Genomic DNA, 114,782 nt, shown 5'->3' on the forward strand with positions numbered 1-114,782 from the left:
GGACGCGCGCTGGTGGCTGGGCGGTGCCTTCGTGGCGGCCCTCGCCGCGGCCGGCCTGCACCGAGCCTGGCTGCTCGCCTGCCCTCTCGTCGCGCTGCCCCTCGCGGTGGGCGGGATCGACCTTCCGGTCGTCGGCCTGATGTGCCTCGGCGTCGTACTCGCCGGGCAGGGGCGGCCGGGCCGCGCGGGGCTGGTGCTCGGCGCCGCCGCCGCGCTCAAGTGGACGGCGTGGCCCGCGCTGCCCGTGGCACTGGCGCTGATCGCCGTACGGCGGGGCGGTCGGCCCGCGCTGCGGTACGCGGCCGTGGCCCTGTCCACCACGACGGCGGCGGTGCTGCCCTTCGCCCTCGCCGACCCCTCCGGCCTCTACCGGAACGTCATCGCCTTCCCGCTGGGCCTCACCGACACCACCTCGCCGGCGGCGAGCCCGCTGCCCGGATATCTGCTCGCGACGTACGTCCCCGGCGGCAGGGTGATCGCGCTCGTGCTCCTCGCGGTGAGCGCGCTGCTCATGGCGGTGTCGTTGGGGGTGCGGCCGCCGGGGACGGCACAGGCGGCGGCCGCCCGGCTCGCGCTCGGTCTGGGCCTGGCCATGGCCCTGATACCCGCGACCCGTTTCGGCTACCTGGTCTGTCCGCTGGTGCTCGGGGCGCTGGCGTACCGCATGTCGCAGCGCGGCAGCACAACTGTCACCGCCCTTGTCGCCCCTGCCAGGGAGAAGGCCTTCGTATGACGAACAACTCCCGCCCTCGCACGCTGATCGTCACCAATGACTTCCCTCCCAGGCAGGGCGGCATCGAGACGTTCGTCCGTGAACTGGCCGACCGCTTCCCACCCGACGAAGTGGTCGTCTTCACCTCGACGCCGGACCCGGCCACGGCGGAGTCGGCACCCGACGAGTCCCTTCCCTACCCGGTGATCCGCCACCGGGTACGCACCCTCCTGCCGACCCCCAGGGCCACCGCACACGCCGCAGCCGTGGCCCGCCGGTACGGCTGCGAGCGGGTGTGGTTCGGCGCGGCGGCGCCGCTCGGCCTGATGGCGGGCCGACTGCGGCAGACGACGGGCATCCGTACGGCAGTCGCCACCACGCACGGCCACGAGGTGTGGTGGGCCCGCACCCCCGGGGCCAGGGCCCTGCTGCGCCGCATAGGTACGGAGGTCGACGCCCTTACCTGGCTGGGTGCGAGCACTCGTCGGCCGATCGAGGCGGCCCTCACTCCCGGGACCCGCACCGCACGTCTGGTCCCCGGCGTGGACACCACGGCCTTCCGTCCCTTCCTGGACGGCCGCCCGGTGCGGGCCCGCTACGGCCTGGGCCGGCGCCCGGTGATCCTGTGCGCGGCCCGGCTGGTCCCGCGCAAGGGCCAGGACACCCTGATCAGGGCGCTGCCCTGGATCCGCAGGGCGATCCCGGACGCCGTGCTCCTCCTGGTCGGCGACGGCCCTTACGCCTCCGAACTGCGCCAACTCGCCCTGAAAGAAGGCGTATTGGAATCGGTCGTCTTCGCCGGCGGCCACCCCCACCACACCCTGCCCACCTTCTACGCCGCCGCCGACGTCTTCGCCATGCCCTGCCGCACCCGACGACGCGGCCTGGAGGTGGAGGGCTTGGGCATCGTCTATCTGGAGGCCGCCGCGTCCGGACTCCCCGTCCTGGCCGGCGACTCGGGCGGCGCCCCGGACGCGGTACGCGACGGCGAGACCGGCCATGTCGTCGACGGCCGCTCTGTGGCGGCGACTGCGGACCGCCTGACCAGGCTCCTCCGCAACCCCGAACTCGCCCGCGAGATGGGCGAGAAGGGCCACCACTGGGTCCGAACGGAGTGGTCCTGGGACCACTCCTACGCAACCCTGACGGAGCTGCTCCATTCAGCGGGAGCAGCAGGGTGAGGGTGCGTGAGCCGTACTCAAGCGATCTGGTCCCCGACGAACGTTGGGCGTCGATCGAGCCTGTGATCACAGCGTGGAAGGACGAACGGGTGGGCCGGTCGGCTCCCTGGCGCCCCCGGGGACCCGGCGGTTCGGCGATCCGGCGATCCGGCGATCCGGATCCTGTGATCTCCGGGAAATCGTGAACGCGATCTTCTACCAGAACCGGACCGGCTGTCAGTGCCTACATGGCGAGCAGCACCTGGCAGGTGCCGTTGGGCGCGAAGCCGCCGTCGGCCCACAGACGGGTGACGAAGGCGGTGTCCCCGACGTAGGAGAACCCCGAAGGTGAGGACGCCTACGCCGATGAAAATCATCGCGACGACGGCGACCACCTTGATCGCGGCGAACCAGAACTCCGGCTCTCCGAAGAGCTTGACGGAGACGAGGTTGGCGACGAAGGGGACGCCGAGGGCGGACGCGGCGGTGGCCCACACCGGCACCGACGGCCACCAGTAGGCGATGTAATGGTCGGCGGCGGTCACATCGGCCATGCAGGCCGAGGTCCCCACGACCCCATGATGAAGCTGAGCGGTGAGGCCGAGCCGCGCTGATCCGGGGGTCGATTGGGTCGCCGTCTAAGTCGGCGAGGCTGACGGTGCCGAGGTGGCCGTTGAGCATGAGGGAGCGGCCGCCGATGCCGCGGGCGATCGCGACGAGCGAGGGCGGCCGGGCGCTTTTCCAGGCCGTGGACCTCCCAGCCGCGGGGCCAGCCATTCGCTGCAAAAGTCAGCGATGACGGTCTCGCCGGCCCCGCAGGGAACGAGATCGGGGTTGGCGGAGTCGATGGAAATGAGCCTGGCCAGCAGGCCGGCGGTGTCCGACTTCAGGGAATCGGCAGACGTATGGTTCGAGGGGACTCGGGGAGCATCAGGGAACAAGATCAGTCCCGTTCCACTTCTGGGTGGTGCCTGGAGAGAAGCTCACGGCGCCCGCGGGCCCCTGGTTCCTCAGCGAGTCCTGTGTGGCCTACCGCCCGCGTCCCAGATGAGATCACAGCGCGAGCACTGGACGGGGTCGCGGCCGTACCTCTTCACCTGGGCCTTGGTGACGATCATGATGTCGGGCCGCTTGAACCGATGCGCGCACGCCGGGCAGGTCAGCATGCCGTCAGTCGCGCCGCCCGCCGGCGGCGACGCCTCCACCTCCGACCACCTCACCGCACGACGGCTGCGCACCACCAAGACGCAACCCACTACCAGCGCCAGGCCGACCACCAGCCCAACGATCACCACACCATTCACGCCGCGCTCCTTGGCCTGCCTTCGCTTCGTAGACCGGAAGAACCTAGCCCCGCCTCCTCGGGAGGGGTCCCGGGACGGCGGTGGCGTCGTGAGGAGAGGCGTCAGAGGAGAGGCGTCATTGGAATGCCGCGGACTCCGATGGAACGGCGCCGTCGCCGTCGTGTTCCGGCCCTCGGATCAGGGAACCGAGTGCGGTCACGCGCCCGCGCGGGAGGCCGGCGGCGTCCAGCAGCCGGTAGGCGAGCAGGCGCGGTTCGTCCTCGTGTGCGGACGGCTCGGCCAGGCGGCGGGTCTTCTCCCAGTCGGCGCCGCCGGCGAACGTGAGCGTCAGGGTCAGTGCGCGGGGGTGGTTCTGTCGGTAGTTGGTGACGTCAGTTGTTCGTGAAAGCTGACGGCACCAGGTGACGGCCAAGAAAGATGTTCGCGAATTCTGACGTCACCATCGAGGTTGCGGTGTCAAGCTGGATGTGCTCAGTAAAAGGAGCACCCCCGATGCCGCCTGGCCAGTCGAAGGTCTGGTTGTACGCCGCGCTGCGGCGCGACTCCCGCGACGGCATGTCGAACCGGGCGTTGCAGTGCAAGTACGGCGTCACCTGGAGCACGGTCAACAAGGCCCTGACCTCGGCTTGGCCGCAGCCACGCACGACAACCGCTTCGGCGCGGCCGTCGAAGCTGGATCCGTTCACGCTGCTGATCGACGAGATCCTGCTCATTGATCTGGACGCGACCAGGAAACAGCGCCACACCGTCACCCCGGATCTACCGCCGTCTGATCGACGAGCACTCCTCGTCCGAGGCGTTGCGTTGACCACTTGAACCCGCACCGATGAGAGGGCGCAAGCGTCCTGCGAGCAACCGCGCGGTCCGGCCAGGGACTGAGAGTCCGGTGTCTATACCTTGCTCGCGACCACCATGTAGTTCTCGGCCTCAAGATCGAACGTGCTCAGTTCCGTTTGGAGTCCGACCCGGTGCAGCTCGACTTCGAGTTCCTCGTACCGGTAGGGCCAGCAGGACAGCAGTTCCGAGCGGACAAGAACCAACCCGGTCGCATCAACTTGCGCGATCGCAATCTCGATGTGGTGCTCCTCCTCCCAATGCGGCGCAATCTCCCAGCGGTAGACCACGACGGCATCGCGACCGTTCCGGCGGACGAGTCGGTCACTGATCTCCAGCCGGGAACCTCTGGCCCTCACGAGTTCCCAAGTGCGGGATGTGAGTACCAAGCGCCCGCCGGGGCGCAGAAGCCGTGACATCGACTCCAGAGCAGCGCCCCTGCCTGTCGCGCCCGCGGCATGGTGAAGCGAGTTGCCAACGCAGAACACCATGTCGAACGTGTTGTCCTGGAAATGGTCGGGCAACTCTTCCCAGTTCGCCCGTGCGGCCCGGACGGATGCCCCGAACTCCTCAGACAACTCTGCAGTGCGACGAACCATCGCCTCGCTGGCGTCAGTTGCGACAACCTGCATGCCACGACCGGCGAGGCCAACCGCCAACTGTCCGGTTCCGCACGAACAGTCGAGGACGTGAGCGTTCGACGGCAGGAGATTGAGGACGTCGTCGAACGACGCGGCGAACTCGGCTGGAGGCAACTTTGCATCCGAGATGAGCCATTCGTACACCTCGGCAAGCACGTCATAGCCTGTCACAGCCACTACCTCCGTCACGCGGCAGACTCACGGTAGGACGTCAGTCCATCAGCGGAGAAAGCCGGGCACCAATTGTTTTCGCAAGGATGGCTCTGACGGTGTTTGTGGGTTGTCAGTTGTCCGTCTGAGTGGATGTCACCGGCTGGTTGGCTGGGAAGTTGTTCGTGAGGAGTAGTGTCACTCGCGGGGTTGCGGTGGCAAGGTGAATGTGCTCAGTGAAGGAGCACCGCCGATGCCGCCTGGTCAGTCGAAGGTCGAGTTGTATGCCGCGCTGCGGCGTGACGCTCGCGAGGTCATGTCGAACCGGGCGCTGGAGCGCAAGTACCGGGTGGGCTGGCGGACTGTTCAGAAGGCGCTGAGTTCGGCGTGGCCGCAACCTCGGGAACCGTACGCGCCTCGCCGTTCCAAGCTGGATCCGTTCAAGCCGGTGATCGACCAGATGCTGCCGGCTGATCTGGATGCGCCGAGGAAACAGCGTCACACGATGGTCCGGATCTATCGCCGGTTGATCAACGAGCACGCGATGGACGACGTGTCCTACCAGGTCGTGCGCGCCTACGTCGCCAAGCGGAAGGCCGGAGATTCGGGTCGAGGCCGGCCGTGGCCCGGCGCAGGTGTTCATCGAGCAGTCGCACCTGGCCGGCGCCGAAGCCGAGGTCGACTTCGGCGAGGTCGCGGTCCGTTTGTGGGGCGAGCTGGTGAAGTGCCATTTGTTCTGCCTGCGGTTGTCGTTCTCCGGGAAGGCGGTGCACCGGGTGTTCGCCTCCGGCGGTCGGGAGGCGTTCTTCGAGGGCCACGAGAACGCTTTCATAGTGCTGGGCGGCGTGCCGTTCGGCAAGATCCGGTATGACAACCTGAAGGCCGCGGTCGCGTCGGTGCTCGGCTTCACGCGGCGCCGGGTCGAGACCGACCGGTGGACCGCATTTCGGTCCCACTACGGCATCGAGCCGTTCTACTGCACGCCGGGAATCGAGGGCGCCCACGAGAAAGGCGGCGTCGAGGGCCAGATCGGCTGGTTTCGCCGCAACCACTTCGTTCCCGTCCCCGAGATCGACTCGCTGGCGCACTTGAACATGCTGATCGACGAGTGGGATCTGGCCGACGAGGCCCGGCGGATCGGGACCCGTCCCCGCACGATCGGCGAGCTGTTCGCCGTCGAACGGCCGTCCTTGCAGCCGTTGCCCGTCGAGACGTTCGAGACCGGCCGCCGGTGCACCCCAAGGGTCGACCGGTTCTCCCAGATCACCGTCCGCACCAACCGTTACTCGGTCCCGACCCGGTTCATCGGCCGCCAGGTCCGGGTCTTGCTGCACGCCTCCGAGCTCGTGGTGTTCGACGGCCGCACCGAGATCGCCCAGCACGAACGGCTGCTGACCAAGAGCGGATCACGGCTCGAGCTCGATCACTATCTCGAGGCGCTGCTGCGCAAACCGGGCGCGCTGCCCGGCGCCACGGTCCTCGAACAGGCCCGGGCCGCAGGCCAGTTCACCCCGATCCACGAAGCCTGGTGGACAGCCGCCTGCAACACCCACGGCGACACCGCCGGCACCCGCGCTCTGATCGAGGTTCTGCTGCTGTACCGGCACATGCAGCACGACCACGTCGTCGGAGTTCCCCGCCAACACGCCGGCCCAGGGAACACCGTCTCCCCGTCCGCTCCCTGTGCGCCATGAACTTGGCCGAGCGGCTTGAGCGGCTCCCCGGGAGCCTACGAGCTGGCGTACTCGAAGGTCAGGAGTGGCCGGCCGCGACATGTCGGCGCACATCCTCGATGTGGGGGCAGTGATGCTCCAGGTCGGTGCACAGGGTGCGGCAGATGCGTGCTGTAGGTAGCGCGGGGGTCGGAAGGCATCGGTGTCGTCGGCGGCCTGGACACCCTCCAGGGCCTCAAGATTCCCGACCAGGCCACCTGGCGAACCCTTGACCACACCGGTGCGGTGAAAATATCTTTCACGCGTGCCCCAAGAGGTGAAGGAAAGTTTCGACGCTGGGGGTGACTGGCGTGTTCCGCCGACCTCCGCTGCTCTCGCGGCCAAGGTGCGCACGCTGGCCCCGTCGATGACACGTTCCATGCAGCGGGTCGCCGAGGCCGTGGTGAGCGACCCGGCCGGCTGCGCGGCCCTCACGGTGACCGGCCTCGCCGAGTTCACCGGTACCAGCGAGGCGACGGTCGTACGGACGGCACGGCTGCTCGGCTACACCGGCTACCGGGACCTGCGCCTCGCGCTCGCCGGCCTCGCCACCCAGCAGCAGTCCGGCCGCGCGCCCGCCGTCACCGCAGATATCACCGTCGAGGACCCGATCGCTGACGTTGTCGCCAAACTCGCCTACGACCAACAGCAGACCCTCGCCGACACGGCGGCCGGTCTGGACATGGTGCAGTTGGGGGCGGCCGTGACCGCGCTGGCCGCGGCTCGACGGACCGACCTGTACGGTGTCGGGGCGAGTGGGCTCGTCGCCCTGGACCTTTCGCACAAGTTGTCGCGGATGGGGCTCATGGCCCACGCGCACAGCGATCCGCACCTCGCCGTTACGAATGCCGTGCAACTGCGAGCGGGCGATGTGGCCATCGCGATCACCCATTCGGGGTCGACGAGGGATGTCGTCGAGCCACTGCGGGTCGCCTTCGAGCGCGGAGCCACGACGGTCGCCATCACCGGACGGCCGGACGGGGCGGTGACTCAGTACGCCGACCATGTGCTGACCACGTCCGCGGTGCGAGAAAGCGAGTTGAGACCCGCGGCGATGTCCTCCCGCATCGGTCAACTGCTGGTGGTGGACTGTCTCTACGTGGGAGTGGCCCAACGAACGCAGGAGACGGCAGCGCCCGCAGTGACCGCGTCTCATGAGGCACCGGCATGGACGAGTCCACGGCCGACAACGCCCCACCAGCCTCGTACCCCCCAGGTCCCCTCGGACACGTCGGGTGCGTCTTCGGCACCGCCTTCGCCACCGCCCTCAATGGCTCCTCGCACCGACGGCGGTTCGATGGAGCCGCGCTGTCTGATTGCGGAGCTGCCCGAGCAGACCTCGCCCGGACGGGACGTACCGCTGCATGTACAGATCGTCCGGGGTACTGGAAAGGGCGTGCAGCTGCGCTCCTTCGCCGTTCCGCCCGACGGGGCCCGGGTGCTGGTCACCCTTCACGCTCCTGGGCTCGTTGCCGTCGATGACCTGTACCAGGAGTTGCACGTCATGCCTGGCCGGGACTCCGATGTGCTGTGCTTCCGGCTGAAGGCCCCCACGCCGGGGCTGCATCGGGTGACGGTACGGGCTTTCCGCGGCGGCACCTTTCTCGGTGAGGTGACCTGTCAGATCTCGGTAGGGCACGGCAGTGTCACACGGGACGGTGCTCAGCACCGTGCGCTGCTGCCCTCCATGGCGTTCGACCCCGGGGAGGTCACTCTCCAGGTGTTGAAGGACGCGACCGGTGCCTTCAGTTTCCAGCTGATGAGCGAGACGTTCTACGCACCGGAGATCTTCCGTTTCCGGGCCGGCGACACCCACCGTGCCACCGAGCAGATCTACGCCGAGCTGAGGAGGGCCGCGAAGGCCACCGGGGGCGGCGACAAGGATGCCAAACGGCTACACGACCGGCTGCGAAATCACGGCGTGCAGCTGTGGACATCCGCGGTTCCCCAGGCTGTCCAGAACCAGTTCTGGAAGGAAGCGGACCACGTCACGGCCTTCACCGTCCTGGGGGAGCACGACGTTGTCCCCTGGGAGCTGCTGTATCCGCTGAACGAAGGGCACAAAGGCAGAGGCTTCCTGGCAGAGTGGCTCCCCGTGGTGCGCCGCTTGTTGGGGCAGGACAGAGTGCGCACCCTCAGTTTGCCGAGCGTGGCATTTGTGGTTCCGCCGGGTTCTCCTGCCGACGCGGACGAGGAAGTGAAGTCCCTGCGTGCCCGGTTGGGCACGGGCGTGGCCGACGCCGGCGTGTTGACCAACCGGGCGGCCCTGACCGCACTGTTGGAAGGAGGGCACGCTGGTCTCCTCCACTTCGCCTGCCACAACACCTTCACGGGTACCGGCTCGTGCGTGACCATGGCCGACGGTCCCTTCGATCCCATCGACCTGGCGTCGGCGGCACAGATGCGTTCGCTGCGAGACCATCACCCCCTGGTGTTCTTCAACGCCTGCCGCAGCGCCGGGGAGATCGACTGGTTCGGAGAGAGTCTTGGTTGGGCACCCCAATTCCTCAACGCGGGAGCGGGGGCGTTCGTCGGTACCCTGTGGCCGGTGCGTTCGGACTCGGCACTGGCCTATGCGGACGCCTTCTACAACCACCTGATCACTGGCAGGCTCCCCTTGGGGGAAGCGTCGATGAAGGCCCGCCAGGCCATCCGAGACCTGGACGGCGACCCGACCTGGCTCGCGTACGCGGTCTACGGAAGCCCCGCTGCAACAGCAACGACCCCAGGAACACCTTGACTCACGCCCGGTGAAGCCGAGGCGGGCCGGGTTGGAGTCCCCGCTGCTGGACTCGCTCCGGCTGGACGAGCTTTGGGAGGTGTCCTCCTCCCTTGCTGTCCCCATCACGCGACCGTCGATGCCGACGTGGATGATCCCTGAGGATTCACGATCGCATACGTGCAGTCTTGCGGCCCCGCCGATCCGCCCCGTCGTCGACCGGTTTCGTCGCGCCTGGCATGTCCCGCGGCCCTACCCTGCGCATGACCGCCGCCTCGGGGACCTGCGAGCTGCTCGCTCACGGGACGGCTCGGGCTTCCGGAAGCTGACGGGCAAACCGCTCTGCCTCGTACAGGAATTGGCCGGAGCGCCGCGTGGAATGGGGGTTCCCGATCTAGCATCGTGGCTGGGTGGGTTCGGCAGGGCACCATTCATCCAGCGGGCCCGGCGAGCACTGGATGCCCGAGTGAGCCCCAGCGTGAGCTGACGGACGCGAAGGCAAATTGGGCCAGCGCGGTGTGTGAGCGGCGGGAGGTGCAATGTCGGCAGCAGCTCGGCGGTGGTGGCAGGTCGGGAAGACAGCCACGCGACATGATGTCCGTGATCTCGGCGCGGCTATCCGCAAGCCGGTTTCGCCTGGGAGTACCCATCTCGTCGCGGTCGTCAGCGCGTACGGCAACACGGGGAAGACGACAACGGTCGCCAGCCTCGGTGCCATCCTGGCTTCCGAGCGGGACGACCCGGTGATCGCGATGGATGCCAATGACGGCATGCTGGGGCGCTACGCCCCCGCCCTCCGTACCCGAGTCGCCTTGCGAGAGGTAGCCGCTCGCCTTGGTGAAGACGGCTTCGACATTCGGGAGTTCACCTCGCGGCTGCCTTCTGGCCTGGAGATTCTCGCCGATGCCGCAGCCCCCGCCACACCGAGTGAGCCGCTCGACGCCGTCTCTTACAGTGCCCTTCTCACCGCCCTCCACCCGTACGGGGTCGTCCTCAGCGACTGTGCCACGGGAGTAGACGGCCTTGCTGCCTTCGTTGCGTTGACGGGTGCTGACCAGCACGTATTCGTCAGCAGCCGGTCCGAGTCCAGTATTGACGCCACTGCTCGCGCACTGGCGACCTACCGCTACCTTGCCGAACGCAGTCACGTGGTGCTGACCGGCGCGGGCGACGGCGACACCATGCTTGATGCCCTCGAAGCTGCCGAGCGTCTGGGCGGAATCTGCCGGAGCGTTGTCGTCGTGCCGTTCGATGAACGGCTCGCGGACGGTGACCACGCGGGCCTGGAGAGTATGCAGGACGCGACACGGGAGGCGTACCGCGAACTCGCGGCGGTCGTCGCGGAAGGTTTCTCGCAGACGAAGCGCCGAGGTGCCGAGGCGCCGGGCGCGGACCCGCAGACCATCCCTCAGAATCCGAAACAGGGGGCCGGCCTGTATCCAGTACAGGAACCGCCTGGGTGGCCTGACGGTCCTGGTGCCCTCGGTGCCGGTGCGGCGGCAGCCCGTCGCGACAGCGACCAGCCGAAAGGCCGCTCCCTCACCGCCGGTCAGGGCCCGCGTGCCTCATTGCCGTCCCCCGGTGCGGGCGGCCGCCCGGGAGCCCAAGGCGGAGCGATTGGGGGGCGGGACCCGCGCGCTCCCCAGCAGGACTCGGCTCGGCCGCAGTTGCCGAGGCGTGGTGGCCCGCGGGCCGAGCCGCCAGGCGGCAATCCCGACTTCGACACCCCGCGGAACACCGGTCAGTTCCCGCGGCCTGGCACGGACGGTCCGCAGAACACGGGTCGGTTCCCCCGCCCGGACGTCTTCGGCGATCCGGCCGGCAAGGACGACCGCAACAGGGAGGACTACCCGGACAACCCTGCCGACACTGGCCAGTTCGCGAGCCAGCAGGCGTACGACAGCGGCTCCACGGGGCGGCCCTCTCTGGCGCGCCGCCAGAACCCGAGTGACACAGGGCAGTTCGAGCGTCCCCAGCCGGGCGCCGGCTTCAGCACTCCGCCTCCGCCGACCCGGCCACCTTCGCGACAGCGGCCCGCCGCCCGCCAGGAGCCCGAGGCGCTGCCTCCGGCGCCGGGGCCGGGTGACGACCGTACGCCGCTGTACGACACGCTGGAGTCCAACTGGTTCCACGGCGGCGGATCAGGACAGGGATCCCAGCCGACAGCGGGCAACAGTTCCTCTGCCCCAGGACAGCCCCAGCAGCCGCAGCCGCAGCCGCAGCCGGATCCTGCGGCACCCCAGCGTCCCACTGCCTCTTCCTGGCGTACCTCGCCGAATGACGACCTCGGCCGGCAGGCGGAGCGCACCAGGCGACCGGCGGCGGGCGGTGTCACTACCTCAGGTCTGCCGCGCCGGGTTCCCAGGGCGAACCTCGTCCCGGGTGTGGCTCAGCAACAGCACCACGCCGGTCCACAGGTCTCACGGGCACCTGACGACGTACGCGGCCGACTGACCAATCTCCGTCGGGGCATCGCGCAGGGTCGTCAGGCCGGCACCAGTCAGCCGGGCAGTCTTCCTAGCCCGGCACTGTCCCGCCAGAGCACGGACGAGGGCGTGTTCGACAGCATGGGATCGAGTGCCGAGCCCCGCGGGAGCGAGCCAGGACACCAGGCACCAGGCCCTTCATCCCCAGCCACGTCCTACGGCGGCCAGCAGCAGATGTCCCCCGCGATGACCCAGCCGATGGCTCCGATACGCCCGCAGGGCCCGTCCCCGATGGGGCAGGCACCGTCGCCGATGCGTGGATTCCTGATAGATGAGGATGACGAAGACGTCGTCGTCCCTGAGGGATCGAGTCCGGGTCCCTCACCAGGACCTGACGAGTCCGACGAGAACACCGGGTCGGTACAGGGCGACCAGGCCGTACCAGGGCGGGGCGCGATACATGCCCGGCCCCGAGGCGAAGGAGCGCCTCCCGTCCCCCCAGAGGGGAACGACGGGATGTCCGAACCGCGCCACCTGATCGCCGCACTGGCGGAACAAGCCAGACCAGGCACAGAGGTTCCCCTCCTCGTCCAGATCGCCCGAGTTCCCGGTCAGGGGCAAGGGCAAGGCAGTGTCCGCCTTCCATCATTCTCGGTCCCCAAGGAGGGTGCGCAACTGATGATAATCGTCACCGCGCCGACCCTGCGCGCGGTGGCTGACCTTTCGCAGGAACTCACCGTGTACCCGGGCCAGGACTCCGGCTGGCTACTCTTTCGCCTGCGCACGACGACTTCGCGCCTCCACCAGGTGACGGTCCACGCTTTCCACAAGGGCACGCACCTGGGGGCGGTGCACCTTCAAATATCGGTCGATGCAGACGCAGATGGGGTCGTCACCAATGGGGAGCCGCGACGGGCGGTGTTGCCGGGCATCGCCTTCGAACCGGGAGAGGCCACACTTCAGGTGCACCGTGCCGAGGACGGCTCGTTCAGCTTTCAGCTGCTGAGTGAGACGTGCTATCCCCCTGAGCAGTTCCGCTACCGTGGTGGGGACCCGGGGCAGGCGGCCGAGCGGATCTATTGCGAATTGCGCGAGGCAGCCAGGCGGGCGGGGCAGCTTCCGCCCGACGACGCACGTGCACTCCGAAGGCGTCTGATGAACGAGGGTGTACAGCTGTGGTCATCGGCTGTGCCGGAGGCCATACAGAAGCAGTTCTGGAAAGAGGCCCACCGCATCACCTCTTTCACGGTGCTCGGCGAGCACAACTTCGTGCCGTGGGAGCTCCTGTACCCGCTCGACGCAGACAACAACGAGGGCTTCCTCGCCGAGTGGCTGCCCGTCGTACGACGCGTCTTCCGCCAAGACCGCGTCCACCAGATCTCCGTTCCGGGTGCTGCCTTCGTCATGCCGCCGGGTTCACCACCGGAAGCGGCACTTGAGATTGCCGAACTGCGTGACTCGCTCGGGCCGGGAATGGCGAACAAGGACGTGATCACCAAACGCGAGGTGCTTGCCGATCTGATCGAGCGTGGCCATGCTGGCTTACTGCATTTTGCCTGCCACAACAACTTCTCCACCTCCGGATCGCGCGTAAACATGGATGATGGCCCCTTCGAACCCATCGACCTTGCAACCGCTGCACAAACCCGCAGCCTGCGGGCCCACCAGCCGCTCGTGTTCTTCAACGCCTGCCGCAGCGCCGGTGAGATCCCCTGGTTCAACGACACCCTCAGCTGGGCTCAACAATTCCTGAAGGCCGGCGCAGGCGCCTTCATAGGCACCCTCTGGCCTGTGCGTTCCGACTCCGCCATGCAATTCGCGAAGGCTTTCTACGCTCGACTCCTCGACGACGGCCGTCCCCTGGGTCAGGCTTCGCTCCTCGCACGTCAAGAGGCCCAGAATCTCGACGGCGATCCGTCCTGGCTCGCATACGCGGTCTACGGCAGTCCAGCTGCCACGGCGACGCCCCAAACGCGTGCTTGATCAACTAACGACCTCGTGCATGGTTGGGCGTGGACGGTGAAAGCCAGGGGTTGTCCACCGCCTCTGCCAGGTAGGAGCCGGCAAGGTTGAGCGCCAGTGGCAGACCTCCCAGATGCTCGGTCAGGGCCTCCTGCATGATGCCGTCTGGGGCGGCGCAAAGTCGCGCAGTACCTTCGTGCCGTCCTCGCCGGAGAGGAAGTCAACGCCGACCATGTGCACCCAGCGCCCCACCGTGCACCGCGGGACTCGCGGCTGGTGATCGGTACGGTTCCCGAGGAGCTCGCGGGCGGCCACGGCACGTCCGCCGGGTGGGAGCCGATGAAGTCGCACGCTTGGGCGCCGGCAGCGAAGGCGACCGCTCGCAATGCTGCGGCAAGGACCTCGCCGTTCTCTCCCGAAACCCACCACACCCGCCTCGCGGCGCGTCCGAGAGCCGGTGGGCCGTCTCCAGCGCGACCGTCGTCCTGCCGCACCCGCCCATCCCGTACAGCGGCCAGACCCCGGGCACCGTCCGGTCCCCGCCCATATGTCGAGTGAGCGCATCGGTCAGGTCGGTCACCAGCCCGCTTCGTCCACGAAGCCGATCTGGTGCGAAGACTTTGGTAGTTCAGAGGCTTGAAGTCAGCTGATTCGTTCCGGATTCCCTGTAAGTGATAAGTACCGGCCGTTCCGTGATCCGTTCGGTGTCCTGGGAGTCGACCGTTCGGGCGCGGCCGTCGAGGTACTCGACGCGTTGCGCACCGGCGCCTACCGGAACGTCCGCCGTTCCTGTGTGGGTCCAGCGGATGCGGGCCGCGTGGAGGGTGTCGTTCTCATCGGGGATGAGGAACTCGCACTGCCATACGTTCTCCGGCAGAGCGATCTGGAGGCCGTGGCCGCAGCCGCGCACTTCCGCGTGGGCCAGCCACTGCTGGAGGCGCTCGACGAACAGGGCGGCCTTGGTGGGTGGCTGGCCCTCGGCCTGGAGAACGAGGGGGATGCTGCCGTTGCCCCATGCGTAGAAGTACATGCGTGCCAGGCCACGCTTACGGGCGTACAGGCCCGTCAGGTAGAAGCGGACCGCGTAGTTGGCCGCCTGGTTCTCTTCCAGCGGGTCGTTCAGCGGCAGGGTCTGCGTGGTACCCGTGTTCCACAACGGCAGGTGGTACCCCGCCCGCTGGAAGGTCCGGTCCACCTTCCGCACCGCCTCCAACATGGTCTCCGGCGGGTCGGTGACCCGGTGTTGGTAGAGCTTGATGCCTGCCGCGTCGCAATGCTGGTAGCCGCCCAGCTCGGCGAACCGGAGCAGGTACTCGTGTGCCTGCTCCTTCCACAGCTCGGTGATGGACGGGCAGACCACGACCGCGTGGGCGTCAACTGCCCGAATGATGCGGCTCGCGCGGCGGGTCATCTCGACGAGGGTCTCCACGCTGCCGTTGTAGTGGTGCGGGTGGTTGGCCATGACCCACAGTTCGTACGCGTCGATCCGGTCCCCCGCGTGCCGTACGAGGGCCCGGACGAAGGTGTCCCAGTCGTTGAGGTCGTCCGGGGGCGCCGCCCGGGAGCCGTCAGGGTAGGCGGCCTTGCGGCGGTTCGGGGCGGCCCAGGCGGGTGTGCCACCAAAGACGAACAGGGTGGGTAAACCTGCCTGCTCGGCGCCGTCGAGGAGTCGGTCGAGCGTGGACCAATCGAACTCGCCACGGTCGGGATCCAGTTGGGCCCAGCGGGTCTCGCTGTCCCATAATCGCAGCGCACCGGCCCGGAAGGAGGGCATGGCCCCGCTGGAGCTGTTCATGGTCACGCCGAACAGCTCCGGGGAGACCGGTGTCGGAGCCTGGGTCCAGCTCGTCGCTCCGACCGGAGTTGGCCCGGGCGCGGTGCCCGCCTTGCGCGGGTTGCTCGCGACAGCGGAGACGAGAACGATGACGGCCAGGGCCACGGCGAGGGCGAGACGGGTGCCCGGGGAACGCCGCCCCGCCTGGGAGTGACTGGTAGCGGGGTCGACGGGCGCGCGGTCCGAAGCGGCCAGGAAAACTGGACGGGCGCCGGGTACCTCTGCGGCGGAGGTCGAACCGGGATCAGGTTCTTCCCCTGTCGCCGCCTTCCAGTACCGCAGCAGGTCGTTGAGCTCGCCCGGAGCCGCTCCGCACTCCTTGGCCATACGCACTACGGCGTCGTAGTCCCCCGGCACCCCCTTGCCGTTGCAGTACCGGTGAAGAGTGGAGCTGCTCATGAACACCCGCTGGCTCAGTTCCTGATAGCTGAGGCCGCTGCGCTGCTTCAACTCCCCCAGCGCGGCGGCCAACTCCTTGGCCGCGTCCGCTCTGTTCAAGCCCCTCACCCCCATGCCGCCTTGCTCACGCCGCCCCCAGCATTCCAGGACCGTCCCAACCCTTCTGCATCATTCCTGGTCATCGGTGCGGCACGCGTCCCACGGCGAGTCGGGACACCGGATTGCTGGCCGCTCTGCTGGACAGACCGGCACAGTTGGCCGCGGCCAGACCGACGGGGAAACCTGCCGCGCGGTCGTTGGCTGTTGCCGGCCTATCGTTCGCCGCGATCAGTCGCGGCGCAGGGGAAGAGGAGAGAGCATGCGCGTAGTGACGCGGATCAAAGCCGCTGCGGTGGCCACGGCGGCGGCAGCCGTGGCGGTGAGCACGGCGCCTGCCCAGGCTCACGATGCGGCTGTCGACGTCAGTCACGGCGGCTGCAAGTACTACGGCCACAGCAACCACCGCTATGCCGAGACGTACAAGGCGTCGGGGAGCTGCGCGGGGCACGCTTGGCTCAGGGTTCGGATCAACGGTGTGATCAGCAGCTGGGCGCACGCACCTGGACGCATCGACGTCTACGCGCCTTCGGGTATGTCGATCCAGGTCAGCGATCACAAGAGCTGCGCCGACTGCAGCTACAAGAACATCTGGCACATCTAGGCGTCCTCCGTGAGGCTCCCGTTCCGTTGCGCGGTCCTCGTCGGTCTGGTGCTCGCGGTGAGCGCTTGCGCCCAGGGGCGCGACACTCGCGCGTCGACCCCGCGGGCTCAGTTCCAGCAGTACGTCAGCGACAAGGAACACGCCGAGGGTGTGGCCGCGCAGGGCACACTCCTGGCCGACGGCGTCAGCGCGCAGGAATATGAGACTGCCGTTGCCTGGCTGGAGTCGTGCCTGAAGCAGAGCGGCGTCACGCTCGTGAATCACGGCTGGAATCCCGTGAATTACCAGAGAATGAATCTCTGGTACGTCAACGCCGCCATGCCGGACGACGAGGTCGCGGCACGCGGCGACCAATGTCACGCGGCGCATCTGGCAAGAATCGAGCAGCGGTACGCACTCGAACATGCGCCGCGCATGTCATCAGCATTGTTGGCCGAGTCACGTTCGTGCCTGTCCGGTCGTGGCATGACGACTTCGGGGGCAGGGACGAGCCTGGCGGATTTGGTGCGAACCGCCGGCCTGAGTGAGGAGCGGACAGTGCTCAAGTGCGTATTGAGGGGGGTGGAAAAACTCTATCCGGGTGTTCCCGTCACCATCAGTTGACGTGCCCTTGTGGTCGCGCGCGAGTAAAGCCTCGCACACGAGGCGAAAGACTCCGAAGCGTTGTGCGCCATGCCGGGGGAAGCACAGGTGCTGGGGGCCGCGACATGGCCCCCAGCAACACCTCACCACACACAAAGAACCGAGAACGGGGGACGCATGCGTAATCAGAGGCTAACCGGTTTTGTCGCTTCGATCGCCTTGGCTGTCGCAATACTGCTCACCGTCACGACGACGCCTGCATCAGCAGGTGTGGCGGGAACGCTGCAGAACGACACGGGGTACACCTTCTACGGAGCCGATCTGGAAGGGGGCTCCAACCGCTGCCGCGTATGGAACAAGGGCGGCGACAGCACCATCGCCTACAAGACCTTCGACTGCGCCAAGTACAAGGTCGCCCCGCACACAACCACGGGCTACTGGAAGGACGTGGACGCGATCAATCCAGGCGGCGGCCAGCCTCAGTACCGAGTGCGATTTGGGTACGGCCCAGACTGGACCTGGGTGTGGCAAGGCACCTATACCAAGATCCGTAACTGGCACCGGGCGATCTGCTCCGCCAGCGCCAACGGGCTCGTGAGCTGCACTGTCGTCCAAACGGTCTACCAACCTTGACAAACCGCACCCCTGTCGATCACGAGGACGGTTCTGATCGAACGGGGTCCCTGGTCAGGTGGTCTTGGCCGGGTGGATGTATGAGTACCGGGCCTCTTGGCAGCTCGAGGGTTGCGACGCCACTCGAGTGCCCGGAGGCCCTGTTGTTCGCGTCTTGCGTGACGGCCCTTGTCCCGGCCAACTCCGCGTGTCGTCATGTGCGCGGTCGCGCGCATCTGGGAGCGGACGGGCTTACTCGCTGCGGGTGTGTCGGGAACTGGTGACGATGACAACGGCGGCTTCGAGGACTGAATCGACCTCGATGTCCGGGCGGGGCATCCTCCCGTTCCAGGTCCGGCCTCCACGGAGCCAGGCGGTCCGTAGGCCGGCCTGTGCTCCCCCGGCCACGTCCTCCACCGGTGCGTCGCCGATCATCCAGCCGGTCAGCTCAGCACCACAGCGACGGGCCGCCTCTTCGAAGATCCGTCGGTCCGGTTTGCACACGCCGAGGTCCTCCGCCACGCACAGTGCGTCGATCAGCGGTGCCAGCCCGGAGCGTGCGAGCTTCTGCTCGGTCCTAGCGGCTGAACCGTTGGTGACCACTCCGATCTTCCAGCCCGCGTCGCGGAAGAGGGTCAGTGCACGAATGGAGTCCTCTTCTGGGCCGTAGCACGAGGGGTAGCTGACTGCGTACCAGTTGCGGAACTCGTCCATCGTCATACGGATTCCGGGGAGCGACAGCACCGAGTCCAGGAACTCATCCCTTGGCGTCGCGCCCTTTCGGTCGGCGTCGACGATTGCCTCGACGGCATGCTGGGGCATGCCTTCTGTCCGTACGAGCAGATGCGCCCAGCGCCAGATGGCCGCAGAGCGGCTGACCAGTGTGTCGTCGAAATCGAAGAGGGCCAGCATCGGTTCAGCTCTGGCCTTGGCGTAGTGATCCGGAGGTGTGCAGGACACGGTTGGCAAGGAAGCGGCGCTCGCCGAACAGCCGGGTCACCCCTGGGATGTCGGCCTGGCTCAGTTCGTCGGAGCTGCGGCATGCGAAGACCAGGCTCCGTCGTGAGGATGCCGAAGTGTTGCGCCCCACGCTGTGGAAACACAGGCAGTTGAGAAGCAGGACTCCACCGGCCGGCATGTCGACGGGCAGCTCTTGGCCGATCAGATGCCGGTACTGATCGTGTTCGTCAGCCCAGTTCCCGCCACCGCCGCCGGACTGAGGGCCGGCGTAGGGCAGGCGGTGTGAGGCCGGGACAACCGTGGTACAGCCGTTCGCCACAGTGGCGGGCTCAAGATAGATGAAGACGGCGACGAGCGGCTGTGACCATTGCTGTATATCGCGGTGCAGACGGAATGGGATGTCACCTGAGTTGTTCAGCGTTGCATGGTTGTGTCGCGTGTGCACCACGTCGACCGCCGGCCCGAGGATCTGACGCAGCCCTGCTACCACGACGTCATGACGCAGAGCGTCAAGGAAGACCGGGTCCCTCTCCAGCAGGTCATCGAGACGACAGGGCTGTCCTGCGTCGTTGACGCGGTACGGCGGGACGCGACGGGCGAAATGGTCATCCACCACCGTCCGCATCCGACTCACCAGATGCGAAGGCAGGCGCTCGGACAACTTCGTGTATCCGGTCGCGTCGAAGAAGCGGGCCAGATCCGTCATGAGCCACCCCCGTGTCGGAACTCGCGTGTTTCCTCGTCCGTCCACATCGCCTCGAACTGACTGCGAAAGCGCGTGTACCAGAGAGTGTCTGTCGCCTGTGAAACGAGGAATCCCGGACGCCAGGCGGACGGTTGCCGCCACGACCAGAACCAGATATAGGCGTGGGCCGTCTCTTCGTCCACGTCGAAGAAGTACGCGGTAAAAGGCGGCATGATGTCGTAGACACGCAACTGCAGACTTTCAGTCGGGGCATCCGCGGCGGTCCTGATCGATGTGAAGGTCGCGATGGCGCTGCGGTGTTGATGACGGACATCTTCGGCCGACGCCTTGGGCGTGGAGCTGCGGCGGTTCGCGTCGAGAACCGCTTGGCCCTCTGGATCCTGCATGAGGACGCGCACTCTGCCGCCCGTCCTGAGGATGCTGCCGATCTCGTTGGAGTAGGTGACGGCCATGCGATTGTGGCCGAAGCCGCACATGTCGACCGTACGGGCGGTCTCCCACGACCCGGCGAACCGAGGGCTGTTGTGCACATAGTTCTCGACGAATACTCCGACCACGGTCGGAGCGTGGCCGTGGACGGTGGCCGGATCTGTTGCCGCTTCGACATCGGACTGCGGCGCCGGCTCACGCTCGGCAGCCGGACAGGCCCTCATGAGCAACTGCAAGAGGGCGAGGTCAGCCTGGTGGCGCACATTGCGGGAGCTGCCGATCCACGCATGCATAAGCGCGAAGTCCTCAACTCTGTCAAGCCAGTTGTAGTCGCCCCAGGCACAGTCAATGTTGAAACTGAGCTTCAGAAGCTGCCGCTCACGCGGTGGTGCTCCCTCAATGAGTTTCTTGAGGTTGTCCAACCCCTGCTTGAGTTGACTGTCCGTGTCGTCATCGATGCCGAGTACCCTGCGTTTGACGAAGTCAGAGAGATAGCAGAGATCGCCAGGACTGGTGATGCCTTTGCCATGGCGCAGACGTTGCAGGCTGTCGAAGTCGTCACGTAAGCCTTGAGCCTTCGCCAATGTCGCAACGGTGACCCTCATGAGAACACGTTACGCCGCCTGGGGCGGTGTCCACTGGTGTCCAGTGCGTGCCGTTGCAGTCCCTTGGAGGGCTGTTGGCCCGACAGGGGTCTGGCTCAGGGTCTGCCTGTGGGTGTCGTCAAGCCGACGGAGGTCTCCATGTCCCCATCGTCCCCCGACCAGGTCCAGGCCACGCGGAGCAGCAATCGGCGCCTCATCGCCGCCTTGTTGCCGTTGCCCCATCGTCCCTACTGCTCGGTCAGGGCGTGCGGCTGCGACACGGACCAGCCTTCTGAGGGCCCTGCCACGGATCACACGACACACCGTCGGCAGCCCGGCGCCACCCGGCGCACGGCCAACCGCCTGCTCCACGAGGCGGTCGTGGCCGCCGCACACGGCGCGGCGTACATGTGCGGGGCCAGCAGCGCCGGCGCCGCACTGCATTGGCTCATCCACCGCTAGCGTCACGCTTTCACGAACGTGCTCGTCCATGCCTTGATCAAATAAGCGGAGAGTGCTCCTGAACTGCAACGACGGGACTTGTCTAGGGTCCTGTCGGCTGCACGGAAAGAAGCACTCTCCAGGTGAGCACGCGTATCGAGTTGTACTCGCGTGTCCGTCGAGGGCGGTGGCAGTGCCGTGGTCTCCCAGGCCGGGGCGGGGCTGCTGGTCGAGACGGTCCGCAAGTGCGGCCTGGACGGTGCGATATCGGCGGCATTGGCGCCGTGGCGCAAGCCGCGGGCAGTGCACGACCCGGGCAAGGTCCTGCTGGATGTCGCGCTCGGCGTCGCTCTGGGCGGGGACTGCCTGGCCGATGTCGCCATGCTGCGGGCCGAGCCCGACGTGTTCGGCCGGTGGCGTCCGCCCCCACGGTCTCCCGGCTCATCGACGGCCTCGCCGCAGCCGGGCCGAAGGTGCTCACCGCGATCCGGTCGGCACGGGCCGGCGTACGGGCGCGGGTCTGGGAGTTCCGACTGATCTCAACGAGCAACCAGCACCCCTCGACACCAACCAGCAACGAGCCAACGGCCGCCTCGTCTGGAAGCTCGCCGATCTGCTCGCGGCCGATGAAAGAAGCTGCACCACGAGGAGAAACCGAGCGTCGTGGCCCTGGCCCATCGATTCGACGTCTCCGAGGGCACCATCAGGAGACTCTTCGAGACCTGCCGCAGCGGCTCATCGCCCTGAAGAGTTATAGGTACGCCGGGCGGCGGACGTCCGAGAAGCTGGGGCTGCGCTTGCAGGGGCGAGCGCAGGGCGCATTCGTTTCAAAACGGCTCCTGTAACGGCTCCTGTACCTCACCGTCTTCGGGCCGCGCCCCGACTCTCGCCATCCCACTCAAGGAAGATCATGAACCTCATCAAAGCTCGCACGTCCGCCGGTCTGGCCCTGGCTGCCGTTCTTGGGCTGGCTGGCTCCGTGCTGGCCGTGGCGGAGGCTCCCGCTGCGAACGCCGCCTGCAGGCCGAAGTACAAGACCATGACCGACACCGGCGTCAAGTCCGTGTTCAGGTACGGCTGCGGCGACGTCAAGGGTTACGTGGAAGACACCAAGAAGGACGGGAGGGACGCTCGGGTCCAGTTCTCGACCCCTGGCGGCATCAGCTCGAAGGTGACCGTCGCCAGCGGCAAGGGTGACCAGACGGATTTCGACATCAACGTCGACTATGCCGAAGCCTGCGTGTGGCGCTACCACAGCGTTTTCGGTGGTTCCACCCCGGAGTGCGACAGCCTCTAGTACCCACCCGGTCCGCAGGCCTGGAGCGACCGGACCGAGCGGCCCACCCGACAGGTGGGCCGCTCGCGCGCGACCACAGCCCGACCGACCCCTCGGCGCCAGGCAAGCAAAAATCAGCTCGCTACCGGCTCCTGCACGTCGCCGCCCGCCTCACCCGCGGCGGCCGCCGCCTCCACCTGCGGATCTCCGCGACCTGGCCCTGGAAACAGCAACTGGCAGCGGCCTTCCACCGCCTCCGAGCCCTGCCCCGCCCGGCTAGCCGACCATCAGAACCCTGCCCGCCCACAACCCAAGGACCTCGGAGATCCCGGCCACCGCGCCGGGCCCGTCAGCATGCCCAGTCCCCGAAACCGACCCGAGATCCGCGAAGTTGATGGTCAGCAACCCCTCGGCACCCCAGGCGAAACAGCGAGGCTGGAGGCCGAGCCGCGATGCTCCCCCAGCGCCGTCTCTGACTCGGACGTCAAGACGGCGCAGGTAGCCGCAGAAAGGCAGGACAGCGCCTGTTCACGGAGAAGTTGAGCTGGGGTGGTTCACCGCCCCGGGACAGCGGCACTGGTCTGCGGCTTGTCGGGCTCCGGCTCCTGCGGCGGGTCGGTGAGCTGCTCGCGCAGGTAGTTCCAGATCACCGCGATCAGTGCAGTGACGGGGACGGCGAGAAGGCTGCCCACGATGCCGGCCAGACTGCCGCCCAACGTCACCGCCAGAAGGATCACCGCCCCGTGCAGGCCGAGCCCACGGCTCTGGATCATGGGCTGGAACACGTTCCCCTCAAGTTGCTGCACGACGAGGATGATTGCCAGGACGATCAAGGCGTCCGTCGGGCCGTTCGACACCAACGCGATGAGGCACGCGACGAACCCGGCGAACACCGCGCCCACGATCGGCACGAACGCGGAGACGAAGGTCAGTACCGTCAGCGGGAGCACCAGCGGTACGTCGAGGATCCACAGACCAAGGCCGATGAAGACGGCGTCGAGCATGCCGACGAGGGCCTGGGACCGCATGAACGCGCCCAAGGTGTCCCAAGCGCGCTCGGCGAGGACCGGAATGTCGTTGGCGAGTCGGCCGGGCAACTGACGGGCGAGCCACGGCAGGAAGCGCGGGCCGTCCTTGAGGAAGAAGAACATCAGGAAGATCGCCAAGACTGCCGTGAGCAATCCGCTGAGCGTGGTGGCCACTCCCGTGGCGACGGTGTTGACCAAGCTGCCGACGCTGCCCTGGACGCGGGCAGCCGCCGTGTCCAGAGCAGCCGTGATCTGGGCGTCACCGATGTTCAGCGGTGGCCCCGCGGCCCAGTCCCGCACCTCCTTGATGCCCTCGACCACACCGTCGCTCAACTCGCCGGACTGGGATGCCACCGGAACCGCGATCAGCGCCACGATTCCGAGGATCGCCAGCAGGAACAGCAGGGTCACCAGCAACGCCGCAAGCGCCGGGGGCAGCCCACGCCGCCGCAGCGCACGAGCCAGCGGCCAGGTCAGTGTGGTGAGGAACAGAGCGATGATCACCGGCCACACGACCGGCCACATCCGGGCCAGACCCCACAGAACAACCGCAACCGTCACGAACACCAACAGCAACTCGATGGATACCCGCGCGGACGACGCAAGCGCGGCCCGGGTCCTCCCGGAACTCAACATGTCAGGCATGCGGTCACACTATTGGCACACCAGTCACGCTTCGCGACCACCACCGGCCTGAGGCGGTCTGGCATCTCGAACGCGCGTGGTTCTGCGCCTACTCGCTCCTTGGCGTGTGTCGTGTCACGGACTGCTTCGTGGGCTGTAGGGCTGGAGGAGCTGGTCGACGGGTGCGTAGTCGTCGGTGAGCATGTGGGCATCGCCGGTCCAGGCGGTGAGGTCGTCGCCGGTGGCGATCTTCCAGCCGGTTTGCCGGGTGTCCAGCGCTTTCTGGGTCGCGTGGAGGTCCACCGGTCGGTTGGAGGCGAGCACCACCAGATTGCCCCCTTCGGGGGTGGCGGTCGGGTCGAGGCCGATGTCGGCGGGTTCACCGATGAGGGCAACGTGCTCGAAGGTCTCGCTGAGGGTGGCCACTTCGGCGCGTGCGAAGGCCATACCACCGTGATCGATGAGGTTGGCGACGTACAGGCCGTCCGTGTTGAGCACCCGCCGGATGTCCGTCAACGCTTCCTCGGTGGTGAGGTGCCACGGGACGCTGACGCCCCCGAAGGCGTCGCCGACAACGAGGTCGCGGCTGCCGGCGTCGAGTCGCCGCAGGCCGAGCCTGCCGTCCTCGACGCGTACGTCGATACCGGCTTGCGGTCCCAGACCGAGGTGTTCACGGTTGATGCGTACGAGTCCGCCGTCGATCTCGGACACGAGGCTGCGCGTCCCGGGCCGCGTGGCCGCGAGGTAACGGGGAAGTGTGAGCCCGCCTCCGCCCAGATGGTGGGCAGCAAGAGGCTTTCTTTCGGGAAACGCCGTATCGACCACCGACGCGATGGCGCGCACATACTCGAACTTCAGGAAGGTCGGGTCGTCGATGTCGACGTAGGAGTGCCGCACGCCGTCCAGAACGAGGGTGCGGCCGCTGTCCCGCTGGGGGTCTGCGACGACCCGTGCACAGTGGTACTTCGTCTCCGTGTCACAGCCACCGGGCGCGACCACGGTCGCGAGGCCGCCGGCCATGACGAGGAGCGTCAGAGCGGGGGCACTGTTCCAGCCCCGCCGTCGCCACTCCACCAGCGCTGAGCCGATGACCAGCAGGGTTCCGAGGCCGATCAGTATGCCGCTGACCGGCAACCGCGATACGAGGACGAAGCCGGTGAGGACGGTGCCGACGATGGCGCCGGCGGTGCCCACACCGGACAGGCGGCCGACCACCGTTCCGGTCTCGGCGAGGCTGGTGAGACGCAACTTGGTCACGATCGGCGTCACCGCGGCGAGCAGCGCGCCGGGCACGAGGATGGTCGCGGCCCCGATCAACAAAAGCAGCGCCGGTGCCCACTCCGCGGTGCTGCGCAGCACGGCAGGTGTGAGCGCAACGACCACGCCCGACATACCGAGCGAGGGGCCGATGAGCCGGCGTGGCTCGACCTGGTCGGCGATGCGCCCACCCAGCCAGGAGCCGAGGGCGATCGCGGTGAGGGCGATGCCGATCACCATGGTGCTGGTCTCCAGGGTGAGACCGAGGTAGGGAGCCAGCAGCCGCAGCGCGACGATCTCGACCACCAGCACCGCGGCCGAGGACCCGAACACGAGCACGGCAGCGACACGGGGACCCAGGCCGCGACCGCGAGGCATGCCCTCGGCCTCAGGCGACGAAGACAATCTGGTCACGGGCCTCATCCTCGCATCCGCATCATCGAACGAACGGCATCGAACGGCATTACCAGAACCCTCAATCCCAACGGGTGTGCTGACCGGACGGGTTGGTGGGACAGCACCTCAAGGATGGAGCCCCGGGCCGCCCCGCGCGGCACCTGGCCCCCCCTACTTGCGGCGAGCCGCACATGGCAGGCAGGCTGACCCACGCCACCATCGCCTCAACCACCGGGCCGCAGCGCCTCGTGGCCGGCAGAGCAGCACTCGAGGAGGATGGATGGGCGGCAACGAGAGCGTCCCCGCGTCCGCGGTCACGCAGAAGAACGCAGCCGCGCTGCTGGCACGGCGCAGCCCACGCTCGCCTCGCGCAGCCGTGTTGTTCCTCCACGGCGGCCAGGCGCACAGTCGGGCCGCGTCGCGCAGGTGGTATCCCTCACCGGTCCGGATGAGGCCCTTCGTGCGGGCGGTCGCCTCGGCTCTGCCGGTTGACGATGTCCTACTGGCAGAGGTGCGCTACAGGGTGTGCGGCTGGAACGGTAGCGATGCTGATCCTGTCCGCGACACCCGGCAGGCGCTCCGGGAACTGGCCGCACTGACCGAACACGTACCGGTCGTCCTGGTCGGCCACTCCATGGGAGGCCGTGCGGCGTTACGCGCGGCCGCGGCCCCGCAGGTACGGGCGGTTCTCGCGCTGGCGCCCTGGTGCCCGGACGGGGAGCCGGTGGCCCACCTGCGAGGCACGGACGTGATCGTGCTCCACGGTGACCGCGACCGAGTCACCGATCCGCACGCGTCGGCAGCGTTCGTGAGCCGCGCGCGTGCGGCCGGTGCTCGGGCCGACCTGGAGATCGTGGCCGGAGGCGGCCATGCCATGCTCCGTCGGAGCGGGCACTGGCACCGCACCGCCGCATCGATCGTGGTCGGCTTACTGGCCGACGTAGACATGACCCGATGAGACGCTCGCGAAGCGGATCCCTGCGCGAGCAACTGGACAACACCACCTGATCGGAGGGCTTGAACCGGGTCGGGGTCTCAGCAGCCGGTCACCAGCTTCTGCCCTTGCTGGACGCGGTCCCGCCGGTCCGGGGCCTACGGGGCCGCCCCAGCCGCAGACCCCGGCGCCTGTACGCCGACCGGGGCTACGACTTCGACAAGTACCGCCGCCTGCTGTGACCCTGTGCGGGGTGGTTCGGGCCGGTCGGTCAGATACGGCTTCCGGCAGCCGGTGATGATCTGCCCTGCGCCGCCCGGACTACCCGCACTACCCGGGCTGCACAGACGGCCGGGACCGGGTGCACGGGGACTGCCGGCGGTACACAGCCGCGCCGACCCGGAGCCCAGGCGCCTGTGCCGCCAGCGCCAGGCGGACCCCCCTTTTTTTACAGACCGCTGTGTGAGCCCGGCGACACACCGCCGTTGAACAGCACGACTCCAGACACCAGGCCCCGGGGACGGCTCCCCGGGGCCCCTGACACATCCGCGCGGTCACCGCCGTCCCCGCGGGCCGCCGGAGCGGACTACGCGTAGAGCGACACCCAGCAATCACCCACCCCGGATGAATGAAACATTCGGACGAGCCCAGCCGAGCGTCCCTTTGAACACGCGGGAGCATGACCTGAAAACGGGACACCCTGCCCCGGTGGCGGGGGATTCGGCAGTACGGGCGACCCACGCGGATCGGGTCGTCGGGCAGCCATAGGTGCGCTCCCCAACCATCACACCGCGGATCCAGACCAGTCCGCAGATGGTCTCAACTCGATGCTCCCGACATGTGCATCGAGGCGGACCGCGCCTTGATGTGCGGCCTGAGCAACCACTGGCCCGCCGCGGCGCCGCAGCACAGGAGAACGCAGACGGCCCAGAGTCCTGTGGCCTGCCACTGCAGCAGCCACGTCCCCATCAACGGGGCGGCGAGCGAAGCTGTGGACCAGGTCATGCCGTACAGCCCGTAGTACCGCCCGCGCAGCGGAGCAGGTGCGAGTGAGGCGATCACGGCCTGGTTCACCGAGCTGACAGCCACTTCTCCCAGCGTCCATATGGCCACGGTGGTCGCGTATCCCACCGGAGTGGAGACCAGCGCCGTGGCACCGTACCCGATGCCCAGGACGATGATGCCGCCGATGAGTACGTGGCTGTGGTCCAGTCTGGAGAGCAGTGGGCCGGCCACGGGCTGGACCATGATGATGACAACGGCGTTGGTGGCCATCACATATCCGAAGGTCGAAGGCTCGATGCCGTCGAGCTTCATGGCCAGGGGAAGCGTCGTCAGCGCCTGGCAGAAGACGATTCCGTAAGCGAACCAGGATCCGAGATAGGCCAGCATCAGCCGATCACGGGCAACGTCCAGATAACTGCCTGATCGGGCGTCCGAGTCAGCCGCTTGCCGGGGAATCACCGTCGGCTTTCCCATGATCCACACCAGTAGGCCGGCGCCCACACAGGCGGCGGAATTGACCCAGAACAGCACCGTGAAACCGTGGCGGACGAGCGAGCCTCCGAACACCATGGAGAACGCGTAGCCGAGATTCACGGCCCAGTACAGCAGACCGTAGGCTTTCGGACGGTCTGCAGGGGCGTAGTGGGCGGCGATCATCGAGGCCGAAGCGGGTCTGTGCATCTCTGCCGCCAGTCCGACCAGAAAGGCGAAGAGAGCGATCAAGGCCACCTGGTCCACCGCTCCCAGGACGAACAGGAAGATGCCTGTTCCGCTCATCCCCAGCGTCATGGTGGCCCGATAACCTATGCGGTCGACCAACAGTCCGCCGCACAGTTGAGAGATGACGCCGCCGAGACCGGACATGGCGAGCACCACGCCTACGACGGAGAGCGAGATGTTCCGGTCCTGGATGAGGAAATAGCTCAGGTAAGGGATCACCATGGATCCCAGTTGGTTCGTCAGGGTGGCGCCCCAGACCACCCAGAACTGGCCCGATAAGCCGCCGGTCCACTTCTGCCACGCACCACCGCCCCGGACGGACTGCGCGGTGCTTCCTTGGCTGTCCGGCGTAAACTCGTGTTGCGGATTCGTCATACGTCACGCTTCCCGCCGGACAACGGCTCCCGGCTCGTTCCCTCCGTCAAACCGCCTCACCGGTGACGCGGGGAATTCCCGCGCCACCGGTGGAATCAGTCAGGCGCGTAAGTGAACGCCTTGTCGGAAGCCAGGAAGTCCGCCAGGTCAAGGAGCTGGTCCGGGGACTCGGACGCTGCGATGACGCGGGCCAGTTTGCCGCCCGATGTGCCTCGCGCCCAGTCCGGGCGATCACCCGCCGCGTAGTACAGCTCGGCCTCGACGACCTCGTCGAAGGCCATCAACTCGTCGACTGTCGGCACCTTGGCGAGCGTGACGTCTTTCGCCGGGGACTGCGGAAAATACAGCGCCGAACTGCGCAGGCGGGGACCTAGTGGCGCAACAGGCCGTCCAGTGGCGACGTTGGCCATCGCCGTGACGATGTCGTAGTCGAAACTGAGGTGGAGATGCTCAATGACTCCTCCGCCCAGCCGGCTGTTGACCTCGATGATCCTCGGCCCGTCCGCTGTGAGCATCACCTCCGTGTGCACCATGGAGTTGGTGACGCCCATCGCGGAGATGGCCTGTGTCGCGCACTCCAGAATGGAGTTGATCCGATACCCGGGAAGGGTCGAGGGCAGGACGCCGCCGTTCTCCCTGAACGTCTCCGATAGCGGGAACTTGTCGGTCACGGCGTAATGAGTCACGGAACCGTTCTGAACCAGCGACTCGACGCTTGCGTAGGACGCGTAACGGGGGTCGTCGTGCCACCGCTCGCCGATCAGCATCTCCTCCAGCACGAAGTGCATCGAGCCGTTCCCGCGCGGATCCGCTGTGTAGCGCGAGGCCGCCGTCTCCCACAAAGCGGCGAGGTCGACGTCCTTTGTGACGTGGTACGTGGCCATGCTTCCGACGCCGGCGGACGGCTTGAGGACTGCGGGCAGGCCCACCTCCCCGACCGCCTCAACCAGATCGGACAGGGAGAGCACAGAAGCGAATCGCGGCACCGGAACTCCGCCCTTCGCCAGCGCGATGCGCTGCTCCTCCTTGCTTCTCAGCGCGGGGAGGGATTTCGGTTCGTTCGCCGGCAGCCCCAGTTCAAGGGCGGCTGCGTGGGTCTCCGTCACGACCATCTCACTGAAGCCGAGAATTCCCTCGGGATGCCATGTCCGGGAGAAATCCAGAATGGCGCCCAGGTCATCACTTCCGCCCAGTAGCGGAGAATTACCGCAGAACTGACTGAGCGTCCGCGCGTGTAACTCGTCCCTCTTTTCGTCCCCTGTCGGGGCCCAAAGGACGTGCACCTCGAAGTTCTCGGTCAGTCTCGGCAGGTACCACACCGGCGGAGGCGGCCCGGGACCGTCGAGAAAGACGAGCCTGGGCAGATTCTTCTGGTTGGCCACGCGTAACTCCTCCAGGACAGACAGGCGTTGTGACTACCGGCGAGCAACCTACGAGCCGCCTGCACGCGCAGTCAACATCGGAGTCATGTCCGTGACTCGTGCCTGCACCTCCCGCTCGCAAGAGGGAGGTTCGCTCAGTGCGTCAATCATCATTATTGCGATCAAAAGGTGCCCGCCGCGACCTTTAAGGACGGTCCCCTGACAAGGAACAGGGGGAGTTCTCGGCCTGAAGCGTCGACTATGAGTCAAGTGCATGACACACGCATTGACTCGATTGTCAGGGGCTGCCTAGCTTGAGGGCCGCGAACCAAAGGATTCCTCGCCGTCCATCGATTCTGAGGTATTTCGTGTCCTTGAACATCACACTCCTGGTTGGCGGTAGGAGTACCGAACATGATGCGTCCCTCCATGGCTATCACCATGTTCTGAACGAATTAGGTAAAGAGCCGGATCGCGTCGTGGTCGACGCCGTTTTCTACATCGACCGCACGGGCACGGCCCATGTCTTCGACCACGGACCGTGGCCCGAGGACGAGCGGGAGCTCCGCGCAGGGGAGGTCCTGCCTCTGGGAACGGCCGTCGAACGGCTCCGGTCAGGTGGCTCGTTCGTCTTCTCTCTGCTGCACGGGAACGAGGGCGAGGACGGCGGGTGGCAGGGCCTTGCCGAAGTCTTCGGGATCCGGGGGAACTTCGGTCCCACGCTCGCCTCCGCACTGGGCATGGACAAGTACCTCCAGGCCGCTCTGGCGACCGCACTGCTGCCCGGACTGCGCACTCCGCGCTCCGTCCTGGTGCGCACAGGATCGTTCGACGCGCAGCGCGTCCTGCAGGAGATCGGCCCCGGGCCCCTCGTGGTCAAGCCCAATCGCATGGGCGCCTCGCTGCTCACGACGTGCCTGCGCGATCCGGACGAACAGGCGCTGACGAAGGCGGTCACGGAAGCCGCGCCGTACGACAACCAGGTCCTGGTGCAGGAGTTCGTCAGCGGCCGCGAGTACTCCTGCAGCGTGTACCGGGAGAACGGCCGCTTCATCGATCTCCCGGTGGCAGAGGTGGTGTCCCAGGGCTTCTTCGGTCACGAGGAGAAGCACGCCAAGGGGCGCGCACGCATCGAACTGTGCACGGATGACCCCACGACCAAAGCCATCCGCGACTACGCGCAGTCCCTCTTCGAGGCGACCGATGTGGCCACCTTCGCTCGTTGTGACTTCCTCGTCAGGGACGGCGAGACGTATTTCCTCGAGGTCAACACCCTGCCCGGCCTGATGTCCGGGAGCATCTTCCCGAGGGCGCTGGCGGCGGCCGGCCGGACCATCACCGACCTTGTCGTCGCAGCATCCGGCGAATACGACAGCCGCCCCGCACGCGACAAGGTCAAGGAATACGACATCCATCACTGACCGGGCCATTCGCACGAACGCACGTATACGGTCACGACATTGATGGGACGGAAATGTCTGTACAGCAGAAGGAGCGACTCGGGCCGATTCGCACGCGCGTCGTCCGGCTCCAACCGCACGGGTGGCGGGGCATCCTCGTCAAGGATGAAACCCGTCAGATATCCGGGGCGTTCAAGTACCGGGGCAATGCCCACAAAGTGGCAGGGCTGCCCGACGGAAGCACACTCGTCACAGCCTCCACCGGGAACCACGCGTCCGGTCTGGCGGAAGCGGCCTCAGCTCGCGGACTGCCCCTGCGTGTCTTCGTTCCCCGGACGACCCCGCTGGCCAAGCAGCGGAGAATTACCGGAGCCGGCGCTGAGGTCATCCTCGTGGACGGCGGCTACGACGACTGCGAGGCTCTGGCCCGCAGGCACGCGGACGACAACGCCGCCGTGTTCGTGCACAGCTTCGACGATCCCGACATCATCGAGGGCCATCGAAGCCTCTACCGCGAGGTGTATGAGGACGCCGATCTGCCCGACGCCGCGTTCGTGCCTGTGGGCGGGGGCGGTCTGGTGGCGGCAGGCATCGCGGAATGGGGTGCGGCGGCCACCAGAATCATAGGCGTCGAATACCAGGGCGCACCGGCGATGCAGCAGTCGCTGCGGGCCGGGCGCCGGATCACCCTGGACTCGGCGCGCGGCCTGCCGGAAGGACTGCTGGTCCGACGGATCGGCGCCCGATCATTCCAAGCCTGCCAGGAGTACGGCCTGGAGATACGCACCGTCAACGACGAGGAACTGCATCGAGCGATGCGCATCCTGTGGGCCGAGGCCGGCATCCGGGCCGAGGGGGCGGGAGCGGCGGCGTTCGCGGCCGCCCTGCAGGATCCCGATCCCCGCAAGGTGGCGCTGTGTGTGGTGTCCGGCGGCAACATCGACGACCAGATCTGGAGCGACTGCATCCTGGGCTGAGCCGGGCCCGGCCCCTACCGCCCGCTGATCCCCAAGCTGACCCCGCGCCGTGCGAAGAACCGGGGCAGCTCCTGCCATGACACCTCGGCGAAGCGTTGCGAAACGCCGGGAAGGCCCGACGGATTGTGGATCTGGAGGTGGCCGGGCGAGCAGCCGACGGCGAGGACCAGGTGCCCACCGCGGCCGGGGGGCGTGGCGTCCCGCTCGCGGATCGATGGGTGGACGGAGAGCATGACCAGCTTTCCGTCTTCCAGGAGGCCCGGGATCTCCTCGGCCTCCAGGTTTCCGTGAACCTCGGCCTCGATCCCCCACCGTTTTGCGGCGTACTCGGCGAACGGAGCGTAGATGAGGCCGTCCACGCCGTCCTCACGGCGTACGTACGCTCCGGCATCCAGGAACTCCCGGGCCAGCGTCACAAGATTGGGAGAATTCATGTTCCAGTATTCCAGGGCCATGCGCAGACAGGCCATGCCGCAGATACGCCAGGACCAGAAGGCGTAGTCCTCAGCGGTATCCGCCCCCGAGCGGCGCCAGAAAGGATCTTCCTCGGCCTTTACCCGGCCGGAAAGCAGTTCAGGAACGAGCTCTGCAGATTCCCATTGCGAGTAATACGGCACGTCGTGCCGGACCGAGTTATTCCCCATGTTCCTTCCATGCGCCGGCCGCACGCATGCAATTCGCATGTCGAGCAGAGTGGATCAAGACGATAACATGGAGCCGCTCGCCATGGCCGGGTCGATGATGCCACCCGCGAATCGCAAGCCGGCGATTCTCAGCCACCCCTGTCGGCCCCGGCTGTCCGACGGAGCATCTCTGCCGGCGGACCGCTTTCCGACTACACGAGGGCATGCCCATGAGGGTATACATCAGCGCGGACATGGAGGGCATTACCGGCCTCGTGGACGCGGAGGACGTGCAACCGCCGGGCAGGGATTACGAATACGGTCGCTTGATGATGACCGAAGACGTCAACGCGGCGGTTTGCGGGGCTCTGTCCGGTGGCGCGACCGACGTCCTGGTGAACGACGCGCACGGTCCGATGCGCAACCTGCTCCCGGATCAGCTGCATCCGCGGGCCCGTCTGATCAAGGGGCGCCCGAAGCCGATGAGCATGCTGGAGGGGCTGGAGGCCGACTTCGGCGTCGCGCTGTGCGTGGGCTTCCATGCGCGGGCCGGGTCGCCGGGCGTCATGAGCCACAGTTTCATGGGCCACGAGATCGAGGACATGCGGCTGGACGGCCGCCCGGTCGGGGAGATCGGGCTGTTTCATGCCACGGCGGCAGCCATCGGAGTTCCTGTCGGCCTGCTGTCGGGCGACGATGCCGCCTGCGCGGAAATGACGGAGTGGGACAGCGGCGTGACAACTGTCGCCGTGAAGACGGCCCGGGACCGGTTCGCCGCCGAGCTGCGACCTCCGGCCGAGTCGCGTGCCGCCATCCAGGCCGCCGCACACAGCGCCGTTTCCCGTCGGCTCACCTCCTCGCGTGAACCCGCCCCCATACAGAAACCGGCGACACTCGCAGTCCGCTGGCAGTCGGCGGCGGTGGCGACCCACCTGCTCGGCATTCCCGGCGTGACGCGAAGCGACAACCGGACCGTCGAGGTGGCCGCGCAGATGCCCGACCTCTATCGGTTGCTGGGAATCTTTCTGCGGGTAGCCGCAACCTTGACCAATCAGGCCCCCTACTGCTAGCAGACCTCCACAATCTTCCCCTTGATCTCCGCATACGAAATAAACGAACATGTCGCCCACCCTTCTGTAAGAACGACATGAGCGACCGGTACGGGTCATAGACGGGACATGAACTTGCCTCTTAATATGTCCGTCCTTGACCCGACCGGAGAACCAACCCCCGCCTGATCACACCCGTCGGCGCGCCCGCCTGCCGCTTCAGCCCGCCAGGCGCAGCCATCGGCGTGGGACCAGGTTTCACCGAAATGCGCATTCCGCTATGGCCACTCGATGTCCGTGGGCACCCCGTTCGCCCTTTCGATGGCGACGGCGGCATCACTGTCACCGCTGTCACCGCTATGAGTCGCGAGGGCGACGGGTTGCGGAACTGCGGGCAGTCGATCGCTGCGGGTCACGTAACTCTCCTTCGGATCAGAGGACGTTTTATGGAGATCAGGCAGCCTGCCTTCGGGCGACAACTGAGAAGAATTCGCCTTGAAAGCGGACTCACACAAAGCGATCTTGCTGGTGGGCCGGTCTCCGCGAGCTATGTCTCGCGCATTGAAAGCGGCAGTCGGCTGCCCTCCGTCGAGACGCTGCGCCACCTGGCCGAAAGACTCGGACTCAGTGTCGCCGAACTGATGGCGAGCGACAGTTTTGAGGACTCCTGGGGCGCGACCATGGCCGAGGTGTGCACCGCCCTGGCGGACAAGGAACTCTCCAGGGTCATCGACCTGTTGGAGTCACGCGGCCCCGATCTGCTGGCGCAGCTTCCAGAGGACTGGGCCTGGCAAGTCCTCTGGGCCCGCGCCCGGACACGGGCCGAAATGAAGGACCCCGTCGGCCAGTGCGCGGATCTGCACCAGTTGGTGGGTCTGACCAGGAAGTGGGAGTCCCCCTGCCTCCTCGGAAGGCTGCTTGTCGAGCTTTCCAGGGCGGAGCGGGAGTTGGGGAACATCACCGGAGCCCATACTGCCGCCCAGGAAGCACTGTCGCTGCTTGACGGGTTCTCCTCGGGCACAAGTACGCTGGAGTTGACGGCTCGCCTGGCGCTCATGGCCGCGGAAACCGAGGCCGGCCTGCTGTTGCAGGCCGCCGCACGGATTCCCGATGTCCTGCGCATGGCGGAAAATGCCCCGCCGAAGCTCGCAGCCCAGGCGTATTGGACCTGCTCCACCGTGAGAATCCGGCAGGGGCACTTCCAGGAAGGCAAAGTGCTGATCGGTCGGGCGCTGTCCGCCATGGACAGCAGAGATGACCTGCTCGGATGGGCGCGCTTGAGGATTGCCGCAGTGTCCCTCCATCTGCGGTGTCCCGAACCCTTCTCTCCCGAGATCCGGACTTGGCTCGAAGAGGCGGCCGATGCGTTTCGCTATGTGGGAGAGCCAACCCATCACGCCGAACTCAGGGCCGTGGCGGCTCGTGTGCACCTCGTGGAAGGGCGACTGGCCGAAGCCGAGACAGAGGCGGCAGCCGCGGAAGAAGCGGGACTTCTCGCATTCCACGACAGGCTGCGGACTAGGCTGCTGCGCGCCGAGGCCCTCATGGGATTGGGCCGGGACCAGGAGGGAATCCGGCTGGCGCAGAGCGTCGCCCAGGAAGCCGAAGGCGCCGGATACCTCAATCTGGCGGCAGAGGCGTGGAAGACGGTAGCCATGCCCAGAGTCCCACCGACCAGTTGAACCACCCTGCTCCCCCTTGCACACACGGACGTTGCACCCGGAACGCATCGCGAACATCCCGGGTCACATAACGTTCAACGTATTGGCTGTACCCTGAAACAGAAACAGGGGTTCTGGCCACTGAATCATGGCGAGATTCATTCGAGGTGCCGCCCACTGCCCAGCCGTCCAAGAGGTTGTCTCACGTGGCGAGTTGCGCGAGCTTCTTTTAGCAGGTCAGGGGCGGCGGCCATGGCCAGGCCTCGGCTCTGCCAGTCGTTGCGGACCACGTACGGGATCTTGAGACCGCGAGCAGCCCATGGCAGGCTCATGCCGCATGATCGATGAATTCGCGAAGGTCAACCTGCACGGGAGACTGCGGCGGGACCGAAAGGCGCTGCTCTGGAAACTCGACGGCTTGTCCGAATACGACGCGCGCCGGCCTTTGACAGCGACCGGGACCAACCTCCTCGGCCTGGTCAAACACGTGGCCACCGTCGAGGCCAGGTACTTCGGCGAGGTCTTCGACCGCCCTTCCCCGGAACCGCTGCCCCGGTGGCAGGATTACGACGGCAGCGATCTGTGGGCGACCGAGGACGAGACCCGCGATCAGATCATCGGGTTCTACCGGCGCACGTGGGAACACTCGGACGCGACGATCAACGAGCTTCCCCTCGACGCCCCCGGCCACGTGCCGTGGTGGCCGGAGCCTTATCCCAACACGAACCTGTTCGCCATCATGGTCCATATCCTCGGCGAGTCCATCCGGCATGCCGGGCACGCCGATATCCTGCGCGAGGGCCTCGACGGCCGGACCGGGGTGCGCGCCGAGAACGAGCAGCAGATCGACGAGGAAGCCCGTGCAGCCTACTGCGCGAAGATCGAGCGGGCCGCCAAGTCGGCCGCAGCAATCAAGGCTTAGAGGTTGTCTCACGTGACTTGATGTTCGTGCGGCATGCTGCCCGTCGTGGGTGCTGATCTATCGAAGCGTCTGGTTCCTGATGAACTCTGGGAGCCGACCGCCCCGTTGCTGCCGCCGTTCGGTGCTAGGGACTGTCTTCGGTTGTGGTCAGGCCCTGGGTGCCGGTCCGGTAGGACTGTGGTGTGACACGTGCGTAACTCACCGACAGTGAATGAGAGTTCATCGGGCCGTTCCTGCCGGTCGGCAGGTTCGGTCCGTATCCCGGGAACCACGAACAACTCGCCAGGTTCCAGCAGAACATCAGCATCCCTGAGCTGGATGGTGAGCCGCCCGCTGATGACCAGGAACAGTTCATCGGCGTCCTCGTGGGTGTGCCAGACGAATTCCCCCTTCAGTTTGGCCAGCTTGACCTCGTAGTCGTTGAGCACAGCCACTTTCTTCTGCGACCACAGCTCGCTGAACTGCGACAGCTTGTCGGCGAGCTTGACAGAAACAACAGACCTGGGCATCCAGCATCCTTCCTCAAGAGGCTGCGCCCGGCCGCCCCTTCACCTTTGCGGGCAGGCCGCAGCAACTGGACTCCACGCTGGGCCAGTTCGCGTTCGAAACCACGGCCGAAGTAGTTCTTGTCGCCGCTGCGAGTCCGTCGGGGCGCTCTCGCAGCAGCTCGCCTTCTGCTGCCGGGAGATCAAGGAGGGTCTCGCTTTCGCCGGCCTTTTCCCGGGTCAGGGCGAAGGCGATGGGCAGGCCCTGAAGGGTGCAGACCAGGTGCAGGCGCAGGCCCCAGAAGAAGCGGCTGTGGCTGGCGCAGCAGCCGTATTCGACCCAACTGCCAGGTCGGAGTGTTTCAGGGGTGGAGTCCACGACCCATACGTCACCGCTCCACACCGAGGTGAGGGCGGGCACGGGCATGGCGGAGCCATTTGGCCTCGGAGGTGTAGCCGAGTATGGCTTACATCGTGGCGAGGGTGACCAGTTCGGCATCGCTCAGGCGGGGCGTAATGCCGACCGGCGGGCGCCACGGTGCCAGGTCGGGATGCTCCGTCAGCATGTCGTCGGTCGTTGCATAGAGTGCTGTCGCGAGGGTGTCCACGCCGTTCGTCACAAAATGATCTTGGACATCCTCGTTCTCGTCTCCCCGGGCACCCCTTGGACCACACCACCAGGAGGAACCAGTGTCATACCCGCAACGGCTCACCCCCGAGGAGAAACTCGCCGACGCGAAGAAGCTGTTGAGCCTCCCGCGTATCGTCGTGATCTGCGGCTCCACCCGCTTCATGACCGAGATGACCGAGGCCGATCTGCGGGAGACCAAAGCCGGAAAGATTGTCGTCAAACCGGGCTGTGACATGAAGTCGCCGCACGAACTTTGGTCCGATCCTGTCGAGGCCGAGGCGCTGAAGGTTCGACTCGACGATCTGCACCGGGCGAAGATCCGGCTCGCTGATGAGGTGCTCGTGGTCGGCGACTACATCGGAGACAGCACCCGAGCCGAAATCGCCTACGCCCGGTCGCTGGGCAAGCCCGTGCGGTTCACGCACCCCGAAGTCGACCCTGACGCCTGACCGCCCGCTGCCACCTCGACAACCAGGGCCGGCAGCCCGCCGCCTCACCGTCTCACGGTGGCTTCGGCCCAGCTTGGCCTCCGCGTCGAAATCCGCCAGCGCCCGGTCGTCGTACACCAACCACGTGCTCCGCCGATGGCTGCGAGGCGAGTCCCCCGATCCCGTCAGGGAGATCGACGAAGCCATGCGCGAGGTACTCGCGCTGTTCCCGGCACCTGGCGCCTCGACGGAGGACGGGAGCGGTACCACCGTCGTCGCGTTCCGGACCGGTCAGCGCATCGACGCCCTGCTCCCCGAGCTGCGGCGCCTCGTCGAGGTCGAGGCCGGGCGCTGAGGGTGGGGCCACCGGAACGGGCGAGCGGGAGCGTGCGGATCCGGCGGGATCCAGCGGCTCCGACGAGGTCGGGAGGCGTCGGCTGGGTCAGGAGGGTGACCGAGTGATGCCGCGCACATACGCTCGGGTACCGCGTCCGGTGCGTGTTAGCTTCCGGCGGTGATCTCCCCAGCTCTTGACGCATGGGCACCTGGCGGCGGCGCGGCGGGGCACGGCCCGGGGCACGGAATTCCGGGCGCCCGTGATCCGCTCGGTCTGCTCGACCTGTTCGGCGACTCCTTTGTCCGCGACCCCCACCCCTGGCTGGACCTGCTGCGGTCCCAGACTCCCGTGCACCACGACCCGGCCACGGGGCTCTGGCTGGTCAGCCGCCACCAGGACGTGCGCCACGTACTGCTGGACCCGGACGTCTTCCTTCCCGACAACGCCCAGCACAGCGTCAGCCCGCTGCCCGTGGCCGTGTTGCGGGTGCTCGCCCGTGGCGGTTTCGCCCTTCCGCCCGCGCTCGCCAACAACGGCACCCCGACCCATCCCGGACTGCGCCGACTGGTCACCCGGTTCTTCCACGCGAACCGTGTCGCGGACGCCGTACCCGTGATCGAGCGCATCGCCGACGGACTGCTCGACGAGGTGCGGTCGCAGCTCGACTCGACCGGCGGCTGCGACCTGTTCACCTCGTTCGCGCAGCTTCTCCCCTGCGAGGTGCTGATGGAGCTCCTCGGTATACGGGGAGTGGATCCGGCCACCCTCATCCGCTGGAGCGACGCCTCGCTGGAGCTGTTCTGGGGCAGGCCCCCGCTCGAACGGCAGCTGGAGCTGGCGGAGCTCGTCGTGGAGTTCCACCAGTGGCTCACCGACACCGTCCGCGGCGGCACGGCCGCTCCCGACTCGTTCATCGGGGCACTCGCCCGGCACCGGCTGCCCGACGGCGGGCCGTTGGACGTCGCGACCGCGGTCGGCGTGTGCTTCTTCGTCTTCATCGCCGGCCAGTCCACGACCGGGCAGCTCATCACCACCGTGCTGCGCCGGGCGCTGGCCGAGTCCGGAATGTGGCCGCGCGTGGCCGGGGAAGCGGGTCTGGCCGAGGCCTGGGTGGAAGAAGTCCTGCGACGCGAGCCGCCCGTGACCACCTGGCGCCGGGTGACGGCGCGGGCCACCGCAGTGAGCGGGGTACGCCTGCCGGCGGGCGCACAGGTGCTGGTCATGCTCCTGGGCAGCGGATCCGATCCGGAGGTCTTCCCGTCCCCGGAACGCATGTGTCCGCGCCGGGAGAACATCCGTCACCATCTGGCCTTCGGCGTCGGCCGGCACCGCTGCCCGGGCGCTTCGCTGGCACGCACGGAGGCCGCGGTCGCCCTGCGGGCGGCGGCCCGCGGCCTGCCGGGCATCCGACCGGCGGTCGGGGCCGCGGAACCGCCGATGCTCGGCCTGTTGTCGTTCCGGGCACCCCTGGCTCTGGTCGTCGAGTAGCGGCGGCCGCACGTCGGAGCCGTGTCCCTCACGGGCCGAACGCTTGAGACAGCCCTTCCTCACGCTTGGGGCAGCCCTTCCTCAAGCTCGGACGCGCGGGCCGACACCGGGCGACGCGATCCCCGCCGCGACCGCGGTCACCGCGGTCGCGTCTTCGGCGCGCGGCCGACCGCCCCTACGGCAGCAGACCCCGCCGTCGGGCGGTGACGACCGCGGCGAGGCGTGTGCGGGCGTCGAGTTTGCGCATCGCGCTGCGCAGATACGCCTTGACGGTCTCGGGCCGGAGACCGAGGCGGCGGCCTGCTTCGGCGTTGGTGCAGCCCAGGGCGATCTGGGCGAGCACGTCGATTTCCCTGGGCGACAGCGGCGTGACCGGCTCGGGCTCCGGTGCCGCGCCGAGGGCGGCCAGGCGGCGGGACGCGGCGCCCAGCCGGGCGCGAAGGGCCTCGTCCTCGACGTCCTGAGCGATCATCCGCAGCTCCGCGTGGAGTTCGCGGACCTCCTCGACCATGAACCGGTCCCCGGCGGGCTCGCTCTGCGCGACCCGCAGGAGCCGCAGGCGCCGATCGACCTCGTCCCGTACGGCGACCTCGCCGGCCAGCCGCCGCGAGGCGTCCACGACCACGTCCGTCGCCCTGTCCCCCAGGGGTGTGGTGCACCGGCTCGCGCCGTACAGCACGCCGCGTACAGCTCCGGCCACGACCACGGGAACGGCGACGACGGAACGGATGCCCTCCGCGTGCACCGGGCCGTCGTAGTCGTGCGTGATCGACCGGTCCGCCCCGTAGTCGGCCACGGCGGCGGGCCGCGCACTGGCCAGGACACGACCACCCAGGCCGGCCTCGGTGCGCACGTCGAGGCCGCGCAGCGCGGCCGTCCGGGCACCGATGAACTGCGACAGGTTCAGCACGTGTTCGCGCACCTGACCGCCGAAGACGACCGGGATGCGCGAGCGCTGGTGGAGCGATCGGAGGGCCTGCCGGAAGGCGTCCCCGTCGTCGGGCCGCAGGGAGATGTCCGTACTGGAGTGCATTGCCACTGCCCCTTTCCGGGGGTAGTCGGCGCCGTGCGTGACGCGCAGCATGTGTCAGCAGCGCGCAGCTTAAGGCGCGGTAACGCCCCTGTAAAAGGTCCTGTCCATGAGAAAGGGAGTGGGTTGTGGTGACTACCCACGGTCATTCCGCTGAGGTACGGGAGAACTCGCCCGCCCCGGCCGCGCCGGAGCAGCGGGTGCGGGAACTGCTCGCGCTCTTCGATTCTCCGGACGCCTGCGCCGCGGAATTGCTCTGCGACCGCCACCCCGAGGAGGCGGTGGCCTTCACGGTCGTGGACGCGGACCTGTCCGCCGAAGACCTCACCTACGGACGGCTACGCCGCGAGTCGGCCCGCTTCGCCGCCGCGCTGGCCGATCTGGGTGTCGAGCCGGGGGACGCCGTCGCCACGCTGATGGGCAAGTCCGCCGACCTGGTCGTGGCGTTGCTGGGCATCTGGCGGCGGGGCGCGGTGCACCTGCCGCTGTTCACCGCGTTCGCCCCACCCGCGATTCGGCTCCGGCTCGACGCCGGCCGGGCGAAGGTCGTCGTGGTCGACGCGGATCAGCGCGCCAAGCTCGCACCCGGTGACGACATGCCTGCCGAGCCGGCCTGGCTGACCGTGGTCGCCGGTGACACGGCGGACGAGGGCGCCCTCTCCTTCACGGGGCTGCTGGCCGGCTACATCGGGGACGAGCCGCAGGGCCGGGCCGTCGCCGTAGGCGGGGACGGGCCGCTGGTCCAACTGTTCACCTCGGGCACGACGGGCACGCCGAAGGGAGTCCCCGTGCCGGTCAAGGCACTGGCCTCCTTCCAGGCGTACCTGGAGTTCGGCCTCGACGTACGCCCCGACGACGTGTTCTGGAACGCCGCCGACCCCGGCTGGGCGTACGGCCTGTACTACGCCGTCCTCGGCCCGCTGGCCACGGGCACCCGCAGCCTGCAGCTGCACGCGGGCTTCAGCCCGGCGCTCACCTGGCAGGTGCTCCGCACCTTCGGCGTCACGAACTTCGCGGCCGCTCCCACCGTGTACCGCAGCCTCAAGGCCGCGTCCGACCCCGTTCCGGAGGGCGTGCGGCTGCGGCGGGCCTCGTCGGCCGGTGAACCGCTCACACCGGAAGTCGTCTCCTGGTCCGAGCAGGCCCTCGGCGTGGCGGTACGCGACCACTACGGGCAGACCGAGCACGGCATGGTGATCGTGGGCGGCTGGGCCGACGCCGTACGGACGTCGGTTCCGCCCGGCTCGATGGGCAGGCCGCTGCCCGGCTGGTCGGCCGAGGTGCTGCACGACGACCGGGACGAGCCGGTGCCGCCGGGCACTCTCGGCCGTGTCGCGATCGACGTCACCGGCAGTCCGCTGCTGTGGTTCTCCGGGTACGTGGACGCGCCGGAGAAGACCGCCGAGCGCTTCAGCGCCGACGGCCGCTGGTACCTCACCGGCGACGCGGGCGCCCGGAACGCCGACGGCGACTTCTTCTTCTCCGCCCGCGACGACGACGTGATCATCATGGCGGGCTACCGCATCGGCCCGTTCGACGTGGAGAGCGTGCTGGTGCAGCACGAGAGCGTCATCGAGGCGGCCGTCGTGGGGGTGCCGGACGCCCTGCGCGGTGAGGTGCTGGAGGCGTACATCGTGCTGCGTGATCCGGCGGCGGGCGACGCGGCCCTCGCCGAGGAGCTGCAGCACCTGGTCAAGCGCAGGTTCGCCGCGCACGCCTATCCCCGGACCGTGCACTTCACCGACCGGCTGCCCAAGACACCCAGCGGCAAGATCCAGCGTTTCCTGCTGCGCGAGCAGCGCGCTCTGGAGATCCGGCAGGCCTGAACCGTCGTCGACGGCCCGTCTCTCGTTCCATCCGCTCAGTGGAGGTTCGCCCCGATGTCCCGCACACCCGTGTCCCGACTGCTGCCGACCGAGGAGGCCGCGGAGCTGTTGGAGCTGACACGCGCCATAGCCGACGGAGCACTGGCTCCGCGCGCCGCGGAGGACGAGGCCGCCGGGCGGTTCCCGCGCGACGTCTTCCGCACACTGGGCCGCGCCGGGCTGCTCGGGCTGCCCTTCCCCGAGGAGTGGGGCGGCGCCGGACTGCCCTACGAGGTCTACGTGCAGGTCCTCGAGGAGATCTCGGCGCGCTGGGCGAGCGTCGGTATCGGCGTGAGCGTGCACGCGCTGTCCTGTTTCGCGCTGGCGAACCACGGCACCGACGAGCAGCGGGGGCAGTGGCTGCCGGAGATGCTCGGCGGGGAACTGCTGGGCGCGTACTGCCTGTCGGAGTCCCACGCAGGCTCCGACCCGGCCGCGATGCGCACCCGCGCCGACCGCGAGGAGAACGACGGGGACGAGAGCGGCGACTACGTACTGCGTGGTGAGAAGGCGTGGACCACCCACGGCGGGCACGCCGATTTCTACACCGTCATGGCGCGCACCGGCCAACACCGCAGCCAGGGCATCTCCTGCTTCCTGGTCCCGGCCGACGCACCGAACCTGTCGGCCGACCCCCCGGAACGCAAGATGGGTCTGACGGCGCAGGCCACCGCGACCATGCGCTTCGACGGTGTACGCGTCAGCGCCGGGCGCAGGATCGGCGCGGAGGGCCAGGGCCTGTCCCTGGCGCTCGCCGGCCTCGACGCGGGTCGGCTGGGCATCGCGGCCGTCGCCGTCGGGCTGGCCCAGGGGGCGTTGGACGACGCCGTGGCCTATGCGAAGGAGAGGGAGGCGTTCGGCCGGCCGATCATCGACCACCAGGGGCTGGCGTTCCTGCTCGCCGACATGGAGGCCGCCGTGGAGTCCGCCCGCGCGACGCTGCTGTCGGCGGCCCGGCGCAAGGACGCCGGTCTGCCGTACGGCCGCCAGGCCAGTATCGCCAAGCTGGTCGCCACCGAGGCCGCGATGCGGGTGACCACGGACGCCGTCCAGGTCTTCGGCGGCGCGGGCTACACCAGGGACTTCCCCGTGGAGCGGTACATGCGGGAGGCGAAGGTGATGCAGATCTTCGAGGGCACCAACCAGATCCAGCGCATGGTCATCAGCCGGGAACTCGCCCGTGGCCGCCGCGGGCCCGTCGCCCACGTCCTCTCCCTCGCCTCCCCTGATTTCCCTGACTCCCTGGAAGGGAACCGGTCATGAACCTCACCGGAACCGCCGCCCTCGTCACCGGCGGCGCCAGCGGCCTCGGCCGCGCGACCGCCACCGAACTGCTGCGCGCCGGAGCTCATGTGGTGATCGCCGACCTGCCCTCCTCCCCCGGCGAGGCTGTCGCGAGGGAACTCGCCGCCATCGGGCCCACGGTGCGCTTCGTCCCCTGCGACGTGACCGATCCCGACGACGTCCGGGCGGCCGTGGACGCCGCCGGCGAACCCGCTCCGCTGCGTACGGCCGTGAACTGCGCGGGAGTCGCCACTCCCGGGCGCATGCTGTCGCGGGAAGGACCGCTCGCCCTGGACGACTTCGCCCGTGTGGTCCACATCAACCTGACCGGCACCTTCAACGTGTTCCGGCTCGCCGCCCACCGCATCTCCGAGACCGAGAGCGTCGACGGCGAACGCGGGGTGCTCGTCGCCACGGCCTCGGTCGCCGCGTACGACGGGCAGATCGGCCAGGCCGCGTACGCCGCCTCGAAGGCCGGCATCGCCGGGCTGACGCTCCCCGCCGCCCGCGAACTGGCCCGGCACCGCATCCGGGTGATGGCCATCGCACCGGGCCTCTTCGACACCCCCCTGATGGCGGGGCTCCCTCAGGACGCCCGTGACTCGCTCGGCCGTCAGGTGCCCCACCCGGCCCGCCTCGGCGATCCGTCCGAGTTCGCCGCCCTGGTCCGCCACATCGCCGAGAACCCGATGCTGAACGGTGAGGTCATCCGCCTCGACGGCGCCATCCGGATGGCGCCCCGTTGACGGAAGGAGAGAGAACTCCGCGTTCCCGTCCACTGCCCACTCTCTCACTCCCCCCGCCGTGGTTCCGAAGTCCCCTTCCCCTTCCCCTTCCCCCTGTCCCCGCCCCGTTCCGCTGAGTCAACGGAGAGTCAGATGGAGTACCCAACGAACCGCTCGACGTCCATGCGCCGTGTCGCCACCGCCAGTTGTGTCGGCACCACCATCGAGTTCTACGACTTCTTCATCTACGGCACGGCCGCCGCCCTGGTCTTCCCGCAGGTGTTCTTCCCCGCGCTGGGGAGCGCCGCGGCGACCGTCGCGTCGTTCGCGACCTTCGCGGTCGCCTTCGTCGCCCGCCCGCTCGGGGCGATCGTGTTCGGGCACTACGGCGACCGCCTGGGCCGCAAGAACACCCTCATCGCCACCCTCATGCTGATGGGGATCTCCACGGTCGTGATCGGCCTGCTCCCGGGCGCCTCCACCATCGGCGTCGCCGCGCCCATCGCCCTGGTGGTCCTGCGCTTCCTGCAAGGGCTCGCCGTCGGCGGTGAGTGGGCCGGCGCGACCCTGCTCGCCGCGGAGTACGCCCCACCGGCCAAGCGCGGGCTGTACGGCGTCTTTCCCCAACTCGGCGCAGCCATCGCGTTCGCCCTGGCCAGCGGCACGTTCCTCGCCGTGAACATTGCGCTCGGCGAGACCAACCCGGCCTTCCTCGACTGGGGCTGGCGTATCCCGTTCCTCCTCAGCGCCGTCCTCGTCGGCCTGGGCCTGTGGGTGCGCACGGCCATCGAGGAGACCCCGGCCTTCCGCAACGAGCGCGAGCGGCGGAACGACGCGGCGAAGCGGGCCAAGCCCCCGATCCTCGACGTCTTCCGCGCCCAGCCCCGCGAGGTCCTGCTCGCCGGCGGCGTGCTGACGATCGTGTTCGCGCTGTTCTACCTGGGCACCGCCTTCCTCACCAGCTACGCCACCAGCACCGCCGGGGCCGGACTCGAGCGTCGCACCGTGCTGATCCTCAACATCGTCGCCGCGGTCGTGTTCGGCGTGACCACGGCGGTGTCGGGAATCGTGTCCGACCGGTTCGGACGCCGCAGAGTGATCGTCACCTGCTGCGCGCTGTCGATTCCCTGGGCGCTGGTCCTCTTCCCGATCATGGACACCGGGTCGGTGACGGGCTTCGCCGTCGCCCTCCTCGGCACCCTGGCGATCTTCGGGATCGCCTACGGCCCGGTCGGCGCCTACCTGCCCGAGATGTTCCACACCCGCTACCGCTACACCGGCGCCGGGATGGGCTACAACCTCGGGGGCGTCCTCGGCGGAGCCGTCGCCCCGCTGCTCGCGGCCCAACTCGTCGGCAGCTACGGCGGCTACGCCGTCGGCCTCATGATCGCCGCGCTCGGACTGCTCAGCCTGGTCTGTGTCATCGCTCTGGGCGAGACCAAGCATCGCGCCGTCGACGCGGCGCCGGAGACCACCACCGACGTCAAGGACCGGCTCACCCCAGCCTGACCAGCGTGGTTCCCCGCAGAGGCGAGCAGCAGAGCAGAGGCTCCCCCGCGCGGATCGTACGAGCCGGACGACACTGCCGCGATCACGGACGCTCTCCCCGCCCGTGATCGCGGCAGCCGCACTGACAGGAGTCTGCGCCCCTGACCGACTGACCGACTGACCGGCTGACCGGCTGACCGGCTCTCACCTGGTGAACCCAAGTGGCCGGGAGTCGGTGAGGGTGACTCACATCCGTGACACCCGTGACACCCGTGACGTGGGCCTTTCCGCGACACGGCGGCTGTTGCGAACAAGCCACGATCAGCGGTCCGTCGCGGGCAGGTGGGCAAGGCCCGTGTCGGTCATGATGCGGTCCACGGTCTCCCCCAGGGCGCTGTCGGCGCCGATGACGGTCTCGATTCCGCCGGGCAGCAGGTCGTGGGGCCGGTACCAGTCCCGCAACCTGGTCGCGTCGACGACGTCGGCGATCGGCTTGGTGGCGTGCCGGACGAGGGTCTCGTCGAACGGCACGTCCAGGTAGTAGCCGTGAGTCGGGCCGCGATGGTCGGCGCGGAGTCGGGCGAGCATGTCGCCGTACCGGTCGGCGTACAGGATGCCTTCGACGACGACATGGAATCCCGCGTCGAGGGCGTAGCGGGCCGTCAGGTCGATCAGGCCGATGTTCGCCGCGCCGGGCCGGTCGTGTTCGCGGAGCACCGTGCGGCGGAGGTTGTCCTGGCCGACCAGGGCAAGGCCGCGGCCGAACCGGTCCCGCAGGCCCACCGCGACGGACGACTTCCCCGAAGCGCTGTTGCCGCGCAGTACGACCAGCCGGGTTTCTTCGGTGCCCACCATCACGACGATCACGCTACCGACGACCGGTGATCGCGTGCGGGCGATTCCCGGTGCCGGTGGTTCTCGGACGGCTCAGGCGGCACACGTGTCTGCGTACTCCGGAGCAGTAACTGCCTTCACCAGCACGTCCCTTGCCCTTCTCGTCGTCACCTAATGCGGTGGGTCTCCCAGAACGGGCCGAGGTCCTCGTCCGTAGCCGCCTGTGCGGCCTTCTTGAAGGCGGCCGTGGTGGAGACGCCGTACCAGTGGTCCCGGGCGTACCGCTTGAGGAAGCGGGCCATGGTGTCCGCGCCGAGCGTGCGTTCCAGGTCGGCCAGGGCGCAGGGCCCCGCCGTGTAGACGAGGTGGTACTCGTTGCGGTGCCCGGACCAGTAGGCCATCGAGTTGGTCAGCGCGGCACCGTCGCTCGGCCAGTGGACGTCCGACCAGCAGTCGCGGGTCTCCCACCCGTAGAAGCGGGCGTTGGCGTACTGGGCGAAGCTCTCGTCCAGCCACGGTGAGGTGTACTCGTCGTTGCCGACGATGCCGTACCACCACTGGTGCGCCACCTCGTGGACGACGGCGCCGCCCTCCTCGGTGGTGCCGACCAGGACCAGGCCCGGGTATTCCATGCCGCCGCCGAACCCCGGGGTCATCACGAGGTCGATCTCGCCGTACGGGTACCGGCCGAACTCCTCGCTGAAACGGTCGAGGGCGGCGACGGCGTCCGTACGGTTGAGACGGACCCCCACGGCGGGCGTGTCGCTCGCCCAGTACGACTTCACGCGGACACCCCCGGGGGTGGTCTGCGTCGCCGTGCGGAACGGGCCCGCCGCCCACGCGAAGTCCCGCACCCTGTGCGCGACGCTCAGCGTGACCGTACGGCCGCGACCGTCGGGGAGGGCACGGGTGCGGCCGGTCGCCGGGACCTTCAGGGCCGACGGGTGGTCGAGCCGGACCCGGAAGTCGCTCGTGAGCGCGTGGAAGCTCTCACCGAGCGCCGCGTACGGATCGAGGTGCCACCCCTGCGCGTCGTGCACGGCGAGCACCGGGAGGGCGTTGCCGAGGAAGCGGTGGGCGCCCTCGCGGCCGAAGCGCGCGTTGCGGTCGGGCACGGTGAGGGAGACGTCGAAGGCGACCGTCGTCCGCTCTCCGTGCCCTAGCGGCTTGGGGAGGGCGATGCGCAGGGCCGTGCACCGCACGGTGAGCCGGTCCGGCGTGCCCCTGTCGACGTTCGAGACGGTGACGGGCGGAGGCGAGCCGGGTGTGCCGCACTGGTCCTCGCCGTTGCCCCACAGGCGCAGGTACACCTCATGCAGCGGCTGACGTGAGGCGTTCCGGAACGACACCCGCTGCCGTCCCGTCCAGTGGTCACCGTCGGCGTCGGAGCGCAGGGACACGTCGTAGCGAGCCAGATCCGGCGTGGCGACCGCGCTCGCTCCCGGGCCGGCCGCCGCGTCGGCGTCCGGCGCGCCGGGACCGACCGCGAGGAACTGCACGAGGAGGACGAGCAGGACGCTCGTCAGACGACGACCGGACTCGGGCGACCAGCTGATCGACGGTGACATGCTCTCGGATCCTGCCACAACTCGGGTCGGACGGCGCCTACTTGGAGGGGCGCTCGGGTGGCGTGCCGGGGCTGCTCGACTCTCCCACGAAGGGAGAGTCCAGAGTGGAGCCCATACACAGGGACGAGGCGTCGCGGCCGACGTGGAGTATCGGGGACGTGCGTCCCGCCGTGCGGCGCCTCGCGGAGTACGGCGCCCCGGTGCCACCGGCCCAGCCCGTCATCGGCGGCCCGAAGCCGAGCACCGGCACCGCGACCGCCATCGCCGCCCAGAACAGGAGGGAGACGTACAACCGTCAGTGCCCCTCTGCCACTTGTTGTGCCCGGAGCCCTGCCAGCCCTCGCCCTGGCGCACATGAGTTCTGGTGCTCGGCCCTCCCCCGCCTTGCTGCTGAAGGCGCCGAGTCCGGCACCACCTCGCCCGCCACCCACACACGCAGCGTGCGGCACCGCCCCCGCCCGCAGCCCAGTGCAGCGCACGGGGCTGCGCTGGCACCCCGTAGGTGCGGAGCGAGGTCAGCCGGTGACGGGTACGGGCAGTACCGGCCCGCTGCGTGCTTTCGCGTCCTGCATCCTGGTCAACGCGAGTACGAACAGGATCGCGAGAACGGCGGCGACGATGTCGACCGCGTCCGCGAACAGCACCTGCCCCGCGGCCCGCCGCATCTCCGGAACCGTCTCGGCCTTGCGGTACGTGGTCGAGGCGACCCGGCCGGCGAGCAGGCTGACCACCCAGGCAGCCCACCAGCCGTTGAGGAGCCCGTGCGAGCGGGGCGCCTCCCAGGGCCCGCTGGCATCCCAGACGTCCAGCGCGATGCGGCGGGGGAACCACAGGTTCACGACCGGCACGAACCAGCCGCCCACAGCCCAGCCACGCTTCTTGCGGTGCCCGAACGGGTTGAACACCTCGGCGTTTACCCGCACGCGGTGGAACCAGACGAGGAAGACCACCGCGGTACAGACCAGGGCGACCGTCTGCGCGACACCGGCCGCCGCGAAGAGCGAGTCCGCCCGCTCGGCCTTGCGCTGCACGTCCTCACTGAAGTCACCGTCCACGAGGGTGCCCAGCACGTCGTACGTCATCACGTCCGCCCAGACAGCGAACAGGTCGGTGGCGATGACCAGTCCAAGCAGCACGGCAACGGCCCTGCCCAGGCCCACTGGCGAACTCAGCCGGGCGTTGTGGCCGTGCGGTGGCGCCATGAGCGGCGCCCCGGCCGCCGCGCAGTGCGGGCACACAACCCCGTCCTCTGCCGCCTCGAAATGACGGCATCGCATGCACAACATCGTGGAGTGTCCCCCCATGTCCGGATCCAACAGAACCGTGCACGGGCCCTCCCCAGAACCTCACACACGGCATGCGGAAGATACGGTTCGTCGCCCCTCTACGTCCACCCGTTTCATCTGCGGCTTTCGCCGACGTGAGCGACCGGCTTCCCGAACGCGAGGGCGACTTCGGCAAGATCAAGACGGTTCGCGCCAACGCCATGTCCTGGGAGGGAGGCGGTGGCACCCCGCCCCCGGTGCGAAAACCGCCGCCCCCGTCCCGGGCCGCGGCCGGCAGCCTTGCCTTCACCTATCGATATTCGATAGATTCCCATCGCAATTCGATGGAGGGATGGGTCATGGGAAAGCTGGCACTGCATGCGCTCCGCGCCGTGCTCGTGGTGGTGCTCGCCGGCACCGTGTTCGTACAGGCATTGATGGTGTGGGCGTTGGCCACCGACCCGGAGGACGGGTCTCTCCCGCTGACCCCGCTGCGATTGATCACGATCCTGGGGATGGTGTCGGTCCAGGTCGCCCTGGTCTGCGTATGGCGGCTGGTGACGATGGTGCGACGCAAGACCGTGTTCTCCCACGCAGCCTTCCGGTACGTGGACGGCGTGATCGGCGCGATCGTGGCGGCCGCCCTCGTATGGTTCGCGGTCACGGCCCTCAATGCGCCGGGCCAGAGCGACGACCCCGGCGTCACCGTCATCATGGGCGGAGTCGGCGTGGCCATCCTCGGGGTCGCGCTCATCGTGCTCGTACTGCGGATGCTGCTCGCCCAGGCCGTCACGCGGGACGCCGAAGCGGCGCAGATGCAGGCCGAGCTGGACGAGGTGATCTGATGCCGATCGCCGTCGACATCGACGTGATGCTGGCCCGGCGGAAGATGTCCGTGGGCGAACTCGCGGACCGCGTGGGCATCACGCCCGCCAACCTGGCGGTACTCAAGAACGGCCGCGCCAAGGCAGTGCGCTTCGCGACGCTCGCCGCGCTCTGCGAGGTGCTCGAATGCCAGCCGGGCGACCTGCTGCGCTGGGAGACCGAGGACGCCGCGGGCGGATGAGCCGCGTGCCTGCCCACGCGTCATCGCCGATCCCGCCCGCCTTCGGCCGACTCCGCGACCATCCCGGGGCCGTGCCCGAGGAGATCCCGGGCCTGCTGGAACGACGGGCCGAGGTGCCGGGCCCTCGCGCCGCAAGGCGTACGGCGTACGGCACGCTCAAGTCGCCGTGCTTCGCGCCGACCACGTGCACGGACCGGCCGGAACGGCACCCCTGTCGGCGGTGGCGAGCGGATCAACGACGCCCCGCCGTACGTCCTGAAGCGCCCTGACGTCCAGCCCTGTTCCGCTGTCCCCGAAACGGTGCCTGCCAGCCAAGGGCGACGGTGGAACGGCTGCCGGGCCGCACCGCCGACGACGGGCCGGACCTCGCAGCGGGCCACCGGCCGGGCCGACCGGCGGGCGCCAACCGTCAACTGCGCGTAGAAGTGGTCAACTGCACGCAGCAGCGGTCCACAGCCGCAAGGCCCCGCGGAGCGGCCAGGGCCACGGACCCCCCGATTCACCAGCCGTAAAGTGCCCGGAAGTCGTCCAGTGTTCCCCGGTAGTACTCCAGGTCGTCGGCCAGCTTCGCGCGGGTCACCAGCGCCGGGTTCCGTGCGCGGGACTCGCGGCCGAACTCGGACCAGACACCCTCGTCCGGAACCACCTCCGCGCCGTCCGGCAGGAACTTCAACGCCTCACCCACCGCCTCCGCGGCAGCCTCCCAGTTCGACTCAACGATCGACCGGTCCTCATCCGGACCACCGGTGTAGGCCATGTCCGCCTCCAGGGCCCGGCGCGCATACGTCGCCGCCACCACCGCCCACTGAGCGGCATCGACAAGCCGCGAAACCCCCAGCCCGAAACGCGCGCCGATGGTGCGGCACGCGTCCTCCGACGCATACGAGATCGCGATATCACCCGCCGGCGAAGAATAAGTCCAGGCATCCGCACCCTCAGTCAGGTTTGAACCCAGCACCATCGGCGGCGGCTCCACAGCCGGTACGCCCTGGTCAGCCGCGATCGCCAGACTCACGTAGACCCGCGCCTCAGCCAACGTCCGTGCGATCAACATCGGATGCCCACTCCCGCCTCTCAGCCCAGCTCAGGGTAAAAGTCGCAGCGCACCAACCGCCGCCCCGGTTGCGACCGCGCCTCCGTGACGGCTATGCCTCAGTAATGAGACCGGGTCGACAGAGAGTATGCGGCCGCCCATCAACCAGTTGCATCACATGCGCGGATGCTTCGGTTCAGATGGTGATCCAGGACCGCGGTCGCGGACTCGGGACTGCGCTGACCGACGAGGACGCTGGTGTCGAGTCCCGCGGACATGGCAAGCAGGCCGACTGCCTCCAACCCTCCGTCCACACCGGGCTCGAGCAGCGCCGCTTCTTGCGCCGCGCGATGCCCAGGGGCCCGAAAGGGTGTCTGGCGCGCCGGCCGTGCGTCGGCCTTTTTGCGCACAGGTTCCGGGACCTTCGACGGACCGGGGCAGGCGTGAGGCCGCCCCGGTCCGGAAGGCGCCAGGGAGGACGCCGTATCCGAGGCAACGAGTGCTACGGCGTCGCCGGTTCCGCGGGCTGCCACCAAGCGGCGGAGCCATCACGCAGGGTGTTGGTGCCGCAGTGCACCTCACCCATGCCGAGGTGGTAGGTGTACCAGTCGTCGATGTACGACACCTTCAGTCCCGCTCGCACGTAGGCCGCCGTGACGGCTTGGGTGAAGATGTCCTTGCCGTCGATGACAGGACCCCATTGCCGGGGAGCAAGGTAGCGGTCACGGCTGAGGAGGATGCCATTGACCGCGCCGGGCACGTACGCGCTTGTCGCGACGGTCGCCCGTGCAGCCGCAGCGGAGTCGGAGGCGGTTCCGTTCCCGGCCAGCCACCGCTGCTGGCCGTGCTCCTTCAGGCCGTCCAGCAAGGGCGTGCTACCCCCCATGCGGGTCAGTCGCGGCACGGGCACCTCCTCCCCACTCTCCGTACGGCCCATCGAGCCGCGAGTGTAAAGGGCGGGCACACGCACGATCTCGTCCTCGGTCACGCCGGTCTCACGTTTGAGGGTCTCCAGATTGGCCGCGATCCGCTGGGCCGCCATCGTGTTGTCGGCCACCAGGTGGCGCGAGGCGAGGGCCTGGTCGATGGTCTCCTGAAGCGGCGGGGAACCCCCGAGACCCGGGACGGAGAACATCTTGGTGCTTCCATGGCCCGCGCGCCGAGCGTCGCGCAGCATTTGCAGGCCCGCTTCCGGATCGGCGATGCCGATCCGCCAGCCGCGCGGAGTGTCGGCGGGCAGGAACTGCACGAACTCGTCGACGTGCCCGACTTCCAGCCAGGATGTGTCCAGGAGCATCGGGTCCTGCAGCCCCTGGGACTTCAGCAGCGTGCGCATCGTCGCCGAGGGCCGCTTTCCGCTGTCCTTGCGCCACCCCATGATGATCCGTCCGGCCGGAAACGAGCGGCCGTTGTGTGCGTACGGCGGGATGGTCTCGAGGTTGCCCATGGAGTTGAGCGACCAGTCCGCCGGTGCCGACGCGTCGAAGGCCTGTACGACTCCGATGTCCCGTCCTCGGACCTTCTCGAACAGCTCCCGGCCGGCCTCACGGTTCGGTTGCGCGGAGCGCAACATCACACGGATGACGCGCCGGCGCCCGTCCGTTCCGGTCATGCTGACGTAAGCCGGCTCGACGAAGTCCTGCGCCCATGGGTCCCCGTACTTGTCGAAGGTCACCAGCGGCCGGGTGATGCCGGCTTTCTCGGCTTCCTTCTTCAGATCGGTGACGAACTTGCCCTGGAGCCCGCTCCAGTCTTCGTCGGGGCCCAGTTTGGTGACCATCAACTGCTGGGCCTGCTGGAGATGGTGGTGGGTCAGGAGTGGAGCTACCCGCAGGGTGGCCGAGTCGGATGTGGTCTGGCCGCCCGCCGTCACGGTCAGCCGGATGACCATCCTGCCGTCCCATTTCCGCGTGTCCCGGATCACGTCGGTGGCCTCGACGCCGAGCTCCACGCCGGAGCGCAACTCCGCGGCCGACAAGCTGGTCTTCGGCGTGACCAAGACCCAGTTGCCCGCACGCTTGAGGTAGACGTGGGTGTACTTGGCACCGGTGGTGACCTTGACGCTGCCCTTGGCGCCCGACGGCAGGCCGCGCATCGGCACCGAGCGGATACGGGCAAGGTCGGCGGCATCAGCCGAGCCGTTGACCCGGGTGTCGGAGGCATCGTTGCACGCTGCCAGCTTGGCGTCGGACAGCGGTCTGCCGCCGGGACCGGTGACCGGGCAGCGCTTGGTGTCATCGTCGATGTTGGGCAGGTAGACCGCTCCGCGCCCCAATGACCAGGTGTCCTCGCCAGTGGTGTCGGTCCGTCCGGTGACATCGACCTGTCCGTCGCGGTTCACGTCCGCACGGAGATCGGACCGTGCGGCCGGCCCCGCAGCCGAGGCTGGTGAGGGCGGCACGGCCAGGACGGTTCCGACCGCGGCGAGCACGAGTGCCACGGGTCCAGCAGGGCTTGTTCGTATACGGCGGTGTGAACGCACGGCGCGTTCCTCCTCAGTTGGGGGGTGTGCACCGTGCAAGAGATGAAGAAGCGGCTGTGCGTTCACTGTGCTGACAGAACGTCATGCCGACGTATGACGGATCACGCCGATCCGGGCGGCCAGAGCAGGCTGTGTAGCGCTGCCGCAGGCGCATCGAGACGGCACGCCCGCACCGCTGACCAGCAGGAATCAGGAGGACGTGGCCTCTTTGCTCGGCGTGCCCCCGGGCGGCTGGGGTCCAACCACGGTCCAGCCACGAGTGATCGCATAGTCTGAACCGCGTCTTCTCCGGTGCGGGCGGAGTGCTGCTCCCGCCGTCCGCGCCCGACAAGGGTTCCGGCGATTACGACACTCGCGAGGCCACCGGCGAGGAGGACCATGCCATCAAGAACAAGATGGGCTTCTTCGCCATGAGTTCTCCCGCGGTGCTCGCTCGCCCAAAGCCGGCCAAGGGGAGGCGCGGGCCGTACGACATGGGCGGGCAGAGCGAAGTACGCACATGGAACGGGTGAGTACGCGTACGGGCCTCACGAGGCCGCGTCGGCGCAGGTGGCTGGTGTGGTTCCTGGCCTTGTGCGCGGTGTGGGCGTTCGGCGCGATCGCCTGGGCGGCCGTCGCGCTGCTCACGCCGGCCGGTGATGGTCCGGAGGAGGCAGTGGAGCGCAAGGCGGGGATGCACCACGATCAGCATCAACCTGCAGGGCGCTACTACATACCGACGTACGCCAAGGTGGAGAAGGACGGCACCGCGGTGCTCCGGTACGAGGTGGGCAACAGCCAGGACTCGAACGTCAAGGACTTCCTTCGTACGTACGACATGACCGCCGAGCCCAAGCGCACCAGCCCGTCCAAGGTGACGTACTCCGACCGCTTCGGCGACATACGGCGAACGTTCACGATCACCTACGACCCGTCGCCGTTGTCGGTGCTACGAGCGGCGATCTCGTCGAACGCGGGAATCCCCATCCGCCGCAGGTCGGCCGGCGAGAGCAACGGCATGCGGCAGCGACCTGGTGGTCCCGGGCATCGTGGTCGTGGGCCGCGACGGTGGCGTGGCTCCAGACGAAGGTGGACATCCACTTCAAGCGGGTCGAGGGCAAGACGGAGTTCGAGTTCCGTGTGGTCAAGGAAGCTGCCAACGGATCGACCCTGCGGGAACTGGCTTCGATGGTCTCGAAGTTACTCGGTGGACCGCGGCAATAGGCGGACCGGGAGCAGGCCGGCGGGGTCCCGGTTACGGCCGGCACGCGAGGGACGGGCGGACAGCTGATGCTGCTGGTGGGGGGGTGTGACCGGAGCCGCCCAGCGCGCCCCGCTACGCTCGCTCCGATGAGCGATCGACGGGTGGCGGCGTATGCCGCCGAAGGTGTCGTCTGGTCCCGGCTCGCCGCGCTCTTGCCGGCTGCCGAAGACGTGGACGAGGTCCAGGGCTGCTGGGACATCGCGGAGCAGGAGGCCGGCCTCGATCTGCTGGTGGGGCGACTGGTCGAACTCGGCTTGCCCGTCGGGGAGTCGGCGCGGACCGAGATCGCGGTGATGGCCGAGCAGTGGGGAGAGTGGGACCGGCTCGGGGCGGCGATCGTGGCGTGTCCGGGCGAAGACGCGCAGCCGGTGTCACTGCGGGTGTTCGAGGATGGGGACGAGGAGGCGCCGGTACCACTGGACGTGCTTGGGGAGCGGGCCGACCCGGAGCAGGTGCTGGTGCCGTGGATCGCCTGTGTGGCCTGTGGTCGTGTCCTGGCGCGGGTTCACCGGCGCCAGGAGTGGGGGGACTTGTCCTACACCGCGGAGTCGTACGTGGTGTTCGCGCAGGACGGCTCCATCGAGCCGCTGCTGTTCCCGGGGGAGGACGACGGGTCCGGGTGGTCGGCTCTGGAGGCGCTGCGCCGGGCCTGTTTGTGCGGCTGAGTCCGGCCCAGAGGAAAACGGATCTTCGTCCAGTGTGGGTTGTGGCAGGGTGCTCACATTGTCCAGCACCATCGCTCACCCGGTCTTCCGCACCACATGAAAATACTCAGTGGGACGGCTCATACTGCAGCTGGCACTGAGCCGGATTGGCTGCCACCAGGCCCAGTACAACGGCGTCGACCCGCTCCTGCGGGGTACCGTGATGTTGAGGATCGCGGAACTCGAAGTCGCCGGAAAGGCCGGCGTTCTCAACCACCTCCTGGAATTCCTGCCGCTTGATGTCAGCGGTGAGATCGAGGGAGCCCCTCATATACACGCCGGCCAGGCAGTCCGCCTCAAGCTCCACCTGCCTGACCGTCATGTCGGACCATACGCCCAGCTCCTCTTGGACATTGTGAGCGTACTCGTGCGCCACCGTGTAGATAGCACTCCACTCGCCGGTCGCAGGATGAGGTGTTTCCTCGCCGGGTAGCTGCTGCCCCAGCCAGTCGGCCAGAATGGCCTGAATCGAGAGGCGAATCGTGTCGTCGCCCGGACAATAGGCCAACGTTGACGGATTCGTTGTGCCACCGCCGCAGTCGGGCGCCGTCTCGCCGGGCTCCATGAGCACGGAGCTCACTGTCGAAGTGGCCACGGCACCGGCGTCGTCGTGAATGCCGGACGAACTGTAGGCTCGGCTCCAAAAGGTCGCCACGTTATCGAGAACTGTCGTCAGGTAGCCCCGCATGGTGGCGGTGCCTGGCTGTCCGGTGAAGGTCGGTATGTTGGCCTGGGCGGCTACCGGACCAATAGCGCCGACACCGATTCTTTGTGGTCCGCTACAGGTCCCGTCACTGGTATCCGAAAGTGAACACAGCCGCGGCCCATCACCGTCGGAAGACGCTGGATAACTGGTTTCGGAACGTGGGGCCGAGGCGGCGCTGGAACCACTTGCTCCGACCACGAGAACGAGCATGGCGATCGCGGGCGTTAGCAGAGTGGCCAAGCGAGAGCGCGATCGCAACATGAGGGCTCCCCTGTGATTCATGCAATCTGCGATTAATGCTCTCCGGACGATCAGCAGGTCGCGTGCCGGACGCCGCCGCATTTCCGAAGGAGGCATTCATGACCGCCGAGGGGATCGCGCTCGGCGCAGGGCGCCCTGGCCTCCCAGCCATCCGGAGCCCGGCACCGCCGTAGTGCCTGTGCCGGCCTGCGAGAGGTACGTAACCCAGGAGACCAGAGAGCACGCCCGTGCGCATCCGCAGCCTTTGATCGCATGGTCAACCGCGCGCTCTCCGCAGCACGAATCGAGTGTCGCCGACTGCCGCAGCCGCCCTCACGCCGAGACAGGTCGGCTCCGCCGGTGGGCCGGCATGCTGCTGCCGGGCGGCGGCTGTGCCTCTGGTCGGCTGAGCTCTGCGTTCACTCCGGACCAAGATCGATTGTCAGTGGTGGGTGAGACGATAGGAGCATCGATTCGGCAAGAGGGGGAGATGTCATGTCGGGAAGCCAGAACTACATCAATCACGTTGCTCTTGTGCTGGATGCCAGTTCGTCCATGTCGCACTTGAGCCGCAAGGTCGTGGAGGTCGCCGACCAGCAGATTGCCTATCTGGCCCGCCGATCGCAGGAACTTGACCAGGAAACCCGTGTCACGGTGTACGTCTTCGCGGACAAGGTGGAGTGCGTCATCTACGACAAGGACGTGCTGCGGATGCCGTCCCTGAAGGAGCTTTACCGGGTCGGTGGAATGACGGCCCTCCTGGCGGCCACGCTCACATCGCAGCGGGAGCTGGCGCAGACAGCCCAACTGTACGGAGACCACAGCTTCCTGACGTTCGTACTCACCGACGGTCAGGAGAACGCAAGTCACCGCTGCCCGGGTGCCCCTGCCAGCAATCCGCGTGAACTGGTTGCAGCCGTGGCCGAGATGATCAGGACACAGAAGGACAACTGGACGCTCGCCGTCCTCGTGCCGGACCAGATGGGCAAGCGCGAGGCGATGCAGGGCGGGTTCCCGAAGGACAACATCGCCATCTGGGACGCCACGAGTACCCAGGGCCTGGAAGAGGCCGGGCAGGTCATCCAGCAGGCCACCGAGAAGTTCATGGTGGGCCGCGCCCAGGGCATCCGTGGATCACGCGCGGTGTTCTCTACAGGTGCCGAGGTGGTCAACAAGGACACCATCAAGGCCGCGGGTCTCACCCCGGTGGATCCGTCGGGGTACCAGCTGATCCCAGTGGCTCGTGACGCGGCGATTCGCGACTGGGTCATCGAATGCGGGCACACCTACCGTACCGGTGGTGCGTTCTACCAGCTGAGCAAGTCGGAGAAGATCCAGGCGCGAAAGCAGATCGCGGTGCTGGAGAAGAAGACGGACCGGGTGTACACCGGCCCCGAGGCCCGGGCCCTGCTCGGCTTGCCGGACGTGGAGATCCGCGTCAAGCCGGACCACAACGACGACTTCACGATCTTCGTGCAGAGCACCAGCGTGAACCGAAAGCTCGTACCGAACACGCGGCTCCTGCTCATGCTCTGACCTCGTGGAAACCCGTCGGGCCGGAGGCTTCGTCGTCCCGGTACTACGCCAGCGACAGGGCCGGCGGCCCCGGTCGGCCACCACGTGAGGTCGATGTCACGACGTCGTCGAACAGCGCCACTCCGTACACCGGGCCCCGGGAGACGCCGCGGCTGATGCCATGGCTGATCCCCGGGGCCCGAGTGCGGCGCGCCCGCTCCGGTGATGGACTCGGTGCGGGCGCGGTTCTCGTTCGTGTTCAGGCCGCGTGCACTGTGTGCCATGTTCGGGATGTTGGACGCGGTCTCGCATCAAACTGCACCGCACGGTCGTGGTGGTGACCTCCGCACCCCTGAGCGGCCGGCAATGACATCCCTGAACTTCCTCAGGTCTGGTGTCGTCTCGTGGGATGAGGTCAACCCCGGGCGGCGGGACGGAGACTCGGCGCGAAATACCCCGAGTTGGAAGGGCCATCCCCGGATGTTCAGTGCGCAGTCCTCGCGTCAGCTGGGTCGTGCCTTCGTGGCACTCGCCGCGGTTCTTGTCGTCTGGATCTTCGAGATGGGAGCTGCCCCACGCGGTCATGCCGAGGTACGCAACTGGTCCAGTTCCTGGATCGGACTCGACGTGCTGGAAGTGCTGGGGCTGCTCGCGACTGCCGTCCTGCTGCGCACCCGTTCGGTCTGTCTGGCTCCGGTCGCTTCCGCAGCTGCCACGCTGTTCGCCGTCGATGCCTGGTTCGACGTGATGACCGCCCTTGCCGGCAGTGACTGGTACACCGCAATGGCCTTTGCGGTCATCGCGGAGATCCCGCTGGCCGTGACGCTCGGCGCTATCGCCGTCATCGCGCCACGTCGGGTCTCTCCCGGTGGCCCCCACGAGGTGCCTGCGGCGCGGCGACAGCAGCAGGGACACTCCGGCAGTTCTGGCCGGGTACTCGGTCCAGGAGCGGATCGGTGAGTCGGGACGAAGGCCCTCTTCGGCTCGGCACGGCTGCAGGGTCCCCCTGCCGTGGACGCGTTCCGGGACCTCCTACGGATTCGGCCCGGCCGGCAGCTGGCTGCCACAGCCGGACAACTGGGGCGACCACTCGGTTGAGGTGCAGCAAACGCGGCCCGGTTCCTTCCTGGAGCTGTACCGCGCGGCCCTGTCCCTGCGCGGCCGCTTCCGCGGGGACGAGACCTTCGCCTGGCTGCATTTCCGCAAGGGCGAACTCGCCTTCCGCAAGGGAGGGCTCGAATGCCGTGTCAACCTCTCCGGCCAGCCGATGCCACTGCCGACCGCTGCCCCCGTGCTGCTGGAAAGCGGACCCGTCATGGACGGCATGCTCGCTCCCGACACCGCGATATGCGACGGTCGCGGCGAACTCCTGATGCCGCCGCCATCGAGCTTTGGCGGCGCCCGCCCAATCCATTGACCCCCTCTGCCTGTGATGGACATCACAGCACACCGATCGCCATCCTCAGGTCATCATATGACCTGATCTCCCCAGAGAAGTTGAGCCGACGCTCTCTGGACGACACGGACGAGGATGGGCAATGGACGACCAGAACAGGGCCGCACGGCCGCGCGTGGGCGTGGTGGGGCTGGGAGCCATGGGCCTGGGGATGGCCCAGAGCCTGCGGGCCGCGGGTTACGACCTCGGGGTTCACGACCTGCGACCGGACACGGCCGCGGCCTTCACCCGCGACGGCGGGACGGCGTTCGGCTCCTGCGGGGAGCTGGCAGCCGCGGTGGACGTCCTGGTCAGCGTGGTGGTCAACGCGGCGCAGGTCGAGTCCGTGCTGTTCGGCGCCGACGGGGCGGCCGACCGGCTCCGCCCGGGCGCCGTCTTCGTGATGTGCTCCACGGTCGACCCCGCCTGGTCCGCCGAGCTTGAGGGACGCCTGGCCGAGCAGGGTGTGCTCTACCTCGACGCCCCCATCTCCGGTGGCGCCGTTCGTGCGGCGGCCGGCGAGCTCACCATGATGACGTCGGGCTCCGCCGCGGCGTACTCCGTCGCGGATCCGGTGCTCGACTCCATGAGCAGCACCGTCTACCGCCTGGGAGACCGCGCCGGACTCGGCTCGAAGGTCAAGATCGTGAACCAGCTGCTCGCGGGCGTGCACATCGCCGCGGCCGCCGAGGCGATGGCCCTCGGCATCAAGGCGGGGGTTCCCGCCGAGGCGCTCTACGAGGTCATCACGCACAGCGCCGGCAACTCATGGATGTTCGAGAACCGCATGGCACACGTGCTCGCCGGTGACTACACGCCCCTTTCCGCCGTCGACATCTTCGTCAAGGACCTGGGGCTCGTGCTGGACTCAGCCAGGCCGGAACGGTTCCCACTCCCCCTCGCCGCAACCGCCCACCAGATGTTCCTCCAGGCATCGGCGTCCGGGCTGGGGGCCGAGGACGACAGCGCGGTCATCAAGATCTTCCCCGGCGTCGACCTGCCCGAGCCGGTGGAGGGCTGACATGGGAATCCGCCTCGGGTGCATCGCCGACGACTTCACCGGCGCCACCGACCTGGCCAACAATCTGGTGCGCGCGGGCATGCGTGTGGTCCAGCTGATCGACGTGCCACCGTCCGAGTCCGAGCAGGAGATGGACGCGGACGCGGTGGTCATCGCCCTCAAGTCGCGGACCGCCCCGGCCGCCGACGCCGTCGAGGCGTCCCTTCGAGCCCTCGCCTGGTTGCGGTCCCACGGCGCCGAGCAGGTCTACTTCAAGTACTGCTCCACCTTCGACTCGACACCGGCCGGCAACATCGGGCCGGTGACCGAGGCACTGATGGACGCTCTCGGCACCGACTTCACGGTCGCGACGCCCGCGTTCCCCGACAACGGGCGCACCGTCTTCAAGGGCCATCTGTTCGTCGGTGACGTGCTGCTCAGCGACAGCGGGATGCGCCACCACCCGCTCACCCCGATGACCGACTCCAACCTGGTCTCCGTCCTCGGCGCGCAGACCACGCGAGCAGTCGGCCTCGTCGATCACACGGTCGTCGCCGACGGGCCGGAGGCGATCAGGGGCCGTATCAACGCCCTGCGCGAAGACGGCCGCGGGATCGCCGTCGTCGACGCCGTCTCCAACGACGACCTCATGCGCCTGGGCACGGCGGTCAAGGGGCTGCCCCTGGTGACCGCCGGCTCGGGGCTGGCCATCGGTCTGCCCGCGAACTGGGGGTTCACGCCCTCCCCCGCCGCCGCGCAGCTGCCGCCGTCCGGCGGCCACCGGGCCATCGTCTCGGGATCGGTCTCCGAGGCCACCAACCGTCAGGTCCTTCAGTACCTGCGCAGTGGCCGACCCGCCTTCAGCGTGGATCCGTTGCGCGTGGCGGCCGGTGAGGACGTGGTCGAACAGGCCCTGGCCTTCGCCGAGTCGCACCTGGACGACGGGCCGGTCCTCGTCTACTCCACCGAGTCGGCCGACACGGTGCGCACCGTCCAGGGCCGGCTCGGTGCCGCTGAGGCCGGTGAGCTCGTGGAGCGGACGCTGGCCCGCGTCGCACAGGGGCTGGTGGAACGTGGCGTGCGCCGGCTCGTCGTCGCGGGCGGTGAGACCTCGGGAGCGGTCGTCCGGGTGCTCGGTATCACCGGGCTCCGGATCGGGCCGCAGATCGATCCCGGTGTGCCGTGGTGCGCGGCCGCCCTTCCCGGCGGAGACACCCTCCACATCACGCTCAAGTCCGGAAACTTCGGCGGCCCCGACTTCTTCACCACCTCGTTCGCCCTCCTGGACGAGGAGGCCGGATGACCCGGCACCGAGGCACCACTGCCGAGGCGGCACACGACAAGGCCGTCGCCGAGGCGCGCGACGAGATCGTCCGCGTGGGCACGAGCCTGTTCGCCCGGGGCTACGTCCATGCCAGCGCCGGCAACATCAGCGCCAAGGTCGGCGACAGCCATCTGATCACGCCCACCGACGCCGCCCTGGGGTTCCTCGAACCCGGCCGCCTCGCGCTGGTCGACGCCCGTGGTGAGCAGATCGCGGGTGACCGCGCCAGCAAGACCCTGACGCTCCATCGACGTATCTGCGCCGCCGACCCCGCCGCCCGGTTCGTCGTCCACACCCACTCCACGCACCTGGTCGCGCTCACCCTGGCCGGCGTGTGGAGCGCCGACGACGTGCTGCCGCCCATCACGCCGTACTACGTGATGAAGGTCGGGCACGTCCCGCTCATCCCCTACCACCGGCCCGGCGATCCGCGCGTGGCCGACCTGGTGACCGCCGAGATCGCCGACCAGGCCGCGAGCCGTACGCCGATCAGGGCCGTGCTGCTCGACCGGCTGGGCCCCGTCGTCTGGGGCCCCGACGCGGCCACCGCCCTCGCCGTACTCGAAGAACTCGAGGAGACGGCACGCCTCTGGCTCCTGACCGACCGTCGCCCCGAGCCGCTCCCCCACCACGCGCTCGACGAACTGAGGTCCACGTTCGACGCCGCGTGGTGACCCGCTCCTCGCCTGTCAGAGAATTCCCCTGAGCCGCACAAAGGATCGCCATGTCCCTGCCCAAAACGGCGGCGTCCGAAGTCCCCGACATCGCCCGTGAGAACGCCGTCTTCCGCAAGGTCGTCAGGCGTATCGTCCCCTTCCTCGTGCTCTGCTACGTCGTCTCCTACCTGGACCGCGTCAACGTCGGCTTCGCGAAGCTCCAGATGTCCGACGACCTCGGGTTCAGCGAGGCGGCGTACGGCCTCGGCGCCGGTCTGTTCTTCATCGGCTACTTCCTCTTCGAGGTCCCCTCGAACCTGATGCTGCAGCGCGTCGGCGCCCGCACCTGGATCGCCCGGATCATGATCAGCTGGGGCCTGGTCTCGGCGTCGTTCGTGTTCGTCAGCAACGAGGCGACGTTCTACGTCCTGCGGTTCCTTCTCGGTGCCGCGGAGGCGGGGTTCTACCCGGGGGTGATCCTTTACTGCACCTACTGGTTCCCGTCCCACCGTCGTGCCCGGGTGATCGCGCTGTTCATGTCGGCGATCCCGGTGGCCGGTATCTTCGGCAACCCGCTCTCCGGCTGGATCATGGACCGGTTCCAGGGCGTGAGCGGCTGGCAGGGCTGGCAGTGGATGTTCCTCCTGGAGGCGATACCCGCCGTCCTCATCGGGGTGGCCACCCTGTTCTACCTGGACAACAGTGTGCGCGCCGCGAAGTGGCTCACCGACGAGGAGAAGGCCGTGGTCGAACGGGCGATCGCCGAGGACGCCGCGCACCAGACCGTGCACGGCCGGGTCTGGGACGCCTTCCGTGAGCCCAAGGTGTGGCTGATGTGCCTCATCTACTTCTGCTTCGTGATGGGCCAGTACGCCCTGACGTTCTGGATGCCCACGTTCATCGAGTCCACCGGCATCGAGGGCAACCTCGCCATCGGCGTGCTCAGCGCCGTGCCGTTCCTGGCCGCGCTCGTCACGATGAACCTGTTCGGGCGTTCGGCGGACCAGCGCCGTGAACGCCGCTGGCACCTGGTCGTCCCGAGTCTCATGGGCGCCGTCGGCTTCTCCCTGGCGGCCGGCTGGGCCGGGTCCACCGCGCTGTCCCTGGCCGCGCTGTCCTTCGCCGCGGCCGGAGTGCTGACCTGCGCGCCGCTGTTCTGGTCGCTGCCCACCGCGTTCCTCGGCGGCACCGCCGCCGCGGTCGGCCTCGCCGCGATCAACTCGGTGGGCAACCTCGCCGGCTTCGTCAGTCCCTACATGATCGGCGCGTTGAAGGACGCCACCGGGTCGACATCACTGCCCATGTACGTCCTGGCGCTCAGCCTCGTCGTCGGCGCCGCCGCGGTACTCACCACCGACAAGCAGGTCGTCAACCGCTGACCGGGACCGGTGATGGTCCCGGCCCGAGTCGAACACAGGAGCCAGCATGCCGAGGTTCGCAGCGAACCTGTCCATGATGTACACGGAGCACGATTTCCTGGACCGCTTCGCCGCGGCCTCGGCGGACGGCTTCACCGCCGTCGAATACCTCTTCCCCTACGCCTACGACGCCACGGAGCTACGCCACCGGCTCGACGACCACGGCCTCAGGCAGGTCCTCTTCAACGCACCTCCCGGGGCGTGGGAGTCCGGAGAACGCGGGACGGCGGCGCTGCCCGGCCGGGAGGCGGAGCTTCGCTCCGGCATCGCCCGGGCTCTGGAGTACGCCGCCGCGCTGGACTGCCCGCGGTTGCATGTGATGGCCGGGCTCGTGCCGCCGGACGCGACGCCCAAGGAACTGGCCGAGCACCGCGATACCTATCTGGCCAACCTCGGCTGGGCGGCCGAGCGAGCGGCCGCGGTGGGTGTCGACATCCTGGTCGAGCCGATCAACGGCCGCGACATGCCGGGCTACTTCCTGTCCGGGCAGGCGGAGGCTCACGCCGTGGTGCGGGACGTGGGCGCCCCGAATCTCAAGGTGCAGCTGGACCTCTACCACTGCCAGATCGTCGAGGGCGACCTCACCACGACCCTGCGCCGCGACCTGCCGACCGGCCGGGTCGGTCATCTGCAGATCGCCGGCGTGCCCGACCGCCACGAGCCCGACCGGGGTGAACTCAACGTGGCCCACCTGTTCGGCGTCGTCGACGACCTGGGCTTCGACGGGTGGATCGGCTGCGAGTACATCCCCCGCGCCGGCACGAGCGAGGGTCTCGGCTGGCTGGACGACTACCGAGGAGACAACGTATGAGGATCGTCATCACGGGTGGCTTCGGCTTCCTGGGACGACAGCTCACCGGCGTACTGCTCGCGACACGGACGTTCCGTGGTGCGCCGATCGATCGCCTGGTGCTCGCCGACCGGATCGTCCCGGCCGGCTCGCAGACGGCGTCCGACCCGCTCGTGGAGATCGTGCAGGGCGACCTGATCGACCGCCTCGACGAGGTGTTCGCGGAGCCGGTGGACGTGCTGATCCACCTCGCCGCCGCCGTCTCGGCCGAGTGCGAGGCCGACTTCGACCTCGGCATGAGCGCCAACCTGGACACCACGCGCGCCGTCCTCGAAGCCACCCGGGCGCAGTCGGCCGCCGGTGGGCCGACGCCGCGCGTGGTGTTCTCCAGCAGCGTGGCGGTCTACGGTTCCGACCCGGCGTTGCCCCTCCCGGCGGTCGTCAGCGAGGCGACCCTGCCCACGCCTCGATCGAGCTACGGGATCCAGAAACTCGTCTGCGAGCAGCTGGTCGCGGACTACACCCGCCGCGGATTCGTCGACGGACGCGTCGCCCGTCTGATGACCGTGTCGGTGCGGCCGGGCAAGCCGAACGCGGCCGCCTCCGGCTTCCTGTCCGGCATCATCCGCGAGCCGCTCGCGGGCCTCCCGGCGGTCTGCCCGGTGCGTCCCGACCTGAGGGTGGCCCTGGCCTCGCCACGGCGCACGGCCGAGGCGATCCTGCGCATCGCGGAAGTAGAGCGCGGCACCGGGCGGGGCCTGCTCGACGGCGCGCTGCCGGTCAACCTTCCCGCGCTCACGGTCTCGGTCGCCGAGATGCTCGCCACGCTGCGGCGGGTGGCCGGCGACGCCGTGACCGAACTGGTGACGATCACCCCCGATCGCGACGTGGAGGCCATCGTGGGCTCGTGGCCCTCCGTCTTCGACAACACGCGCGCCGCCGCGCTCGGGCTGGAGCCCGACCCGAGCTTCGAGTCGGTGGTACGGGACTACCTCGCCGACCACCCCTACGCGGTCCTGACCCGGCCGCCGCTCGCGGCGGGAAAACCGGACCCGGGTCTATAGACTGAAAACCATGTTTTCCAAGGTGCCCGGTCCCATCCGGCTCGCGGACCAGGTCGCCGCGACGCTCTCCGCGGAGATCGAGTCGGGGCGGCTGGCCGAGGGCGACCGGCTGCCGACCGAGGTGGAGCTGGTCAAGCAACTGGGCGTCAGTCGCACGGTGGTGCGCGAGGCCCTCTCCAGGCTGCGCAACGCCGGCCTGGTCGAACCGCGCCAAGGTATCGGTGTGTTCGTCCTGCCCCGGCGCATCCGCCCGCTCGACCTCGAAGCGGAGGCTTCCGACACCGAAGCAAAGGTGTTGCAGATCGTGGAGGTACGCCGCGCCATGGAGGGCGAGGCAGCCCATCTCGCGGCCACCCGGGCCACCCCCCTCGACCTCGCGCGGATGCGTCAGGCCCTGGACGCGATCGACTCGGCGGTCGCGGCCGGCGGCGACGGCGTGGACGAGGACCTCGCCTTCCACCGGTCCATCGCCGAGTCCACCGGAAACACGGTGATGGTCTCGACGCTGCGGTACCTGGGCGACGTGCTGCGCGGCGGTATCCGCGTCACGCGCGCGAACGAGGCACGCAGGGACGACTTCATCCAGGCGGTCCGGGAGGAGCACCACGCCATCCTCACCGCCATCGAAGCAGGAGACGCCAGAGCGGCACGCACCGCCGCTCGCCGCCACATGAAGCACGCCGCCGCCCGGCTCCGGGACGCGGACGACCGGTTCTGGACCGAGACCGAGGACCTTGAGGTGGATCTCGACGCCGCTCCCTGACGCACGACTACCGCCTTGGCGCAGGGGATCCCGCGCGCCGCGACGAGTCCTGCGGCGTCCGGCAGTCGTACTGTCGAACCCGTCACCGAGGAGGACGTCTGATGCGCAGCGTGACCTATTCGATGAACGTCTCACTGGACGGCTACATCGTCGGGCCGGACGGCGGCTTCGACTGGACGGGGCCCGACGAGGAGGTCTTCCGCTTCTGGATCGAAGAGATCCGCGGCGTCGACGTCCACCTCCTGGGACGACGGCTGTACGAGACGATGCTGTACTGGGAGACCGCCGACCAGGATCCATCGCTCGACGACTCGGGGCTCGAGTGGGCCGCGCTCTGGAATCCGCTCCCGAAAGTGGTGTTCTCCACCACGCTGTCCGCGGTGCGCGGTAGTGCCCGTCTGGCCTCCGGCGGCGTGGCGGAGGAGATCGAGCGGTTGCGAGCCGAGCCGGGTGAGGGCGAGATCGCGATCGGCGGCGCGACGCTCGCCGCCGAGGCGGCCGCGTCGGGCCTGATCGACGAGTACCGGGCCGTGGTCTACCCGGTGCTGGTCGGCGGTGGCACTCCGTTCTTTCCCCGACACGAGCGCCGGGTGGATCTCGAACTCGTCGAGACCCGCACCTTCAGCTCACGAGTCGTCTACCTCCGCTACCGCGTGGCGCGTTAGGCCGCGTGGACGGTCCCGCGTACGGATCCACAGGTCTCGCCAAGGCGCAGCACAGCGAACCTCCCGGGTGCGGCCCGGCCGTGCCGGCGCAGGGCCGGGCGTTCGCGGGCGGGCCGCCCGTCATGTCAGGCGGTTCAGCAGGACGTGTGCCTCGTCCCTGGCGGCGGCGACCGCCGGCTCGCCGAGTCCGCACAGCCGCAGACATGACGACGCGATGGCGTCCCTGTCGGCCGCTTCCGGCTCACGGGAACGCCGAATCTGAATGACGACCTCCACCAGCTGGATCAGCAGCTCCCCGATCCGCTCGGGCGGCAGGCTGCGGGCGACGCCCTCGGCTGCCGCAAGAGCGCCGAGCGCCCCGTAGCTCTCCTGTAGCCGGCCCCGGTCGGCACGGAAGGCGTCGAAGCGCTCGGCCAGCACCTCCGGCAGGAGGTAGAGCGTGCCGATGTTGTACGGCGTGCGGGACAGGGTGCGTACGTCCGTCGCGGCCACCGCGTAGAGCGCCGCGGCCGCGCTCGCCCGCTCCGGCACCCACGCCTGGATCCGCTCCACCATCTCCAGACTCGGCCGGACCGAGGTGGCCAGCAGTTCGGCGAGGATCTCGTCCTTGGTGGTGAAGTGGTAGTAGAGCGAGGCCTGCCTGACGCCCACCCGCTCGGCGATCATGCGGGTGCTGGTGGCGGCGATCCCGTGTTCGACGAAGAGCGCACCGGCGGCGTCGAGGATCTGTTCCCGAGCAGAGGTGTGGGGATCGGACGGCGGCGTGTGCCGGGGTCTGCCTTGGCGGGGCCGCGTCGTCATCATGATCCCATCCTGCCACCTCGGTGGCGGGCGCCCCCGGACCGGTGCCGGGTGCCCGCTGGTGCCGACTCCGCTCAGAGCGACGTCAGATAGGCCCGCCAGCCGCCGAAGCGGGTGATGTCGGGCGCGTCCTCGACGGCGTACGGCTCGACCAGGAACCCACTGGTCTGCCGGCCGTCGGCCAGCTCCACGGTGCCGATGGCCATCGGCGCGGGAACGGCTGCGGTCAGCGCACCGAACCCCGCGGCCGGCAGCCGCCAGACCTCGCCCTCGATGCCCCTTCCCCCGCCTCCATCCGCTCCCGTGTCACCGTGCGTGCCGGTTCCGGCGCCCGGCCCGTTCTCGGCGACCCTGACCAGGCCCGGCTTCGGCGGCTCGGTGGCCAGGGCGTGCAGCCGGTAGTTGCCCGCGGTGCGGGCCGGGCCGACGAGCGTGCCGCCCGCCTGGACCAGCTGGGCGTTGAGCGGCTGTCCGGTGAGGTGGGCGCCGACCACGAACAGGTCGAGCCCCGGATTGGCGAACCGTTCGGCCAAGGCGGCCAGGGCGCGGTCGGAGAAGGCCGGGCCGGTGAGCATCACGCCGAACGGCAGGCCGTCCACGAACCCGGCGGGGACGGCGAGCGAGGCGTAGTCCAGGAGGTTGGCGAAGTTGGTGAAGCGCCCCATCCGGGCGTTGGCGCCGACCGGGTCGGCCGCCACCTCGTCGAGGGTGGGGTGCCAGGTGGTGGTCGGGGTGAGCAGCGCCGCGCAGCCGTCGAGAGCCGCACGTGCGGCGGCGCCGAGCGCGGCGAGCCGGGCGGTGTCGGCGGCCCAGTCGGCGGCGGTCTTCTCCCGGCCGGCCAGCACGATGGCCGCGACGGTGGGGTCGAGGTCCGTGCCGATCAGGTCGTGGTGCTTCTCGATGTGCCCGCCCACGGCGGCGTACCGTTCGGCCACGAACGCGCCGCCGTACAGCAGTTGGGCGGCCTCCAGCAGCGGGGTGACATCGGCCTCGACGATCTCCGCTCCGGTGCCCGCCAGGCGGGCGGCCGCGGCGTCGAAGGCCTCCCGCCAGCCGTCGGCCATGCCTTCCAGGTTCGCTTCGTTCGGTACGGCGACCCTGGGGCGCGCGGCCGGCGGCGGAAGCTGGGTGCCGGTGCGGGAGAGCGGGTCGGCCCGGTCGGGGCCCTCGACGATCTCCGCGGCTGTGCGGGCGAGCCGCAGGTCGCGGGCGAAGACGGTGACGCAGTCGAGGGTGTAGCAGGCGGGGACCACGCCGGTCACGGGCACCAGGCCCTTGGTGGGCTTGACCCCGACGATGCCGTTGAGGGCGGCGGGCACCCGCCCGGAGCCGGCCGTGTCGGTGCCGAGGGCGATGTCGGCGATGCCCAGTGCGACCGCGACGGCGGAGCCGGCGGACGACCCGCCGGAAATGCGGGCCGGGTCCCAGGAGTTGCGTACGGCGCCGTAGGGGCTGCGGGTGCCGACCAGGCCGGTGGCGAACTGGTCCAGGTTGGTCTTGCCGAGCACCACGGCGCCGGCCGCGCGCAGCCGTGCAACAGCGGGCGCGTCGGCCTCCGGTAGGTAGGAGTAGGACGGCGCGCCGGCGGTCGTGGGCAGGCCGGCCACGTCGATGTTGTCCTTGACGGCTGCGACCAGGCCGGCCAGCGGCAGCTCCGGATCGATCCGGGCAGCCTCGGCGAGCACCTCGTGGCGGGGCCTGAGGTGGATCCAGATCTCGGGCCGGCCGGCGGACCCGATGCGGTCGTAGGCGGCCTCGACGCGGTCGGCCGGTGTCATGGCGCTCATGCCCGCACCGCCGCGAGGACCTGGCCGGGGGCGACCTGTTCACCGGGCTTGACGTAGATCTCCAGGAGGGTGCCGGTGGTGGGGGCACTCACTGTGGACTCCATCTTCATCGCCTCCAGCGAGAGGATCGGGTCGCCCTCGGCGACGGTGGTGCCCGGCCGCGCGATGGTCTGCCAGACGGTGGCGGTGAACGGCGCGGTGACCGGGACCGCGCCGTCCGGGACGGCGACGGCATCGGCGGGCGAGGGTTCGGGATCGTCGTTGCGGTCGAACTCGCCCGCTGCCCGCCAGCGTTCCTTCTCGGCCTCGAACGCGGCGCTCTGCCGCTGCCGGAAGGCGGTGATCGAGTCGGCGTCGGCGGCCAGGAAGGCGTTGTACTCGGCGATCGAGAAGGTGCCCTCCTCCATGTCGAAGCGGCCGCGGCCGGCGTCGGTCTCGGCGCGCAGTTCGAGGAGTTCCTCCGCGGTGACCGGGTACCACTCGATGCGGTCGAAGAAGCGCAGGGCCCACGGGGAGTCCTGGAACAGGCCGCCCCTGCGGAACCGGTTCCAGATCTGCACGGTGCGGCCGACGAACTGGTAGCCGCCGGGGCCTTCCATGCCGTAGATGCACAGGTAGGCACCGCCGATGCCGACGGAGTTCTCGGCGGTCCAGGTGCGGGCGGGGTTGTACTTGGTGGTAACGAGGCGGTGCCGTGGGTCGAGCGGGGTGGCCACGGGGGCGCCGAGATAGACGTCGCCGAGGCCGAGCACCAGATAGGAGGCGTCGAAGACCGTGCGGTAGACGTCGTCGGCGGTCTCCAGGCCGTTGACGCGGCGGATGAACTCGATGTTCCACGGGCACCAGGGGGCGTCGTCGCGCACGCCGGCCATGTACCGCTCGATGGCGAGGCGGGTGGCCGGGTCGTCCCAGCTGAGCGGGAGCCGGACCGTGCGGGAGGGGACCACCAGCTCGCTGGTGGGCGGGACCTCTTCCTCCAGTTCGCGCAGCAGGGCGGTGACGTCACGGGCCTTCAGCCGGCGGGCGTCCGTGTGGATCTGGAGGGAGCGGATGCCCGGGGTGACGTCGACGATGCCGTCGGGTGCGTGTGCGGCGAGGGTCTCCTGGAGGGCGTGCACGCGCATCCGCAGGCCGAGGTCGAGCGCCATGGGGCCGTACTCGACGAGGACGTTGTCGTCGCCGTCGCGGCGGTAGGTGACGCCGGGGCGGGTGCCGGTGGCTTCCAGGCGGCCCAGTATGCCGTCGTCGCCGTCTCCGCCGGTGCTGATCAGCGCGGGCGAGGCGCGGCGGGCGTCGAGGGCGGCCGCCTCGGCCTCTCTCACCGGCACGAACCGGACGGTGTCGCCGGGGCGGAGCTGGCCGAGCTTCCAGAGTTCGCCGCTGGCGACCACCGCGGGGCACACGAACCCGCCGAGGGACGGCCCGTCGGGGCCCAGGATGATCGGCGTGTCGCCGGTGAAGTCCAGAGCGCCCACCGCGTACGGCGTGTCGTGGATGTTGGACGGGTGCAGTCCGGCCTCGCCGCCGTCCTGTCGGGCCCACCGTGGTTTGGGTCCGATCAGGCGGATGCCGGTGCGGGCCGAGTTGTGGTGCACCTTGTAGTCGGTGGCGTAGAGGGTGTCGATGTCCTCGCGGGTGAAGAACTCCGGTGCCGCGTGCGGCCCTTCGGTGACACCGATCTGCCAGGACGAGATGATCGCGGGACGGCGCTCGGGCGGGGTCGGGCCGCCGGTGGAGGCGCTGGAGGCCGCGGGCCGCAGCACGTCTCCGGCGAGCAGCGCCCGGCCGCCGTGCCCGCCGAAGCCACCGAGGGTGAACGTCGAGGCGCTGCCCAGGTATTCGGGTACGTCGATGCCGCCCCGGACGGCCAGATAGCTGCGCAGGCCGGGTCCCGGTGCGGTGCCGAGGACCAGGGTGGCGCCGGCCGGGACCGGCACGGGCTCCCACAGGGCCGCCGCGATGCCGTCCACCATGAGCGGGACGGGGGCACCGGTGACGGCGACCTCGGTGGCGGCGGAGAAGCGCAGGGTCAGTCCGCCCGCGGTGACTTCGAGGGCGGGGGCCGCTGCCGGGTTGCCGACGGCCAGGTTGGCCTCGGCGAAGGAGACGGGGTCGAAGGGGCCGCTCGGCGGCACGCCCACGTGCCAGTAGCCGAGTCGGCCGGGCAGGTCCTGGACGGTGGTCATCGGCCCGGGCACCAGGACGTCGACGCGCGGCTCGGGGTCGGCGGTGGTGGCGAGGGTGCTGGTGCTGTGCACGGCCTCGCGCACCTCGCGCCGCACGGTCAGCGAGCGCAGCAGGCCCAGGTTGGTGACGACGCCGTCGACGCGGCTCGCCCCCAGGGCCTCGCCGAGCACGTCGAACGCGGCGTCGCGGGTGGCGCCGTGCGCGATCACCTTGGCGAGCATGGGGTCGTAGTACGGCGAGATCTCCAGGCCCGTCTCGACGAAACCGTCGACCCGGACACCGGGCATCTCGCCGGTGCCCCGACCGGGGAGGAGCGCCCGGGTCACCAGGCCCGAGGAGGGCAGGGAGTCCTTGCCGGGGTCCTCGGCGTAGACGCGGGCCTGAACGGCATGCCCGGTGGGCGTCCACTCCCGCTCGAACACCGCGTCGTCGACCCGGCCGTCGCGGGCCAGCGCGAGCATGAGCTCGACGAGGTCGACGCCGTACGCCTCCTCGGTCACCGGGTGCTCCACCTGGAGCCGGGTGTTGACCTCCAGGAAGGCGGCCTCCTCGTGCGTCGGGTCGTAGACGAACTCCACGGTCCCCGCGCCGCGGTAGCCGATCGACGCGAGGAGCCGGCGTGACGAGTCGTGCAGCAGTGCTCGGACGTGGTCGGGCAGGGCCGGGGCCGGGGCCTCCTCGATCACCTTCTGGTTGCGGCGCTGAAGCGAGCAGTCGCGGTCGCCGATGACGGCGATGCGGCCGGCGCCGTCGCCGAAGACCTGCACCTCGACGTGGCGGGCCGGGCGCACCAGGCGCTCCAGGAACACTCCGGCCGATCCGAAGTTGGCCTCGGCGAGCGCGGCCACGCGGGCGAAGGCCGCGCGCACCTCGTCGGCGGTGGCGCAGGCCTGCATGCCGATGCCGCCGCCACCGCCGGTGGCCTTGACCATGACGGGCAGCCCGATCGACTCGGCCGCGGTGACGGCCTCCTCGGCGCTCGCGAGAAGTTCCGTCCCGGCCAGCAGCGGCACGCCGGCCGCCTTGGCCAGGGCGCGCGCGGTGTGTTTCTCGCCGAAGGCGGTGATCTGGTCGGCGGTCGGGCCCGCGAAACTCAGGCCGGCCTCCTCGACGGCGCGGGCGAAGGCGGCGTTCTCGGAGAGGAATCCGTAGCCGGGGTGGATGATCCCGGCGCCATGGCCGAGCGCGGCCTCGATGATCGCGTCGCCGCGCAGATACGAGTCGCGGGCGGGCGGCGGACCGAGACGGACCGCGTGGTCGGCCTCGCGGACGTGCGGGGCGGCCCGGTCGGCGTCGGAGAAGACGGCGACGGTGGCCAGGCCCATCCGGTTGGCCGTGCGCAGGACACGGCGGGCTATCTCACCGCGGTTGGCGACCAGAACGGTGACGGGGCGGGTCACGCGGCGGCCTCCGGTGTGCTCGTGTCCCGCGCGGACCGCGGGCTCGCGTCGTCGGTGTTCGCGTCGTCGGCACTCGCGGGGTCGGCGGCGCCGGACGGGCTGTGTGGGTCCACGACGATCATCCGCAGCGGGGTCGGGTTGAAGTCGTTGCACGGGTTGTTCATCTGCGGGCAGTTGGACACGATCACCAGGACGTCCGTCTCGGCGCGGACCGCGACCCGGCGGCCGGGCGCCGACATGCCGTCCACGATGCCCAGCGCGCCGTCCGCCTCGACGGGCACGTTCATGAACCAGTTGAGGTTGGAGACGAGGTCCCGCACCCCCAGGCCGCGCCGGGATGCCTCGGCGAGGAAGTTCTCGCGGCAGCCGTGCTGGAACATCACATGATGGCCGTAGCGCAGGGTGTTGGACTCCTTGCCGCAGGCGCCCCCGATGGTGTCCTGGCGGTCGATCTCGTTCGCGACGACGGTCATCAGCGGACGGCCCTCACTACTGCGCAGAACCGTGCCGGTGCGCACATAGGCGTTGCCCTGCCAGGCCAGGGTGTCGGGGACGCTGTAGCGCTCCTCGGGGTCGTCGGCGTTGTAGAGCAGGCAGTCGCCGGACTGGTTGCCACCGACGTCGACGATCGTCAGGACGTGCCCCTTGCTCACCACCGCCGACCAGGGCGCGTTGGGCGCCACGTTCTCGTCCAGGACCACGGCGCCCTCGACCAGGCTCGCTCCCCAGTCCAGGGCGGAGCCCTCGGCATAGACCGCGCCGACCGGGACGGTGGAGGCGACGGTGCCGCCCGAGATGGTGGAACAGGTGACCACGGTGTTGACGGGGTCAACGTGGTCAACGGCGTTCTCGGCCTGTGTGGTCGCCATGTCACAGCCCCCGGGCTTCGCAGTAGTCGACGGTGTTGAGATACGCCCGGTGCAGCTCGGGAGTCGCGGTGAAGCGCGGTTCGTCGGGACCGGTCGCGGTGCCCCGCCAGGCGTGCACCCGCAGGGGTCCGACGACGTAGTCGGGGCGCGGGTCCAGCGGATGGGCGACGTTGGCGATCAGCACCAACAGGGGCATTTCCGCGACCAGTTCGACATACGCGCCCGGTCCCGCGCTGCCCCGCCAGGCGAGGGCGCCGTCCGCCTCGACGCGTACGCCCTGGAAGAAGGACACGCCGGGCGGCAGATCGCGTCGGCTCAGGCCGTGCTTTGCGGCCGCCTTGACGAAGAGTCCGCGGCCTGACGGGGACGGTCCTTCGGGGCGGGCGTCACCGTACTTGCGTTCGTTCCAGGCGTCGGTGGTGGTACCGCAGAAGGCGTCGTGCCGGCCTGAGGAGTCGCCGGTGACCACGGCCATGACCCGGCCGTCGCCGGACAACAGCGGGTGGTCGAGGCCCAGGTATGCCTGCCAGGGGATCTTCTGGGTGTCGGCGACGTTGAGCCGCTCGACCGGTTCCAGGGCGTTGAAGAGCAACAGGTGGGCGCAGGCGTCACCGGTCGGGTCGTCGAAACGCAGCCGGGTGCCGCGGGCGAGGGCCTTGTGGGTGTAGCCGCCGGGCGCGACCGTCTCCGCCCACACCAGGGCGGCCGGGTCGACTCCCGGTGGGCAGTGCGGGCTGCTCGACGCCGGAAGATACGGCATCCACTCGCCGGCCCGTCCGCCCTGGGCCCGGGCGTCGTCCCGGGCGCTGCCGACCGTGTCGGTCAGGTGCAGATCGCGGACGCCGGCGGCGGGCTGGGCGGTGGTGGATCGCTGCTGGTCGGCGTTACCCGTGGTCAGCTCGGTGACCTCGGAGGGTGGTTCGACAGGCGGTTCTGTGGGCGGTTCGGTGGGGTGTTGGGCGTGCGGCGTGGTGGCCGCAGGCCCGTCCGTCGTGCTCATGGGTGTCCCGTCGTCCCTTCGTCGGTGCGTCGTCAGCGCGTCCGGTGATGCATGGCCGGGGCTGGCCGCCCAGCCGTCAGGCAGGCTCGGCGACGGCCTCGGCCGGCGGCCCGATGTGCGTGTGGGGTACGTGCCTCAGCTCGATCCGGCGGTGCAGCCGGCGGGCGAGGAAGTAGCCGGCCCCGACGGCGAGGCTGACCCCGATGAACAGGAGTGCGCTCCATTGCAGCCACCAGGTACCGTCGGTGAGGTCGTAGATCTCCGCGCGGGGCCAGAGCAGGTTGACCGTCATGCCGACCTGGAAGAGCACGGCGAGCGTGTTGACGACGGTTCCCCCGCGTCCCAGTGAGAAGAGCGGCCGGCCCGTCTCGTCGACGCCGTCCGGGAGCGGGCCGGCGCCCCGGTGCCGGATCCGGGCGACCAGCAGCGGCAACGTCACGCCCAGGTAGGCGAGATAGAGCATGGCGATGCAGAGGCTGGAGAGCGCGGTGAAGATCGCCGACTGACGGACGTTCACCAGGAGGGCGATCGCGGCGCCCACGCCCACCACGATCGACGTGGTGATCGGCGTACCGGTGCGGGCGGAGACCTTCCCGAGGTGCCGGTGGAAGGGCAGGGCGCCCTCGCGTGCCATGGAGTAGATCATTCGTGCGCCGGAGGTCTGCACGGCGAGGGTGCAGGCGAACACCGCCACCGCGACGCAGCACAGCAGCAGCCGCCCCAGAGTGCCTCCGAGCCGGTCGGTGAGCACCCAGGACAGGCCGCCGGTGGCCAGGTTGCCGTCGGTCAGGCTGCTCGCGGCCGTCAATCCCGAGAGGATCAGCAGCGCGCCACCGATGCCCGAGATGATCAGCGCCCGCAGGATGGTCCGGGGAGTGGTCCGGCGGGGGCTGTGCGTTTCCTCCGCCAGCTCGCCCGCCGAGTCGAAGCCGACCATGACGTAGGCCGCCATCAGCGAGGAGGCGAGGAAGGCCCCGATGTAGCCGCCCTCGCCGGCCCAACCGGTGTGGTGAACCACCACCTGCGGGCCCCGTTCCGGCAGGAAGAAGAGCAGCAGTACCAGTGCGATCACACCGACGATCTCGATCACGACGCCGATGCTGGTGGCGGCGGCCATCTGACGGATGCCGAGGATGTTCACGACGGTGGTGACCACTAGCAGGAGACAGCCCAGGAGGACCGCGTTCTGGGCACCGGTCGGGGAGGCGACCGAAGGGTCGGCGCCCGATCCGCCGATGATCTGGAAGCCGGACCAGATGCCCGGCAGCACCGCCTGCGCGGCGATCGCGGCCGCCGCGACGGTGAGGATCTGCCCGATGATCATGATCCAGCCGGTGAACCAGCCGACCGTGGTGCCGGCCAGCCGGCTCGACCACTGGTAGATCGCCCCGGAGATGGGCCAGCGCGCCGCCAGTTCGGCGAAGCAGAGCGCGACCAGCAGCTGGCCCACGAAGACCAGCGGCCAGGTCCAGAAGAACGCCGCCCCGGCGAGGCCGAAGCCCAGGCCGAAGAGCTGGAAGACGGTGGTGAGGATCGACACGAAGGAGAATCCCGCGGCGAATGAGGCGAAGCTGCCCATTCCGCGGCGCAGTTCCTGGTGGTAGCCGACGGCTGGGGGGCTGGTTGTGACGCAGCCGGCCGGACGCGATCCAGGGGTGAGCTCTGATCGGTTCATCGCCGCACCTTCGATCAGGGTTTACCTGTCGGCTGACAGGTATTGCGATGGTGGGGCGGAGTGGTCTCACGGCCGAGTCACGGACGTTAACGTCGCGTAACCGGCGCCTCTCGTGCGGAGCTTACTGGTTCTCGCGCCCCTCGAAGAGGCCCCGCGGCCCGATGCGGAGCCGAACCCGACCGCTTTCCCGGCGTGTGCCACCGTCCTCCGTCAACCGTGTCCGGTTTCACCGTCGCAGCCGCGAAAGCCGCACCCGTGGTCCACAGTGCGCCAAGGAAAGGGCGTGCGAGCGCACCTCGGCGCTCAGGCCGGAGACCGCGTCAGGTGCGTCGAACGGCCGTGAGCAGCGGGCTTCGACCCGGCTCTGGCTGTCGGATCAGCGGTGGCCGGGGAACCGCAGGGCGTTCGCCCAGAGCCGGGTGACCGTGGACACGAGTTCCTCGAAGTCCACCGGCTCGCCGTCTTCTTGCCCTTCGCCGAGCACGAAGGCGTGGTAGGCCATGACGCTGACCATGCCCGACAGCGCGCGGGAGGCCATCATCGGATCGACCTCACGGTCCGCGACGCCCTGCGCCTGCAAGTCGGCGATGCCGCGGGCGTTCCGGCGGATGAACGCGTCAGCGCGCCGGGTTCGGAACGTCCGGAACTCCGGCTCCACTTGCGCGACCTGCTCAAGCAGTGCCATCAGCTTCGCGTTCCGCTTATAGGCCTCGAGATACGCGCGATTGCTCGCCTCGAGCACCGCATAGGGATCCTCGGCGCCCTCCACCCGGGCCATGCCGGGATGCAGCATGTCCTCCTGTGCCTCCAGGAGGACGGCGGCGAGCATCTCTTCCTTGTTGGCGAAGTAGGTGTAGAACGATCCCGCCGCGCACTGGGCTTCCTTGGTGATGTCGGTCAGACGGGTGTCGAGGTAGCCGTCCCGTTCGAACACCTTCCGGGCGGCCTTCACCAGAGCGGCCCGTGTCCGTGCCCCACGCTTCGTCGTGGGCGGCTCGCGAAGGTGCGAGAGGGGCACCATGGGGGGTGCCTTATCGCCGTCGGTCTCCTCGGGCACGGTGATGTCCATCGCCGGAACTGTACTGGACGGGTTGGCTCAAACAATCGATCAGACGCTGATCCCGAAGCGTTCGGCGAGTTGGCGACGGGTGTCGGCGGCGCTGGTGTGGAGTACGCCGCCGATTCCGATCCGTGCCGCCCCGTCGAGGTTCTGCTGCAGATCGTCGATCATGACCGCCTCCTCGGGGTCGACGCCGAGGCGTTCACATGCGATCGCGTAGATCCGTCGGGAGGGCTTGCGGATCCCCACCTCGGCGGAGATGACGACCACATCGGCAACGGTGGCGAGGTCGATGGCGTCGTAGGTTCCGGTGCCGAACGAATTCGATACGAGCGCAACGGGATGCCCCGCGGCCCGAAGATCGCCGAGCAGCGCGAGCGTGTCCCGGTCGATCGACATTCCCGCCTGCATCCGGGCCGTGAGTCCCTCGGCCTCCACGACGGCACCGTGGACCCGGAGACGTTCGGCGAATCCTCGCTCGAAGCCTTCGGCGTCGATACGGCCGCACTCGTGGTCGGACAGGAGGGCGCGCGACGGCTGGTCCCGGCGAAGGAGTTCCAACGGCAGGCGCGGGTCGCCGCCGAGCGAGGCGCCGAAGTCGGTGAAGGCCTGCAACACGCTGGAGGTGATGACGCCGCCGAAGTCCACCAGAACCGCGGTTCGGTCCTGTCCCATCAGGCGACCTCGAACAGTCCGGCCGCGCCCATTCCGCCGCCGACGCACATCGAGATCACCACAAACCTGGCGCCGCGGCGCTTGCCCTCGATGAGGGCATGCCCCACCAGCCGAGCCCCGGTCATTCCGTACGGATGACCCACCGAGATCGCGCCGCCGTTGACGTTGAACCGCTCCGGGTCGATGTGCAGTTCGTCCCGGCAGTACAACGCCTGGGAAGCGAACGCCTCGTTGAGCTCCCAAAGGCCGATGTCGTCGATGGTGAGGTTGTGCTGCTTCAGCAGCTTCGGGATGGCGAACACCGGGCCGATGCCCATCTCGTCCGGGCCGCAACCGGCGACCGCCATCCCCCGGTAGACGCCGAGCGGCTCCAGCCCGCGGCGCTCGGCTTCCCTCGACTCCATCAACACCGACGCCGCGGCGCCGTCCGACAACTGCGAGGAGTTGCCCGCCGTCACGCTCGAACGCGCGCTCACCTGACCGTCGGGCAGCACCGGCGCCAACCCGGCCAGGCCGTCGAGCGTCGTCGACGCGCGGTTGCCCTCGTCCCGGGTCAGCGTGACCTGCTCGTCCCGCACCTCCCCGGACTGCTTGTCGAGCACCTTCTTGACGCTGTCGAGCGCGACGATCTCCCGGTCGAACCGGCCGGCTTCCTGCGCCGCCGCGGTGCGCTGCTGCGACACCAGGGCGAACTCGTCCTGGCGTTCCCGGCTCACGCCGTAGCGTTCGGCGACGATCTCCGCCGTCTGCAACATCGGCAGGTAGATGCCCGGCTTGTGCTCGACCAGCCAGGGGTCGGTCATCCGGTGGGTGTTCATGTGGTCGTTCTGCACCAGGGAGATCGACTCGACGCCACCGCCGACGGCGACCTGCATGCCGTCCGCGACGATCTGCTTGGCGGCCGTCGCGACGGCCATCAGGCCCGACGAGCACTGCCGGTCCATCGTCATCCCCGGCACGGTGTCCGCAAGCCCGGCGCGGAGCGCCGCCTGACGCGCGACGTTGAAACCGGCTGACCCCTGCTGCACGGCGCAGCCGAAGATCACGTCCTCGACCTCGCCGCCTTCGAGCCCGGCACGCTGTACGGCGTGCGACAGGGCATGGGCGGCGAGTTCCTGCGCCTGGGTGTCGTTGAACGCGCCGCGGTAAGCCTTTCCGATCGGCGTCCGTGCCGTCGAAACGATGACTGCTTCCCTCATGTCGCCTCACTGTCTCCTGTTGGTCCGACGCCAACTGCGGCGCGGCGAGGGCTCTGGTTATAGTTGAATCCGGCGTCATGTTCAACCAGGCTCTCCCTGCCCCGAACGCTCGGGCAACGCGGGGCCCACATGCTCGCGACCTTGACAGCGCGCCTCCCTACCTGAAGGCTACCGACCAGTTGGTATGGAGGGGTGGGTCTTGACCGAGTTGAGCATCTCCACCGATACGGGCGTGTTCGACGCGATCGCGGCTGGTCCGCCCGAGGGCCGACCGGTTCTGCTGCTGCACGGTTTCCCGCAGACGGCGATGGCGTGGCAACGGCAGATCGCGGCGTTGGCCGCGCACGGCTACCGGGTGGTGGCACCCGACCAGCGCGGGTACTCCCCCGGCGCCCGTCCCCAGCGGCCCGAGGACTATCGCATGAGCCTGCTCGTCGACGACGTGGTCGCGATCACCGAGGAACTGGGCTGGGCGGCGTTCGACCTGGTCGGGCACGACTGGGGAGGCGCGGTGGCCTGGTGGACCGCTGATGCCCACCCCGACCGCGTACGCACCCTGACGGTCGTCTCGACACCCCATCCCGGCGCTCTGGCCACCAGCCTGCGCACCGACGAGGACCAGCGCGAGCGCTCGCACTACATGATCGACTGGCGTGAGACGCCCGCGACCGAGGAACGCATGCTGGCCCACGACGCCCAGCTGCTGCGCACCCTCTACGCCGGGAAGGTCCCGCAGGACAGTGCCGATGCCTATGTACGGCACCTGTCCCGGCCAGGCGCTCTCACCGCCGCGCTGAACTGGTACCGGGCAGGCCGCCCCGACGGCACGATCGGCGTCATCGAGGTGCCCACGTTGTACGTCTGGAGCACGAACGACAGCGCGTTCGGCGCGCGGGCGGCGCGGGAGACGGAGCGGTGGGTCAACGGGTCGTACCGCTTCGAGATCCTCCGGGGCGTCAGCCACTGGGTCCCCGAGGAAGCGCCCGAAACCCTGAACCGCCTGCTGCTCGAACACCTGCGAACGCACGGCGAGTACGGAACCGCAGTGAACAGCCCGTTCGTCAACTCTCCGAAGAGGCAACCATGAAGGCAGCGCGCGCGGCCTGGCGCGGACTCGAACCCGTACACGGCATGATCTATTTCGTCCCGGAGGCAAGGCGCCGGTACGCGGACCTCGGACTGAGCGGGCGCGCCGGCTACTTCACCTCCCGCAGCGCCGCGTTCGGCCGCGCTTCCGCCGAGCTGGTCATCTCGACCTTCTACAACTTCAACCCCGATCTCGTACGACAGGCGCTCGACGGGGCCTGGGACGCGACGACACCGCAGCAGGTGCTGGACGCCCGGTACGCCGCGGCAGGCGAAGCCCTGCGTCGGGCGGGAATCCACGAGCTGCCCGAGTTGGCCGAGGTCCTGGCGCTGACCCGCCGGGCCGCCGAGGCGGCCTGCGAACACGCGCAGGGCCGCCCGCTGTTCGCCGCGCACGCCGCGCTGCCCTGGCCGGAGGAGCCGGTGCTGCAACTGTGGCACGCCCAGACGCTGCTCCGGGAGTTCCGTGGAGACGGCCATGTCGCGTGTCTGCTGAGCGAGGGCGTCGGGAGCCTGGAAGCCCTGGTTCTGCACGCGGCCACCGGTGAAGTTCCCGTCGCCTTCCTCAAGGCGAGCCGCGCATGGCCCGAGGAGGAGTGGGCCGCCACCCAGGAGCGCCTGCGCGAGCGAGGTCTCCTCGACGGCGACTCCCTCAGCGCGGAGGGCGTCGTCCTGCGCCGGCACATCGAGGACCGCACCGACCGGCTGGCCCTACCCGCCTACGCCGCCCTTGGTGCCGCCGAGTGTGAGCGCCTCGCCGAGCTTGCGGGCCCCTTCGGCCGCGCCGTGATCGAAGCCGGTCTCCTCAAGCTCGGCTGACCTCCCCGGCCCTCTTCGGCGGTGGGGTCTCCAGCGGCCTGTCGCGTCCGGCTCCACCTCCGGACTGTCATGGACGGGAGCTTCTCGTCCCGGCACCATCGTGTACCTGCCCGCCGCGGTCGTGTTCGTCGTGTGGTTTTTCCGTATGCGCCGCAACACCTTCTGGCGCCGGACCGGTTCGCACCGGGCGCGGACCTGGCCGGTGAGCCTGTGGTGGGGTCTGTTCGTCCTCAGCGTCCTGTTCAACCGGTACGACGGGACGCGATGCGAGGACGCCGAGTCGGTGGTGGAGATCAGGGGTGCGGCGGTGCAGTACATGACCGCGGACGCGGTGCACATGTCGTCAAGGACGCGTCGGCCTGACGGCTCTCCCTGCCTCAAGGACTGACGCCGCGGACGACGTGGCGACGACGTGGCGTTACTCCCTGGCGCCGAGGTGGCTGCCGATCGACCGGGCGACCTCGGCGTGGGCGAGGTACTCGACGATGCTGTGGGCCCGGTCGCGGGCGTTGACGACGGCGAGGTCGGAGAGTCCGTCCGCCCAGTCGTCGCCCAGCGGGCACCCGATGGCGACCGCGTCGTTCGGGCACCAGACGTTGAGCCAGTCCGCCACGATGTCCGGGCGTTTCGGTCCGCCGACGAGCAGTCTGCCGTACACGCTGTCCAGACCGAGGGGACTGCCCGCCGTGGTCAGATGGACGACGTCCACCGCGGGGGACAGTCGTGTGATCAGGTCCAGGCCGACGACCGTGCCGAGGCTGTGGCTGACGAGGACCACTTCTCCCTCGTCCGGCATGGTCTCGAGCACGCAGCCCAGGACCTCGTCCCGGATGCGCCGGTCGTCGAGGTACGCGGCCACGTCGCGGAAGACCAGGGCGATGGCCCATGCGTCGAGGTCGCTCCTGGCGGCCAGCCAGCTCAGCCGCTTCTGCAGCGACCCGACCACATCGCCCAGGCCGATCCGTTCGGTGGCCAGTTGGGTCTCGTGCGGCATGTTCCACTTCGTGGCGGCCTCGCCGAGCATCTCCTCGTACACCGCGCGGGCGGAGGGGTTGGTGGGTGCGACCACCTCCGCCGCCGTGGCGGTCGGCGCCTCGACGACGTGGGGGACGGCCTCGTGCGCGGTCAGGGCCTCGACCAGTCTGTCTCCGTAGTAGGGGAACCAGACATCCGCCGGGTCGACCGGGGGGAGCCCCGCACGGACGAGCCCCTGGTTGAGCCCGGCCGCCCATTCGCGACGCAGATTCTCGGGCACCTTGTCCTCCTGGGAGCGACCGTGCAGGAAGACCAGGTGCCGATTGCCGCCGAACGCGCCGTCCCTGGCGCGCAGGCCCGCACGCGTGACCCTCTCGACGGCGGGGCGCGACGCCGCGACGGCGGGCGTGACGGCCGCCGCCGGACCCACGGCGGCCTCGGCGGGGCGCAGCCCGGACTCCGGGCCCATCTCGGCGAGCAGCGCCCGCTGCCGGGAGGTGAGGGGCAGGGGCAGGGGCAGCGCGGAGAGGTGGTTCAGGATCGAGCTGATGCGTACGCCCTCGTTGGACACCCAGTCGATGGCGTCGTCGCCGTCACCGGGGTCCCAGACCTGTCCGTCACGGCGCAGGACGCGGCCCTCGCCGTCGGTCCTGGGCACGCCGCTGTGGTGGAGGGCGACGACCTCCCACTGGTCGTTGAAGACGGGAGAGCCCGAGTTGCCGGGCTCGGTGTCCGTCTTGTAGTGGAGGAAGTCGTCGAGGCGCACCTGGAGCATGTTGTCGCGTACGGCGATCTCCTTCAGGCGCCCCATGGGGTGGCCGATGACGTTGACGGGCTCACCGATCACCAGCTTGCCCAGCTGGGCACTGAGCCGGTTCCAGCCGAAGGTCTCCCCCGGGGGCCGCTGGTCCGGGCCGCCGGCGACCAGTACCAGAGCGAAGTCGAGGCGCGCGTCCGCCACGAAGAACCCGTCGGGGTCGAGTTCCAGCCGTGTCGCCGGCTGAGGTGTGTTGTCGACGGTGACCTGGGCGTCGAACTCCACGAAGCACTGCCGGGCCGCGTCCGCGTCGGTGAGCACGTGATGGTTGGTCATCAGCAGTCTCGGCGACACGAGGAAGCCGGTGCCGATGGGCAGTTCACGTCCGTTCTCCCGCACCGAGATCCGGGCGATGGTGCGTGCCGCCCGGGCGCCGCGCGGTAGGAAGCTCCATGCCTGCAGCTCCTTGGACACCCCGAGGATGCGTTCGTACGCGGCGGGCGCGGCCAGGGGTTCCGCCCGGACCGCCTCCACCACCATGGAGGCGGGCACCGCGTGCCGGTCGAGCAGGCGGGCCGCGCGCGCCGCGAGCGCCTCCTGCGAATCCGGGAAGGTGACCCCGGCGTCCTGCTGCCGCTGGACCGACCGCCGCTCGTCGCCGCTCTCGTCGTACCGCGCGGCGGCCGCCGCGACCTGGCGCTCCCGCTCCTCGCGGGACCTGTCCGTCGCCGCCATGTCAGGTCACCGTCCTTCCGGCGGTGTGCCACGGCACGAAGGCGTTCGTCAGCCCCGCGAGGGCCGTCCGCAGCTCCGGGTGGTGGCGCAGCAGCACCGTGATCATGCTGTTGTCGTCGATCCAGGCCATACCGGCCTTGGAGTACACCTCAGGGGTGTAGTACTCGGTGAAGAAGCGGTCGCTGTTCAGGCGGCGCGAGGCCATCAGGATGAAGATGCGGAACGCGGTGTCGCTGAAGGCGAAACCGGCCGGCAGCTTCTCCGCGTACAGCCCGACCATGAGGTCGACCTTCTCGATGTCGCCGTCGTAGAGCTGCTCGATCTGCTCCGCGACCGCCCGGTTCTCCGCCAGCTCCAGGAAGTTCGCCGCGGGCTTGAGCCGCAGCAGGCGCCGGAACTCGTTGTAGCGGGGAACGCCAAGCTCACGGGAGCGCAGGATGTCGGTGGCGGCGAGGTCCTGGAGTTGCCCGTCGGGGCGCTCGAACTCCTGGAGGAACTTGGGGAAGTTGTGCAGGGTGACCAGTCCGGGGTGGAGCGTGCCGAAGCTGTAGAGCAGATCGGCCATCTCGGTGGTCTCCAGGACCTTCAGCGCCCCGGGGCCCGAGATGTCGCGCAGGGTGCAGTGGCGCAGGCTCGTGTCGTCGTCGGCGGAGCGCAGATGCCACTCGTCGCGGATGAGCGGGTGCATGCGGTAGACGGCCACGAACTCCTCGGTGAGGGAGTACGGGACGCCGTAGTGGTCCCGTTCGCCGCCGGGAATGCCGCTGACGACCTCGCTGTCGCTGATCCTGCCGAAGAGGTTGTGGACGCGCTCGCCCGCGATGCCCCACCAGTTGGCGCGCAGTGCCTTGACGGTGGTGGGGTGGCTGATCACGGCCGGTGTCCACTCCACGGTGTGGATCTTGGCGAGGAGCGCGGCGTTGACGAGCCGGGCGCGCTGGAAGAGTTCCTCGTCGTTCCAGGACGGGTACGCGCCGTGCAGGTGATCGCAGATCGCGTTGTGCTCACGGGCGAACAGGTCGTGCATCATGGCGAGGCCCAGCCAGAAGCCGGGGATGTGCGAGGGGTCGCGGGCGGGGTCCGAGGGGAACGGGGACTGTTCGTCGTCCCACAGGTGCAGTTTGCCCGTCCGGCCGCTGCGCATCTGGCGCTGTTCGGTCTCGTTCGTCCCGTAGATCTGCGACGCGTCCCACCAGTGGGAGGACACGTTGACGCGGGTGTCGGGGGTCCCGGCGGGTGCCTGCGGGTCGCGGGTCGGGTCGTCCGGAGTCCGCATGATCCGCATGGGGTGTTCCGGCCACGGGTCGTCGTCCATGAGGGGCACTTCCCAGGGCCGTTCCGTGGGGCTGGTCCCGTGGCTGAACCAGTCGCGGACCATGAACTGGAGCCAGGCGGCGACCAGGGAGTTGACCGATTCGGCGGGAGTGAGCTCGTCACGGGTGAGCAGGGCGCGGCTGACCTCGCGCGGGCTCGGCGCGGACAGTACGTCCTCGGGTGTGGCCGGGGCGATCCGGTCCAGCGGGATGTTCCGTCCGAAGCGGGTGCCCGCCATGCCCATCCGGGGCTCGTCGAGGTCGTTGTGGCTGCCGTCGGCGGTCCGGTTGACCCGGTGGCTCTCGGAGGGGGGTGCGGGGTCGGGCAGATCGACCGAGGGGAGTTGCCCGGTGTCGTGGAGGTTCTCCTGCCGGAGCTTGACGCGCAGTCCGAGGAGGGTCAACAGGCCGGGTATGACGGGCAGCCGGTCCCAGCCGATGCGCCGGTCCACCTTCTCGGCGCCGGCGGTGACGATCCGCCAGGGCAGTGACGTACGGTATCCGGCCGCGGAACGTCGTGCGGCGCGTCGTTGCTTGCTCATGGCGGTACTCCTTCGGCGGTTTCGAGGATCGCGTCGCTCGCCTTCTCACTGATCATGTAGATGGGGGTGGCGACGAAGAATCCGGGAATGCGGGGGAAGACCGAGGCGTCGACGATCCGCAGGCGGTCCACTCCACGCACCCGGAACCTGCTGTCGACGACGGCCGCGGGGTCGTCCGTCCGTCCCATTCGGCAGGTGCAGGACGCGTGGTGGCCCCAGGCCTCGTCCTGCACGAAACGGCGGACGGCGTCGCGGCCGTGGACCTCCTCGCCGGGCCACAACTCTTCGAGGATCACGGAGCCGACCCTGCGGTTCATGCCCCGCACGAACTCGACGGCACCGGCCATGGCTTCGAGGTCCGCGGCGTCCTTGTCCGTTCCCTCGCCGAAGTAGTGGAAGTTCACCAGCGGGGTGTCACGGGGGTCGGTGGAGCGCAGTCGCACCCGGCCCCCGGTGTTGTGGGTGCGGCTTTTGAGGATGGCCCAGGTGAAACGGTCCTGATGTCGTGTCAGGTCGCGCGAGTAGCCGGGGTAGTAGCCCCGGAAGTCGAAGGGGCCGCCGAAGATGAACAGGTCGGGTGCGTCCAGCTCCGGACGGGACTTGCGGGTGAGACCGACGACGGCGCCGTTGGTCGTGTACAGACCTTCGCCGCGTCGCCAGGCCCGGTAGCAGCGGTCCGGTTCGGTCCCGGGCTGCGGCGCGTGGAAGTCGCAGTCCTTGAGAATCGGGAACTCGCGGTCCGTCCGGCTGACCACGCCGACCTCGTACCGGTCCTGCAGATGCGCCCCGACCCCCTGGAGGTCGACCCGTACGGGGATGCCGTGCCGTTGCAGCTCCGCACGCGGTCCGATGCCCGAAAGCATCAGCAGCTGGGGCGTGTTGAAGGCCCCGGCGGCCAGGATCACCTCGCGGGAGGCGAGGACCCTGCGCAGAACCGGTGGCCCGGCATCCACCCGGCTTGCGGGATCGGCCCGGTAGGCGTGCGCCTCGTCCAGGTAGTCGACGCCGGCCGCGGCTCCGTTCCCGTCCAGTACGACCCCGGCCGCCAGGGCGTTCGTACGGACTTCCAGGTTGCCCGGATGGCTTCGCTGTACGGCCTGGACACGCTCGCGTACGGCGCTGCGTCGTCCGTCGGCCGTGGAGAGGGGGATCTGCCACAACCCCTGGAGGGCACGGGTCTGCGCCCGCCAGTCGTTGGGGTCGACGAAGGAGCCGAACCCCTCCAGCGGGGACAGCGGCCGGTCGAGGAATTCGGCCAGCGTGTCCTCCGCCGCCGAGAGGATGACCTTCAGCAACTGCTTGTCCTGGACGGCCAGTTCCGGGTCGGCGAGGGAGGTCGGCAGCCAGCCGTCGAATCCGTGGCGGGCGTCGTTGCGGTACCGGGAGGCCGTGAAGGGCAGGACCTTCAGCAGCGCGGCCAGCAGCGGGTTGGCGGGCGGCTCCTTGGGCCTCGGCCGGTAGGTGCAGCGTTCCAGCCGCTCGAAGTAGCGGCGCATGGCCGTGCTGTGCCACGTCGGGTCGCCGGTCTCCTCCGCGATCGCGTCCCAGTCGCGGTTGTACGGGTAGACGGTGATCAGCGCGTGGTGCGCGGTGCAGCCGCCGACCGTCCCGGCACGCGGGTAGAGGATGCCCCGGTCCGGCACGAGTTTGCTGTCGCGTTGCTGCTGCCGATCGTCGGCGTAGTGCCGTACGAAGTAGTTCCAGCACTGGACGGGGTCCTCGGAGGCGTCCGCGTGGAAGGCCGGTACCAGGTAGTTGTCGTTCTCCGGCGCACCGCCCGCGTCGAGCAGCAGGGTGCGCATGCCCGCGGCGGCGAGGTTGGCCGCCAGCGGTCCGCCACCCGCCCCGGCGCCGACGACGACGTATTCGAAATCCGTCTCGGGCGGGGCTGGGGATACGGCACCGGGCCCTCCCGTCACTTCCGCTTCGCCTTCACCGAGTTGGCGAGCGAGGTGGCGGCCAGGACCGTGTTGGCGGCCGAGATGAGCGTGGTGAGTACGGCGGTACGCGGTGGCAGCCGGCCGCTCAGGCCCAGCGTGGCCGCCGTCGCGGTGTCACTGCCGTGGATCAGGACGCCGTCGCGCAGGTCCTCCCGCAACCGCTCGTCGCGGTTGGTCAGCAGATCGAGGCCGAGCAGGATCGTGCGGATCCCGAAGAGCCGGAAGGCGTACACGGCCGCCGGACTGGGCGGCTCACGATCGGGGTCGAGACGCCGGATGAGCAGGTCGGGTGCCAACAGTCCGGCGGCCCCGTTGAAGAGCCGGATTCCAGCGAGTGCGTAGAGCGAGACAGCGCGAAGGCCGGGTTTCTGGTTGGCCATCATGTCTCCTGACGGTGCGGTGACATGTCTCCAAGAACCCCCGAAAACACTCCAACCACCACATTATGGGAACCGTGCCTCCCCTGCACCTCGAGCCCCGGGTTTCACCGGTGTCCGGGGCGCGCATGCACTCCAGGGAGAAAAGCGAGGTGACGATGCAGGCGTCAGAGGTCCCGCGTGCGGTGGCAGCGGCCAGGTCCACCGCCTCGTCACTCGGCCTGACGGTCGACGACGTGATCGTTCTTCATGACTCGAACAAGCTGACTCTGCGTCTGCTGCCATGTGACGTCCTGGCCCGGGTGGCACCTGTGGCGCACCAGGTCGCGCGGTTCGAGGTCGAGCTTGCTCAGCGGCTCGCCGGGGCCGGATGCCCTGTGGCTGCTCTCGAACCTCGCGTGGAGCCACGCGTCCATGAACGGGACGGCTTCGTGGTCACGTTCTGGACCTACTACGCACCCGTGACGCCTCGGGAGGTCTCACCGGCCGACTACGCCCATGCGCTCAAGCGGCTGCATGCCGGCATGCGCAAGCTCGATGTCCCGACGCCGCACTTCACGGACCGGGTCGAGCAGGCTCGGCAACTCGTGGCGAACCGCGACCGCACGCCGGCGCTCGCCGACGCGGACCGGGAGCTGCTCGGCGACACGTTGCGAAGCCTGAGACGAGTGGTCGGCGAGCGCGGCGGCGCCGAGCAGCTGCTGCACGGCGAGCCGCACCCGGGAAACGTGCTCGCCACGGAGAACGGGGTGCTGTTCATCGACCTTGAGACGTGTTGCCGCGGGCCCGTCGAATTCGATCTCGCCCATGCGCCCGCAGAAGTCAGCGAGCACTATCCGGGTGTCGAGCAGGACCTGCTGCGCGAGTGCCGCGTCCTCATGCTGGCGATGATCACAGCCTGGCGCTGGGATCGAGGCGACCAGCTCCCGAACGGGCGCCGGCTGGGCACACAGTGGCTCGGCCAGATCCGGGCCGCACTCGATCGAAACGGTCTGGACGTCCGTGGCTGATCGCGGGCCTTCGGGCCCCGACGGGCCGAGACGAACGGCGCCGGCCGCAGCGCGTGCCGCTCCAGGGATCGGTCATCCAGCTTGGCATGCCCCTGCCCGCACCGTGCCGTTGCCCGCGCCCCCGGCAAAACCGCAGGTCCGCCGGGGCTGACCAGCACTGGCGAAGGGCCGGCTTGGTGTCCTCCGAGCACACTTCGGCTCTTCGCCGACCTGGGCGTGCACGCGAGGGCGGCGGAGGGGGACCATGGGATGGCGAGCAGTGGCGCCGGCACCTGCCGATCCGGCAGGGCGCCGGCCCGATCCGCGGCGGGAGGAGGCTGCGGTATGGGTGCTACCGAACCCCTCCGGGGTGGTCCCGGCACGGCGGGTGTGGTTGCGTCCAGGCCGGGTGACCTACTGGACGTGCTGAACGTGGCCGCCGTCCTCCTCGACGCCCAAGGCAAGATCGACCTCTGGAGCCCGCAGGCGGAGGTCCTCTTCGGCTACAGCACCGAGGAGGCCCTGGGCCAGTACGCGGGCCAGCTGCTGATCGACAAGGAGCACCTCGACACGGTGCTGGCGCTGTTCGCCCAGGTCATGCGGGACGGCAAGAGCTGGGCCGGGGTCTTTCCCGTGCGGCGCAAGGACGGCAGCACGCGCATGGTGGAGTTTCGCAACATGCGGTTGCAGGACGACCAGCGCGACTACTGGGCGCTGGGCCTGGCCACGGACCAGGCGACGCTGCGGCAGGTGGAGCGGAGCCTGGCCCTGTCCGCCCAGCTGGTGTCCCAGTCACCGATCGGGCTGGGCATGCTGGACACCGACCTCCGGTACATCTCCGTCAACCCCGCGGAGGAACGGATGAACGGCGTCCCGGCCGCCGAGCACATCGGCCGCCACGTCCATGAGGTGCTGCCCTTGCTGGACGACTCCTTCGAGGGTGCCATGCGTGAGGTCCTGGCCTCCGGGAGGCCGATCGTGGATCAGTACACCGTCGGCCGCACAGCCGCCGACCCGGACCACGACCACGCCTGGTCGATCTCGTTCTACCGGCTCGAATCCCCCAACGGGCAAGTGCTCGGCGTGGCCACCTCCAGCGTCGACGTCACCGACCGGCACCACGCCGTGGAAGAACAACGTCGCACCGCCCTCACCCTCCAACGCAGCCTGCTGCCCCATCCCCCTTCGCAGCGACCCGGTCTCGATGTCGCCTTCCGCTACCGCCCCGCCCAGGCCACCATCGAGATCGGCGGCGACTGGTTCGACGTCATCCCCCTCAAGGGCGACAAGACCGCCCTCGTCGTCGGCGACGTCATGGGCAGCGGCGTCACAGCCGCCGGCGCCATGGGACAGCTGCGCACCGCCACCAGGACGCTGGCCGACCTCGACCTGGCCCCTGACCAGGTCCTGCACCACCTCGACCACATCACCGAGGACGTCGACACCATCGCCACCTGCGTCTATGCCGTCTTTGATCCCCGCACCGCGCGATGCCAGGTCTCCCTCGCCGGACACCTGCCGCCCGTCCTCCTTCACCGGGACGGCACACGCGAGCTGCTCGACCTGCCCACCGGGGCGCCCCTGGGCGGCTGCGGCATCTCCTTCGACTCCACCTCCATCGACTTCAGGCCCGGGGACCAGCTCGTCCTCTACACCGACGGCCTCATCGAGACCCGCGACCAGCCGATCGACGTACGTCTGGATGCCCTCCTCGGCATCCTCGACGACCCGAACCGCTCCATCGACGCCACCTGTGACCTGCTCCTGCACACCCTGCGTGACGACGGCGATCACGACGACGTGGCCCTGCTCATCGCCCGGGCCGGCCCCCACCCCGCAGGCGAGGCGACCGGCGACGGGTGAGGAGCCGTCGCGTGCATGGCCTTGGGGGACTCCTCGTGGGCGCGGGCCTCAACCGAGGCGATCGGCTTGTTCGGCGAGATGCATCGCCACGCGCCGTATCAGCCGCTGGGTTCGCGCTTTGTCGTTGCCTGCGCTGATCCCGAGGACGTATCGGCCCGAGACCACCGTCGCGTGAGCGACGGGGAGTTGTTCCAAGCCCGTTCTGTAGGTGTACAGATGGACGCCGCGCCGGGGCTTCGCGATCTCGGCAGTCACACAACCGCCCAACGCGGGAGCACAGCCCCAGGGAATCACGCTCGTCGCATAGGTCTCGGCAGCCTTCGCATCAGGCGCCACCCATCGCACGGTGACGGAGAAGATGCCGTCGTCGGATCCGGATTCCGTGGCGAATCGGCAGACGCTCGGGCGGGGCAGTCTCGTGCCCAGCACCTTACGGCTCGATGGCACGGGCAGCTTGACATAGTTCCGGCCGAGTTCGGCGAGAAGCTCGGCGCTGATCAGCCCACAGGCGTCGGGCCATTCCTGCCGCTCGACCCCACCGAGTGCGGCGGGCCTTTCCGCATCCACGGCGCGGTGGCTCGGCCGAAGAGCGGTGTAACGGGTGCCGTCCTTCTCCTCGCTACGGACGATGAGCAGGTCACCGCTCATTCCCACGAACGTCCCGGCCACCGGCCAGGGAACGGGGGCACTTCCCCTGCCCTCAGGGTCCATCAGGCTGCTCGCGCCCGGCCCCTGAAGCCGTGCGTCCCCGGGCAACCAGCGAAGGTCTCCGCCGTACGCGCCGGCGACTTCCACCTCACCGACGATGGCCTCACTGGTCAGGCTGTTGTTGGCCGTGACGCCTTGGGAGCGTGTCCACAAGGTTCTCCCGGTGTCCGCTCGTACCGCGTGCAGGGTGTGCGACCGGGAGGACCCGGCGCCCGCCTGCCCCGTGTCGTCCGACTCCGAGAGGTACACCACGCCTCGGGCCTCTCCCAGGGGCCAGAGGCCGGACTTCCCGTCTGCTTTCCGGCGCAGGATCTGCTCGCCCGACTCCGTGAAAAGGCGCAGGTCGTTGTCGAGGCTCACACCGATGACACCGCGGACCGCGCTCACCTTGACGGAGTCGCGCGAGCGTCCCAGGTCCTTCTCCCAGACGCTGACACCGTCCCTCACGTTCATCATCTCGAGTTCCGCGGTCCGGCCCGGGCAGCCTTTGAGTACGACGAGGTAGTTCGCCGTCGTGGCCACGTTGAAAGGGGAAGGGGGCAAACGGGGGTCGTCCGGGTCGGGTTGGTCGCACGGCGCGAGCGCTGGCTTCCGTCTGGTCCAGGTGACCGCACCGGTCCGCGGCGCGACTCCCGCCAGTCGGCCATCGGCCAACTCCATCGCAGGTCCCGGATCCAGCAGGAAAGGCGCCTGCCCCAGCCAGGCGTCCTTGTTTCCCTTCCGCAGGTTCGGGCCGGCGGTTTTGTGCCACAGTTTTCGGCCCGTCGCGGGGTCGTACGCGTTGAGAACGGTCTTGCCGCCCTGCCCGAACCACTGTTCCACGGCGAGCATCACGCCACCGGAAAACCCGAGAGGTGTGAAACGGTCCGCGGAACTGCGCGCGCTGGAGAGGAATCGGCCATCGCGTGAGTCCACGACAGTCACCGTCCCGCCCTGCGGGACGGCCAGCATCCTGTCGCTCACCGCCGCGGGCAGATCCGAAACGTCCAGTGCTCGTCCGGAGGTGCGGAACGACCACGCCACGTCCAGCGAGTTCGGGCGTTCGAGCGACCCACCTGACGTGCCGCCGTCGCCGACCAACAGCCCCAGGAGGCCGATGGTGACCAGTAATCCACACCCGGCGCGCCAGAGAAGGCGCGCACGCTTCGCAACCATTCCGCTCCCCCGTTCGTCGAAATCTCTCAGCATCCCTGTGACGCAGGCAGCCACGGGCAGGGGCGGGGATCCTCAAGCCGGCGGTAGACGCCACCGGCAGACCCCTCGTACACCGCCCCGTAGCGCGCAGAGAATCCGGTCACCGCATAGCGTCCCCCTCGTGGGGCGGGAACCGGCACGGTGCCGTCCTTCCCGTTCTGCACGTACCGGATGAGAAGTCCGAATTCCCGAGAGCCCTTCTCCGAGAAGAAGGTCGCCGAAAGGTTGACCTGCTCTCCGGGCTTGAGCGTGACGACGCTCTCCTTGAAGTACTTCTGTGTGGAGTCCTTCCCCTTGAGGAAGACCGGCTCCGGGCTGTCCATGTCCGCGAACAGCTGGATCTTCGGCTCTCCCCCGGCATTCGGTTCGCACACCAGCGTTCCGGCGAACGGCTCGGCGGCACGGGACGACTTCGGCTCGATCTCGATCGACGTGACGGTCAGGGAACTCGCACCTCCCTCCAGCGTGAGACCGACGTTCAGTTCGCCGACCCGCGCGCCCTGGTTACGCCGGATCACGGCGTTCACGTCGCCGCCGGTCACGAGTTCCGCGCGGTCCTCCGGCGACGACACCTGACGCGGGAGGGCCGTGCATCCGGCCTCGTTCTCCTGCCTCGCGGTCACGACGAAAGGCGCCGCCGAAGGGCTCGCCGAGGACGTTCCGGCCCGGGTCGACGCGGCGCTCGGCTCGGACTCACCGCTCAGGCCGAGCAACTGGAGGGCGATCGCGGTCAGCACCGCACCGATCACGGGGATGCCCGCGCCGAGCCAGAGCACCCTCGCATGCCTCTTCCACCACGGCTCAGTCGTCTCCGGCGGCGTGGGCCGCTGCGTACGAGGCCGACTGCGCCCACGCAGCGTGGTCCGGTTCCTCAACTCTCCCCCAGTGAGTGACGAGACGGTTCTGCCCGCGTGTCAGCTGCGACCCGGAGAAGAATCGCCGCAGGAGCGGATACGGGCCGGCGCTTTCACCAACCTCACACAGCACTGCCGCCCCGGCGGCCCGGGCGAGCGGCTTCCCGGAGCATGGCGTTAGAGTGCCGTCGCTCCCCACGCCCAGCTGAAGGCCACAGGAAGGCAGCGCGTTCCGTGAACCACACCCACGAGTCCCCCGGCTCCACCGGAGAGCGCCGCCTCCAGCGTCTTCTCGGCACGGCCGACCAGGCCGCCGCCTTCTACGACCGCCAGGTGCAGACCCGTCTCACACCGCAGATGGCGGACTTCATAAGGCGGCAGACCATGGTGTTCCTGTCCACGTCGGATGCCGGCGGCGCGTGCGACGTCACCTTCCGTGCCGGTCCCCCGGGCTTCGTCACGGTGCTGGACGACGGCACCCTCACCTACCCCGAATACCGTGGGAACGGGGTCCTCGCCAGTGCGGGAAACATCACCGAGAACCCGCATATCGGCCTGCTCTTCGTCGACTTCACCCATGACCACATCGGCCTGCACGTCAATGGCGCGGCCCGGCTCCAGCGGGACGAGGATCAGCGGCGGGCCCACCCCGGCCTTCCGGTGGACACCGCTCCTGGACGCAGGCCCGAATTCTGGGTGCACATCACGGTGGAGGAGGCGTATGTGCACTGCTCCAAGCACATACCCCACCTCGAACCGGCGCCGCGTCCACGCGCGGGGGCCCAACGGCCGAAGGATGCCGACTACTTCGCCCCGCACGCCGAGCACCAGTCCCCGGCGTACGAGGGCGAGCAGACTGCCGGCACTCACACGGGATCGCGACCGGGCAGGGGCTGACCCGGTCGGTCCCGAGGAGCCGGTACCGAAGCCGGCGGGCGCTGCCGGGCCGGCGGCGCCCGCCGCGGTGGGTCCACTGAGCGCGCTGTCAGGGCGCCATCTCGTACGTCCCGGACAGTGCCTCCACACGCTCCCACACCCGTCCCGAACGCGCTTCGTCGACGACGGGACGCCGGACGGCTCCGAGCGCCCAGCGCTGCTGCTCCGCGGTGGCGGAGTCCTTGCCGTGCAACTCGACAGCGAAGGCGGAGAAGTCGCGGACGAGGACGGAGAACAGCTCGTCGAGCACGTCCTCGTCGAGGTCCGTCAGACGGGCCTGCTCCAGGATCAGCTGGCCGTGCACCACCAGCGCGAACAGCTGGCCGACGGCGAGCAGAAGGTCGAGGTCGCGGCTCTGCTCCTCGTCGGGGGCCGCGGTGGCGACGAACTCGCACAGGGCGTCGGCCTGCTCCCGGAAACGGGCGACGTTCGGCACCCCGGCGTACGCGTTGTAGGCGGGGCGCCAGTCGTGGAAGCGCACGGAGCCGAGGCCGCGGGCCGGCCCCTGCTCGAAGAGGAACGTGTCGTCGGCAGCGTCCAGGCGGGTCGGCACGGCCGCGAACTCGGCCGGGTTCAGGAGGTGGTTGCGCATGAACTTGAGGATCAGCGCGAGGTTGACGTGCACCGTGCCCTCGAGCTTGGGCAGTCCCCGGATCTCGACGGCGGCCTGGGCGAAGTAGGTGTCCTTCTCGAAGCCCTTGGCGGCGATCACGTCCCACATGAGGTCGATGACCTTCTCGCCCTCCGTGGTCACCTTCATCTTCGTCATGGGGTTGAAGAGCAGGTAGCGGCGGTCGTCCGGTGAGGCGGAGCGGAAGTAGTCGACGGCGCGGTCGCTGAACAGCTTCATGCCGACGAGGCGGACGTACGCGTCGGCCAGCTCGCGGCGTACGTGCGGGAAGGCGGTGACGGGGCGGCCGTACAGGATGCGGTTGTGCGCGTGGGTCACCGCCTCGTACATCGCGTGCTCGCAGATGCCGATCGAGGCGGTGCAGAGGTTGAACTTGCCGACGTTGACGGTGTTGAGGGCGGCGTCGAAGGCGGCGCGGCCCGTGTGCAGGACGTCGTCCGGGCCGACGGGGTAGTCGGCGAGGCGGAACTCGCTGACGTACTTCGAGGAGTCCACGACGTTCTTCACGAGGTGGTAGGCGGGGTGACGGCTGTCGGCGGCGAAGAAGACGTAGCCGTCGGGGCCCTCGATGTCGGTGCGTCGGCCGAAGACCGAGACGAGTCCGGCGGCGTTGCCGTTGCCGATGTAGTACTTGGAACCCGTCGCCCTGAAGCCGCCGTTGCCGTCCGGCGTCAGCAGCATGTCGGTGGAGTAGATGTCGGCGCCATGCGTCTTCTCGGAGAGGCCGAAGGCGAACACCTCGCCCTGGGCGAGGAGGTCCGCCGCGCGGGCGCGAGCCGCGGTGTTGTCGCTCTGCCAGACCGGGCCGAGACCGAGGATGGTCACCTGCCATGCGTACCAGTAGTCGAGGCCGTAGAACCCGAAGATCTCGTTGAGGGCGGCGATCCGGGCCGTGTCCCAGCGCTGGTCCTCGTGTCCGGCGGCGGACGCCGGGGTGAGGAAGGTGGCGAACAACCCTTCCTTGGCTGCGAACGCGAGGAAATCGGCCAGCCAGGCGCGGGAACGGTAGTCCTCGATGAGCCTGCGCTTGCCGCGGTCCTCGAACCAGTCGACGGTGGCACGCAGCAGCCTGCGCGTCTCGGGGTCGAACTGCGCCGGGTCGTACGTGCGCGGGTTGAACAGGAGGGAGTCGGCCATGGAGGTCCGCCTTCCGAGGGTTGAGGGTTTAAGGGTGCTGGTGGTGCAGGTGGTGCAGGACTGAAGTCACGGGGCGCGGCGGCGGTGGCCCGCAGTTCAGGCAGGCGGGTGCGCCGTGCTGAGCCGGCGGAGGGTGGCGAGTACGTCGTCGAGCCAGGCGATCGTCATCCGCTCGTACGCGATCCCGCCGCGCAGCACGACATGCTGCAGCTCCTGACCGGCGTCGAGGGGGGTGGCGGCCGCGGGTCCGGTGAAGTCGCGCAGCTCCCCGGCCTGATAGTGCGCGAGCCGGTCGCTGTGCACCTGGCGGTGCCGTTCGACCTCGCGGATCAGCACGGACGGGTTGTCGAAGGCGGCGCCGCGGATCTTCACGGCGAGTTCGTGCCGGATGCTCTCGGGCTGGATCGGTTCGTGCAGCCACTGGGAGAGGGCGGTGCGGCCGGGGCCTACGACGGAGTACTCCTTCTTGTCCGGCCGGCTCTGCTGCGACATCTCACGGACGGCGAGCAGGCCCTCGCTCTCCATGCGCTTGAGAACGCGGTAGATCTGCTGGTGTGTGGCGGTCCAGAAGTAGCCGATGGACCGCTCGAACCGCCGGGCCAGCTCATAGCCGGAGCCCGGCTTCTCCAGCAGGGAGACGAGGATCGCGTGCTCAAGCGCCATGCCCCGATCCTTCTATGCAACTCGTTGCATAGCCAAGTGGCGCTGCCCAGGTGAGACAGGGCTCACGCGGGGCGGCGGTGGACGCCGTAGGGACTGAGCCGCCTGACATCGACCGGGGGCCGCTGTTCGGGTCGGGGTTCCTGCCCTGGCGGCGCGTGAAGGCGGCCGGAGCCGCGACGATCGTCCTCGCGGTCGTGATCCTGGTGGGTTCGAGCCTCGTCGTGACCGCCGGGCGGGGCGCACCGGGGGCACGGCTGACCTCGTGTCCAAGGGCGTTGTGGTGGTCGGTGGAGACCGCGACGACGGTCGGGTACGGCGACTTCTGTCCGGTGACGTCGTGAGGGCGGCTGATCGCGGTGGTGGTGATGGTCGTCGGGATCACGGCTTACGGGACGGTCACCGCAGCCCTGGCCACGTGGTTCGTGGGACGGGACGAGGAACGCCGACACCACCGCGTGCACCGGGCGGAGCAAGCGGTGGAGCAGACGTACGAGGAGATGGCTCACGCGGTGCACGAGCGTTTCGATCGCATCGAGCGAATGCTGGAGGGCGGCGGCAGGGCGTGCTGACGGTCGGGCGTTCTCGCCGATGCGGGGTGGCCGCAGGAGCGAGTGGGCCGGGCGTGGGTCGCCCACGCCCAGCCGGCTCACCACATGTCACGCAGGACGTCACGTGTCGAACTCGTGATCGCGGGTCTCCGGCAGAGCCAGCAGGCACAGCAGGCTCAGCAGGCAGAGTCCGCCGGTGTAGAAGCCGAGGACGAGCGGTGACTCCCAATGGCTGTTCAGCCAGGTGGCGACCAGCGGGGCGAAGCCGCCGCCGAGGGTGTTCGCGAGGATGAAGGCCGCGGAAGCGCCCGTGTAGCGCAGCCGCGCCGGGAAGAGTTCCGGGAGGAAAGCCGCCACCGGGGAGAACATCAGGGCGAGCAGCATGAGTCCGACCGTGTAGGCGCCGGTGATCACCCAAGGGTCGCGGGAGCTCAGCGAGGCGTACATGGGCACCGCCCAGACCACGCAGCCCACGGCTCCGGCCAGCATCACCGGGCGTCGGCCGATCCGGTCGGCCAGCCTGGCGGCCGGCAGGGTGACCGCGATTCCGGCCGCCGCGCCGACGCTCGCGGCGGTCAGCATCGTGTTCTGCGGGATACCGAGTTCCTTCGGCCCGTACGAGAGGCTGTAGACGATCGTCAGGTAGTAGACGGCCGAACCGCCCAGCGCGGCGCCGATGCCGAGCAGCAGACGGCCCGGGTGCCGAGCGAGGAGCGTGCCGAGCGGGAAGCGGGAGGTCGGCGTGGGCATCCCGGCGGGCGGCGTGAAACGCGGTGACTCGGAGACGGTCGTACGCACCCACAGACCGACCACGACGAGCACGGTGCTGAGCAGGAACGGGATCCGCCAGGCCCAGTCGGTGAAGCCGTCGCGGCCCGCGATGTTCAACGTGGGCAGGATGACCGCGCTGGACAGCAGAAAGCCGAGCGAGGGGCCGATGTTCGGGATGGACGCGTACAGGGCGCGGCGTCCGGGCGGCGCGTGCTCCGCGGCGAGCAGTACCGCTCCGCCCCACTCTCCGCCCATGCTCACGCCTTGCAGCAGACGCAGCGTCACGAGCAGTACGGGGGCGAGGAGTCCGGCGGTCTCGTAGGTGGGGAGCAGCCCCACGCCGACCGTCGCCACGCCCATCAGCAGGAGGGAGGCGACCAGGGCCCGGCGGCGGCCGAGGCGGTCGCCGATCGTCCCGAACAGCGCGACGCCGAGGGGGCGGGCGACGAAGGCCGCGGCGAACGTGAGGAACGCGGCCAGGGAGGAGACGGTCGCGTTGCCGGAGGGAAAGAAGGCAGGTCCGAGAACGAGCGCGCTGGCGGTGCCGTACACAGCGAAGTCGTAGTACTCGATCGTCGTACCGACCAGGCTCGCGGCGGCGACCCGCGGCGCCTTGGTCCGGGCGGTGCCGGGCGTCGCTGGTGGGGACGTGATCACGGGAGCGGCAGGGGACGGTAATTCGGGCATGGGGATTCCATTCCGATACACCCGGCCCGTGCGGTCCGGGTTCGAGTGGGGAGTGGAAGGCACCCTAGGCCCGGGATTTGAATTCGACAAGGAAATCGCGCCGTTCGAAAAATCGGACAACGGAGCCCGCCATTTACACGCGTTACCAATGAGAAATGCCCGATGGGGTTATGAGTTCGGACAGATCGACCTAATGTACAGAACTAGCCCCGAACCGCACGCCTTCAGGGCGTCAACCCCCTTCACCCTGTCAACTCGCTTTCAATATTCTTGCAAGCGGCCGCATGAATATTTGACGGTCATCGCGTCTTGCCAACGCACGATCACGCGCGGAATGCTGAAGTCAAGGGTGAACTTGAAAGTTCTACGACCATCGATTTTCGGACATTGGAAGGATCCACGGACGAGGAAAGGCGTATTACTCATGCCGAAAACCGGCAAGTTATTTCGCTTGAGGAGACTTTCGCTGGCCGGGGACGGCCGGCATCTCCTCGTGCCGCTCGACCACAGCGTTTCGGACGGCCCGATCGTCCCGGCCGACCAGTGGGACGACCTGTTGCGCGCGCTGGTGGACGGCGGGGCCGACGGGATCATCGTCCACAAGGGGCGTGCCCGTGCCTTCGCGCCGGACATCCTCAAGAGCTGCGCGCTGGTGGTGCACCTGAGCGCCAGTACCGCCCACTCCGGCGATGTGCACGCCAAGGTGCTGGTCGCCGATGTCGAGGAGGCACTGCGGCTCGGTGCGGACGCGGTGAGTGTCCACGTCAACATCGGCTCGGACACCGAGGCCCAGCAGCTCGCCGATCTGGGGGCGGTGGCCCGTTCCTGCGACGCGTGGGGCATGCCGCTGATCGCGATGGTCTACCCTCGCGGCCCCCGGATCGAGGACCCGCGCGACCCGGCTCTCCTCGCCCATCTGGCCAATGTGGCCGCGGATCTGGGAGCGGACATGGTGAAGACCTCCGTCGCCCTGCCGTGGGAGCGGATGGCCGAGGTGGTGGCGGGCAGCCCCATCCCGATCCTCGCGGCCGGCGGTCCGCCCGACGGCTCCGATCTCGTCGAGTACGGCACCGCGGTGATGGCCGCCGGCTGCCGGGGGCTGGCCATCGGCCGCCGGATCTTCTCGTCGCCGTCCCCCCGCGCGCTGGTGTCCCGGCTCTCCGCCGTCGTGCACGGCCGGTCCCCGGGCGGCGGCGCGGACATGAGCACCAACTCCCCCACCGACTACTCGACGATCGTGGCAGGTGTCGCATGAGGTTCGCATGGATCGATCTCCGTGAAGTCCCCCGACAGCAGCTCCAGGCGGTCGTGGACGCGGCCGTGCACACCCGGATGGCCGGCGTGGTCTCCGCCGACGCGGAGCTGCTCGGAACGCTTCCGCCGACGGTCACGCGGGTGCTGATGCCCGGGAGCCCCGGCGCGAAGAAGACCGCCACCGACAAGGACGCGCGGGACAAGGCGGCCAAGGAGCCGGTGAAGGAGACCAAGCCGACCACCGGATACGACGTCCTGCTGCGGAAGTTCACCACCCAGGACGAGCTGGACGCCCTCGCCGCCGACCACCGCACCGGAACGCCCGTGGCCGGCTTCGTCGACGTACGGGACGACCGCACCCTGCGGCTGTCGTGCACGGGCGCGACGGCGTTGCCGTACACCGTCATCCACTTCGCCGACCCGACCAAGATCCCGCTGGAGATCGTGCTCGCCGCGGCCGACTCGGCCGAGGGCCAGCTGGTGACCGTCGTCGACGGCCTGGAGGAGGCGGCGATCGTCTTCGACGTCCTCGAACGCGGCTCGGACGGCATCCTGTTCACGCCCCGCAGCGCCGACGAAGTGTTCGCGCTGGCCCGGCTGCTGGAGGCCACCACACCCCAGCTGCGGCTGTCCACGCTGACCGTGGAGAGCATCAGGCATGTCGGGCTCGGCGACCGGGTCTGCGTGGACACCTGCTCGCATTTCGAGGAGGACGAGGGCATCCTCGTCGGCTCGTACTCCTCCGGGTTCGTGCTGTGCTGTTCCGAGACCCATCCACTGCCGTACATGCCGACCAGGCCGTTCCGGGTCAACGCCGGTGCCCTGCACTCGTACACGCTCGGACCCGACAACCGCACCAACTACCTCAGCGAGGTCGGCTCCGGCACCCCCCTGCTGGCGGTCGGCGCCGACGGGCGCACCCGGCGGGTCGTGGTCGGCCGCGCCAAGCTGGAGTCCCGGCCGCTGCTGGAGATCCGCACGCACGCCGAGGACGGACAGCTGGTCAGCCTGACCGTTCAGGACGACTGGCATGTACGGGTCCTCGGCCCCGGCGGCAAGGTCCTCAACGTCACCGAACTGCAGACGGGCGACGAGCTGCTGGGCTACCTGGCCACGGACAAGCGCCATGTGGGGCTGCCCATCGGCGAGTTCTGCAAGGAGGTCTGAGGTCGCATGAGCGAACTCGAACTCACGCCGGAAGACCTCACGGGAGACCTCGCGCCAGACCTCACGGCCGGCCTCGCGGCGGACGGGCACGACGACGCGATGAGATCCCTCGTCCGGAGCCTCTTCGACGCGCAGAGCGACGAACTCCCCTACCTGATCCACCGTCAAGAAACGGTTGCACGGGGGGAGTTACAAGACCGCGTGGCCAGACAGGCCGCGCTCTTCGCCGGATACGGCATCGGCACGGGCAGCACCGTCGGCCTGCGGACCCCGCCCAGCTTCACCCAGGTCGAAGTGCTGCTCGCGCTGTGGCGGCTCGGGGCCCAGGTGCTGCTCTTCGACTTCCGGCTCAAGCCGGCCGAGGTCGCCGCGCTCTGTGCGACCTGCCGACCGCAGTTCATGGTCAGCGCGGGCACCAACGTCCAGGCCACGTTCGGCTTCCGGTCCGAGTACGAGGTCGTCACCGAGCGCCGGGCCGGCGGCCGGGCGGCCGGCACCGACCACCGACTGGTCCAGTTCAGCTCGGGCTCCACCGGGCAGCCGAAAGTCATCGGCAGGACCGCCCGGTCGCTCGCCGCCGAGGTGGACCGGTTCACCCGCATCCCCGGCATGCCGGGCGCGGGCGACCGGCTGCTGCTGCTCAGTTCGACGGCCCACAGCTTCGGTCTGATCGCCGGGCTGCTGCATTCGCTGGCCGCCGGTGTCTGCGTGGTCTTCGCGCCCCGGATCTCCGCCCGCGACATCCTGCGGACCGCCGTGGAACACCGGATCACCGCCCTGTTCGGCGTGCCGATGCACTATGAGCTGCTCGCCGCCGCCGTCGACGCCCCCGCGCTGCCCGAGCTGCGCGTCGCGGTGTCGGGCGGCGAGCTGATGCCCCCGCAGGTCGCGGCGCGGTTCGCCGAACGCTACGGGCTCGCGGTCGGCGAGTCCTACGGGACCACCGAGACCGGTGTGGTCGCCATGGACGCCTGCGGCACGCTGCGGCCGTCGGTCGGCCCGGCCGCACCAGGTGTGGTGGTACGGGAGCACCGGGGCGAGCTGGACGTCGCCCTCGACGAGTCGCCGTACCTCTTCGAATCCGGCGGCACCCAGTACGCGGACGGCTGGTTGCACACCCGGGACCGGGCCACGGTGGACGGCTCCGGGACGGTGCTGGTGCACGGCCGCGCCGACTGCCTCGTCGTGATCGGCGGCCTCAAGGTGGACCTCCTGGAGGTCGAGAACGTGCTCCGCGAGCATCCGGCGGTCGAGCAGGCGGTCCTGGTCCACGAGGAGGTGACCGAGGCGTACGTCACGACCGCCGCCGGGGCCGTGCGGCCGACCGCGGAGGAGCTGTTGCGCTGGTGCCGGGCGCGACTGGCCGACTACAAGCTGCCGCGGGTGATCCGGGTGCTGGAGTCCCTGCCCCGCACGTCCAACGGGAAGCTGCTGCGCCAGGCGGCGGCGCTGCGCTCCGCCGGGTGAGCCGGGGCACCGCCGGTCCTCCGTTGTCAGTGGGCCGTCCGTGGCCGGTCGCGCCGACGCGGCGGCGCCGCGGATGTCACCGCCTCGCGCCTCCTGGGCGCTCGACGCGCTCAACCCCTCACCGAATTCATTCACGGGAGATACCGATCATGAGTACGCCGACCCTGGAAGACGAGATCCGCGAGTTCGTCCTGACCGCGGTCATCGACGAGATGAACGTCCTGCTGAGCCGCGACGGCATCACGGACGAGAGCCCGGTGACCGTCGGCGGACTGGAAGTCGACTCACTGAGCCTGATCGAGCTGACCCTGCGACTGGAGTCGCGGTTCGGCGTGGAGATACCGGACACCGACATCGAGCCCCTGGCCTCTCTCACCCTCGGCGGACTCGTCACCGAGGTGGTCCGTCGCGGTGCGAAGGCATGAGCGCGGGAACCTTCACCACCGACTCCGTCCGGGACCTGCTGTCCGACCGGAACATCTTCCCGGGACTGCCCGACGACCTGGGCGAGGACGCCGAACTGGTCCTGGACTCACTGGGGTTGGTGTGGCTCCTGCACGTCCTCGAGGAACGCCACGGCCTGGTCGTGGAGCCCAGCGACGAGGACATCGCCGGACTCACCTCGCTGCGGCGGCTCACCGAGTACCTGCGTGCCGCCGAGCGGGGTGAACGCGATGAGCGGTGAGGTCACGGTGACCGGATTCGGCGTACGCAGCGCGTTCGGCGCCGGCGCCGACGTCCTGCGGCGCGGGGTCTTCGCGGGAGTGCCCGCGTTCGCGCCCACCACGAGGTTCGACACCGGCCCGTACCGCACGCCGATGGCGGCCGCCGCACCCGACGGCCCCGACGCGGTCGAGGACTGGGCACTGCGCCACGCGCTCGACCGGTGCGGTACGGAGGCCCTCGACATGGCGGGCCTGGGCCCCGGCACTGGGGCAGCGGTCCTGCTCGGCGTCGCGGGCGACCATACGAGCGTCACGCGGTACTGGCGGAACGCCGCCGAGTCCGGCCCCGCCACGGGAGCGGGCGCGGGCGCGGGCGCGGCGGTCGAGCGGGTTGCAGATGCCGTACCCGCGCGGCTCGCCGAACTGCTGGCCGAGCGGCTCCGGTTGACCGGGCCTCGACTGACCTTCACCAACGCCTGTGTCGCCTCCGCCGCCGCGATCATCCACGCCTGCCGGCTGATCTCCTCCGGGCGGACCGAGGTGGCGGTCTGTGCCGGGGGTTACCTGGTGGAGGAGGAGACCTTCGGGAAGTTCGACTCCGGGCGGGCACTGTCCCGGGACGGCGCGGTGCGCCCGTTCAGCGCGGACCGCAGCGGGCTGCTGCTGGGCGACGGTGTGGCGGTCGTCGTGCTGGAGTCCGCCGGGCACGCGCGGCGCCGGGGTGCCCGGCCGCTCGCCTCCGTGGCGGGCTGGGGCGCGGCCACGGACGCCCACCACATCGCCCAGCCGCACCCGGAGGGTGCCGGGCTGGCGCGTGCGGCGCGGCAGGCGCTGCGACTGGCCGGCGATCCGGACGGGGCGGCCCTCGACTACGTCAACGCCCATGGCACCGGCACCAGGTACAACGACGGGGCCGAGACACGCGGGCTGCGCGCGGCGTTCCCGGACCGGGCCGAGTCGATTCCGGTCAGCTCCACCAAGAGCACCACCGGCCACCTCCTGGAGGCGGCGGGCGTCGTGGAGTTCGTGATCACGCTGCTGGCCCTGACGGACGGCGTACTGCCGCCGACCGCCGGGTTCACCGCGTCGGACCCGGAGTGCGACCTCGACTACGTGCCGAACCGGCCGCGCCCGGCCGATCTGCGCCGGGCGCTCACCGTCAACGCCGCCTTCGGGGGCGCCAACACCGCACTCGTCCTGGAGCGGCCGTGACGACGATGACGACGAGCGAGAAGACCGTGCTGCGCTCACCCCTCGGCATCCTCGCCACGGCCACCGCCACCCACGGCACCGGGCGGGACGAGGACATCCCGCTGCCGAGGCTGCCCGGCTTCGTGGAGTCCGCGTTCAGCCCGCTGGCGTACGAGGTGAGCAGACAGTGCCTGACCGAGCGGCCCGGTGACGGCTCACGCACCGCCGTCGCGCTGGCCGCTCTGCTGGGCGACACCACCACCGCCGACCTGGCCAGCCGGCGCATGGTCTCCGGCAAGGTGCACAACCCGCTGCTCTTCATGCAGGCCACACCCAACTCCGTACTGGGCCACACCAGCCGGGAGTTCGGGATCACCGGGCAGATGTTCAGCGTCTCCACCCTCGACGACCCGGTGACCGAGCTGCTGGCCATGGCGGATCTGCTGCTGGAGGACCCGGAGCTGGACCGTGTGCTGGTGCTGGGCGTGGAGCTGGGGGGCGGCGAGCGGCTGGCCGCCCTGTACCGGGAACTGACCGCCGACGGCGACCGCCCGGTTCCGGGCCTTCCGGCGTCCGCCGGGCTGGCGGCCGCGGTACTGCTCGGCCGTCCCGGTGCCGGCGCGACCGTGACGGTCAGGTCGGCCGATGCGTCCGGCCCCGGGTCCGGCGCCCCGGCCGGCGACCGACCCGGCAGTATCCAGGGCCTGTTCGACCTGGCCACCGCTCACCGGGAGCTGCTGCGGGACGGCGGCAGCCGGCTCCTGCCCCGCCCCGCCGCCTTCGTCCTCACCGCCGAATCCGAAGCAAGGAACGAGACGAGTACCCATGCTCATCAGTAGGCAGGAGCGGGCGCGGATCTGCTCCGACACCGAACTCGGCGCCGGCAACATCCTGGAGCGCCTCAAGGCTTACGGCCGTCCGCTCGACGAACCCGTGCTGCGGACGGACGCCACCTGGCGGGCGCCGGACGGAACCCGCCCCGAGGTGCTGACGCTCGGCGAACTGTACGAGGTGGTCGAGACGTACGCGGGCTGGTACGCCGGGCACGGTGTGCGGCCCCGTGACCCGGTCGCCCTCCACTCCCACTCCAGCACCGAGTTCGCGGTGAACTTCCTGGCCCTGACGTCCCTCGGCGCGATCCCGTCGTTCGTCAACGGCAATCTGGCCCCGGACACGGCACGGGCGTACGTACAACGACAGGGCGCGGTCGGCGCGTTCACCGACGAGGCCCACCGGGAGGTGCTCACGGACCGCGGGCTCGGCTTCTGCGTCACCGCCGCGGACATCCGGCCCGGGGACCGCGCGTCGCTGCCGCCGTCGTACCCGTACCGGCACGACCCGACCGACCCGGTGCTCATCTCGCACTCCTCCGGCACCACCGGTATGCCCAAGGGCGTACCGCACACCCACCGGACCCTGATGTACGCCCAGCTGCACCGGCTGCGCTACTCCACCGGGACCGACATGGAACGCACCCTGGTGGGGCTGCCGGGCGCGCACAACGCCATGGTGGCGACGCTGCTCTACTGTCTGCTGCTGCGCACCGACATCAAGCTCCTGTCCAGCCAGCGCGGCGCGGACGTGCTCGACGCCGTCGAGGAGTTCCGGCCGACCACCGTGCTGGCGTTCGCCGGGACCTTCGGCGAGATGGCCGCCGAGGACCTGACGAGGCGTGACCTGTCCAGCGTGCAGGTGTGGTTCAACACCGGGGACGCCGCGCACGAGGCGCACATCCGCGCCCTGGTGCGGCACGGCAGTCATCAGAAGATCGACCGGGACCTGCGCCGGGCACGAGTGGACGGCTCGGTCTTCGTGGACGGGCTCGGCTCGTCGGAGGCCGGCTACTCCGTCTTCCACAACCGGCACACCAAGGACACCGACGCCTACTCACGCCGCATCGGCAAGCCGATCAGCTTCGCCGAGGCCGCCGTACTCGCCGAGGACGGCACCCCGCTGCCGCCCGGGCGGATCGGCCGCCTCGGCCTCAAGTCCCCGACTCTCACTCCCGGTTACTGGAACGACTCGCTGACCTGGCACCGGATGCGGCTCGGCGGCTACTGGCTCACCGGCGACCTCGCCCACCGGGACGAGGACGGCAACTTCTACCACCTCGACCGGGCGCCGGACGCCATCCGCACCCGGGACGGCATCGTCTTCAGCACCCGTACCGAGGAACTCCTGCTGGCCGAGCTGCCCGAGCTGGCCGACTGCACGGTCGTCGGGGTCGCCCCGGACGGCGTGCGGGCGGACTGGGACGGCGACGGGGAAGCCGAAGCCTACGCGCTGCTCCAACTCGCCGATGAGAACGGCGAGTACGGCGAGGAGGGCGGGGACGGCGACGACGAGGCGTGCACCAGGCGGGTCAACTCCGTACTGACCGCGGCCGGCTTCCCTCCGGTGCACCGGGCCCTGCGGATGAAACCCGACGACGTGGCCAAGGGCGCCACCGGCAAGGTTCTCAAACGAGTGATGCGCGACAGGTTCGCCACCAAGGAGCGGCAAGCATGAGCACGGACACTGGCTCCGGCAACGTCAACCACCGCGCCCGGACGGTGGAGGCGTACCGGCTGTGGTGGCAGCACGACGCCAACTGGTACCAGGGGGTGGCCGCGCGGTTCGGACAGCAGGTGGCGAACGAGCTCAACGCCGAGGCGCTGCGCAAGGTCGCCCTCCAGGTCGGACAGCGTGTCGGCCGCCTCTCCGGTCCGCTGCCCGACACCGGCGACAGCCGCAAGGACCTGGAGGAACTGCGCCTGCGCTACGACGACTGCGGTGACCGGATGTTCCCGCCGGAGTTGCGCAACGCCTCCACCGAGGTGGCGGGAGACGACCTGATCGTGCTGACCCTGAAGCGGAGCTTCGCGATCACCATGGTGCGGATGGCCGGTGCGCTGGACGGCTACCGGTGCCCGTGCACCGATGTCCACGCGGGCTGGTCCGAGGGGCTCGGCGTGACGCTGGCGGAGAACCGGGCCGAGAGCTGTCTGCGGGACGGCGACAAGGCGTGCCGTCTGCTGATGCGGGTCGCCACCCCCCTCTCACCGGCTGCGGAGGGCTGAGCCGTGCGGGTACTCGTCGCCGGGGCCACCGGAGTTGTCGGACATCCGCTGGTGGGTGCGCTGCGGGAGCGGGGCCACCAGGTGAGCGCACTGGTGCGGGACGAGTCTCGGGCCCCTGACGCGGACCGGATCGTGGTGGCCGACGCCCTCGACCGGGAGACTCTGCTGTCGGGGGTGCGGGACGCCCGGCCCGAGGTGGTCGTGCACCAACTCTCGGCGCTGCGCCTGCTGCGCGAGGACCCTCCGGAAGCCTTCGCGCGGACGGCGCGGCTGCGCACGGAGGGCACCGCCAACCTGATCGAGGCGGCCCGCGCGGCAGGTGCGCGGCGGCTGGTCGCCCAGTCCATCGCCTTCGCCGCCGTGCCGGCCGGCGCACCGGTACTCGACGAGGACGCGCCGCTGTACGTCGACGCCCCGGACCCCGGCTGGGCCGCCACCGTACGCGCCGTCGCCGCGCTGGAGCGGCTGGTGCTGGACACCGGCCGGGACCTCGCCGGGGTGGCGCTGCGGTACGGCACGCTGTACGGCCCCGGGACCGCGTACGCCCGGGACGGCGGCACCGGGCAGCGGGTGCTGGCCGGGAAACTCCCGCTGCCGGAGGGCGGGGCCGGAGTCACGTCGTTTCTGCATGTGGAGGACGCCGTGGGGGCCGCGGTGGCCGCGGTCGAGTCCACGAGCACCGGTGCCTTCCATGTGACCGACGACGAGCCTGCCCGCGCCGCGCGGTGGCTGCCGCACTACGCCCGTACGCTCGGCGCCCCGCCCCCACGCACGATCCCGGCGACGCTCGCGCCCCGGCTGCTGGGCTGGTTCATGGCCCACCAGCTGACCGCGGCACGCGGAGCGGCCAACGACCGGGCCCGTGCGGCACTGGGCTGGAAGCCGACGCACCCGAGCTGGCGGGACGGGCTGGGCCACGGTCCTCGCGTCGCCCCTGACGGAGAAGGCACTCGATGAGCACCCTGAGCACCACCGAGGACCGGACGGTGTCCTCCCGGTCGTGGCCGGTCCTCCTGGTCGTCGTCTGCGCCCAGATGCTGATCTGGCTGGACACCTCGATCCTGAACGTCGCGGTCACCACGCTGGCCTCCCCGGCCGAGGGCCTGGGCGCGACCCCCGCCGAACTGGAGTGGGTGGCGAGCGCCTACACCCTGGTCTTCGCCGGCACCCTCTTCGCGGGCGGCGCGCTCGCGGACCGCTTCGGCCCCAGGACCACCCTCCTGGCCGGTCTGGCCCTGTTCGGCGCCGCCTCCGCGGCCGGCGCGTTCGCGCCGAACGCGGGCTGGCTGATCATGGCGCGCGCCTTCATGGGTGCGGGCAGTGCGCTGCTGATGCCCGCGACCCTGTCGGTCATCGTGCAGAGCACGCCGGAGGAGAAACGCACCCGGGCCATCGCGATCTGGAGTTCGTCCAGCGGACTGGGGGTGGCTGTCGGCCCGGTCGTGGGCGGGGCGCTGCTCAGTCACTTCTGGTGGGGTTCGGTGTTCCTGGCCAACGTGCCGATCGTGGCCCTGTGTCTGGCCGGGGTGGTGGCGGTGGTGCCCAGCCTGAAGGGCTCCGGGCGCAGGATGCTCGACCTGCCCGGTCTCGCCCTGTCGGTGCTCGGCCTGGGTGGTGTGGTCTACGGGATCATCGAGCTCGGCAACGGACAGACCTGGTACGGGGCGCACGTCCTGCTCCCCCTCGTCGTGGGCGGCGCTCTGCTGGGCGCATTCGTGGCCGGTCAGCGCAGGTCCCCGACGCCCAGTCTGGACCTGCGGCTCTTCAGCCGGCCCGGGTTCACGGCGGGGAGCGTGGTGCTGCTGATCGCGTTCATGGCGCTGGCCGGGCACCTGTTCTACGCGGCGTTCTACCTCCAAGGACCGCGCGGGCTCTCCCCAGCCGACGCCGGAACCGTGATGCTCGCCGCCGCGGTCGGCATCGTCCTGGGCAGCCAGGCGTCCCCGGCGCTGAGCAGGCTGGTGTCGCCCCGGTGGACGATCGCGGCCGGTGTCCTGGCCACGGCGGCCACGTACGCCGGCTATCTGTGGTTCGACGCAGGGACCCCGATCGCGGTCGTGGCCGCGTTGCTGTGGGTGCAGGGTTTCGGTATGGGGCTGGTCGGCACACCGGTCACGGCCGTGATGATGCGCGGGGTGCCACCACAGCTCACGGGCGCCGGATCGGCCGTCAACAGCGTCACGCGGCAGGTGGGCGGGGTCCTCGGGGTGGCGATGGCGGGCTCGATCCTCTCCGCCGTCTACCGGGGCCGCATGGCGGACGCCGCCCTGCCGGCCGGTCCGCGGGGGCTGTCGGAGGACGCGGCCGAACAGGCCCGGACCTCGGCTGAGGCGGCCCGCTCAGTGGCCGCTTCGCTGCGCCTGCCGGAACTGGCGGCCACGGCCGACCGCGCCTTCCTGGACGCGATGTACGCGGCCACGTTCTGGACCGCCGTACTGGCCTTCGTCGGGTTCGTGGTGACCGTCGTGGGGCTGCGCGCACGGGACGGCAACAGCGAGAGAAGCAAGGACAGCAGGACAGCTGGAACAGAAGGGAACTGAAGTGGCGGGAACGAGGGAACGGTCATACGGCGCAACGGCTCGATCGGTCTTCGTGACCGGCGGGAACAGGGGCATCGGGCTGGCCGTGGCCCGCCGCTTCACGACGGCGGGAGACCGGGTCGCGGTGACCTACCGGGGCGACAGACCGCCCGCGGGCGAGAACCTCCTCGCCCTGCGCTGCGACGTGACGGACGGTCAGCAGGTGGACCAGGCCTTCAAAGAGGCCGAAGCCGCCCACGGTCCGGTCACCGTCCTGGTCGCGAACGCGGGCGGCGCCCACGACCGGCTGCTCGTGCGGATGAGCGAGGAGGACTTCACCTCCGTCATCGACACCAACCTCACCGGGGCCTTCCGGGTGGCCCGGCGCGCGGTGCGCGGGATGCTCGTACAGGGTCACGGCCGTATCGTGCTGATGTCCTCCACGGCAGCACTGCACGGCGCTGCGGGCCAGAGCAACTACGCGGCCGCGAAGGCGGGACTGATCGGTTTCGCCCGGTCGCTGACGCATGAACTCGGCCCACGCGACATCACCTGCAACGTGGTGGCCCCCGGCCTGACCGACACGGACATGAGCCGCAGCCTCACCGAGGAACAGCGTCAGCACCTGCTCAGCCGGACCCCGGCCGGCCGCCTCGCCCACCCTGACGAAGTCGCCGACGCGGTGGAGTTCCTGGCCGGCGCCGGTTATGTGCGCGGCGCCGTGATTCCGGTCGACGGAGGCGCCGGACTGGGCCACTGAACCGCCGGCCCGCGAGATCGTCCACCAGCGTTTGCGCGCCATCGAGCGCCCTCGGCATCCGGAACTGATGCGTGTCCCCTTGAGCGGTGCGGGCTTTATGTCGTATGTGGCGCAAGCCTCGCCGAACGCGACGACCTCGCCGTGCCCTTGGCAGTTGTCGCGTTCAGTAAAGAGTTGGCCAGAGCGAAGGCATCCTCGGTTTTGGGGTGGGTCCCGCCTAGCCGGGTGTTCAGGATCAGTGCGCCTCTGCGGGCGAGGTCCGCTGCGGTTGGGTCGTTCAAGGCGTGCACGGCTCGGGCCTTGAGGAGCAGGGCGTACCCGATGTACAGGTGGTCCGGCGCGTAACTGGCCTCGCGGATCCGTAGCGCCCGAGAGATCAGCGGCACGGCCACGGCGTGGTCGCCCAGGTCGAGGTGGACACTCGCCAGTGCTATCAGGTCGAAGCTCACATACGGGTCGTCCGGCCCGTACGCCGCCTCGTCGATCCGCAGCGCCCGCTCGGCCAAGGGCACTGCCGCCTCATGGTCACCGAGAAGGTGTCGGATTCGCGCCAGGGTGGCCAAGTCCGTAGCGATGACGGGGCTGTTCGCCGGGAGACAGGACTCGTGCAGGCTCAGAGCACGTTCCGCCATCGGACGCGCCCGCTCCGGCGCGCCGCGGTCCCGGTGGATCTGCGCCAAGGTGATCAGGTCGAAGCCGATCTCCGCTTCCCTCTGTTCGAGTGATTCGTCGATCGCCAAGGCACGCTCGCACAGGGGCAGTGCCACCTGGTGGTCCCCGATCGAAAGGAGGAACGCCGACGCCAGCCTCAGCAGCGTCGCCGTCTCCGCGGCGCACTCGGTCGGCGGCTCGTCCTTGGTCACCACGAGCGCGTGCGGGAGCAGTTCCTGCCATCGCGATCGCGCATCCGGGTCACCGTGGACGTCGTGAGGTACGGCCGCGAGCAGCGCCCGGCACAGTCGCACCCGGGCGTCGGTGCGCACGTCGTCCGGCATCGCGGCGCGGATGGCGGCCTGTACCAGCCGGTGCAGCACCAGGGAGGAGGCTCCGCGCCTCGCGAGCCCCAGGCCGGCCAGAGCACCGACGGTCGTGTCCCACGCCACCGGGTCGGCCGCGGCCGCGATCAGCGTTTCCGTGCCGCCGCTGAACAGGTCCAGCGGGATCGGCTCCGGCGCCAGCAGGGCACACAGTTCCAGCAGCCGCATCGCTTGCGGCTGCTGGAGCTCCAGCCTTCGCACGCTGAGTTGCCACAGGGTCGCGACCACCACCGTCGGCCGGTCCGCCAGCTCGCCCAGCGCGATCATGTCCTCCAGCCGCGACGTCAGCAACGGCAGGTACTCCTCAGGCGCGGTCTGGTTGTAGTCCATGTACCCGGCCGCCTGCTCCAGCGCCAGCGGCAGGTCCCCCAGGTGCTCGGCGATCCGGTCCGCCACCTCTGTGGTCATGCCGCACACCCGCCGGGCCAGCAGCTCCACCGCCTCCGGCCTGGTGAACACGTCCAGGTCGATGACACCGGCTCTGCTGGACCAGCCGCGCAACCTGGTCGTGACGATGATGTGCCCCTTGGTCCCCAGGTCACCCGACGGCAACGCGTGCATGAGCGTGCCAGGTCTCTCCCCGTTGTCGAAGATGATCAGCCAGGGTCCGTGGTCCAGCAACTTGCCGTACACCCGCGGGATGACCTGGTCGGAGCTCACCTCCGCCAGCCCCAGCTCCCTGCCCAGCGACGCGAACTGCGACGCCACCAGATCGGGATCCTCGGCGTCGACGAACCCCACGAACCGGTATTTCGACCGGTAGAGGTAGGCGTACTCAACCGCGAGCTGCGTCTTTCCGACACCACCCAGCCCGTGCACGACCTGCATCGCGCCATCGTTGCCCGAGACGAGGCGCTGCCGTAACTCCCGCAATGCGGCGTCGCGGCCGGTGAAGTTGATGTTGCGCGGCGGCAGCCGATAGGTCGCGGGACGGGGCCGCGAGCCCGAAGGACGCGCCGCCGGTGCGCGGACCTCCCTGACGGCGGTCTCGAACAGGTCGGTGAGCGTGGCATGGTCAGCCCGCAGTCGCGCGAGTTCCTCCTCGGAGGAGAGGTCGATCTGGCCGTCGTGCGCGGCGCGGACGCAGGCGGTCGCGTAGGCCGCGACCCGCTCCCACGGGGGCGGCTTGGTGAACTTGCCTGCCAGCAGGTCCGACAGCGACGACCGGGTGAGGACCTTGTTCTCGTCGTAGGCCAGCAGCTGCGCCTGGGGCGGTGACCCCGAGGACGTGCGCAACCGCTGCAACCGATTGACGAACCAGTTCTGTGGTGAGCTCGGTCCCCTCATATACGCCGCTTTCCCCCGTCCCGCTCTCCGGAGCCGTCCGGACTTCGGAGACCGAAAACGTAGCTCATCCAGCGGTGGAGCCCCCCTGCTCCGGACTCCTCCGAGACTGCCGTATCCGAGCGGCGCGACCCCTCAACGTATACGGCGGCACACGGACCGCCTGACCGGGCGGGAGCCACAGGCGGCCCGCC

At 69.3% G+C, this 114,782-nt stretch carries 99 protein-coding genes and 8 pseudogenes (1 of these 107 running past the window's edge); 62 read left to right on the top strand and 45 right to left on the bottom strand.

Annotation, left to right across the window (positions count from 1 at the left end; all coding sequences use genetic code 11):
* Both ADK36_RS00255 and ADK36_RS00260 read left to right on the top strand, forming a co-directional pair.
* A protein-coding gene (locus ADK36_RS00255) for a glycosyltransferase 87 family protein (RefSeq protein ID WP_199830065.1) crosses the window boundary here: on the top strand, positions 1–733 show its 3' portion. 425 nt of this gene lie to the left of the window's left edge; the window shows 733 of its 1,158 coding nt (coding positions 426–1,158); its start codon lies beyond the left edge, outside the window; its stop codon occupies positions 731–733.
* Positions 730–1,893: a glycosyltransferase family 4 protein gene (locus ADK36_RS00260; RefSeq protein ID WP_048579826.1), complete on the top strand. Its 1,164-nt coding sequence runs from the start codon at positions 730–732 to the stop codon at positions 1,891–1,893. Before ADK36_RS00255 ends, ADK36_RS00260 begins: the two co-directional genes overlap by 4 nt.
* 17 nt (positions 1,894–1,910) lie before the next feature.
* On the opposite strand, the gene ADK36_RS51370 is transcribed toward ADK36_RS00260, so the two are convergent.
* From ADK36_RS51370 to ADK36_RS00270, 3 genes are all read right to left on the bottom strand, one after another.
* Positions 1,911–2,426, bottom strand: a complete 516-nt coding sequence (locus ADK36_RS51370; RefSeq protein WP_425315279.1) for a hypothetical protein — start codon at positions 2,424–2,426, stop codon at positions 1,911–1,913.
* Between the two features lie 456 nt (positions 2,427–2,882).
* A complete protein-coding gene (locus ADK36_RS00265; protein WP_159029097.1) occupies positions 2,883–3,176 on the bottom strand; it encodes a hypothetical protein in 294 nt (97 codons plus the stop codon).
* Between the two features lie 115 nt (positions 3,177–3,291).
* Positions 3,292–3,588 (bottom strand): hypothetical protein, encoded by a 297-nt coding sequence (locus ADK36_RS00270; protein WP_048579824.1) that lies wholly within the window; start codon positions 3,586–3,588, stop codon positions 3,292–3,294.
* A gap of 80 nt (positions 3,589–3,668) precedes the next feature.
* Here ADK36_RS00270 and ADK36_RS00275 point away from each other — a divergent pair, with 80 nt between their 5' ends.
* On the top strand, positions 3,669–3,992 hold the full coding sequence (locus ADK36_RS00275) for a hypothetical protein (RefSeq protein ID WP_048579823.1): 324 nt from the start codon (positions 3,669–3,671) through the stop codon (positions 3,990–3,992).
* Between the two features lie 74 nt (positions 3,993–4,066).
* On the opposite strand, the gene ADK36_RS00280 is transcribed toward ADK36_RS00275, so the two are convergent.
* Complete coding sequence (locus ADK36_RS00280) at positions 4,067–4,822, bottom strand: class I SAM-dependent methyltransferase (RefSeq protein ID WP_048579893.1); 756 nt, start codon at positions 4,820–4,822, stop codon at positions 4,067–4,069.
* Positions 4,823–5,436: 614 nt separating this feature from the next.
* Here ADK36_RS00280 and ADK36_RS00285 point away from each other — a divergent pair.
* From ADK36_RS00285 to ADK36_RS51175, 3 genes and pseudogenes are all read left to right on the top strand, one after another.
* On the top strand, positions 5,437–6,495 hold the full coding sequence (locus tag ADK36_RS00285; protein ID WP_199830077.1) for a transposase: 1,059 nt from the start codon (positions 5,437–5,439) through the stop codon (positions 6,493–6,495).
* Between the two features lie 283 nt (positions 6,496–6,778).
* A pseudogene (locus tag ADK36_RS49825) lies at positions 6,779–7,681 on the top strand (MurR/RpiR family transcriptional regulator); the annotation flags it as partial.
* Positions 7,682–8,686: 1,005 nt separating this feature from the next.
* Positions 8,687–9,253 (top strand): annotated as a pseudogene (locus ADK36_RS51175) (CHAT domain-containing protein); the annotation flags it as partial.
* Positions 9,254–9,663: 410 nt separating this feature from the next.
* Here the strand turns inward: ADK36_RS51175 and ADK36_RS49835 are convergent.
* Positions 9,664–10,509, bottom strand: coding sequence for a hypothetical protein (locus ADK36_RS49835; RefSeq protein WP_234329632.1), 846 nt, complete (start codon positions 10,507–10,509; stop codon positions 9,664–9,666).
* 1,359 nt (positions 10,510–11,868) lie between these two features.
* Here ADK36_RS49835 and ADK36_RS50875 point away from each other — a divergent pair.
* Both ADK36_RS50875 and ADK36_RS49845 read left to right on the top strand, forming a co-directional pair.
* Positions 11,869–12,000 (top strand): annotated as a pseudogene (locus ADK36_RS50875) (cell division protein DivIVA); the annotation flags it as partial.
* A 174-nt stretch (positions 12,001–12,174) separates the two neighbouring features.
* On the top strand, positions 12,175–13,641 hold the full coding sequence (locus ADK36_RS49845; protein ID WP_159029095.1) for a CHAT domain-containing protein: 1,467 nt from the start codon (positions 12,175–12,177) through the stop codon (positions 13,639–13,641).
* 607 nt (positions 13,642–14,248) lie between these two features.
* On the opposite strand, the gene ADK36_RS00305 is transcribed toward ADK36_RS49845, so the two are convergent.
* The gene (locus tag ADK36_RS00305; RefSeq protein WP_063776799.1) at positions 14,249–15,952 is read right to left on the bottom strand and encodes a helix-turn-helix domain-containing protein; all 1,704 of its coding nucleotides are present in this window, start codon (positions 15,950–15,952) and stop codon (positions 14,249–14,251) included.
* 259 nt (positions 15,953–16,211) lie between these two features.
* Between ADK36_RS00305 and ADK36_RS00310 the strand changes: the two genes are divergently transcribed.
* From ADK36_RS00310 to ADK36_RS00320, 3 genes are all read left to right on the top strand, one after another.
* On the top strand, positions 16,212–16,553 hold the full coding sequence (locus ADK36_RS00310) for a hypothetical protein (protein WP_048579819.1): 342 nt from the start codon (positions 16,212–16,214) through the stop codon (positions 16,551–16,553).
* Between the two features lie 9 nt (positions 16,554–16,562).
* Entirely contained in the window at positions 16,563–17,156 is a 594-nt protein-coding gene (locus ADK36_RS00315; RefSeq protein WP_048579818.1) for a hypothetical protein, read from the top strand.
* 156 nt (positions 17,157–17,312) lie between these two features.
* Positions 17,313–17,768, top strand: a complete 456-nt coding sequence (locus ADK36_RS00320) for a hypothetical protein (RefSeq protein ID WP_159029094.1) — start codon at positions 17,313–17,315, stop codon at positions 17,766–17,768.
* 231 nt (positions 17,769–17,999) lie between these two features.
* Here ADK36_RS00320 and ADK36_RS00325 read toward each other — a convergent pair whose 3' ends face one another.
* The 3 genes from ADK36_RS00325 to ADK36_RS00335 are packed head-to-tail and all read right to left on the bottom strand — an operon-like array spanning position 18,000 to position 20,447.
* A complete protein-coding gene (locus tag ADK36_RS00325; protein WP_048579816.1) occupies positions 18,000–18,659 on the bottom strand; it encodes an HAD family hydrolase in 660 nt (219 codons plus the stop codon).
* A gap of 4 nt (positions 18,660–18,663) precedes the next feature.
* Positions 18,664–19,413: a phytanoyl-CoA dioxygenase family protein gene (locus tag ADK36_RS00330; protein WP_048579815.1), complete on the bottom strand. Its 750-nt coding sequence runs from the start codon at positions 19,411–19,413 to the stop codon at positions 18,664–18,666.
* Complete coding sequence (locus ADK36_RS00335) at positions 19,410–20,447, bottom strand: DUF5919 domain-containing protein (RefSeq protein ID WP_053195872.1); 1,038 nt, start codon at positions 20,445–20,447, stop codon at positions 19,410–19,412. The genes ADK36_RS00330 and ADK36_RS00335 overlap by 4 nt, the downstream gene beginning before the upstream one ends.
* 138 nt (positions 20,448–20,585) lie before the next feature.
* Here ADK36_RS00335 and ADK36_RS00340 point away from each other — a divergent pair, with 138 nt between their 5' ends.
* The 3 genes and pseudogenes from ADK36_RS00340 (at position 20,586) to ADK36_RS00345 (ending at position 22,164) form a co-directional block, all read left to right on the top strand.
* The gene (locus ADK36_RS00340) at positions 20,586–20,888 is read left to right on the top strand and encodes a hypothetical protein (protein ID WP_048579813.1); all 303 of its coding nucleotides are present in this window, start codon (positions 20,586–20,588) and stop codon (positions 20,886–20,888) included.
* 150 nt (positions 20,889–21,038) lie between these two features.
* A pseudogene (locus ADK36_RS45630) lies at positions 21,039–21,391 on the top strand (transposase); the annotation flags it as partial.
* Between the two features lie 386 nt (positions 21,392–21,777).
* On the top strand, positions 21,778–22,164 hold the full coding sequence (locus tag ADK36_RS00345; protein ID WP_048579812.1) for a hypothetical protein: 387 nt from the start codon (positions 21,778–21,780) through the stop codon (positions 22,162–22,164).
* 533 nt (positions 22,165–22,697) lie between these two features.
* Here ADK36_RS00345 and ADK36_RS00350 read toward each other — a convergent pair.
* A complete protein-coding gene (locus tag ADK36_RS00350) occupies positions 22,698–23,816 on the bottom strand; it encodes an AI-2E family transporter (protein ID WP_048579811.1) in 1,119 nt (372 codons plus the stop codon).
* Positions 23,817–23,930: 114 nt separating this feature from the next.
* Positions 23,931–25,430, bottom strand: a complete 1,500-nt coding sequence (locus ADK36_RS00355) for a fused MFS/spermidine synthase (protein WP_234329628.1) — start codon at positions 25,428–25,430, stop codon at positions 23,931–23,933.
* Between the two features lie 298 nt (positions 25,431–25,728).
* On the opposite strand from ADK36_RS00355, the gene ADK36_RS00360 reads away from it, so the two are divergent.
* Both ADK36_RS00360 and ADK36_RS47640 read left to right on the top strand, forming a co-directional pair.
* Positions 25,729–26,406: an alpha/beta hydrolase gene (locus tag ADK36_RS00360; protein WP_048579809.1), complete on the top strand. Its 678-nt coding sequence runs from the start codon at positions 25,729–25,731 to the stop codon at positions 26,404–26,406.
* Between the two features lie 92 nt (positions 26,407–26,498).
* Positions 26,499–26,621 (top strand): annotated as a pseudogene (locus ADK36_RS47640) (IS5/IS1182 family transposase); the annotation flags it as partial.
* A gap of 580 nt (positions 26,622–27,201) precedes the next feature.
* On the opposite strand, the gene ADK36_RS00365 reads toward ADK36_RS47640, so the two are convergent.
* A complete protein-coding gene (locus ADK36_RS00365) occupies positions 27,202–28,482 on the bottom strand; it encodes an MDR family MFS transporter (RefSeq protein WP_053084640.1) in 1,281 nt (426 codons plus the stop codon).
* A gap of 95 nt (positions 28,483–28,577) precedes the next feature.
* The gene (locus tag ADK36_RS00370) at positions 28,578–29,864 is read right to left on the bottom strand and encodes an ATP-grasp domain-containing protein (protein WP_053195874.1); all 1,287 of its coding nucleotides are present in this window, start codon (positions 29,862–29,864) and stop codon (positions 28,578–28,580) included.
* A 353-nt stretch (positions 29,865–30,217) separates the two neighbouring features.
* Between ADK36_RS00370 and ADK36_RS00375 the strand changes: the two genes are divergently transcribed.
* Both ADK36_RS00375 and ADK36_RS00380 read left to right on the top strand, forming a co-directional pair.
* Positions 30,218–31,264, top strand: a complete 1,047-nt coding sequence (locus ADK36_RS00375; protein WP_159029093.1) for a D-alanine--D-alanine ligase family protein — start codon at positions 30,218–30,220, stop codon at positions 31,262–31,264.
* Between the two features lie 53 nt (positions 31,265–31,317).
* On the top strand, positions 31,318–32,220 hold the full coding sequence (locus tag ADK36_RS00380; protein WP_048579806.1) for a threonine ammonia-lyase: 903 nt from the start codon (positions 31,318–31,320) through the stop codon (positions 32,218–32,220).
* 14 nt (positions 32,221–32,234) lie between these two features.
* Here the strand turns inward: ADK36_RS00380 and ADK36_RS00385 are convergent, their stop codons facing one another.
* A complete protein-coding gene (locus tag ADK36_RS00385) occupies positions 32,235–32,864 on the bottom strand; it encodes a C39 family peptidase (protein WP_053195876.1) in 630 nt (209 codons plus the stop codon).
* Between the two features lie 209 nt (positions 32,865–33,073).
* Here ADK36_RS00385 and ADK36_RS00390 point away from each other — a divergent pair, with 209 nt between their 5' ends.
* From ADK36_RS00390 to ADK36_RS00400, 3 genes are all read left to right on the top strand, one after another.
* Complete coding sequence (locus ADK36_RS00390; RefSeq protein WP_048579890.1) at positions 33,074–33,913, top strand: M55 family metallopeptidase; 840 nt, start codon at positions 33,074–33,076, stop codon at positions 33,911–33,913.
* 425 nt (positions 33,914–34,338) lie between these two features.
* Positions 34,339–35,574, top strand: a complete 1,236-nt coding sequence (locus ADK36_RS00395; protein ID WP_159391069.1) for a helix-turn-helix domain-containing protein — start codon at positions 34,339–34,341, stop codon at positions 35,572–35,574.
* 316 nt (positions 35,575–35,890) lie between these two features.
* Positions 35,891–36,475 carry a DinB family protein gene (locus ADK36_RS00400; RefSeq protein ID WP_053195881.1) on the top strand — a complete coding sequence of 195 codons (585 nt, stop codon included), beginning with the start codon at positions 35,891–35,893 and terminating at the stop codon, positions 36,473–36,475.
* An 8-nt stretch (positions 36,476–36,483) separates the two neighbouring features.
* Here ADK36_RS00400 and ADK36_RS49850 read toward each other — a convergent pair whose 3' ends face one another.
* Both ADK36_RS49850 and ADK36_RS51180 read right to left on the bottom strand, forming a co-directional pair.
* Positions 36,484–36,984 carry a cupin domain-containing protein gene (locus tag ADK36_RS49850; protein WP_078942626.1) on the bottom strand — a complete coding sequence of 167 codons (501 nt, stop codon included), beginning with the start codon at positions 36,982–36,984 and terminating at the stop codon, positions 36,484–36,486.
* Between the two features lie 11 nt (positions 36,985–36,995).
* Positions 36,996–37,580, bottom strand: a pseudogene (locus tag ADK36_RS51180) (transposase); the annotation flags it as partial.
* Positions 37,581–37,650: 70 nt separating this feature from the next.
* Here ADK36_RS51180 and ADK36_RS00410 point away from each other — a divergent pair.
* The 3 genes from ADK36_RS00410 to ADK36_RS00420 all read left to right on the top strand — a co-directional run bounded on the left by ADK36_RS00410 (position 37,651) and on the right by ADK36_RS00420 (position 39,844).
* A complete protein-coding gene (locus ADK36_RS00410; protein WP_048579802.1) occupies positions 37,651–38,040 on the top strand; it encodes a hypothetical protein in 390 nt (129 codons plus the stop codon).
* Positions 38,041–38,164: 124 nt separating this feature from the next.
* Positions 38,165–38,374 carry a hypothetical protein gene (locus ADK36_RS00415; RefSeq protein ID WP_425315461.1) on the top strand — a complete coding sequence of 70 codons (210 nt, stop codon included), beginning with the start codon at positions 38,165–38,167 and terminating at the stop codon, positions 38,372–38,374.
* Between the two features lie 159 nt (positions 38,375–38,533).
* Positions 38,534–39,844 carry a cytochrome P450 gene (locus tag ADK36_RS00420; protein WP_048579801.1) on the top strand — a complete coding sequence of 437 codons (1,311 nt, stop codon included), beginning with the start codon at positions 38,534–38,536 and terminating at the stop codon, positions 39,842–39,844.
* 175 nt (positions 39,845–40,019) lie between these two features.
* Here the strand turns inward: ADK36_RS00420 and ADK36_RS00425 are convergent, their stop codons facing one another.
* Positions 40,020–40,877 carry a helix-turn-helix transcriptional regulator gene (locus tag ADK36_RS00425; protein WP_048579800.1) on the bottom strand — a complete coding sequence of 286 codons (858 nt, stop codon included), beginning with the start codon at positions 40,875–40,877 and terminating at the stop codon, positions 40,020–40,022.
* 128 nt (positions 40,878–41,005) lie between these two features.
* Between ADK36_RS00425 and ADK36_RS00430 the strand changes: the two genes are divergently transcribed.
* From ADK36_RS00430 to ADK36_RS00445, 4 genes are all read left to right on the top strand, one after another.
* Entirely contained in the window at positions 41,006–42,700 is a 1,695-nt protein-coding gene (locus tag ADK36_RS00430; RefSeq protein WP_199830066.1) for an AMP-binding protein, read from the top strand.
* Positions 42,701–42,754: 54 nt separating this feature from the next.
* A complete protein-coding gene (locus tag ADK36_RS00435) occupies positions 42,755–44,002 on the top strand; it encodes an acyl-CoA dehydrogenase family protein (RefSeq protein ID WP_053195882.1) in 1,248 nt (415 codons plus the stop codon).
* Positions 43,999–44,769 carry an SDR family NAD(P)-dependent oxidoreductase gene (locus ADK36_RS00440; RefSeq protein WP_053195884.1) on the top strand — a complete coding sequence of 257 codons (771 nt, stop codon included), beginning with the start codon at positions 43,999–44,001 and terminating at the stop codon, positions 44,767–44,769. Before ADK36_RS00435 ends, ADK36_RS00440 begins: the two co-directional genes overlap by 4 nt.
* A 132-nt stretch (positions 44,770–44,901) precedes the next feature.
* Positions 44,902–46,257: an MFS transporter gene (locus ADK36_RS00445; RefSeq protein WP_048579796.1), complete on the top strand. Its 1,356-nt coding sequence runs from the start codon at positions 44,902–44,904 to the stop codon at positions 46,255–46,257.
* Positions 46,258–46,557: 300 nt separating this feature from the next.
* Here the strand turns inward: ADK36_RS00445 and ADK36_RS00450 are convergent, their stop codons facing one another.
* The 4 genes from ADK36_RS00450 to ADK36_RS00465 form a co-directional block, all read right to left on the bottom strand.
* On the bottom strand, positions 46,558–47,091 hold the full coding sequence (locus ADK36_RS00450) for a kinase (protein WP_048579888.1): 534 nt from the start codon (positions 47,089–47,091) through the stop codon (positions 46,558–46,560).
* A gap of 146 nt (positions 47,092–47,237) precedes the next feature.
* A complete protein-coding gene (locus ADK36_RS00455; RefSeq protein WP_053195886.1) occupies positions 47,238–48,638 on the bottom strand; it encodes a M1 family metallopeptidase in 1,401 nt (466 codons plus the stop codon).
* A gap of 37 nt (positions 48,639–48,675) precedes the next feature.
* Positions 48,676–48,930 (bottom strand): hypothetical protein, encoded by a 255-nt coding sequence (locus ADK36_RS00460; RefSeq protein ID WP_053195887.1) that lies wholly within the window; start codon positions 48,928–48,930, stop codon positions 48,676–48,678.
* Between the two features lie 223 nt (positions 48,931–49,153).
* Positions 49,154–49,924 (bottom strand): DUF4328 domain-containing protein, encoded by a 771-nt coding sequence (locus tag ADK36_RS00465; protein ID WP_048579887.1) that lies wholly within the window; start codon positions 49,922–49,924, stop codon positions 49,154–49,156.
* 338 nt (positions 49,925–50,262) lie between these two features.
* On the opposite strand from ADK36_RS00465, the gene ADK36_RS00470 reads away from it, so the two are divergent.
* Together ADK36_RS00470 and ADK36_RS00475 are read left to right on the top strand one after the other, a co-directional pair.
* On the top strand, positions 50,263–50,748 hold the full coding sequence (locus ADK36_RS00470; protein ID WP_048579794.1) for a DUF2975 domain-containing protein: 486 nt from the start codon (positions 50,263–50,265) through the stop codon (positions 50,746–50,748).
* A complete protein-coding gene (locus ADK36_RS00475; RefSeq protein WP_048579793.1) occupies positions 50,748–50,969 on the top strand; it encodes a helix-turn-helix domain-containing protein in 222 nt (73 codons plus the stop codon). Before ADK36_RS00470 ends, ADK36_RS00475 begins: the two co-directional genes overlap by 1 nt.
* A gap of 499 nt (positions 50,970–51,468) precedes the next feature.
* On the opposite strand, the gene ADK36_RS00480 is transcribed toward ADK36_RS00475, so the two are convergent.
* The 3 genes and pseudogenes from ADK36_RS00480 to ADK36_RS00485 all read right to left on the bottom strand — a co-directional run bounded on the left by ADK36_RS00480 (position 51,469) and on the right by ADK36_RS00485 (position 54,484).
* Complete coding sequence (locus ADK36_RS00480; protein WP_048579792.1) at positions 51,469–52,023, bottom strand: hypothetical protein; 555 nt, start codon at positions 52,021–52,023, stop codon at positions 51,469–51,471.
* A 140-nt stretch (positions 52,024–52,163) separates the two neighbouring features.
* Positions 52,164–52,352, bottom strand: a pseudogene (locus ADK36_RS49855) (TetR/AcrR family transcriptional regulator); the annotation flags it as partial.
* A gap of 152 nt (positions 52,353–52,504) precedes the next feature.
* On the bottom strand, positions 52,505–54,484 hold the full coding sequence (locus ADK36_RS00485) for a protein-arginine deiminase domain-containing protein (RefSeq protein WP_234329608.1): 1,980 nt from the start codon (positions 54,482–54,484) through the stop codon (positions 52,505–52,507).
* Between the two features lie 302 nt (positions 54,485–54,786).
* Between ADK36_RS00485 and ADK36_RS00490 the strand changes: the two genes are divergently transcribed.
* A complete protein-coding gene (locus ADK36_RS00490) occupies positions 54,787–54,996 on the top strand; it encodes a hypothetical protein (RefSeq protein ID WP_048579791.1) in 210 nt (69 codons plus the stop codon).
* A 196-nt stretch (positions 54,997–55,192) separates the two neighbouring features.
* Here the strand turns inward: ADK36_RS00490 and ADK36_RS48620 are convergent, their stop codons facing one another.
* Entirely contained in the window at positions 55,193–55,366 is a 174-nt protein-coding gene (locus ADK36_RS48620) for a hypothetical protein (protein ID WP_159029091.1), read from the bottom strand.
* A 447-nt stretch (positions 55,367–55,813) separates the two neighbouring features.
* On the opposite strand from ADK36_RS48620, the gene ADK36_RS00495 reads away from it, so the two are divergent.
* Positions 55,814–56,392, top strand: a complete 579-nt coding sequence (locus ADK36_RS00495; protein ID WP_159029090.1) for a hypothetical protein — start codon at positions 55,814–55,816, stop codon at positions 56,390–56,392.
* Between the two features lie 106 nt (positions 56,393–56,498).
* Here ADK36_RS00495 and ADK36_RS48625 read toward each other — a convergent pair whose 3' ends face one another.
* Positions 56,499–57,119 (bottom strand): neutral zinc metallopeptidase, encoded by a 621-nt coding sequence (locus ADK36_RS48625; protein ID WP_048579789.1) that lies wholly within the window; start codon positions 57,117–57,119, stop codon positions 56,499–56,501.
* A gap of 753 nt (positions 57,120–57,872) precedes the next feature.
* On the opposite strand from ADK36_RS48625, the gene ADK36_RS00505 reads away from it, so the two are divergent.
* The 11 genes from ADK36_RS00505 to ADK36_RS00555 all read left to right on the top strand — a co-directional run bounded on the left by ADK36_RS00505 (position 57,873) and on the right by ADK36_RS00555 (position 68,007).
* Complete coding sequence (locus tag ADK36_RS00505) at positions 57,873–58,913, top strand: vWA domain-containing protein (RefSeq protein WP_048579788.1); 1,041 nt, start codon at positions 57,873–57,875, stop codon at positions 58,911–58,913.
* Between the two features lie 501 nt (positions 58,914–59,414).
* Entirely contained in the window at positions 59,415–59,852 is a 438-nt protein-coding gene (locus tag ADK36_RS48630) for a hypothetical protein (protein WP_159391070.1), read from the top strand.
* 139 nt (positions 59,853–59,991) lie between these two features.
* Positions 59,992–60,309: a hypothetical protein gene (locus ADK36_RS49350; protein WP_048579787.1), complete on the top strand. Its 318-nt coding sequence runs from the start codon at positions 59,992–59,994 to the stop codon at positions 60,307–60,309.
* 121 nt (positions 60,310–60,430) lie between these two features.
* Positions 60,431–61,348 carry an L-threonate dehydrogenase gene (gene ltnD, locus ADK36_RS00520; RefSeq protein ID WP_048579786.1) on the top strand — a complete coding sequence of 306 codons (918 nt, stop codon included), beginning with the start codon at positions 60,431–60,433 and terminating at the stop codon, positions 61,346–61,348.
* A gap of 1 nt (position 61,349) precedes the next feature.
* A complete protein-coding gene (otnK, locus tag ADK36_RS00525) occupies positions 61,350–62,630 on the top strand; it encodes a 3-oxo-tetronate kinase (protein WP_048579785.1) in 1,281 nt (426 codons plus the stop codon).
* Positions 62,627–63,325, top strand: a complete 699-nt coding sequence (locus tag ADK36_RS00530) for an aldolase (RefSeq protein ID WP_048579784.1) — start codon at positions 62,627–62,629, stop codon at positions 63,323–63,325. Before otnK ends, ADK36_RS00530 begins: the two co-directional genes overlap by 4 nt.
* Before the next feature lie 50 nt (positions 63,326–63,375).
* Positions 63,376–64,686 carry an MFS transporter gene (locus tag ADK36_RS00535; RefSeq protein ID WP_048579783.1) on the top strand — a complete coding sequence of 437 codons (1,311 nt, stop codon included), beginning with the start codon at positions 63,376–63,378 and terminating at the stop codon, positions 64,684–64,686.
* 46 nt (positions 64,687–64,732) lie between these two features.
* Positions 64,733–65,536, top strand: coding sequence for a 2-oxo-tetronate isomerase (otnI, locus tag ADK36_RS00540; protein WP_048579782.1), 804 nt, complete (start codon positions 64,733–64,735; stop codon positions 65,534–65,536).
* On the top strand, positions 65,533–66,579 hold the full coding sequence (denD, locus tag ADK36_RS00545; protein ID WP_048579781.1) for a D-erythronate dehydrogenase: 1,047 nt from the start codon (positions 65,533–65,535) through the stop codon (positions 66,577–66,579). Before otnI ends, denD begins: the two co-directional genes overlap by 4 nt.
* Positions 66,580–66,589: 10 nt before the next feature.
* Positions 66,590–67,342, top strand: coding sequence for a FadR/GntR family transcriptional regulator (locus ADK36_RS00550; protein ID WP_048579780.1), 753 nt, complete (start codon positions 66,590–66,592; stop codon positions 67,340–67,342).
* A gap of 101 nt (positions 67,343–67,443) precedes the next feature.
* Positions 67,444–68,007, top strand: a complete 564-nt coding sequence (locus ADK36_RS00555) for a dihydrofolate reductase family protein (RefSeq protein WP_048579779.1) — start codon at positions 67,444–67,446, stop codon at positions 68,005–68,007.
* Between the two features lie 120 nt (positions 68,008–68,127).
* Here ADK36_RS00555 and ADK36_RS00560 read toward each other — a convergent pair whose 3' ends face one another.
* From ADK36_RS00560 to ADK36_RS00600, 9 genes are all read right to left on the bottom strand, one after another.
* Positions 68,128–68,811 (bottom strand): TetR/AcrR family transcriptional regulator, encoded by a 684-nt coding sequence (locus ADK36_RS00560; protein WP_048579778.1) that lies wholly within the window; start codon positions 68,809–68,811, stop codon positions 68,128–68,130.
* A 71-nt stretch (positions 68,812–68,882) separates the two neighbouring features.
* The gene (locus tag ADK36_RS00565; protein WP_048579777.1) at positions 68,883–70,586 is read right to left on the bottom strand and encodes an allophanate hydrolase; all 1,704 of its coding nucleotides are present in this window, start codon (positions 70,584–70,586) and stop codon (positions 68,883–68,885) included.
* A 5-nt stretch (positions 70,587–70,591) separates the two neighbouring features.
* A complete protein-coding gene (gene uca / locus ADK36_RS00570; protein WP_048579776.1) occupies positions 70,592–74,182 on the bottom strand; it encodes an urea carboxylase in 3,591 nt (1,196 codons plus the stop codon).
* Positions 74,179–75,051 (bottom strand): urea amidolyase associated protein UAAP2, encoded by an 873-nt coding sequence (locus tag ADK36_RS00575; protein WP_338060767.1) that lies wholly within the window; start codon positions 75,049–75,051, stop codon positions 74,179–74,181. The genes uca and ADK36_RS00575 overlap by 4 nt, the downstream gene beginning before the upstream one ends.
* A gap of 1 nt (position 75,052) precedes the next feature.
* The gene (locus tag ADK36_RS00580; protein ID WP_048579775.1) at positions 75,053–76,051 is read right to left on the bottom strand and encodes an urea amidolyase associated protein UAAP1; all 999 of its coding nucleotides are present in this window, start codon (positions 76,049–76,051) and stop codon (positions 75,053–75,055) included.
* A gap of 76 nt (positions 76,052–76,127) precedes the next feature.
* On the bottom strand, positions 76,128–77,726 hold the full coding sequence (locus ADK36_RS00585) for an amino acid permease (RefSeq protein WP_048579774.1): 1,599 nt from the start codon (positions 77,724–77,726) through the stop codon (positions 76,128–76,130).
* A gap of 376 nt (positions 77,727–78,102) precedes the next feature.
* Positions 78,103–78,795: a TetR/AcrR family transcriptional regulator gene (locus ADK36_RS00590; RefSeq protein WP_048579773.1), complete on the bottom strand. Its 693-nt coding sequence runs from the start codon at positions 78,793–78,795 to the stop codon at positions 78,103–78,105.
* Positions 78,796–78,834: 39 nt separating this feature from the next.
* On the bottom strand, positions 78,835–79,461 hold the full coding sequence (locus ADK36_RS00595) for an HAD family hydrolase (protein WP_048579772.1): 627 nt from the start codon (positions 79,459–79,461) through the stop codon (positions 78,835–78,837).
* Complete coding sequence (locus ADK36_RS00600; RefSeq protein ID WP_048579771.1) at positions 79,461–80,660, bottom strand: acetyl-CoA C-acyltransferase; 1,200 nt, start codon at positions 80,658–80,660, stop codon at positions 79,461–79,463. Before ADK36_RS00600 ends, ADK36_RS00595 begins: the two co-directional genes overlap by 1 nt.
* 199 nt (positions 80,661–80,859) lie before the next feature.
* Between ADK36_RS00600 and ADK36_RS00605 the strand changes: the two genes are divergently transcribed.
* From ADK36_RS00605 to ADK36_RS00615, 3 genes are all read left to right on the top strand, one after another.
* On the top strand, positions 80,860–81,747 hold the full coding sequence (locus tag ADK36_RS00605; RefSeq protein WP_338060768.1) for an alpha/beta hydrolase: 888 nt from the start codon (positions 80,860–80,862) through the stop codon (positions 81,745–81,747).
* Positions 81,744–82,565, top strand: a complete 822-nt coding sequence (locus ADK36_RS00610; protein ID WP_053195890.1) for an SCO6745 family protein — start codon at positions 81,744–81,746, stop codon at positions 82,563–82,565. The genes ADK36_RS00605 and ADK36_RS00610 overlap by 4 nt, the downstream gene beginning before the upstream one ends.
* 145 nt (positions 82,566–82,710) lie before the next feature.
* On the top strand, positions 82,711–82,953 hold the full coding sequence (locus tag ADK36_RS00615) for a hypothetical protein (RefSeq protein ID WP_159391071.1): 243 nt from the start codon (positions 82,711–82,713) through the stop codon (positions 82,951–82,953).
* Positions 82,954–82,983: 30 nt separating this feature from the next.
* On the opposite strand, the gene ADK36_RS00620 is transcribed toward ADK36_RS00615, so the two are convergent.
* From ADK36_RS00620 to ADK36_RS00635, 4 genes are read right to left on the bottom strand one after another with little or no spacing between them, the layout of a single operon-like run.
* A complete protein-coding gene (locus ADK36_RS00620) occupies positions 82,984–85,032 on the bottom strand; it encodes a trypsin-like serine peptidase (RefSeq protein ID WP_053195894.1) in 2,049 nt (682 codons plus the stop codon).
* 1 nt (position 85,033) lies between these two features.
* Positions 85,034–86,887 carry a peroxidase family protein gene (locus ADK36_RS00625; protein ID WP_048579766.1) on the bottom strand — a complete coding sequence of 618 codons (1,854 nt, stop codon included), beginning with the start codon at positions 86,885–86,887 and terminating at the stop codon, positions 85,034–85,036.
* Complete coding sequence (locus ADK36_RS00630; RefSeq protein WP_048579765.1) at positions 86,884–88,806, bottom strand: GMC family oxidoreductase; 1,923 nt, start codon at positions 88,804–88,806, stop codon at positions 86,884–86,886. The genes ADK36_RS00625 and ADK36_RS00630 overlap by 4 nt, the downstream gene beginning before the upstream one ends.
* A complete protein-coding gene (locus ADK36_RS00635) occupies positions 88,803–89,210 on the bottom strand; it encodes a hypothetical protein (RefSeq protein WP_199830067.1) in 408 nt (135 codons plus the stop codon). Before ADK36_RS00635 ends, ADK36_RS00630 begins: the two co-directional genes overlap by 4 nt.
* A gap of 152 nt (positions 89,211–89,362) precedes the next feature.
* Here ADK36_RS00635 and ADK36_RS00640 point away from each other — a divergent pair, with 152 nt between their 5' ends.
* A complete protein-coding gene (locus ADK36_RS00640) occupies positions 89,363–90,214 on the top strand; it encodes a phosphotransferase enzyme family protein (RefSeq protein ID WP_053196016.1) in 852 nt (283 codons plus the stop codon).
* Between the two features lie 324 nt (positions 90,215–90,538).
* Entirely contained in the window at positions 90,539–92,056 is a 1,518-nt protein-coding gene (locus ADK36_RS00645; RefSeq protein ID WP_053195896.1) for a SpoIIE family protein phosphatase, read from the top strand.
* Positions 92,057–92,104: 48 nt separating this feature from the next.
* On the opposite strand, the gene ADK36_RS00650 is transcribed toward ADK36_RS00645, so the two are convergent.
* Both ADK36_RS00650 and ADK36_RS00655 read right to left on the bottom strand, forming a co-directional pair.
* On the bottom strand, positions 92,105–93,973 hold the full coding sequence (locus ADK36_RS00650) for a PQQ-binding-like beta-propeller repeat protein (RefSeq protein ID WP_078942625.1): 1,869 nt from the start codon (positions 93,971–93,973) through the stop codon (positions 92,105–92,107).
* Positions 93,946–94,734 (bottom strand): hypothetical protein, encoded by a 789-nt coding sequence (locus ADK36_RS00655; protein ID WP_053195900.1) that lies wholly within the window; start codon positions 94,732–94,734, stop codon positions 93,946–93,948. Before ADK36_RS00655 ends, ADK36_RS00650 begins: the two co-directional genes overlap by 28 nt.
* A gap of 312 nt (positions 94,735–95,046) precedes the next feature.
* Between ADK36_RS00655 and ADK36_RS00660 the strand changes: the two genes are divergently transcribed.
* Positions 95,047–95,709 (top strand): pyridoxamine 5'-phosphate oxidase family protein, encoded by a 663-nt coding sequence (locus tag ADK36_RS00660; RefSeq protein WP_048579761.1) that lies wholly within the window; start codon positions 95,047–95,049, stop codon positions 95,707–95,709.
* An 88-nt stretch (positions 95,710–95,797) separates the two neighbouring features.
* On the opposite strand, the gene ADK36_RS00665 is transcribed toward ADK36_RS00660, so the two are convergent.
* Together ADK36_RS00665 and ADK36_RS00670 are read right to left on the bottom strand one after the other, a co-directional pair.
* On the bottom strand, positions 95,798–97,516 hold the full coding sequence (locus tag ADK36_RS00665; protein WP_048579760.1) for an acyl-CoA dehydrogenase family protein: 1,719 nt from the start codon (positions 97,514–97,516) through the stop codon (positions 95,798–95,800).
* Between the two features lie 96 nt (positions 97,517–97,612).
* Positions 97,613–98,179 (bottom strand): PadR family transcriptional regulator, encoded by a 567-nt coding sequence (locus tag ADK36_RS00670; RefSeq protein WP_048579759.1) that lies wholly within the window; start codon positions 98,177–98,179, stop codon positions 97,613–97,615.
* 107 nt (positions 98,180–98,286) lie between these two features.
* Here ADK36_RS00670 and ADK36_RS00675 point away from each other — a divergent pair.
* Positions 98,287–98,748 (top strand): annotated as a pseudogene (locus ADK36_RS00675) (potassium channel family protein).
* A gap of 99 nt (positions 98,749–98,847) precedes the next feature.
* Here ADK36_RS00675 and ADK36_RS00680 read toward each other — a convergent pair.
* Positions 98,848–100,185, bottom strand: a complete 1,338-nt coding sequence (locus ADK36_RS00680) for an MFS transporter (protein ID WP_078916040.1) — start codon at positions 100,183–100,185, stop codon at positions 98,848–98,850.
* A gap of 424 nt (positions 100,186–100,609) precedes the next feature.
* Here ADK36_RS00680 and ADK36_RS00685 point away from each other — a divergent pair, with 424 nt between their 5' ends.
* The 12 genes from ADK36_RS00685 (at position 100,610) to fabG (ending at position 112,267) form a co-directional block, all read left to right on the top strand.
* Complete coding sequence (locus tag ADK36_RS00685) at positions 100,610–101,440, top strand: 2-amino-3,7-dideoxy-D-threo-hept-6-ulosonate synthase (RefSeq protein ID WP_078916039.1); 831 nt, start codon at positions 100,610–100,612, stop codon at positions 101,438–101,440.
* A complete protein-coding gene (locus ADK36_RS00690) occupies positions 101,437–102,606 on the top strand; it encodes a 3-dehydroquinate synthase II family protein (RefSeq protein WP_048579757.1) in 1,170 nt (389 codons plus the stop codon). The genes ADK36_RS00685 and ADK36_RS00690 overlap by 4 nt, the downstream gene beginning before the upstream one ends.
* 99 nt (positions 102,607–102,705) lie before the next feature.
* A complete protein-coding gene (locus ADK36_RS00695) occupies positions 102,706–104,073 on the top strand; it encodes a class I adenylate-forming enzyme family protein (RefSeq protein ID WP_048579880.1) in 1,368 nt (455 codons plus the stop codon).
* A 149-nt stretch (positions 104,074–104,222) separates the two neighbouring features.
* Positions 104,223–104,498: an acyl carrier protein gene (locus ADK36_RS00700; RefSeq protein WP_048579756.1), complete on the top strand. Its 276-nt coding sequence runs from the start codon at positions 104,223–104,225 to the stop codon at positions 104,496–104,498.
* On the top strand, positions 104,495–104,758 hold the full coding sequence (locus ADK36_RS00705; protein WP_048579755.1) for a hypothetical protein: 264 nt from the start codon (positions 104,495–104,497) through the stop codon (positions 104,756–104,758). The genes ADK36_RS00700 and ADK36_RS00705 overlap by 4 nt, the downstream gene beginning before the upstream one ends.
* Positions 104,748–105,950 (top strand): beta-ketoacyl-[acyl-carrier-protein] synthase family protein, encoded by a 1,203-nt coding sequence (locus tag ADK36_RS00710; RefSeq protein WP_053195902.1) that lies wholly within the window; start codon positions 104,748–104,750, stop codon positions 105,948–105,950. The genes ADK36_RS00705 and ADK36_RS00710 overlap by 11 nt, the downstream gene beginning before the upstream one ends.
* Before the next feature lie 5 nt (positions 105,951–105,955).
* On the top strand, positions 105,956–106,768 hold the full coding sequence (locus tag ADK36_RS00715; RefSeq protein ID WP_053196018.1) for a hypothetical protein: 813 nt from the start codon (positions 105,956–105,958) through the stop codon (positions 106,766–106,768).
* Positions 106,755–108,437 (top strand): class I adenylate-forming enzyme family protein, encoded by a 1,683-nt coding sequence (locus ADK36_RS00720; RefSeq protein WP_048579753.1) that lies wholly within the window; start codon positions 106,755–106,757, stop codon positions 108,435–108,437. The genes ADK36_RS00715 and ADK36_RS00720 overlap by 14 nt, the downstream gene beginning before the upstream one ends.
* Entirely contained in the window at positions 108,434–108,988 is a 555-nt protein-coding gene (locus ADK36_RS00725) for a hypothetical protein (protein WP_048579752.1), read from the top strand. The genes ADK36_RS00720 and ADK36_RS00725 overlap by 4 nt, the downstream gene beginning before the upstream one ends.
* A gap of 3 nt (positions 108,989–108,991) precedes the next feature.
* Entirely contained in the window at positions 108,992–109,945 is a 954-nt protein-coding gene (locus ADK36_RS00730; protein WP_053195904.1) for an NAD-dependent epimerase/dehydratase family protein, read from the top strand.
* Complete coding sequence (locus ADK36_RS00735; RefSeq protein WP_053195906.1) at positions 109,942–111,528, top strand: MFS transporter; 1,587 nt, start codon at positions 109,942–109,944, stop codon at positions 111,526–111,528. The genes ADK36_RS00730 and ADK36_RS00735 overlap by 4 nt, the downstream gene beginning before the upstream one ends.
* Position 111,529: 1 nt before the next feature.
* Positions 111,530–112,267 (top strand): 3-oxoacyl-ACP reductase FabG, encoded by a 738-nt coding sequence (fabG, locus tag ADK36_RS00740; RefSeq protein ID WP_053195907.1) that lies wholly within the window; start codon positions 111,530–111,532, stop codon positions 112,265–112,267.
* A 95-nt stretch (positions 112,268–112,362) separates the two neighbouring features.
* Here fabG and fxsT read toward each other — a convergent pair whose 3' ends face one another.
* Positions 112,363–114,591 carry an FxSxx-COOH system tetratricopeptide repeat protein gene (fxsT, locus tag ADK36_RS00745; RefSeq protein ID WP_053195910.1) on the bottom strand — a complete coding sequence of 743 codons (2,229 nt, stop codon included), beginning with the start codon at positions 114,589–114,591 and terminating at the stop codon, positions 112,363–112,365.
* Between the last annotated feature and the right edge of the window lie 191 nt (positions 114,592–114,782).

Source organism: Streptomyces viridochromogenes (assembly GCF_001270495.1).
Lineage (GTDB): Bacteria > Actinomycetota > Actinomycetes > Streptomycetales > Streptomycetaceae > Streptomyces > Streptomyces viridochromogenes_A.

Bases quoted from the DNA above. Each gene is read 5' to 3' on its own strand.
- ADK36_RS00260 (WP_048579826.1), top strand. From the start codon at position 730: ATGACGAACAACTCCCGCCCTCGCACGCTGATCGTCACCAATGACTTC.
- ADK36_RS51370 (WP_425315279.1), bottom strand. From the start codon at position 2,426: ATGGCCGATGTGACCGCCGCCGACCATTACATCGCCTACTGGTGGCCG.
- ADK36_RS00275 (WP_048579823.1), top strand. From the start codon at position 3,669: ATGCCGCCTGGCCAGTCGAAGGTCTGGTTGTACGCCGCGCTGCGGCGC.
- ADK36_RS49845 (WP_159029095.1), top strand. From the start codon at position 12,175: ATGTCCGAACCGCGCCACCTGATCGCCGCACTGGCGGAACAAGCCAGA.
- ADK36_RS00310 (WP_048579819.1), top strand. From the start codon at position 16,212: ATGCGCGTAGTGACGCGGATCAAAGCCGCTGCGGTGGCCACGGCGGCG.
- ADK36_RS00320 (WP_159029094.1), top strand. From the start codon at position 17,313: ATGCGTAATCAGAGGCTAACCGGTTTTGTCGCTTCGATCGCCTTGGCT.
- ADK36_RS00325 (WP_048579816.1), bottom strand. From the start codon at position 18,659: ATGCTGGCCCTCTTCGATTTCGACGACACACTGGTCAGCCGCTCTGCG.
- ADK36_RS00330 (WP_048579815.1), bottom strand. From the start codon at position 19,413: ATGACGGATCTGGCCCGCTTCTTCGACGCGACCGGATACACGAAGTTG.
- ADK36_RS00335 (WP_053195872.1), bottom strand. From the start codon at position 20,447: ATGAGGGTCACCGTTGCGACATTGGCGAAGGCTCAAGGCTTACGTGAC.
- ADK36_RS00340 (WP_048579813.1), top strand. From the start codon at position 20,586: ATGTCCCCATCGTCCCCCGACCAGGTCCAGGCCACGCGGAGCAGCAAT.
- ADK36_RS00345 (WP_048579812.1), top strand. From the start codon at position 21,778: ATGAACCTCATCAAAGCTCGCACGTCCGCCGGTCTGGCCCTGGCTGCC.
- ADK36_RS00350 (WP_048579811.1), bottom strand. From the start codon at position 23,816: ATGCCTGACATGTTGAGTTCCGGGAGGACCCGGGCCGCGCTTGCGTCG.
- ADK36_RS00355 (WP_234329628.1), bottom strand. From the start codon at position 25,430: ATGCCTCGCGGTCGCGGCCTGGGTCCCCGTGTCGCTGCCGTGCTCGTG.
- ADK36_RS00360 (WP_048579809.1), top strand. From the start codon at position 25,729: ATGGGCGGCAACGAGAGCGTCCCCGCGTCCGCGGTCACGCAGAAGAAC.
- ADK36_RS00365 (WP_053084640.1), bottom strand. From the start codon at position 28,482: ATGACGAATCCGCAACACGAGTTTACGCCGGACAGCCAAGGAAGCACC.
- ADK36_RS00380 (WP_048579806.1), top strand. From the start codon at position 31,318: ATGTCTGTACAGCAGAAGGAGCGACTCGGGCCGATTCGCACGCGCGTC.
- ADK36_RS00385 (WP_053195876.1), bottom strand. From the start codon at position 32,864: ATGGGGAATAACTCGGTCCGGCACGACGTGCCGTATTACTCGCAATGG.
- ADK36_RS00390 (WP_048579890.1), top strand. From the start codon at position 33,074: ATGAGGGTATACATCAGCGCGGACATGGAGGGCATTACCGGCCTCGTG.
- ADK36_RS00395 (WP_159391069.1), top strand. From the start codon at position 34,339: ATGGAGATCAGGCAGCCTGCCTTCGGGCGACAACTGAGAAGAATTCGC.
- ADK36_RS00400 (WP_053195881.1), top strand. From the start codon at position 35,891: ATGATCGATGAATTCGCGAAGGTCAACCTGCACGGGAGACTGCGGCGG.
- ADK36_RS49850 (WP_078942626.1), bottom strand. From the start codon at position 36,984: ATGCCCAGGTCTGTTGTTTCTGTCAAGCTCGCCGACAAGCTGTCGCAG.
- ADK36_RS00425 (WP_048579800.1), bottom strand. From the start codon at position 40,877: ATGCACTCCAGTACGGACATCTCCCTGCGGCCCGACGACGGGGACGCC.
- ADK36_RS00435 (WP_053195882.1), top strand. From the start codon at position 42,755: ATGTCCCGCACACCCGTGTCCCGACTGCTGCCGACCGAGGAGGCCGCG.
- ADK36_RS00440 (WP_053195884.1), top strand. From the start codon at position 43,999: ATGAACCTCACCGGAACCGCCGCCCTCGTCACCGGCGGCGCCAGCGGC.
- ADK36_RS00445 (WP_048579796.1), top strand. From the start codon at position 44,902: ATGGAGTACCCAACGAACCGCTCGACGTCCATGCGCCGTGTCGCCACC.
- ADK36_RS00450 (WP_048579888.1), bottom strand. From the start codon at position 47,091: ATGGTGGGCACCGAAGAAACCCGGCTGGTCGTACTGCGCGGCAACAGC.
- ADK36_RS00455 (WP_053195886.1), bottom strand. From the start codon at position 48,638: ATGTCACCGTCGATCAGCTGGTCGCCCGAGTCCGGTCGTCGTCTGACG.
- ADK36_RS00465 (WP_048579887.1), bottom strand. From the start codon at position 49,924: ATGTTGTGCATGCGATGCCGTCATTTCGAGGCGGCAGAGGACGGGGTT.
- ADK36_RS00470 (WP_048579794.1), top strand. From the start codon at position 50,263: ATGGGAAAGCTGGCACTGCATGCGCTCCGCGCCGTGCTCGTGGTGGTG.
- ADK36_RS00475 (WP_048579793.1), top strand. From the start codon at position 50,748: ATGCCGATCGCCGTCGACATCGACGTGATGCTGGCCCGGCGGAAGATG.
- ADK36_RS00480 (WP_048579792.1), bottom strand. From the start codon at position 52,023: ATGTTGATCGCACGGACGTTGGCTGAGGCGCGGGTCTACGTGAGTCTG.
- ADK36_RS48620 (WP_159029091.1), bottom strand. From the start codon at position 55,366: ATGTCGCCGAAGCGGTCGGAGTACGTCACCTTGGACGGGCTGGTGCGC.
- ADK36_RS00495 (WP_159029090.1), top strand. From the start codon at position 55,814: ATGAGCGATCGACGGGTGGCGGCGTATGCCGCCGAAGGTGTCGTCTGG.
- ADK36_RS48625 (WP_048579789.1), bottom strand. From the start codon at position 57,119: ATGCGGGGCTACCTGACGACAGTTCTCGATAACGTGGCGACCTTTTGG.
- ADK36_RS00505 (WP_048579788.1), top strand. From the start codon at position 57,873: ATGTCGGGAAGCCAGAACTACATCAATCACGTTGCTCTTGTGCTGGAT.
- ltnD (WP_048579786.1), top strand. From the start codon at position 60,431: ATGGACGACCAGAACAGGGCCGCACGGCCGCGCGTGGGCGTGGTGGGG.
- otnK (WP_048579785.1), top strand. From the start codon at position 61,350: ATGGGAATCCGCCTCGGGTGCATCGCCGACGACTTCACCGGCGCCACC.
- ADK36_RS00530 (WP_048579784.1), top strand. From the start codon at position 62,627: ATGACCCGGCACCGAGGCACCACTGCCGAGGCGGCACACGACAAGGCC.
- ADK36_RS00535 (WP_048579783.1), top strand. From the start codon at position 63,376: ATGTCCCTGCCCAAAACGGCGGCGTCCGAAGTCCCCGACATCGCCCGT.
- otnI (WP_048579782.1), top strand. From the start codon at position 64,733: ATGCCGAGGTTCGCAGCGAACCTGTCCATGATGTACACGGAGCACGAT.
- denD (WP_048579781.1), top strand. From the start codon at position 65,533: ATGAGGATCGTCATCACGGGTGGCTTCGGCTTCCTGGGACGACAGCTC.
- ADK36_RS00550 (WP_048579780.1), top strand. From the start codon at position 66,590: ATGTTTTCCAAGGTGCCCGGTCCCATCCGGCTCGCGGACCAGGTCGCC.
- ADK36_RS00555 (WP_048579779.1), top strand. From the start codon at position 67,444: ATGCGCAGCGTGACCTATTCGATGAACGTCTCACTGGACGGCTACATC.
- ADK36_RS00560 (WP_048579778.1), bottom strand. From the start codon at position 68,811: ATGATGACGACGCGGCCCCGCCAAGGCAGACCCCGGCACACGCCGCCG.
- ADK36_RS00565 (WP_048579777.1), bottom strand. From the start codon at position 70,586: ATGACACCGGCCGACCGCGTCGAGGCCGCCTACGACCGCATCGGGTCC.
- ADK36_RS00575 (WP_338060767.1), bottom strand. From the start codon at position 75,051: ATGGCGACCACACAGGCCGAGAACGCCGTTGACCACGTTGACCCCGTC.
- ADK36_RS00580 (WP_048579775.1), bottom strand. From the start codon at position 76,051: ATGAGCACGACGGACGGGCCTGCGGCCACCACGCCGCACGCCCAACAC.
- ADK36_RS00585 (WP_048579774.1), bottom strand. From the start codon at position 77,726: ATGAACCGATCAGAGCTCACCCCTGGATCGCGTCCGGCCGGCTGCGTC.
- ADK36_RS00590 (WP_048579773.1), bottom strand. From the start codon at position 78,795: ATGGACATCACCGTGCCCGAGGAGACCGACGGCGATAAGGCACCCCCC.
- ADK36_RS00595 (WP_048579772.1), bottom strand. From the start codon at position 79,461: ATGGGACAGGACCGAACCGCGGTTCTGGTGGACTTCGGCGGCGTCATC.
- ADK36_RS00600 (WP_048579771.1), bottom strand. From the start codon at position 80,660: ATGAGGGAAGCAGTCATCGTTTCGACGGCACGGACGCCGATCGGAAAG.
- ADK36_RS00610 (WP_053195890.1), top strand. From the start codon at position 81,744: ATGAAGGCAGCGCGCGCGGCCTGGCGCGGACTCGAACCCGTACACGGC.
- ADK36_RS00615 (WP_159391071.1), top strand. From the start codon at position 82,711: ATGCGCCGCAACACCTTCTGGCGCCGGACCGGTTCGCACCGGGCGCGG.
- ADK36_RS00620 (WP_053195894.1), bottom strand. From the start codon at position 85,032: ATGGCGGCGACGGACAGGTCCCGCGAGGAGCGGGAGCGCCAGGTCGCG.
- ADK36_RS00625 (WP_048579766.1), bottom strand. From the start codon at position 86,887: ATGAGCAAGCAACGACGCGCCGCACGACGTTCCGCGGCCGGATACCGT.
- ADK36_RS00635 (WP_199830067.1), bottom strand. From the start codon at position 89,210: ATGATGGCCAACCAGAAACCCGGCCTTCGCGCTGTCTCGCTCTACGCA.
- ADK36_RS00640 (WP_053196016.1), top strand. From the start codon at position 89,363: ATGCAGGCGTCAGAGGTCCCGCGTGCGGTGGCAGCGGCCAGGTCCACC.
- ADK36_RS00645 (WP_053195896.1), top strand. From the start codon at position 90,539: ATGGGTGCTACCGAACCCCTCCGGGGTGGTCCCGGCACGGCGGGTGTG.
- ADK36_RS00665 (WP_048579760.1), bottom strand. From the start codon at position 97,516: ATGGCCGACTCCCTCCTGTTCAACCCGCGCACGTACGACCCGGCGCAG.
- ADK36_RS00670 (WP_048579759.1), bottom strand. From the start codon at position 98,179: ATGGCGCTTGAGCACGCGATCCTCGTCTCCCTGCTGGAGAAGCCGGGC.
- ADK36_RS00680 (WP_078916040.1), bottom strand. From the start codon at position 100,185: ATGCCCGAATTACCGTCCCCTGCCGCTCCCGTGATCACGTCCCCACCA.
- ADK36_RS00685 (WP_078916039.1), top strand. From the start codon at position 100,610: ATGCCGAAAACCGGCAAGTTATTTCGCTTGAGGAGACTTTCGCTGGCC.
- ADK36_RS00690 (WP_048579757.1), top strand. From the start codon at position 101,437: ATGAGGTTCGCATGGATCGATCTCCGTGAAGTCCCCCGACAGCAGCTC.
- ADK36_RS00695 (WP_048579880.1), top strand. From the start codon at position 102,706: ATGAGATCCCTCGTCCGGAGCCTCTTCGACGCGCAGAGCGACGAACTC.
- ADK36_RS00700 (WP_048579756.1), top strand. From the start codon at position 104,223: ATGAGTACGCCGACCCTGGAAGACGAGATCCGCGAGTTCGTCCTGACC.
- ADK36_RS00705 (WP_048579755.1), top strand. From the start codon at position 104,495: ATGAGCGCGGGAACCTTCACCACCGACTCCGTCCGGGACCTGCTGTCC.
- ADK36_RS00710 (WP_053195902.1), top strand. From the start codon at position 104,748: ATGAGCGGTGAGGTCACGGTGACCGGATTCGGCGTACGCAGCGCGTTC.
- ADK36_RS00715 (WP_053196018.1), top strand. From the start codon at position 105,956: ATGACGACGAGCGAGAAGACCGTGCTGCGCTCACCCCTCGGCATCCTC.
- ADK36_RS00720 (WP_048579753.1), top strand. From the start codon at position 106,755: ATGCTCATCAGTAGGCAGGAGCGGGCGCGGATCTGCTCCGACACCGAA.
- ADK36_RS00725 (WP_048579752.1), top strand. From the start codon at position 108,434: ATGAGCACGGACACTGGCTCCGGCAACGTCAACCACCGCGCCCGGACG.
- ADK36_RS00735 (WP_053195906.1), top strand. From the start codon at position 109,942: ATGAGCACCCTGAGCACCACCGAGGACCGGACGGTGTCCTCCCGGTCG.
- fxsT (WP_053195910.1), bottom strand. From the start codon at position 114,591: ATGAGGGGACCGAGCTCACCACAGAACTGGTTCGTCAATCGGTTGCAG.